This window comes from Phyllobacterium sp. YR531 (assembly GCF_000282595.1).
Classification (GTDB): domain Bacteria; phylum Pseudomonadota; class Alphaproteobacteria; order Rhizobiales; family Rhizobiaceae; genus Phyllobacterium.
Genome location: NZ_AKIZ01000016.1, coordinates 229,724 through 345,066, shown reverse-complemented (window position 1 = coordinate 345,066; position 115,343 = coordinate 229,724). Strand labels below are relative to the sequence as shown.

Sequence of the window (115,343 nt, the reverse complement as noted above, 5' to 3'; positions counted from 1 at the left end):
AGCAAGATAAAACGAATTAATCAGTTTTAGCTGTTTTGAGTTCTGTATTCGTTAAAATACTTTGCATTCTCTATATTAGTTACCAATGTCTTTAAGTTGGAAAAATCTAGATAATTGAACTTAGATGTCAAGCGCAACATATTTTTGAGTCGAGTTATTCTGGTTACTGCAAACATCAGCTTCAATGAAGTGATTTCATGTCTGTAGTATTCTATACTATTTTCTTGAAGTATAGGTTTTATACAATTCACCCTTGTTCGACATCTTTAAATGAGCCGGTCGCTATACGGCGTGGCCGGCTCGTCATTCGATAAGCGCAATCAATGGCTTTGACGCTTCACAGGTTTGGTGCGGCATTAAGTATCGCGGTCAGTAAACCCGGAAAAACCTGATCCAAATCCGCAGAGCGCAGCTCGTTCATGTGTGACGTGCCTTCGTTTCGTGTTTTCACGATTCCCGACTCACGCAAAATGCGAAAATGATGAGACATGCTGGATTTTGGACGACCGCCATCAAGTGCGGCGCAGGTCGCTTCACCTTCCTGTGCCAGTTGCCGGACAATTGAAAGTCGCACTGGATCGCTCAGGGCATGAAGAACCGACTCTATTCGAATATCTGATGCGGAGGGGTGCACAAACTGTCTCATGAAATACCACTAGCACAAGTTTTTGTGTATTGCTATTGTTCGAATAATATCGAACAAGCGAACAATAACTGTTTGGAGAAAATGTATGACAACTCTTTTTGACCCTTTCACCTTGAAGGACGTAACTCTGCGCAATCGTATAGCGGTTTCGCCAATGTGCCAGTATTCAGCCAATGATGGTGTGATCAACGAATGGCACCATGTTCATTTGGGGGGATTGGCCAGAGGAGGGGCTGGCCTCGTAATTGTTGAGGCAACGGCGGTTTCACCTGAAGGACGCATTACGCCAGCCTGTTCGGGACTTTGGAATGATGAGCAAGCTACTGAACTTGCCAAGGCCGTAAAGACAATCAAGGCCGCCGGTGCTGTCGCGGGTATTCAGATTGGCCATGCAGGACGCAAGGCAAGCGCAAATCGACCATGGGAAGGTGATGACCACATTGCTGCCGACGATTCTCGCGGCTGGGAGATCATCGCACCATCAGCAATTGCCTATGGGGGTGGTTTGCCGAAGGTTCCTCGTGAAATGACAAAGGCAGATATTGCACGCGTCAAACAGGCTTTTGTAGACAGCGCAAAGCGCGCTCTATCCGCTGGTTTCGAATGGCTGGAATTGCATTTCGCGCATGGTTATCTTGCCCAAAGCTTCCTTTCCAAACACTCAAATCAGCGCACAGATGAATATGGCGGCAGCTTTGAAAACCGCACACGCTTTCTTCGCGAAACACTGCAAGCAGTGCGTGCCGTATGGCCGCAAAACTTGCCTTTGACGATGCGCCTCGGCGTGATCGAATTTGATGGTGAGGACGAGGAAACACTAGGCGAGGCGATCGAACTGATCAAACTGCTTAAAGCCGATGGATTGGACTTCATCGATGTCAGCATGGGTTTCTCGACCGGCAAAGCGAATATCCCATGGGGTCCCGCGTTTTTGGGTCCAATCGCTGGAAGAGTAAGAAGTGAAACCGGTCTCCCAGCTTCAACCTCATGGTATATCAGCACACCTCAGCAGGCCGAGGGTCTGATAGAGGACGGCTCAGTAGATCTTGTCATGCTTGGACGTCCATTGCTTGATGAGCCACACTGGCCATATAGGGCGGCGAAGGAACTGGGTGTTGAAAAGGCATCCTGGATATTGCCAGCGCCGTATGCTCACTGGCTGGAGCGATATCGCACTGCAGCATGATTGGCGAACTTGAGGGATAAACTCTTTCACTAATACGAATCTTTAGAACAGGGTTCCGATTATTGCTGTGATTGAGAAATATATTGCGTGTCGGCTGTGAGGAGCCTCACCTATGTTGATGGCAACGGGCAGATTGCTGCCATCAACAATCCAAAGCTGAAATGTTCATGTCTGTCGTCAAAGTCTATCGAAAGTTGCAGATGGTCTATATAGACGGTCGCAAACAGGCAACAGGGCGGTTGTGTGAGCACCGCAGATGAATATGGCAGTTGTAAAAACACTCGCAGAAAGCCGAACTGAATCGCGACCGGCAGCCGGCAAAACCATTCCTATGGTTGAATTTCAGGACGTATCCAAGCGCTTTGGCGCGGGTACAGGCGGAGCAGAAGTCGTTGCGCTTGATGAGGTTGGTCTGGTTGTCCCGCGCGGCTCTGTCACCGGTATTATCGGCCGCTCCGGTGCGGGCAAATCAACACTGATCCGGCTGGTCAACGGTCTGGAAAAGCCGACATCCGGCAAGGTTTTGGTTGATGGTACTGATGTGGCCGGGCTGGATGAAAAGAGCCTGCGCTCCGTGCGCCGGTCAATCGGTATGATTTTCCAACACTTCAACCTTCTATCGTCCAGAACTGCCTTTGATAATATCGCACTGCCTCTGGAGATCGCTGGGGTTGATAAGGCCACGATTGAGAAGAGGGTTACACCTCTGCTTGAACTGGTTGGGCTTTCCGACAAGCGTAATCGTTACCCGTCGGAGCTTTCTGGCGGTCAGAAACAGCGTATTGGCATCGCACGCGCATTGGCGACAGAGCCAAAATTGCTACTCTCGGATGAGGCAACATCTGCGCTTGATCCGGAAACCACCCGCTCGATCCTGGCGCTTTTGCAGAAAATCAATCGTGACCTTGGGCTTACCGTTCTACTCATTACTCACGAAATGGAAGTGATCAAGACGATTGCCGACCACGTGGCTGTTATCGATGGAGGACGTATCGTTGAGCAAGGGCCAACATTCGATGTGTTCACCGCACATAAGCATGAAACGACGCGGGCGCTTCTGGGCGGCCTGTCGGGAATGCATCTGCCGGAATTCCTTACAACCCGCATGACAAAGAACCCGGTAGCTGGCTCGCGGACAATTTTGCGGGTGGTTTTCAAAGGCGAAAACGCAACGGAGCCCATGCTTGCTCGGCTTGGCAGTGATCTTGGTATTGAAGTGAACATTATGGCCGGTGCAGTTGACGAGATCGCGGGCAGGCCATTTGGAATGCTTGTTGTCTCTCTGTTGGCAGAAGCAGAGAAGGTAGATCGGGCGCGGGGCTTCCTCGCAGACCATGGTCTTTCCTCGGAGGTACTTGGCTATGTCCGCTGATATTCTGGCGCTTTTGATCAAGGCAACCGGCCAGACGCTTTATATGGTTGCGGTGGCTGGTCTGATAGGCTCCCTGTTCGGTATTCCGCTGGGCGTGTTTCTGGCGACGAGTGAACGCGGAGAACTTTTCCCGGCTCCTTCAGTGAACAAAGTGCTGGGGCTGATTGTAAATGCGACACGCTCCACGCCTTTTATTATTCTTGTGGTGGCAATCATTCCATTTACGAGGGCTGTTGCCGGTACATCCATCGGCACGACAGCGGCAATTGTACCGCTAACCATTGCCACGATACCTTTTGTTGCCCGATTGGTTGAAACTGCAATTCGCGAGGTTGACCCCGGGTTGACCGAGGCTGCACGGGCCATGGGTGCGAGCCCCATGCAGATTGTTTTCAAAGTCTTGCTTGCTGAAGCACGCCCCGGTATCGCCTCCGCGTTGACGCTCACCATTGTCAGCCTCATTGGCTACGCAGCCATGGTCGGCGCCATCGGCGGCGGTGGTTTGGGTGACCTTGGAATCCGCTACGGCTATCAACGTTTCATGCCGGACGTCATGGCTATCGTGGTGCTGGTGCTCATTATTCTGGTTCAACTTGTGCAGAGCGCCGGTGACAGATTGGCCCGCCAGTTCGACAAGCGTAATCGACCCAAATAATCATTCTCAAACAGGAGTACAAAATGCTGAAAAAGATACTTGGCGTCGCCGCCTTGGCAGTGAGCTTAAGCGCGACTGCGGCTCTGGCCGAAACAATAAAGATCGGTGTGACGCCGGGCGAACATGCTCAGATTCTTGAGAAGGTGGCAGAAGTTGCCAAGCCAAAGGGTCTTGATATCGAGATTTTGGAATTCTCGGATTACGTTGTGCCAAATCAAGCGCTGAATGACGGGGAGCTTGACGCAAACTCGTTTCAGCACAAGCCATACCTCGACAACCAGATTGCAGACCGAAAGTTCGATCTCGTTGATGTTGCCTACACGGTGAATTTTCCGATGGGCATCTATTCGAAAAAAGTGAAGAGTTTCGATGAGTTGGCAGACGGTGCTACCATAGCCATTCCGAATGATCCGACCAATGGCGGTCGTGCACTGCTTATTCTTGCCGATAAGGGTGCAATCAAACTGAAGGACGGCGTTGGCCTGAAAGTCACGCCTGCTGATGTGACAGAAAACACCAAGAATTTCAAATTTGTTGAACTTGATGCGGCACAGTTGCCACGTTCAATCGACGATGTTGATGCGGCTGCCATCAACACAAATTATGCGCTTGAAGCTGGCCTTGACCCAATGAAGGATACAATCCTGAAAGAGGGCGAGAAGGCTCCTTACATCAACCTGATCGCTGTCCGCACAGCCGATAAGGACAAGCCTTGGGTAAAGACATTGATCGAGTCCTATCACTCGGAACCGGTTAAGCAGTTCATCTTGGACAAATACAAGGGCGCCGCTGTTCCAAGCTGGTAATCAGTGTCGTCTGCCAAATAAAAAACCTCCCCGGTGGGGAGGTTTTTTTATTATATCCGCTTGCCTGCGTCGTTGAAGAGATGCAGCTTTTCCTTCGGTACGATTACCCGCAGATGATCGTCTGTTTGAGATGTAGAGCGACCAGCGACGCGCACGACGACACGCTCCCCGCCAATGATGCCGTAAACATAACTTTCGGCGCCGACAGGTTCGACACCAAGCACCTTCAAATCGAGCGCCAATCCGCCGACATGTGTATTGGTGCCAGCCGATACTTCCAAATCTTCAGGACGGAAACCGATAATTGCCCCCGATGCTGGAACCGCAAGACCTTGCGCACCAATACGCGTACCATCTTTTAGGACAAGTCCGGAACCATCAGCAGTAACAGGAACAAGGTTCATAGGTGGCGCGCCAATGAAGCTTGCAACGAATGTGCTTGCAGGTTTCTCATATATGTCGAGCGGCGCGCCAATCTGTTCCACGACGCCGCCATTCATGACGACAAGAATATCAGCCAGCGTCATCGCTTCCAGTTGGTCGTGGGTCACATAGACACTTGTGACGCCGAGCTGGCGCTGCAGGTTTTTAATCTCAACCCGCATCTGGCCACGCAGCTTTGCATCCAGATTGGATAAAGGTTCGTCGAACAGAAAAACCTTGGGGCTGCGAACGATAGCGCGTCCCATGGCAACGCGCTGGCGTTGACCGCCAGACAGTTCTTTGGGGCGCCGTTCCAGAAGCTGAGTCAATTCAAGGATTTGTGCGGCGTCTCTAACACGCTTGTCGATCTCTTGCTTGGGCATGCCGCGATTACGCAGCCCGTAAGCCATATTATCATAAACCTTCATATGCGGATAAAGCGCATAGTTCTGAAAGACCATGGCAATGTCGCGCTCAGCGGGGCCGAGATTGTTGACAACTGTCGTGTCGATTTTGACGGTGCCGTCCGTGATCGATTCCAGTCCGGCGATCATCCGCAATAAGGTGGACTTTCCGCAGCCTGAAGGGCCGACAAGAACACAAAGCGCTCCATCATGGATGGAAATATTGACGCCCTTTACAGCCTCAACGGAGCTTCCATAGACCTTGCGGACGTCTGTCAGTTCTACACTTGCCATTATATCATTTCTCCGTTTCAACCAGTCCGCGCACAAACCAGCGTTGCATTAAAACAACGACAAGTATCGGGGGCACGATGGCAAGAATGCAGGTCACCATCACCAGATGCCATTGGGTGTTGGCGTCTGTGAAGTCGATCATTTTTCGCAAACCAATGACGATGGTCGCCATGTCGTTACGGTTGGTCATGAGCAGCGGCCAGAGATATTGGGTCCAGCCATAGATAAAGAGGATCACGAACAGCGCAGCGATATTGGTTTTCGAAAGTGGCAGGAGAATATCCTTGAAAAACCGCCACGGTCCGGCGCCGTCAACGCGCGCAGCCTCCACTAGCTCACCCGGTATAGTCATGAAGAATTGTCTGAACAGCAGGGTCGCGGTTGCAGAAGCCATCAGTGGAAGAATAAGTCCCGTATAGGTATCGATAAGGCCTAGATCGACCATGATTTTATAGGTCGGCAGAATGCGCACTTCGACAGGCAGCATCAGCGTTATGAATATAAACCAGAAGAAGAACATGCGTCCCGGGAAGCGAAAGAAAACAATCGCATATGCCGAGAGTATGGAGATGATGATTTTGCCGATGGCAATGCCAAGCGCCATTACCAGCGTGTTGAGCAAAAGACGATCAACACCGACACCGCCGATCTTGCTGATACCGCCAAACAGAGCGCTGGAATAGTTCTCCCAAAAATGTCCTCCGGGCAACAGCGATAGTGGTGGGCGAATAATGTCCTGCAAGGTCTGCGTGGAAGCGACGAAGGTGTAATAAATTGGGAAAGCAACGATCAGAATGCCGATAATCAGAATGATGTGGGCTATGATGCGGCCGATGGGATTGTTTTGAATCATGATCCGTTCCCTCAGCCGTAATGAACTTTGCGCTCGACATAGCGGAATTGAACCGCGGTCATAGCGATGACGATCACCATCAGGATGACGGACTGAGCTGCCGAATCTCCGAGGATCAAATTGACGAAGCCGTCATTGTAAACCTTGTAAACCAGAGTTTCCGTGGCCTTGCCCGGTCCACCGCCTGTAACCGCGTGGATGATCCCGAATGTGTCGAAGAAGGCATAAACGGTATTCACGACCAGCAGGAAGAATGTCGTGGGTGCAAGGAGTGGGAAAACTATGGTCCAGAAGCGCTTCATTTCCCCTGCGCCATCAATGGCCGCAGCTTCAATCAGCGATTTGGGGATAGCCTGCAACCCGGCGACGAAGAACAGGAAATTGTAGCTGATCTGTTTCCACGATGCTGCCGCAACCACGAGTAACATGGCTTGGTCGCTATTGAGCAGCGGGTCCCAGTTATATCCGGTTGAGCGCAGCAGATAGGCCAATGTGCCCATTGAAGGATTGAAGAGAAACAGCCAGAGCATGCCCGCAATGGCAGGCGCCACCGCGTATGGCCATATCAACAATGTGCGATAGACACCCTTGCCTCGTATTACCTTGTCCGCCATCACCGCCAGCAACAGAGCAAAAGCCATGGCAATCAAGGCGGTGGCGATGGAGAATATCACGGTCACTTGAAGTGAGTTCAGATAATTTGGATCGTTAAGAACGCGTTTGAAATTGCCCAGTCCGACAAACTGTGTCGACAGCCCAAATGGATCTTCCCGCAATACCGATTGCTGTATGGCCTGCGAAGCCGGCCAATAGAAAAAGATCGCGGTGATCGCTAATTGCGGCGCCAGCAGCAGATAGGGCAGAAATTTGTTTGGAAAAGTGACACGCGTTGACGATGCCATGAATGCCTCGCTTTAAACAAAGCCCGCCCGTACGAGATTATACGGGCGGGTATTCCTGACGGAAATTATTGGCCGATGGCCTGTTTGATAGCGGCATTGCCACGCTCTACGGCATTGTCGAGTGCCTGTTGGGCAGTCTGCTTGCCAGCGAGCATGTTTTCATATTCCTCATTTTGGATGTCGCGAACCTGAGGCAGGTTGACGAGGCGAACACCCTTTGAGTTTTCGGTGGGAGCCTTGCCCATCATCTGCTTGATTGGAATCTCGCGGGCAGGGTTCTTTTCGTAGAATCCCGACTTCTTTGTAGCTTCATAAGCAGCCAGCGTTACAGGAAGATATCCAGAAACCTGATGAAGCTTTGACTGGATTTCTGTCTTGGACAGGAAGTTGAAGAAGGCGGCAACGCCCTTGTACTGCTCGTCCGACTTGCCAGCAAATACCCAAAGACTTGCACCACCCGGAATGGTGTTTTGTGGCGCATTTTTGGCTTCCGGCTCATAGGGGAGCTGACCGGTGCCATAGTTCATGCCGGACTTGATGATGTCACCAAGGCCGCCCGATGAATCATTGTAGATGCCGCATTCGCCAGATGTGAATAGTTGTTTGGCTTCAGACGTGCGTCCGCCGTAACGGAATGTGCCGTCCTTTGCGAGATCAGCCAATTCCTGAAAATGTTTTACAAAGAGAGGTGAGTTGATCTTCAGTTCAACATCGACACCACCGATGCCGTTCTCATTGCTGCCCCATGTGATGTCGTTCCACGCAGCGTAATTCTCGGTGTGAATCCAGGTCAACCAAGCTGTGGTATAGCCGCAATTTGCAGCTCCGCTGGTTTTGATCTTCTTTGCGGCTTCCCAAACTTCAGGCCAGGTCTTTGGAGGAGTGTTCTCATCCAAGCCAGCTTTCTTGAAGATATCCTTGTTGTAGTAGAGGATTGGTGAAGAGCTATTGTAGGGGAAAGACAGCATGGTGCCGTCTGGTTTTGAATAATAGGAAACGATACCCGGCAGATAGAGGCTCTTGTCAAACTTCGTTTCACCCATCGACAGGATGTCGGCAACCGGTTTGATCGCGCCTTCAGCTCCCATCATTACGCCGGTACCGGCGTCAAAAACCTGAAGGATGTCAGGAGCTTGTTTGGCACGGAATGCGGCAATGCCTGCATTGAGCGCTTCTGGATAGGTGCCTTTAAACACAGGCACAACTTTGTATTCACTCTGGCTTTCGTTGAACTCTTTGGTCAGCTCCTGCACCACTTCGCCATTGGCGCCGGGCATTGCGTGCCACCAACTGATTTCAGTAACGGCAAATGATGCGGTTGATGAGGCCAATAAAATGCCGAGGGCGACGGTGAGTTTAGTGCCGTGAACAGTCATTGCAATCTCCCATAATGAGGCGTCGTCTTTAGCGCGCTTGGGCTAAGTATCCTCATTATGTGACAGAGAAACAACAGTTTTTTGACTTTAGTCTAATATAGGTGACCAGCCCTGTGGAAAAAATGCTCAGCTGTTCATTTTTTTAACTTTTCAAATCAGCGTGACGCCAGCTCTGCGCATTCTCGTTGTCATTGCCGCAAGGGAGCCTCCAAGATCGATTGCACGACATGCATCAAGCAGCACTTCAGCAGTGAAACCCTGTTTGACCGCATCGAGGGCCGAATAAGCGACGCAAAAGTCTGTAGCGAGCCCGGCAAACGTTACGTGGGTTATGCCACGCTCCCTCAAGTAGCCGGCAAGACCTGTCGGCGTGACATGGTCGTTTTCATAAAACGCCGAATAGCTGTCGATGTGCGGGCGAAACCCTTTGCGAATAATCAGCTCGGCTTTCGTTAGATGAAGATCAGGATGGAAATCGGCGCCTGCCGTACCCTGAACGCAATGGTCAGGCCAAAGTGTCTGTTGACCGTAAGGCATCGTGATAGTTTCGAACGGCGCTTTACCGTCATGGCTTGATGCAAAACTTGAGTGGGCGGGTGTGTGCCAGTCCTGCGTAAGGATGACTCTGTCAAAGCGGAGTATCAGCTTGTTGATGATCGGAACGATTTCATTGCCGCCAGAGACAGCGAGTGACCCGCCTTCGCAAAAATCGTTCTGAACGTCGATAACGATTAGTGCGTCTTTGGCCATGATGAAGTCTCCTGCAGAATGCCTGAGTCTATTGCCAATCACGCTTCGACGTCAACGCGCATAGTGGACGTTACCATCTATCCAAACGTGGTTCACATCCAGGGTTTCGGTTAGATGCACGATGTTCGCTGTATAACCCGGCAACAGACGCCCGTGAGTGTGGTCTATGCGAATGCTCTGTGCAGGATAAAGCGAGGCCATGCGCAGTGCTTCATCCAGTGTCAGCTCCAATTCCTCATGCACAAAGCGAACTGCTGAAATCATATCGAGGTCGGCACCAGCCAAGGTTCCGTCATCGAGCGTCAGGCGGCCACCGGCGCGCGTTATCGTTCTGCCGTTGAGCGTGAAAGATGTAATATCCGTGCCTATGGTGGACATGGCATCAGTCACCAGAAATATCTTTGCAGGTCCCCGTTTTGCCCGCAGCGCAATAGCCATTGAAGCCTTGTCGACATGAAACCCATCGGCAATCAAGCCTGCGGACAGTTCGCCCGATTCTAAAGTTGCACCAACCACACCGGGACTGCGATGGCCGAGCTGGCTCATCGCATTGAACAAATGAGTGACCATCGATGCGCCGGCATCGCGGGCTGCCAGAGCTGTTTCATACGAAGCGCCGCTATGGCCGAGACTGACAATCACACCGGCATCGACCATCGCCTTGATCTTTTCAGGAGGTACGGTTTCGGGAGCGACGGTGGTGAGCAGTACCGGAATTTCCTGAACTGCTTCGATGATTGCTATCAAATCGGCATCATTCATCGGCCGGATCAGCTGTGGATCGTGTGTGCCTTTATGGCTTACGGAAAGATGAGGACCTTCAAGGTGCAGCCCTATGAAACCAGCAACCTTTTCTTGAGCGGCTGCTTTACCTGCAGCGATGGCCGCCGCAGTGATTTCGGGCGTATCGGTGATCAGCGTTGGCAGCAAAGCAGTTGTGCCAAATGCGAAATGTGCATCGCAAATTGTGCGAATTGCATCGAGACTTGGCCCATCATTGAGCAATACGCCGCCGCCGCCATTCACCTGAACGTCGATGAATCCAGGCACGAGTTTGCCGCCATTCATTGGCACGCGACGAATATCCGTCGATAGCGAGGTTGCAGCCTCGATGTTTTTGACGATGCCCTGCTCTACAACCAGTGCAGAGTCCTTGTGCCAATTTTCGCCATCAAAGATGACCGCGCCGGTAATTGCGTAAACGGTGCTCATATGGTCTCGGTCACTTTGCGTAGGTGCGGCGGCTCATCGGGATTCAGGCCGCGGCTGCGTGCAAATCCTTCTACAAATGCATAGAATGAAACGAGCAGCGCGAGCGGATCGGTCAGTGGATGCGATGTTGCAACAAAGGGCAGGGCTGTTGCTTTTGATGTTTTGTTTGACGTCAGGAACACCGCAGCGCCTTGTTCAGCCAAGCGGTCTGCCGCATCGACAAGTGACGCCTCGGCGGCGTCACGGGCAGCGAGCACCAGAACAGGAAAGCCTGCGCCGACAATTGCTTTAGGTCCATGCATCACTTCCGCAGCACTGTAAGACTCTGCATGCACTCCGCTGGTTTCCTTGAACTTCAAGGCAATCTCATTGGAAATAGCGAGGGAAGGTCCACGACCAAGAATGAAGAGGGAGTTCTCATTTTCCAATGCAGCAGCGAAAGGTGACCAATCACAATTCACCGCTTTGGCCATTGCCTCGGGAAGCGCGTCGATAGCGGCAAGTAGTTTTTGGTCATTGGTCCAATGTCCAATAAGTGCAAGTCCGGCTACCGCAGAACTGACAAAGGATTTGGTCGCGGCGACGCTTCGCTCTGGACCGGCAAGGATATCAATTGGCAGGTCGCTTGTTTTGGCAAGGTCGGAATCAATGACATTTGTTATGGCAATCGTCAGTGCGCCGCTGTCGCGTGCTGCCTTTGTCATGCTGACAATATCAGGGCTCTTCCCGGATTGAGAAATAGACAGCGTGGCCGCGCTACCAAGCTTCAGGGTCACGCGATAAATGGAGGCGACCGATGGACCGAGTGATGCAACAGGAATACCCGCCGTCAATTCACTAGAGTATTTGAGGAAAGCTGTCACATGGTCCGATGAACCGCGTGCAATGGATGCAAGAAATGGTGGATTTTTTTCACGCAGTTTTGCGCCAGCAGCTGCAAGGGTAGTACGGGAGCTATCGAGAAATCGTGTTGTCACATCGGGAATGGACAAGATTTCTTCCCGCATTAATGTTGTCTCGCTCAAAGTACTGCTCCTGATATTTCCGAACTATCGCCAAGTTTCAACTCGGCGACAAATTCATAGGCGTCTGCGCGGTAGATGGATCGGGTAAACTCAATGACCTTTCCCGATTCCAGATAAGAAATTCGCTCAATGTTCAGGCTGGCCGATCCGGCAGGGACCTGTAGCAGTTTGGCGTCATTCTCTTTCAAAATGGCTGCAGATATTCGCTGTATGGCACGAACCGGACGATTGCCGCTGGCAGCCAGCACTGCATAAAGCGACAGGGTCACCAACTCCGGATTGGGCAATACATGAACGGATAACGCGGCTCTTTCGATAGCCATAGGCGTATCATTGGCAACACGCAGGCGGCTTATCCGTGAGACTCTCTCACCTGAAGTCAGACCCAGTGTCACCATTTCTTCCGGTGACGGCGCGTAGATGCCGCGATCAAGCCATGTCGAGCGGACAACCATGCCGCGCCGGGCCATATCTTCCGTAAATGAAGTCAGATGTGTCAATGATTGCTCAACACGGGCAGAGCGTGGAGCGACGAATGTCCCGGAGCCATGGCGTTGCACAAGCAGGCCATCATTGACGAGGCCCTGTACTGCCTTACGGACGGTTACACGGGAAATATCGGCAATTGCCGCAAGTTCGCGTTCTGGAGGCAATGCATCGCCAGGCTTGAGCATGCCATCCATGACTGCGTTTTCGATCAGGCGCTGCAATTTTACGTAGAGAGGCCCCCCTGCAATTGAGCCGTCATTCAGAGTGGGGAGTATGCCGATCAACCCATCAGACATGCGTGTACTCCGCTGATGATAAAGCAAAGTTTTTTACCGCAAGCTGCACTGCTCCGGTGAGGGCATCATTCAATGGCTTTTGCAGCTTGCCTTGATAACGAGGTGAAAGCCGCTTTTCGTAAAATGGACCAAGCCCACCCAAAAGGGATAGGCGCGTCTGGCGAACAGACATGATCGCGTCGAGCCCCTGTTCAATTTGATCGACCGCAGTTCTCAACAATGCAAGCGCGACCGCATCGTCTTTGGCGGCATACTCGAAAATGAGTGGCGCGAAGGTCCCAAAATCACTTGGGCTCGCCGAATGCGCAAATTGAACAATTTTATGCGGGTTGTTTTCAAAGCGGAGCATCACCGCCTCGGTGAGAGGTGAGGCAGGCTGAAAGCGATCATACGCCAACAACGACTGTTCCAGCAAATGCCGACCAAGACGTGCGCCGCCTCCCAGATCGCTGACCTTGAAGCCCCAACCGCCAGCATAGCGTACATCATCACCATCCCGCGTGATGAAAACCGAGCCAGTTCCGAGAATAACCACAGTACCGTCATTGTCCCCGATTGCACCTTGAAGTGCGATAAGGCCATCGGAAGAAACAACAGCATTCTTGAATGGCAGCGCAGCCTTCAAATTGGCAGCATTGTCGCCAACATTTGCGCCAGCCAATCCCAAGACTGCTGAAAGCGTACTGATAGACGAATTGGCGATACCCGCTTCTTTCAGGGCCGCTTCAGTTGCGTTCAGAATGTTACGCCGGGCAGTTTCCATATCGGTCATGATATTGGCTGAGCCACTCTTGCCGACACCGAGGATGCGGCCGCTCAGATCGGCCAATGCCGCTCTGCAACCTGTTCCACCACCATCGATTCCAAGGAGATAAGTCACGCCAATTTGCCCTCCACAAATAGAATACCAATAAAGTACCAATAGCCAAGCGTTAATTTACACATTTTGAAATTTTCCCATAATATATTGTTATAAATGCACAAAATTCGCTAGGCGTAAATGACTACAGGAAATTTTTAAGATTTACTGGACAAGTGGTATTTTTTTGGCATTAATTATGAAAACGAGGAGAACAGAGTGGCACTTATCCGCACCGAGCAGCGCAATGACGGAGCGACCGGGCTTGACGAGAAGTCACCGGATGCCGTTCTGCGTTTGCTGCTTGAGGCCCAAATTGATGCTGCGAAGGCCGTTTCGAGCGAGCTGGAATCGATCGCCGATGCTGCGCGTATCGCTGCTGAAACAATCGCCGGTGGCGGCAGGCTGGCATATGCTGCTGCCGGAAGCTCAGGGCTTATGGCCTTGGCAGATGCGTTAGAAATACCTGGCACTTATGGTATCGCGCCCGACAGAATCGTTATTCTGATCGCAGGTGGTGTCGCCAGCCTCACTCGCCTTGCCGGAACATATGAAGATGACACAACTCAAGCTGCAAGAGATATTGCCGAGGCAGGGCTGGACGAGCGCGATTGTCTGATTGCAGTGTCGGCAAGTGGCACAACTCCCTATGCCCTGGCAGCAATCGAAGAGGCCAAGAAGCGTGGGCTTCGTGTTATTTCAATCGCCAATAATCGCAATGTGCCCATCTTCAACGATGCCGATGTTGCTATAGCGCTGGAGACTCCAGCCGAAATGGTTGCTGGTTCGACACGTATGGGGGCGGGTACAGCGCAAAAAATTGCGCTCAATTTGCTGTCGACACTGATGGCGATCCGTCTTGGTCATGTGCATGACGGCTACATGGTCAATTTGGTGGCGGACAACGTAAAATTACGCGAGCGCGCTGCTCGCATCGTCTCGGCTATAAGTTCGTGTGATCTGAACGAAGCGGAGAAATTGCTGGATGCCAGCGGCGGCTCGGTCAAATCAGCAATTTTGCTCGCTGCCGGTGCGCAGGACACGGAAAAGGCTGCAAGAATTCTCGAAAGCAATCAACAGAGGCTTCGCCCGTCGCTTTCGGAACTGAAAGGGATCCTTGGTTCCCACTAGGAGCCCGGGTTCTCATTAACGGCACTGCTCATGAGGGTGCAACAGGAGACTAAAATGGGAAGCAAGGCACTAAAATCATTGCTAATGGCAACAAGCATCCTGGCTACGGCCGGTTTTGCGCATGCTGCCGACACCGAGATCACTATTGAAAGCTGGCGTACAGACGATCTTGCAATCTGGCAGGAAAAGCTGATCCCTGCCTTTGAAGCAAAGAACCCGGGGATCAAGGTCAAGTTTGCCCCGACGCCGCCGACAGAATATGACGCCGCCCTTGGCGCGCGTTTTGATGCGGGCAGCGCCGGCGATATCATTACATGCCGCCCTTTTGACAAGTCGCTGGAACAGTTCAAGCGCGGCAACCTTGCCAGCCTCAACGATCTGGCCGGAATGAAGAATTTCTCGGATGTAGCAAAGGCAGCGTGGACAACTGACGATGGCAAGGACGCGTTCTGCGTGCCGATGGCTTCCGTTATCCATGGCTTCATCTACAACAAGGATGCATTCGACAAGCTGGGCATTGCTGTTCCTGCAACAGAAGCCGAGTTCTTTGCAGCCCTCGACAAGATTAAAGCTGATGGCACCTACATTCCAATGGCAATGGGCACCAAGGATCTTTGGGAAGCCGCAACCATGGGCTACCAGAATATTGGTCCGACATATTGGAAGGGTGAGGAAGGTCGCGCCAAGCTGATCAAAGGCGAGGAAAAGCTGACCGATGCTCCTTGGGTTGAGCCTTACAAGGTTCTTCTGAAGTGGAAGGATTATCTGGGCGACGGTTTTGAAGCCCAGACTTATCCGGATAGCCAAAATTTGTTCACACTGGGCCGCGCTGCGATTTATCCGGCTGGTTCATGGGAAATCGGTCTGTTCAACACGCAAGCCCAGTTCAAGATGGGCGCATTCCCCCCGCCGGTTAAGAATGCGGGCGATGCATGCTACATCTCTGACCACAATGATATCGGTGCTGGTCTGAACGCAAAAAGCAAGCATCCGGAAGAGTCCAAGAAGTTCCTTGATTGGGTCGCTTCGCCGGAGTTTGCCGACATTTATGCCAATGCGTTGCCAGGCTTCTTCAGCCTGAATTCGACGCCGGTGAAGATGCAGGATCCGTTGGCACAGGAATTCGTTTCCTGGCGCGAAAAGTGCAAGCCAACCATTCGTTCAACTTACCAAATCCTGTCGCGTGGCACACCTAACCTCGAAAACGAGACTTGGGTAGAATCAGCCAACGTCATTAATGGTACGGATACGCCTGAAGCTGCTGCAAAGAAGCTGCAGGATGGTTTGGACAGCTGGTACAAGCCAGCCAAGTAAGTGCATTTGATGAGCGGGGCGTCGTGCGACGTCCCGTTCATTTCTTTATCGGCGTGTCCGATAGACCGGGCCTGATGGTAAGCGGCAGTCGCGCGCATGTTTGTAACGCGGCCAAAAATGAAAAGCAGGGGTTTTGTTATCCATGAGCACAGTCGAGCAAGCATCGGCCGATCGCGGCAACGACAAGCGTCCATGGCGCTGGCATATATTGGTGTTTTTGACGCCTGCTTTGCTTGTCTACACGGCGGTCATGATCCTGCCGCTCATCGAAACGCTTCGGCTTTCGCTTTTCAATGTCAAAGACGGTCAAAGCGTTTTTGTGGGCTTTGACAATTTTGCCGTGCTTTTTGGTGACCCGCGTTGGGCCGCCAGCTTCTGGAATGCGCTGAAGAACAACTTCATCTTCTTCATTATTCACATGGTCGTGCAGAATCCTATCGGCGTTGCATTGGCTGCGCTCCTGTCGGTGCCCAAGCTGCGCTTTGGAGCGTTTTATCGCACGGCTCTGTTCCTGCCGACTTTGCTTTCATTTGTTATTGTCGGGTTCATCTGGAAGCTCATTCTTTCGCCCATATGGGGCGTATCGCCATTCCTGTTGGATTTGGTCGGTCTCAAATCACTGTTCTCTCCATGGTTAGGTAAGCCCGGCTCAGCGTTGATTGCAGTGTCGCTCATCTCTGTCTGGCAGTATGTCGGCATCCCGATGATGCTGATCTATGCAGCCATGCTGAACATTCCCGACGAGGTTCTGGAAGCTGCTGAATGCGATGGTGTTACCGGCTGGAGCCAGTTCTGGAAGATCAAGCTTCCGCTGATCCTGCCTTCAATCGGCATCATCTCCATTCTGACTTTTGTCGGCAATTTCAACGCGTTCGATCTGGTTTATACCGTGCAAGGCGCGTTGGCGGGCCCCGACGGAGCGACCGATATTCTCGGAACGCTGCTCTACCGTACGTTCTTTGGCTTCCAGCTACAGATCGGTGACAAATCCATGGGCGCGACCATTGCGACGGTGATGTTCCTTATAATCCTCTCCGGCGTTTGCCTCTATCTGTTTGCCATCCAACGGCGCATGCGCCGGTACCAGTTCTAGGATTACGATCATGGCAAAAACCACAGCATCTCCCGTCCGCACCGGCCTCGTTCATCTGGCATTGATAAGCTACACTCTTATTGCCTTGTTCCCGGTGTTCCTCACGGTCATCAATTCTTTCAAAGATCGATCGTCGATTTTCCGCGATCCCTTGGGATTGCCAACGCCATCGGTTTTCAGTCTTGTGGGCTATGAGACAGTGTTGAAGCAGGGTGATTTCACGCTCTACTTCCAGAACAGCTTTATCGTCACCGCCGTATCGATTTTCTTCGTTCTATTGTTCGGAGCAATGGCGGCTTTCGCATTGTCGGAATACCGGTTCCGCGGCAATACCCTGATGGGGCTTTACCTGGCGCTTGGCATAATGATTCCCATTCGCCTCGGTACAGTTGCCATTCTCCAAGGGATGGTTGCTGCAGGGCTGGTGAACACGCTGACTGCTCTGATCCTCGTTTACACTGCACAGGGACTGCCTCTGGCGGTTTTCATCCTCACGGAATTCATGCAGACCGTTTCAGATGATTTGAAGAACGCAGGGCGTATCGATGGCCTTTCGGAATACTCGATTTTCTTCCGGCTCGTTCTTCCATTAATAAGACCAGCCATGGCCACGGTCGCAGTCTTTACAATGATACCGATCTGGAACGACCTCTGGTTCCCGCTCATCCTTGCACCAAGCGATGGTACCAAAACAATAACGCTCGGTAGTCAGGTGTTCATTGGTCAGTTTGTAACCAACTGGAATGCTGTTCTTGCCGCGCTGACACTGGCGATTGTCCCTGTGCTGGTTCTTTATCTGATCTTCTCGCGGCAGTTGATCCGCGGCATTACAGCTGGAGCCGTGAAATGAGTGAACAAAAGCCAATCAGAGTTCTCGTTGCAGGGCTCGGCAACATGGGACGCAGTCACGCGCTTGCCTATCATAATAATCCGGGATTTGAGATCGTCGGCCTGGTGAATAGATCTGTAGTACCATTGCAGCCAGAGCTTGCGGGTTACACTATTCATCCATCTTTCGAGAAGGCTTTGACAGAACTCAAGCCGGAATTGGTGTCCATCAATACCTATTCCGACAGTCATGCCGACTACGCTGTGGCAGCAATGGAAGCCGGGGCGGATGTATTTGTTGAAAAGCCGCTCGCTACGACTGTTGCTGATGCGGAACGCGTTGTTGCTGCTGCGAAAAAGCATGGCCGCAAACTCATAATCGGCTACATATTGCGCCATCACCCGTCATGGATCAGGCTGATTGAGGAAGCGCGCAAGCTTGGTGGACCTTACGTTTTCCGTATGAATCTCAACCAGCAATCCAGTGGCGCGACTTGGGGGACGCATAAAGCTCTCATGGAGACAACTTCGCCGATCGTCGACTGCGGCGTGCATTATCTCGATGTGATGTTGCAGATAACTGACGCGAAACCTGTGCAAGTTCGTGGCATGGGCGTGCGGCTTTCGGATGAGATTGCGACCGACATGTATAATTACGGTCATCTGCAGGTCCTGTTCGATGACAAGACGGTTGGCTGGTACGAAGCCGGATGGGGTCCGATGATGTCGGAAACGGCTTTCTTTGTGAAGGATGTCATATCGCCGAATGGCTGCGTATCCATTGTCATGGATCAGAATGCAAAGTCCGATGATATCGACTCTCACACCAAGACTTCGACAATAAAGTTGCACTCGGCAGCAATGGGTTCTGATGGCCGCTTCACCAAGCCGGATGAATTGTTGAACATGGCAGGCGAGCCAGGTCATCAGGAGTTGTGTGATCTTGAGCAGGCGTTTGTTCTGAAGGCAATCAGGGAAAATATCGACCTTACGCGTCACATGCAGGATGCGGTGCGCTCGCTTAGCGTTTGCCTTGCTGCCGATGAAAGTGTTCGCACCGGTCAGCCAGTAAACTTATAAATTTGAATCAAGAAACGGGAACAAGAAATTGGGTTCTTTGAAGATCGAAAATATCGTTAAGTCCTTTGGCCACGTGGATGTACTGAAAGGTATTGATCTTGAGGTAGAGGATGGCGAGTTTGTCATTTTTGTCGGACCATCGGGATGTGGCAAGTCCACATTACTGCGCGTAATCGCGGGTCTCGAAGATGCAACATCCGGCGAAATTCTGATTGATGGCAAGAAGGTCAACAATACACCCCCAGCCAAACGTGGTATTGCGATGGTGTTCCAGACCTATGCGCTTTATCCGCATCTATCAGTTCGCGATAATATGGGCCTTGGGTTAAAACAGGCGGGCAAGCCCGCGGATGAAATCAAAGAACGTACCAAGGTGGCTTCGACCATGTTGTCGCTTGATGATTATCTGGAGCGCCGCCCTTCGGAGCTTTCCGGCGGTCAGCGCCAGCGCGTTGCCATCGGTCGTGCAATTGTGCGTGAGCCAAAGCTCTTTCTCTTCGACGAACCATTGTCCAATCTCGATGCGGCGCTGCGAGTGAACACACGACTCGAGATCGCCCGTCTTCATCGCCAACTCAAAGCAACAATGATCTATGTGACACATGATCAGGTTGAAGCGATGACGCTTGCCGACAAGATCGTCGTTTTGAACAAGGGAAAGATCGAGCAGGTCGGCTCACCCATGGAGCTTTACAATGCTCCTCAGACTGTCTTTGTGGCTGGCTTTATCGGTTCACCTCAAATGAATCTGATCGATGCGGCAAAGCTCGGCGAGAGTGGCGCCAAGACGATCGGCATTCGCCCGGAGCATATTCAAGTCAGCAAGACATCAGGAGATTGGAAAGGATCGGTCATCCACGTTGAACATCTTGGTGCCGATACAATAATCTATCTTCAAACAGACTTTGGACCTTTGACTGTTCGTCTCTTTGGAGAGCATCAATATGATGTGGACGGCGTTCTTTATGCAACGCCTGATGCTGGCCGGACCTATCGTTTTGACAGTGAAGGGCAGGTCATCAAATCGTGACGATTCATGTCATGACATCATAAACTGTTTGGGTCATAGTCGCCGCCGCATGCAGAGTCGCCTCTGGATGCGGCATATCTATTGATGAGAACAGGATTATTGTTATGGGTTATATCCCGAATTCCAAGCGCTACGACACAATGAAGTATAATCGCTGTGGCCGCAGCGGGCTGAAATTGCCAGCGATCTCGCTGGGTCTATGGCATAATTTCGGTGATGATACGCCTCATAATGTCAAGCAGGCCATTTGCCGTCAGGCTTTTGATCTCGGCATTACCCATTTCGATCTTGCCAATAATTATGGCCCGCCTCCGGGCTCTGCCGAAACTGCTTTCGGTGAAATCCTGCGTACCGATTTTCAAGCCCATCGCGACGAGCTGATTATCTCGTCAAAGGCGGGTTATGGCATGTGGCCCGGACCTTACGGCGAATGGGGCAGCCGTAAATATATGATCGCCAGCTGTGACCAGAGCCTGAAGCGCCTTGGCCTCGACTATGTCGATATTTTTTACTCCCATCGCTTTGACCCGGACACACCTCTTGAAGAAACGATGATGGCGCTTGATCACATTGTGCGGTCCGGTCGCGCTCAATATGTTGGGCTTTCCTCTTATAATTCTCATCGTACGCGTGAAGCAGCGGCAATCCTTGAGGAACTGGGCACGCCATGCCTTATTCATCAGCCCAGCTATTCCATGATCAACCGCTGGATTGAGGAAGACGGTCTGGTTGATACATTGGAGGATTTGGGTATCGGCTCCATCGTATTCTCGCCCCTGGCGCAAGGAATGCTGACAGATAAATATCTCAAAGGTGTTCCGGAAGAGAGCCGCGCCGCGCAAGGTAAATCACTCAACCCGAATTTCTTGAGCGATCAGAATATTGCGAATATTCGCTCACTTAATGACATCGCCACACGGCGTGGACAAACGCTTGCTCAGATGGCTTTGGCCTGGGTATTGAGAAAAAATCGTATCACGACGGCTCTTATCGGCGCCAGTAAGCCGCAACAGGTCGTTAATTGCGTCAAGGCAATCGACAATCTTGAGTTCACTGATGCAGAACTTGCCGAGATCGATACATATGCGAATGACGCCAATGTAAATCTTTGGGCTGCCTCTGCTGAGCGCAAAGGACCTGAACGCAAGCCCGCAAAACTGGATTGATTTTACCACGCTGAAGAATGCCCCGGCGGCAGAACATGCCCCGGGGTGCTACGAGTGATTGGCATTAGGCTGCAATTGTGCGAAACGTCTGCGCCAGAAACTGAAGCGGCCAAAAAATGCGGATTGGAACTTTTCAATGAAGATTGCGATGATCGGGACCGGATATGTTGGTCTGGTATCGGGAGTGTGCTTTGCCGAGTTCGGCTTTACAGTCACATGTGTTGATAAAAACCCGGCTATCGTCAAGCGTTTGCAGGCCGGTGAAGTCACGATTTTCGAACCAGGTCTGGATGAGCTGCTTGCACGCAATGCGCGCGATGGCCGTCTGACATTTACGACCGAGCTTGCCGAAACTGTTGCTGATGCCGACGTGATATTCGTCGCGGTGGGAACGCCCTCTAGACGTGGTGACGGTGAAGCAGACCTGCAGTATATCCATGCGGCAGCTGATGAAATTGCCGCTGCGATGAAGCCAAACGCTGTGGTGGTCATCAAATCGACAGTTGTCGTTGGAACGAACGCCGATGTGCGGGACCGCATTGCCAAGGCACGGCCCGGCGTTCCATTCTCGATGGTGTCCAATCCGGAATTTCTGCGCGAAGGTTCGGCCGTTGAAGACTTCCTGCGGCCGGACCGTGTTGTCGTCGGTGTGCATGATGATGCAGGTGCTGCTGCAATGAAGCGCGTCTATCGCCCGCTTTATCTGCGTGAGACGCCAATGATTGTCACGACGCTGGAAAATGCCGAGATCATCAAATATGCGGCCAATGCTTTTCTGGCGATGAAGGTGACCTTCATCAACGAGGTGGCCGATCTTTGCGAGAAGAGCGGCGGTAATGTGCAGGATGTCGCGCGCGCCATTGGCATGGACAACCGCATCGGCTCCAAGTTCCTGCATGCCGGTCCCGGCTTTGGCGGTTCGTGTTTCCCCAAGGACACGCGTGCTTATGCTGCGACAGGTCGCAAGATGAATGCACCTCAGACCCTGATTGAGCAGGTTGTCACTGTCAACGAACAGCGCAAGCGTTCAATGGCCGAGCGGATCGTTGAGGCTGCTAAAAAGAACGGTGCAAAATCAGTGGCGGTGCTGGGGATAGCATTCAAGCCCAATACGGATGATATTCGCGAGTCGCCGGCTTTGGATATCATTCCCGCCCTGCAGGATGCAGGGCTGACCGTGCGAGCCCATGATCCCGAGGCCCGCAGCGCAGCGGAACAGGTTCTGACGGACGTTACGTGGTGCAAATCAGCCTATGATGCGATTGAGGGCGCAGGCATTACGGTATTGCTGACTGAGTGGAATGCCTATCGTTCGCTCAATCTGAAGAAGGTTTCTGAACTGATGAGCGGGAATATTCTGTTCGATCTGCGGAACGTGTTCAACGAGCAGGAACTGGAAGGCTCCGGCCTGGAATACCACTCAATTGGACGGCCGCTTATTAAGTAAGTTATTGCTTACGTATCGTGGGTAAGCGCACGTTTTTCGTTGGCGATCAACCATAGATTACGCACATAGACAAACAGGCCAAAGCCTTGGCCTGCTATGAATACCGGATCTTTTCGAACGATGGCGTAAACGAAAAGGAGAGCGCCACCGAAAAGCGAGAAGAACCAGAACGCCACCGGCATTACGCTCTTCTTTGCTTTTTCCGAAGCGAGCCACTGGACAACGAAGCGCATTGTAAAACAGCCTTGAGCAAAAAAGCCCAGCAAAATCCAGGCGTCAAACTGTTCGATAAAAACCGTATGCAGCCAATTGGAAAACGCTTCAGCCATTGCTGATCTCCATACTTTTCGGGGAAGTTCCCTCTCGGGCGGGCTCAATAACACTGAATGAACCCGTACACCATCTGGTTTATGTGCGGTTGCGGAAATCACTCAATGTTTTTGCCGGAGTGATGGCTTCAGGATCAAGCCGGATTTCGATTATAGCGGGCTTGCCACTTTGCAATGCACGTTGCCAAGCTCCTTCAAAATCTTTGGTTGTTTCCACCGTTTCGCCGTGGCCACCATAGGCCTTTGCCAGCATTGCAAAATCGGGATTGGTCAAATCTGTGCCCGACACGCGCCCCGGATATTCTCGTTCCTGATGCATGCGGATTGTGCCGTAAATGCCATTGTTGATGACAAGAACAATGATAGGCAGGTTATATTTAACTGCCGTGGCGAAGTCCTGGCCGTTCATGAGAAAGCAGCCATCACCGGCAAAGCATACAACTGTCCGCTCCGGATGCAGCTGTTTTGCCGCCACAGCGGCGGGCAGGCCATACCCCATTGACCCTGATGTGGGAGCTGCCTGCGTTGCATAGCGCCGAAAACGATGGAAGCGATGCAGCCAGGTTGCATAGTTTCCCGCCCCGTTGGTCATGATCGCATCTTCGGGTAATACGGTTTCGAGGTATGACATAATTGGACCCATGGCGACTTTGCCGGGCCCGCTTTGCGGTGGTGTTGACCACGCAAGATACGACTTATGCGCCGCATCAGCTTCGCCCGGCCAATTTATATGTGACGGTGGAGCGAGATGTTCCACAGCCTCAGCAAAAGCATCCGGCGCAGAATTGATCGCAAGCACCGGTCGGTAAACTCGTCCCAGTTCGTTCGCATCCGGGTGCACATGGATCAACGTTTGTTTAGGGTAGGGGCTATCCATCAGCGTATAGCCGGATGATGGCATTTCGCCGAACCGTCCGCCTACGAGCAAAAGTACGTCAGCTTCTTTGACGCGCGCACCCAAGGTTGGGTTGATGCCGATTCCCACATCGCCTGCATAGTTGGGATGAAGATTGTCGAACAACATCTGGCGCCGGAAAGAACAGCCTACGGGAAGATGCCATTTTTCGGCAAAACGGGTGACCGAGTTGACTGCTTGAGCACTCCAGCGCGATCCGCCCAGTATCATGAATGGTTTGGACGCGCTTTGCAGTATGTCGGCAAGCTTTTCAATGCTGGCAGCAGATGGGCCGGTTTCAACCGGTTGCCAAGGCTGCGCAGTTACAGTTTCGACAACATCAGTGAGCATATCTTCCGGCAGGGCAAGGACAACAGGGCCAGGCCGCCCGGAAGTGGCGACAGAAAACGCGCGGGTCACAAATTCGGGAATACGCCGCGCGTCATCGATTTCTGCCACCCACTTTGCGGTGTCGGCAAAAAAGCGGCGGTATTCCACTTCCTGAAATGCCTCACGTTCCCGCGCTTCGCGCTGCACCTGCCCGATGAACAATATCATCGGAGTAGAATCCTGCATGGCAATATGTATGCCGGGAGAAGCGTTTGTCGCGCCCGGACCACGGGTAACGAAACAGATTCCAGGCTTTCCGGTAAGCTTGCCCCAAGCCTCGGCCATCATGGCTGCTCCGCCTTCCGCGCGGCAAATCGTTATGTTGATCTTTGCTCCGTAAAGCGCGTCCAGGACAGCCAGATAGCTTTCGCCCGGCACACAGAACAGCCGCTCCGCACCATTGGCGGCCAAAGCTTCAACGATCAATTCACCGCCCGTCTTCATTGGATGCGTCCTTCAGCTGTTGGAGAATATCGGCACTATGCTCTCCCAAACGGGGAGAGGGTCGCGTGTAGGTCAATGGCGTTTTCGACATGATGATGGGCGTGCGTACCGAGGGAATTGTGCTGCCATGAGGGTCTTCAAGGTCAAGCCGTAACTGACGCGCTACAATCTGTGGATCTTCGAACATCTCGCCGATCTTGTTGATTGGCCCTGCCGGTACTGCATTTGCCGCGCAGGCGTCCAGAAGCGCCTTGCGGGTTCTTTTCGATGTTTCGCCACTTATAAGGGCTGTTAGCAAAGCACGGTTTTCAAGCCGAGAGCGATTTGTCAGGAAGCGCTCGTCGCTTGCCCATTCGGAATGTTCTATAATCGAGCAGAACCGCGCGAATTGCCCATCATTGCCAACGGCGAGGATCAGGTGACCATCAGATGTTGGGACGACCTCATAAGGCGAGATATTCGGGTGTGCATTGCCCATTCGGTTCGGGCTTTTTCCCGTTGCCAGAAAGTTCATGGCCTGATTGGCCATCACAGCCGACTGTACGTCAAAAAGCGCCATGTCCACCATTTGACCTTCGCCGGTCTTGGCGGCGTGGGCAAGGGCGGCTTGAATTGCGATAACTGAATAAAGCCCCGTAAAAACGTCGGCTACGGCCAGCCCAACTTTCTGAGGCTGCCCTGCAGGATCACCGGTCACAGACATTAAGCCAGACATGCCTTGAATGATAAAGTCGTAGCCTGCCTGCGCCGCATAAGGGCCGGTCTGGCCGAAACCGGTTATGGAGCAATAGACAAGTCGCGGGTTTTCGGCACTCAGGCTTGCATAGTCCAGGCCATATTTTGCCAGTCCGCCTACTTTGAAGTTCTCAAGTACGACATCAGCGGTCCGGCAGAGCGCCTTAACAGTTTCCTGTCCCTGTGTAGTGGTGAAATCGACCGTAATGGAACGCTTGCCACGATTGCAGGAATGAAAATAAGCAGCGGAAAGGTTTTCGCCTTCTTTGCTGGTAATGAAGGGTGGTCCCCACCCACGTGTCTCGTCGCCGCCAGACGGGTTTTCGACCTTGATAACATCAGCGCCAAGATCGGCGAGAACCTGACCAGCCCAAGGCCCCGCCAGCACGCGTGCAAGTTCAATAACGCGAATGCCTTTAAGTGGAGCATCCCCTATAGCCTCAGTCATGGCTTACCTTGGATATTGTGTGGATGGCCCAATCGGAGAACTCACTCATGATAAGATCACGATTGATTTCGTTTAAACCTTCATGCCGGGTATCTGCATAGATTTTGGTCGTGACATTGTTAAAGCCGAGCTTTTGCATTCTATGTTCCAGATCTTTTACGGAAGTGCCTTGAACGGTAGCTGGGTCTTTGGCTCCGCCCACCAGATTGATCGGCAGATTGCGACGCAGTTTCCCGAGTAGTTTATCGTCGGCTCCGGTGAACACCAGATCAAAGGTATCCCGCCACATGCTCACGGTTGGACTCCAGCCGCAAAACGGGTCGTTGACGTAGAGATCGACTTCGATTGGATCGCGGGACAGCCAATCGAAATCAGTCCTGGGATTAACAACGCTTCGGTTCCATTCCCGGAATGTCAGTTTGGGCAAAAGCATGCTTGGGACATCAGATCCCAAGAACATGCGTTCGGTGAGCAAAATGCCTTGCGCAAGCCTGCCCAGTATTCCGCCCGAAAAATTTGCATTCCAGATGGCTGCCGCGTCAACTTTACTTTGGTGTTTCAACACGTAGTTGAGAGTTATAAGCCCGCCAAGAGAATGTCCAAAAATGATGAGAGGCAGATCAGGGTGGCGCTGGCGAACGTAATCATTAATGGCATCAACATCGTTCAGTACAGCATCCATGCCGTCCTTCGCTGCGAATCGCCCCGCAGGCGCATCTGGTGCTTTTGTCAGCCCATGGCCGCGGTGATCATGGGCATAAACGTAAAAGCCCAACTCGCTCAAATGCTCGGCAAACCGACTGTAGCGCTTGGAATGCTCAGCCAATCCATGGTTTATTTGAACAATTGCGCGAGGTTCCGTTTTTGCGGGCATATGGCGCACTGCGATTGCAGTTCCATTGGGGGTAGCTAAAATTTCCGGTGTATCAAATATCATGGCGAACCTGTTTATGCAGGTATCAATTGAGAACGTGCCGCAAAATTAGTCAACGCAGAAAACAATCTGCAAAATACCCTTAATTTTGGAATATTCTGCACAATATTTAGTCAGCTAGATTGCCATGCAATTTTATTTTGCAAAACCCCTTGCAAACCTCTTAAACTTGCCGCAGAACTTCAAACCTGAAGCACATTAGTTCACGATTATTACAATTGTTAGTGCATCGCGAACCAGATGATGTTGTTGCAGTGACGAAACGAGTTTCGTCCAGGTCAGTTTACATGGCCGTTACTGGGGAGAAGAGGACGCTTCCCGTTGCGGCACCAGAGGGGAAACCGGGTGACGGAAATATCCGCGCCCGGTTTCGCTCGTTTTACGCAGGTCGAAATTCAAAGGCATCCATTGCCACAGCTAAGCCTTTCGCCTACATACGGCGCAAATTCATTCAAAAGAAATCCCGAGCATCGGAGTGACGCGCGTTATGGCACGCCAATTCATCTATCACATGTCCGGCCTGAACAAGGCATATGGAACCAAGAAGGTTCTTGAAAACATCCACCTGTCTTTCTATCCGGATGCCAAGATTGGTATTCTCGGTCCGAACGGTGCTGGTAAGTCGACGATCCTCAAGATCATGGCCGGAATGGACAAGGAATATACAGGCGAAGCCTGGCTAGCAGAAGGCGCGACGGTTGGTTATCTGGCGCAGGAGCCTGCCCTTGATCCGGATAAGGATGTCATGGGCAATGTCATGGAAGGTGTTGCCAGCAAGAAAGCAATCTTGGATCGCTACAACGAATTGATGATGAATTATTCTGACGAGACCGCCGATGAAGGCGCGAAGTTGCAGGATATTATTGATGCGCAAAACCTATGGGATCTTGAATCACAGGTCGAAATGGCGATGGAAGCGCTTCGTTGCCCGCCCGGTGATAGCGAAGTTACGAAACTCTCCGGTGGTGAGCGCCGCCGTGTCGCTCTTTGCCGCCTGCTACTCTCGCAGCCTGATTTGCTGCTTCTCGACGAGCCAACCAACCATTTGGATGCAGAGACGACCGCCTGGCTGGAAAAATATCTGCGTGAATACAAAGGCTCCGTATTGCTCATCACGCATGATCGCTACTTCCTCGACAATGTAACCGGCTGGATTCTCGAGCTCGATCGGGGCCGTGGCATTCCTTATGAGGGCAATTATTCGGCTTATCTGGGTGCTAAAGCCAAGCGCATGCTTCAGGAAGGCCGGGAAGATGATTCCCGCCAGAAGGCGCTTGAGCGCGAGCGCGAGTGGATTTCCGCAAGCCCTAAGGCGCGTCAGGCAAAGTCGAAGGCCCGTATTAAGGCCTACGATGCTTTGGTGGATGCTGCCAACAATCAACGTCCCGGCGACGCACAGATTCTGATCCCGGCAGGCGAGCGTCTCGGTCAGGTCGTTATTGAGGCGGAAAACCTCACCAAGTCTTTTGGTGATCGAGTCTTGATTGAAAACCTGACTTTCAAACTGCCACCCGGGGGCATTGTCGGTATTATTGGTCCTAACGGTGCCGGTAAGACTACTTTGTTCAAGATGATCACAGGACAGGAAAAGCCCGATTCAGGCTCAATCCGGGTCGGTGAGACAGTTAATCTCGGATATGTCGACCAGAGCCGCGATCACCTGAAGGCTGACAAGAACGTCTGGGAAGAGATTTCCGGCGGTACTGACATCATCAAGCTTGGCAAGCATGAGATGAATTCCCGTGCATATGTATCCGCTTTTAATTTCAAGGGTACAGATCAGCAGCAGAAGGTGGGCAATCTATCCGGTGGTCAGCGCAATCGTGTTCATCTGGCCAAGATGCTGCAGGCCGGTGGCAACGTTCTGCTTCTCGACGAACCGACAAACGATCTTGATACGGAAACTCTGGCAGCTCTTGAGGATGCTTTGGAAAAGTATGCTGGCTGCGCAGTTATCATCAGCCATGATCGCATGTTCCTTGATCGCCTCGCGACACATATCCTCGCATTTGAAGGTGACAGCCATGTTGAATGGTTTGAGGGCAACTTTGAAGACTATGAGAATGACAAAATCCGCCGCCTCGGCCCGGACAGTGTCAATCCCAAGCGTCCAAGCTACAAGCCTTTGACCCGTTAATCGCATGGGAGAGCTGAAAGGCTCTCCCATCACTCATATTGACACTGGTATCAGACATATTTGCTGGTTTTAGTGAGCCGTTTTTCTATTATTGATATTAAAACTATCCGGAGCCAATTATGTCTGACCTGTTCGGCAATCAAGACCAAATACTGCCATCGCGTAAAATCAGCGGGCGTGTAAATGGGCTTTTTGAGGCGCTCGAGAATGACTTTGTCACGACTCCAACCAATTCGCTGGAGCTGACATTTGATGGCATCACCGGCGATTTCCATGCCGGTCCTACCCGTAAATCGGGTGGTCGCGAGCCGTGGTATCCCCGTGGGACGGAGATGCGCAATGAGCGCCATCTGTCTATCCTGGGCACAGACGAGCTTGAGGAAGTTGCTGCCGGTATGGGTTTGCCCGAACTTAAAGCTGAGTGGATTGGTGGCAATATGGTGATATCCGGTATCCCGTCGCTCTCCATGCTGCCGCCTAGGTCGCTGATGTTTTTCGAAGGTGGCGTTACACTGAAAGTCGATGGGCAGAATGCGCCGTGCAAGATTGCCGGTCGTTCGATCGCTGCGCATGCTGGCACATCCGACGAGACGACAACAGCGCTGGATTTTGTGCGCGTATCCAAAAGGTCTCGCGGTATTGTTGCGTGGGTTGAGAAGCCAGGCATCATACGTGCCGGTGAAAAAGTCGACATCCGTATTCCGGAACAATGGATTTATAGAGTTTAAGGCTTGCGCGAAACGTTGTTTCGTGGCGAATAGGATTGAGGTCCGGTGCCAGCAATTTTGAAGATTGCGGAGAATCGGGAAGCCGGTGAAAGTCCGGCACGTGCCCAACGCTGTATAGGGGATGATCCGCGCATTATGTCACAGTAGCCGAAAGGCTACCGGAAGGCGCGCGGTTCAGTTGAACCTGAGTCAGAAGACCGGCCGGACCCTATAGCCCAAATCGCGCGGACGGCGGCGAGGGTTTCAAGCGTTGTTGGGAGCAAGCAATGCAAGGGTTTTTGCAAGGTCCGGTCCAGGCTGCCGACTTTTCTGAGGATGAGCGAGCTGCCGTTTATAAAGCAATTTATAATCGGCGTGATGTCCGCGATCAGTTTTTGGCTAAACCCGTGGACGAGGACGTTCTGATGCGGTTGCTTGATGCTGCGCATCACGCACCGTCTGTCGGCTTCATGCAGCCTTGGAACTTCATAACGATTAGGGATGTCGCACGCAAAAAGCAGGTCCACCACGCTTTTACCAAAGCCAATCAGGAAGCATTGGCCTTGTTCAAAGACGAACGGCAAGCGCTATACGCTTCTTTGAAACTGGAAGGCATTCTGAAAGCCCCTGTCAATTTATGCATAACTTGTGATCGTACCCGCGGCGGAAAAGTTGTGCTTGGCCGTACTCATAACCAGCAGATGGATATCTACAGCACAGTGTGTGCAGTCCAGAATCTGTGGCTTGCCGCCCGTGCGGAAGGCATTGGGGTGGGGTGGGTGAGCATCTATCACGATGCGGATATGCGCCGAATACTGGGCATTCCTGAGCATGTCGAAATCATTGCATATTTGTGCCTTGGCTATATTGAAGAGCTCTTTGACGAGCCAGAACTGGAGAAAAAAGGCTGGCGCAAAAGAATTCCGCTGGAGAATCTAATTTTCGAAGAGGGTTGGGGTGCCGTTAGCTCTTGTCTTCCTCGTCAGGATCTAGAAGGCGCGTTGCCCGCCATTCCGTCAATTTGCGATTGATTGCATCCAGTACAAAAAAACGTGCTGATTCCTTATCGTACCCTTCGTCGCGCAGCGCATCATAATCGGTGTGTTGATGCCGCACATGAGCGACGGCTGCAAGCCAGACAGCAATGGGCGGTGGTAACGTCCTCATGTGGGGCGCGCCTGCAGCTGCACGTATCGGTTCCGAATCCGAATAGGGAACAGCAGGCAAAAGCAGTGTCAGCGCTTTGTTGATTGAACGCTGACGGTTTGTTCCTGCGCTCATTGAGCTTCCTCTTGTGCGATTCTGTCGCCTATTTCAGACGCGGCAGAAATTGTCGTCAATGGCAAAAAACTCTTGCCAAATGATGCGTCATGACATAAACATATCTTTATATCTTTTGAGGATTGGTTATGGAACGGCACAATCTTAATCTGGACCTGATGGTTGATACATTGAAAGCGGCGGCTGAGCCTAGCCGGTTGCGCATTCTTGCTCTGCTGTCGCGTGGCGATCTGACCGTTTCTGATCTTACCTCCATTTTGGGTCAGTCCCAGCCTCGCGTTTCACGCCACCTGAAACTGCTGTTTGAAGCAAGCCTTATCAATCGCTATCAAGAGGGTTCTTGGGCTTACTTCCGCTTGGCGGAATCCCTGATTGTAGGAGATATTGCCCGTTCCCTGCTGGATCGCCTGGATTGCTCCGATCCTCTGCTGGAACGTGATCTTGAGCGCCTCTCTTCCGTGAAGTTGCAGCGCCGTGAACGTGCAGCAGCCTATTTCAGTGCAAATGCCTCAAGCTGGGACGCCATACGCTCGCTGCATGTTCCTGACGGTGCTGTTGAAGAGGCTCTGACCAAAATTGTCGGCACGCGACCATTTCAGGCAATGCTTGATGTGGGGACAGGTACCGGGCGTCTGCTTGAGCTTTTTGCGCCACTATATGTTCGTGGTGTCGGTATCGATATCAATCGCGACATGTTGACGATTGCCCGTTCCAATCTTGAAAAGTCGGGTGTTGCCAATGCGCAAGTTCGTCAGGGTGATGTTTATTCATTGCCGGTTGACAGGGAAACCTTCGATCTTGTGACAGTTCATCAGGTGCTGCACTTCCTTGATAATCCGGCTGAAGCCATTCGTGAAGCGGCCCGAGCCTTACGGCCTTCAGGCCGAATGTTGATCGTTGATTTTGCACCGCACGAGCTTGAGTTTCTGCGCGACAGGCATGCCCATCTGCGCCTTGGTTTTCATGATGGACAGATAAAGGACTGGCTGACAGAAGCCGGTCTGACTCTGGAACAGAGCATGGAATTGCAGCCTAAAGATAAAGACAAGCTGACTGTTAAATTGTGGCTGGCACGCGACCCACGCCTGCTTATTGCCGATCCCGTTTCAACCTCCCGCGTTACGGAGAGTGTCTAATGAGTTTTTTCCGCCAATCCCGCCGTGCCGATCTTGGTAATAATATCCGGGTCTCGTTCGAGTTTTTTCCACCAAAGACTGAGGTTATGGAAGAGCGCCTTTGGGAGACCGTAACGCGTCTGGCTCCGCTTAATCCGGAGTTTGTCTCGGTTACCTATGGGGCAGGTGGCTCTACCCGTGAGCGAACAGCCCGCACCATCAAGCGCATTCTCACTGAAACGGATGTGAATGCGGCGGCACACCTGACTTGCGTCGATGCGACGAAAGAAGAGGTCGACACAGTAGTGCGTGAGTTTGCTGCTATGGGTGTTAATCGCTTTGTTGCCCTGCGTGGTGATCCTGCGAGCGGCGTCGGCGCACATTACAAGCCGACTCCTGGTGGCTATGAGAATGGTGCAGAACTTGTTGCAGGACTGAAAGCCTTTGCGGATTTCGATATTTCGGTCTCGGCTTATCCGGAAAAACACCCCGAAAGCCCAGATTTCGCTACCGATATCGACATGCTCAAGCGCAAGGTCGATAATGGTGCGACAAGAGCCATAACGCAGTTCTTTTTCGAGAATGATCAGTATGAGCGTTATGTCGAAAAGGTTCGCCGTGCTGGGATATATATTCCGATTTTACCGGGAATATTGCCTATTCACAACTTCACGCAGGTGACGAACTTCTGCTCCAAGGCTGGTACACATATACCCGCATGGCTTGCTGAGCGGTTCGACGGATTGCAAAATGATGAGCAGACCCATGCGCTGGTTGCCTCTGCTGTTGCAGCGGAGCAGGTGCTGGATCTGGTAGAGCGCGGTGTGCAGGACTTCCACTTCTATACGATGAACCGGGCTGATCTAGCGTTTGCCATCTGCCACCTGATCGGTATTCGGCCCGACAATGGCGCGCTGCAGCCAAATCTGGCCGGTGCCGCTGCCTGATACTCGTTTAAAGGTGAAACGGCCCGGTTGCTTTAACCGGGCCGTTTCATTTTGTTTCATCGCTTAACGGTCAGAGACCATCTCCGTAGCGCTCATATTTCAATTCAAGGTATCAGTCCTACGACCATTGCACCAATAAATGCGAACGCTGCACAGATCATAAGGACATTCATCGATCGAGTTAGTCCCATCGCTTGTCTCCTGCAGTTAACCCACATAACATAGCGCAAAATCGCCACAGAAAAAGCCCAAATATTACCGGCTTATGACAAAGGGCGTAGAATTTTTTTCCACTAAAATGGTAAGTTTTTGAAAGTACACGCATTTAGCCTTTAAAAAATATCGAAAAAATTAGAAAAATTATGGATATGCGGTAAAATTTTGCAGTGCGTCAAAATTATCGCTTTTGTTGTGCAGGCAGGCTTTTGCCACATTTTGGACAGGATTAAGCCTCGGTATTTCGGGCTAAGTATTGAAATTTTATGACAATTCTATCTTCTTTGCCCTCTCAACATCGCTAGGAGACGCCCGTCGATAATCAGAAGACCGAGAGCGATGAGCGCCATCCCCATAATGTCCTGAGCTGCAAGCGTCTCACCGAGAAAAATCGTTCCAAGCAGCACTGCGCTTACCGGGACAATCAAGGTGACGAGCGAGGCATTAGTTGCTCCAGATGCCTTAACAATCGAGAAAAAGAGTATATAGGCAAAAGCCGTTGACAAGATGGCAAGTCCAAAAATGGCTGACCATATCGTTGGTGCAATCGACAGGTTTGGAAGACCGTCATAAAGCAATACGACCGGGATCATGACTATCGTCGATGCGGTCAATTGGCCGGTAGCCGTGACAGTTGGTGGTATGCCTTTGAAACGCTTGGCCAGAATACTGGCAAATGCATAGGAAAGTGTGGCTACAATCACAGCGATCTCTGCCCAGAGCGGACCACCCAAACCTGTAAGGATACCCGGTCCTATCATCACGACGATTCCGGCAATGCCTAAAATTATGCCGCCAAGCTTGGCAGGGGTGACCTTTTCGTCCGCCGTCAGGATGGTCGCCAATATCACGGTCCAAATCGGTGTTGTTGCATTGAAAATCGACGCAAGGCCAGCTCCAAGGGCTGTTTGACCGATAAAAAGCAATGAGAAAGGAATGACATTGTTCAGGAGGCCGAGACCAGCGAAGCCAATCGCATGTTGGCGGTAATCCCAGAATTTAATACCTCTGCCGGCAAGGTAGACATGCAGTGCCAAAGCAGCGATAAAAACACGAAAAAGGACCAGGGTAAGCGGTGGCACAACCTGAACTGCAATCCTGGCAAAGAAGAAAGATCCTCCCCAGATTGCTCCCAATAGCAGCAGTTGAAACCACACGAATCCTGTCATGGAGAGTGGCAAAGGTACTTTGGTTTCCGCAGCCGACATGAGTGGAGACTCCGAGGTTTAACAGCACATGGCAAACCATTAGGCTTTTTAATCTGAGTCGCCACCCGATTCTTGCGATAGAACGCGACTTTCATCCGTCACTTTCCCTTGCTAAGAGTTTGGAATGACGCAAAACACACAGATGCAACGATTCGCTACCGCCCGTGATGCAGCGCTTGAATTGCGCCCGGATCAACCGGTTTACTGCTTCCGGCCTCAGGTTCTCGTCGAAGACGCACACAACTTCATGAAAATGTTTCCCGGGGAAACGGCTTACGCAGTCAAGACCAATGGTGAAAACCTTGTGCTGGAAACGCTGGCGCGCAATGGCATCAACACATTTGACGTTGCTTCGCCGGGTGAGTTTGCCGCCGTTCGAAAAGTCGCCCCGAATGGGCATATGCTCTATATGCATCCAATCAAAGCTCAGTCGGATATTCGCCTGGCGCTTGAAACCTATGGCATCCGCATCCTAGCGGTGGATCACGAAGATGAAATCGCCAAGGTGACCCGTATTGTGCGGGCCTTGGATATCGACCCGGGAAGCATCACCCTCTATGTGAGATTGCAAACAAAAGGGCATGCCGCCTACGAGCTTTCAAAAAAGTTCGGTGCCGCTCCAGCGCATGCAGTGGAACTGCTGCAGCGTTCGGAAAAGATCGGCTACAAGGTCGGGTTGTGCTTCCATGTTGGCAGCCAGATTGACGACCCTGATACATATGAGCGGGCATTGCGCGCCGCAGACTGGGTTAGGAACCGGGCTGGTGTGACATTGGCGGGGCTCGACGTCGGTGGTGGTTTTCCCGCCGAATACGGCCACGATCCAAAGCGCAAGCAGGTTGAAATGCCATCGCTGGGCCAACTGATGTCGCGCTTGCGCGGTGATATCAATGAATATGGCTTTGGCGATTTGCCACTGGTGGCCGAGCCGGGGCGGGTGATTGTTGCGCGAGCCTTTTCCCTCATTGTCCGTGTGCTGCTGCGCAAGGGCAGGCGGCTCTACATCAATGATGGTATCTGGGCGTCACTGTCCGATTCGTGGACCGGCAAGATCACGCTACCGGCCCGTTTCATTCCTGATCCGGCCAAAAAGCACCGGAATGGCAATCCGGAGACAATTGTGCCGTTTCGTGTCTGCGGCGCAACGTGCGATTCCGTCGATATCCTATCCCGCCCGTTCTGGTTGCCAGAGACTGTGGATACGGGCGACTGGATCGAGATTGGCAATATTGGCGCTTATTCCTTATCGCTGCGCACCCGCTTTAACGGTTTCTACCCGGACACATTTGTCGAAGTAGAAACGCCGTTTGATGCTGGTGGACGCCCGGAAGGGTTTGCTTCGCTGGAAACGATGGAATACGCTTCGCAGGAATTATAGCTTGTTGAGCAGTTCCGGCGTTGGCCAGGAATCGGCAGGAAGACCAAGTCGCATCTGTTCTTCACGAACTGCGTCACGCGTCAAAATACCGAATACGCCATCAATCTTTGGGCCCATATCGTGACCGCGAGAGGCAAGCTTGTTTTGCAGATCTTTCATCTGTTCCGGAGTTAGTCCCTGTTCGGGGGTTGTCTGCTCCAGTGGACCTGCACCGGCAAGGCGCGTGGCAAAATATGCCGCTGTGGTCGCATAGATGATGGATTTATTCCACTCGACGAATATGTCGAAATTGGAATAGGACAGAAATGCCGGACCTTTACGACCCATTGGCAGCAGCAACGATGCGTCGCCATCATCAGGGCCAAGCGGACCTTTAAGGCCGGTTACGCCCCATTCGGCCCATTTTGAGTGCGGCAGGCGATTGGTGCGGATCGCGTTTTCCCATGGAAGTTCTTTTGTAAGCTTGACCTCTTCAAGCCAGGGCTCGCCCTTGCGCCAGCCAAGATCACGCATTACCCGTGCAGCGGTCATGATTGCGTCTGGTGATGAGCCCTTCAGGTCAACCTTGCCATCGCCATCGCCATCCACACCGCGCTCCAGATAATCCGTTGGTAGCATTTGCATCTGGCCAATTTCACCAGCCCAAGCGCCAGTCGTCTTGGCATCCACAACGCCACTATCGAAAAGCTTGAGCAATGCGATCAACTGTGGGCGGAAAAGCTCTGGCCTGCGGCAGTCAAAGGACAGTGTAAGAAGCGCATTAAGCGTATCGAAATCGCCTTGAACGGCGCCAAAATCTGTTTCAAGCCCCCAAAAAGCAGAGATGACAGGGCCGGGTACGCCATATTCCGCTTCAGCCTTGGCAAAGGTATCGGCATATTTTTTCAGGTTGGCAGCGCCCTGCTTGAGCCGGTAGTCAGCAACCATTCTCGACGAAAATGTCAGAAAGGTCTGGCTGAACACGCCTTGCGCGCGGTCTCGTTCAAGTACTTTGTCATCCATCGAGGCTTTGAAGAGCTCGCTTATACCTTTATCGCTGACGCCTGCGGCCTTTGCTTCGGCAATCAGGCCATTGAACCATGGTTCAAGTTCCCCGCCGCAGGCCGGCTTTGCTACAACAGGGGCTGCAGGCGCGACCTGATCCAGAGCTTGGGCACTGGAAACGGCAAACAGACTGGCAGCGATGGCGATCGATAGTTTATTCATAGGAAATCTCGTTGAATGACGGGCGTGCCAACGGCACGCGCACTTTCCCTGCCTAATGCACGATATTGCCGTCTAGGTGAAGTCACAGAATAGAGAGAAAGCCAGGGAGTAGAGCTTTATCGCACCTTGTTGCGCACCAGCCACTGTTTCCAGGCGCTTTCGCTTCCGGCAAAGACATTGATATCCGCATCACCGCGAATACCGGGAATGCCGCCTGTGCCTGTGTACTGCCAGAACGTCCATGGATGCGGGCCGTATTTCTCATCAGGGTGGCCTGCAACCGAGCGGAGCCAGAAAGGATAGTTGGCGAGCTGACGCAGGTCATTATCATCAAAGAAATCTACAGTCGTGTAGATAATCGGGCGCTTGCCGTAGTGACGCTCGACCATTTCCATGAAGGTGCGCATTTCGCTGCGGACAATCGCAGCATTGGGGCGCAATTTGCATGTTGGTGAAGCTGAATTCCATTCCATATCGATTACAGGCGGTAGTGCACCCGGATCATTTGGCACGTTTCGGATAAACCAGCGGGCCTGATCTGCTGCCGAGCGGCAGAAATAGTAGAAGTGATAGGCACCTCTCGGCACGCCGGCCGCTCTTGCTGCTGCCCAGTTTTCGGCAAAGCGATCGTCAACCCGGTCGCCGCCTTCGGTAGCCTTGATGAAGGCAAAGGATATGCGGTTGGAGCGAACAGTCTGCCAATCTATTGTGGACTGATATTTCGAAACATCGGTGCCATGAACAGGATAATGCCACGGCGTTTTGCCAGTCCAATCGTGTGGATCACTATCCCCATAGCGCGGCGCGCTGACCTTGCCGCTTGGAGCGGCCATTTGCCCGGATGCAACAGGTTTCTTCGCATCCTGAAAGTTGTAATCGACGGTGGTACAGCCGGTTAAAAGAAGTGTCATCAAAGCGGCTGCAAGGCGTTTCATATAAGATTTTCCGCGGCTGGATCATTGGTCGGCATGTGGCGCAGCCTTACAGATGCACCATTATGCTTAACAGATCATGAGTAGCCGCGCAGGCACACATAAAATTGAAGTCTATGTGCTTTTCCGGCGTATTGTTGTTATCCAGGAAAACCCGCGATAAAGCCTTTGCTTGTGTACTGTGGCATTGTTCTTTGCAGCCACGACTTCCGCCACATCGAACAATTCGTTGCGCGGTGTCACATGATACCAATCCAACCAAGTATAAAGCGCTTTTCTTGCAATGAGCGGCAGATCGGCCAGATCACCAAAGTCAACAATGTGGAGAGAGCCGTTGGGTGCAAGATGGCTGACTGCCTCGTGCACGACGGTTTGCCATTGTGGGATCATCGAAACAGCATAGGAGATAAAAATCCGATCAAAATGTCGCCGCGTGAACAACGCTTGCGGATCAAACGCAGCTGCGTCGGCATAGGCGAGGTGAACACGTTTGCCGAGACCGGCAGCATCTATTTTCTTGTGTGCCGTCGCCAGCATTTCGTTCGAAATATCAATGCCGTAAAGCAATGTTTTGGGATAGGTGTCGCCGGTCAAAATCAGGTTTCGGCCAGTGCCGCATCCGATCTCAAGAATAGAACCCCGTTCCGGCGGATTGAGGCCAGCAATCATGGGGTCGCGGCCTAGCAGGTAATATTTACGCGTCGCGTCGTAAAAGTGGCGTTGATGGCGATAAACGCGATCCATGAGAGGACCATGTTCAATCTTGGTAAACATGATTCAATCCTTGAGCGTGTAAAGATGGAACCCGCCATATATGGAAGAGCGGTCGCGAGCGTGAAACTTTTGCGATAGTTCTTCCTGATATTCCCAGCGGTCAAGCAAAGTGTCCTCAACACGACCCGGTAAAAGGGATGGTTCGGCAGCAGTGCGGAAAATCACTCGTGCCCCGGAGGCGGCTGTGCGGGTGATCTCGCTCCAAAGCTCATTGAGCTGTGTGTCGTTCATCCAGTCCTGCGCATCCAGCAGGATAAAGCGGTCGACTGAATTTGCGGGCTTTGCGCTCAGAAATTCCGTGTAGGACGCATTAACGACGCTCATTCGGCCAGCGCGCTCACGCACCGAAGCAAAGTTATTCCGGGAAAGATAAGGCGGTAAAGGTCCGGTTTCAGCATCGTCGCTATAGCCACGTCCAAAGGCTTGCCAGGCAAAATAATTCTCTGACAGGGGAAAGCCGCAGGCGAGTTTCTCAAGACGACCTCGCAAAACCTTTGCCATATCGCCGTTTCCGGCAGTAGCAAGCGCATCATATTGTTGCGGCGGAATACCAAGTCCGAAAAGCGAGGATTTCCGGGTCGTTGCCCAGCGGATCATGCGTTTGTCAAAGAGTGGGGCGAGGGCAGTGTCGAAATAAACCCGCTGTTCAGCCAGTGTCGACGCTTTCAGAATATCTCGCGGATCAATGCCATAAAACTTGGCTATGCGATGGCCCATGCCGATGAACACACCCAGCAAGCCATGACGATAAAGATCACGCGAGAAAATAGTGATCCGCCGCCGCCCGGAAAGCATTCTTTTTTCCCAATAGGAGCGACTGGTCTCATCAAGATGCGGCTGGATAAAACGTTCATATGCTCGCAGATTGGCCTTGCTGTCCGCCGTCCCATAGAAGCGATAAAAGGCATCGTAGTTGGGAAGATTTACGACCGCTGCAAGCTTTAGGCGGTTGAATGCCACATGGGCAGTGTTCAAATCGACAGCTTCCACACTTTCGGGGTTAGCCGTCAGGTAAGACATTGCGTTGCAGCCACCAGATGCAATCGTTACGATCCGGTGGCCCGAGCGAATTTGCAACGCTTCCATATCAACTTCAGGGTCTTCCCAGATTTGCGGATAGACCAGCCCTTTGAATAGGTGAGCAAACAATCTTTCGGAGAGTCCAGCGCGCGACAAAAGACTGTTTTGCCGGACGGCGCTATTCAGCTTCTCATTGTTAGTATTCGAGCGAGGGAGCGGCGTATTTGCAGACTGTCGAGCAACTGGCATCCAAACGAATCCCCTTTATTGGAAATTCCTGCTCGCCTAGCACCCGGATGTAACAAACCGGTGACGCGTCCATGACGTAATGGATGAAGATCATGACAATTTGATTCAAATTTTAACTATAAGCATTTGGTTCATGAATCAAAAATGTCTTGGCTATCTCTAAGTACCGTTCATTGCTTCGGTGCCTCTGTGCGCACCACTACCGACATGCCCGGTGCTAGATACTGTGCAAGGTCTTGGCCCTGATCGACCGATATACGCACAGATATGCGTTGTGCGACCTTGGTAAAGTTTCCGGTTGCGTTATCGGGCTTCAGCACGCTGAACTCGGAGCCAGCAGCAGGTGCAAATCGTTCCACCTTGCCTGTCAGTCTTTTGCGGTTGAGAGCATCGACCGTGAAACTGACAGGCTGGCCAAGTGTGATGTTGCTGAGCTGTGTTTCCTTGAAGTTGGCAATGATCCAGATATCGCTGGGTACAATCGCCATCAATTGCGTTCCTGCGCTGACATATTGCCCCAACTTGACTCCCACCTCACCAAGCGTACCGTCCCGTGGCGCAACGATTTTCGTGTTCGACAGGTCAATGCCCGCAAGCTCAACCGCTGCATTCGCGCCGGCGACAGCTGCTTCAAGGGAGCCTCGGCTGACTTTGATTGTCTCAAGATCCTGATGGGATACTTCAAGTGCTGCCTTTGCCTGCGTTACTGAGGCCTGAGCTTGCTCCAATGCTGTTTCGCTTTGTTCGGCATCGCTTTTTGTCAGTACGCCTTGGCGGGCCAAAGGTTCGATACGCGCCCAATTTGCCTGCGCGCGCCTTAATACGGCTTCGGCACTGTCGAGTTGCGCCTGACTTGAACCAATGCGGGCTTCGGCAGCACGCTGCTGCTGCGTTGAATTGTCGAGAGCAGCCTGCTGGCTGGCAAGTGTCGCTTTGGCCTGATCGAGCTTTTGCGAATAGATGCGGTCATCAATTTTTGCCAGAAGTTGCCCCTGCTTGACCTTGTTGTAATCCTGTACGGGAACGTCAACAATGTAACCATTCAATTGCGGGCTTATGAGCGTAACATAACCCTTTACATAAGCGTTTTCCGTTATCTCGACGTCACTTTGAAATGGCGGCAGCCTCCACGAGTAAAGAACGAGGACGAGCCCGGCAATTCCAACAAGAATGGCAATAATCGTGGCAGAGTGGCGCATATATTTTGACATTATTTTATCAACTCGTTTGAACGGCGAGGGATGGCTCCCGGCTGCGCAAAATTGCGCGCAGAGAGACGTGCGTTAAAAGGATAATAAGCGCGAATAGAGAAATACCCGCTATCAGCAGAAATGCATCATTATAGGCAAGGATATTGGCTTCCCGCGTTGTCTGTTGCGATAGCAAGGCTATGCCTTCGGCATTCAACAAAGCGCTATCGGTGATCAAGCGACTATACCCACCAGTCAATTGGGTAATCCTCTGCACAACAAGTGGATCAGAAAGCACTATGCTTTCTGCCAGAATATTGGAGTGGAATTTTTCGCGCATCGTAATGAACGTGCCGAAAACCGCCTGCCCGAATAGCCCGCCAAGACTCTGCGTGGCCAGAAACACGATAATGAAACTCAAAATGTAATTGGGCCCACGCTTCAGTGCAGAACTCAGCCCCACCGACATGGCTGGAGGCAAAAACAGGGCAGTGGCAGCGGCAATGCAGGCCTGACTGGCATACATTTGCGCAGGGCGTGTCAGGTTCGTTGATTGACTGTCCATATATGATCCGACGATCAGAAGGATCAAGGCAACTGCATGGATTGCAGGCACGCGTTCCGGCGTCATCACCGCGGCACATGAGAGTCCGGCCACGACCATGGCAATCATCGATACAATGTAGATCATGCTGATCTGGTCATTCAACAGACCAAGATTTTGGAAGAAATTATTGGCAACGGTGGATTGTTCTGAAACCACGAGCCTGAAAAGCAGGATCGTACCGGCAAAATGTACAACCTCCTTGCTGGCGATCCAGCGAATGTCGAGCAGTGGTTTCTCGCGATTCAATTCGATAATGACCGCGGCTGTGATGGTTGTGACAGCTACCGCGAGCAGCATACCCAGCCACGGAGCCTCGAACCACCAATAGAGCCGGCCGGTAACAAGCGTTACCGCCGTGCACCCAAAACCCACTGCGATCAAAAGATAGCTGACGATATCCAGTTTTTCGATAACTTTAGCCCTTGGTATTGGCGTCAGCGGCAGAAGGTAAATGACGCCGAATGCAATGAGAGCAAGTGAAATTTCGAATGTGTAAAGCCCGCCCCATTGACCAATATCCAACAAAGTGGGGGAAAGCAGACGCGCTAATGGTGATGCGAGTGATATATTGGTGAGCACGATACATACGGCGATGGTCAACTTGCGGGAAGGCGGGAAAGCTTCCAGCGCATAAAGGAAAGCGAGGCTTGATAGTGGAGCTGCAGCGATGCCGCTGACAAAGCGAATAATGATCGCCGATTGCAAATCAGTAACAACCAGATGCAACAGCGATACGAGTACGAAAATCGCAAGACTCAGCTGCGCGAAATTTCGCAACCCATATTGATTTCTGATCTTGATAAGTGCAATCGACAGGCTGACATTCGGAGCCATATAGGCAGCAACAAGCCATGTGGTTTCCGTGTTTGTTGCACCCAGATAGCCCTGAATCTGCTGGATATTGGTGGCGATCAAGTTCATTCCCAGCCCTTGCGTCATGGAGAGCAAAGTTGACGCGCCAATATAGGCTGCCGAGCGAAGCGGATGCATCCGAACGGGAGCGGCAGGTGCTGGTGGGTCGGTTTTGATCGGGTTGTAACCGACAAATTCAGCTTCGGGAATCATCGCAACTCAGTCCCTCCCGTCGAGTTCGCCGATATTGCTGTTGATTGACTGAAGGACATCAATTGTCTTCTGCAAATCCTCATCCCCGATACCGGCCAGAACGTCAGCACGAAGTTTCTGAGCGAGGTGATTGACCTTTTTGGCCAGCGTCCTTCCAGTCGGTGTTATGTGGATTTCCTTGGCGCGCCGGTCGCCTTCCGCCTCTTTGCGCTGAATGAAACCCTGACCTTCCAGACCATCAAGCAGGCGCACCATGGTTGGTGTTTCTATATCCAGTTCTTCCGCCAGCTCTTTCTGGTTGAGGACTTCCAGCCTGTCCAACAGCATCAATGTTCGTGCCCGAGCCTGTGTCAGGCCTAGCTCTTTCACACGCGAATCAAAATGTGTGCGCAGCTTTCTGCTGGCTCTGCTCAATTCGTCCACGAAAATGAAATGCAAACCGCGATGTGCCATAAGGTAGCCATGTAATAAGTAGGTTGCTAATTATTAACACGCGATATAACTTCAATTGAGCTTGTTATCAAGGTCAGGAGCGCTTTTTAACGAAAGTCGAGACGTAGAAGCTCATCTGTATAAGACTGTCCGTTAATACGCAAAGCATCCTTCTCTACGCCGAAAACCGTAAACCCCAAGCCCAGATATAGTGTTCGCGCAGAAATATTCGCAGCCATAACCGTGGCGTGCAATGTGTCGACATGTTCCCGGGCGTAGTCGATAACTGCTTGTGTGAGTCGTTTGCCCAGCTGATGTCCGCGCCATTGTTCATCGACATAGACACCCCATAACAGACCCTTGTGCCTTTGCTTGGTTTTGGGATTTCCGGCAAAGCCCGCAACGCCAACCAGTTCTTGTCCGGAAAATGCGCCGAAAACGGCGTTTGGCCTGGTATCAAGGCGGCGATGAATCTCGCTTATGGGGAGATCAACCTCTTCTTCGAAGCTCGAACCGAATGCTTCCGGCATGGTCTTCAATCCGCGCAGGCGCAATTCCTGGAAAATTTCTGCATCTTTGCTGTCCAGTATACGGATCAGGATATTCATGCGGCCACCTCCACAATGTTGCATATTCTTGACAGAGAAATGACGAATGCCGCCATGTTTACAAAGAGATATCCACATAAGAGTTGATCGAAAATGAAAACAGAACTCCATTCTGCCTTATTTCAGATAGAGTGGATTCGAGGGGCCACTTGAGTACCTAGGAGAGGATTAAACTTATGAAGAACAAACTTGTTATCGCTATGGCAACCGTCTCGCTTTTGGCATTGGCCGGTTGCGGCGAAAGTGAGCAGAAGTCTGAGCAGGCACCAGCCACCACTGAAGCGCCTGCACCTGCGCCAGCGCCAGCACCAGCCCCTACGGCAGTTGAACCGGCAAAGCCAATGACTGCTGAAGATGCTATGAAGACCATCAAAGAGCAGGCTGCAACAATGACAGCTGAGCAAAAGCAGCTGGCTATCGAAACTGGCCGTAAGGCGGCTGAAGACGCAGCGAAAGCTGCCGGACAGACAGCCGACCAGATCAAGGCGGCCGCCGATGCAGCCGAAAAAGCCATCAAGGATGCGCTCGGCGTTCAATAAAATTTAATCAGCAGGTACGGCAGGCCATAATTTGCCGTACCTGCGCCATTTCATATCAAACAGTTTTGATGCGTGAATATCTCTCTCGCAATTGCGAAAGAATTTGAATAAAACAGAGCCATGTCGATTTGGCGCCGCATCAGCGATTTTATCACCACCACAGCAGTCGATGCTTTCTCCAGCATCATTGAGGCCGTGCGAACCGCGTTTGAGGGCGACCTCGAAACGCGCCGGCGTGTGGCCTTCTCGATCGCCATGATCGCTTTGTCTGCCAAAATGGCCAAGGCGGATGGCGTCGTGTCACAAGCCGAAGTCAACGCGTTTCACGATATTTTTCACGTTCCCGCACAGTATCAGGATCAGGTGACGCGACTTTATAATCTCGCAAAGCAGGATGTTGCCGGTTACGAGGCCTATGCAGCACAGCTTGCCTCATTGTGCGGATCTGGCCATCGCAACTGCCAGATGCTGGAAGATGTGCTGGACGGGCTATTTCACATTGCCAAGGCAGACGGCGCCCTGCACGATAAGGAACTGACGTTTCTTGGTACGGTGGCAGAGATATTTGCTCTCGATGAAGAAAAGTTTGATCGCATTCTCGCGCGGCATGTCGGACGGGGGCAGGCAGATCCCTATCTTGTGCTCGGTCTTGGTCGAAACGTGAATTTCGAGACGGCCCGTAAGCAATATCGCGCGCTGGTCAGGGAAAATCACCCTGATATGCTGATTGCGCGCGGTGTGCCTGAGGAATTCATTGCTATCGCCAATCAACGAATAGCAGCTATCAATGCGGCTTGGGAAAAAGTCGAAAAAGACCTGAAGGCATATGAACGCGTTTAAGCCTGATCATTTACGCGCTGCCGTTCATGCCTCGCCAAATTTCGGTCCCCGGAAGGATGGCAAGCGCCCGCATATCCTTATCCTGCACTATACGGGTATGGAGACAGGCGAAGCTGCGGAAAACTGGCTGGCCAATCCGGAAAGTGAAGTTTCGGCACATTATGTCGTCCATGAGGACGGCAGAATCGTGCAGCTGGTGCCCGAAACTGAACGTGCGTGGCATGCAGGGAAGGGGTCGTGGAAGGGGGAGACGGATATCAATTCGTGCTCCGTCGGGATTGAAATTGTCAATGGCGGGCCATTGCTCGCATTCCCGATGTTTCCAGGTGAACAGGTCGATGCGGTCATCGATCTCTGCAAGGGCATAATCTCGCGCCACGGTATCCGGCCCGAAAACGTGCTTGCACATTCGGATGTTGCACCCGCCCGCAAGATTGACCCCGGCGAGAAATTTCCTTGGCCCGTCCTGTTCAACGCCGGCGTTGGGCATTGGGTTGATCCGGCCCCTGTGCGCGGTGGGCGGTTCTTTTCTGCTGGAGATCAAGGGCAGCCAGTCGAGGCCTTGCAGTCGATGCTGGCACTCTATGGCTATGGCGTACCCATTGATGGGGTCTTCGGAAATGCGACAGAATTGAGTGTTTTGGCCTTTCAGCGCCACTTTCGACCCACAAAAGTTGATGGAGTCGCGGATATGTCAACCATCGAAACGCTGCACAAACTGCTTTCTTCGCTTCCTGCACTGTCTGTATAACTTATTGAAGTTTAAATTCTTTTTTGAATAATTTTGTGCATTGCAGCATATATATTTCAATGGGTTACACAAAGTTATTTGATGGATCACCATTCGGCTGCATTGGACCGTCAAATCCTTAGCCAGTGTTTCGGGTATGCCCTTTTCAATTTTTGGGCTCGGAACTATCCCGGCGCGCATCTTTCGTGCGGCCCAAGCAATTAAACGGAAAACGATGAAAAATAGATTTGGTATGATTTGCGCCCTTGTGGGGGCGATGGCTTTGTTCGGCTCAAATTCAGCGTTCAGTAAACCAGTAGACGCTCAACCGACTAACCTGGCCGATTATCTGAAGGCCAAAAAGGTTGAATCAGACGAGAAAAAAGCTACTGAAAAAACAGCAAAGAAGGCCAGCGAAAAAAGCCAAGGCAAAAAGGTGAGCGCAAAGGCGTCATCCGCTAAAAAAGTTTCAGTAAAAACTCAGCGCAGCTACAAGAAAGCATCAGGCTCCAAGCGTCCGGTTGTTCAGGCAAAGGCTCGCTTCAAAACCACGACAGTAAGCAGCCGTGTCGACACTATGACAACTGGCAGCGTTGCATCTGCTGCTGCGTCTGCAGGTGGTTCAACCAAGTATTCCAGCATCATCACGTCTTATGCATCGTCCTATGGTGTGCCGATTGCGCTCGCTCATGCGGTTGTCCGCGTTGAAAGCAACTACCGCGCCGATATGACTGGCCGTGCCGGTGAAGTTGGCTTGATGCAGATCAAATATTCCACTGCCAAGGGCTTGGGTTACACGGGTAGCCGTCAGGCACTTTACAACCCGGATACAAATATTCGCTGGGGTATGAAATATCTTGCCGGAGCGCACAAGCTTGGCAACGGAACGACTTGCGGCACTATCCTGCGTTACAATGCAGGCCACGGCGCTACGCGGATGAACCCGATTTCGGCGAACTATTGCGCCAAGGTCAAGTCACAGATGGCAGCTAACTAAGCATTTAATCTGTTACAATGAGGAGGCCGGATCAATTTCCGGTCTTTTTCATTTGCCTTTTCTGGAAGATAAGCATTTATACGGGCGCCAGCTGGCCGGGCAGCCGCGCATGTCATACGCCGAAAGGCGGCATGTGAGGAAAGTCCGGGCTCCATGGAAACACGGTGCCGGATAACGTCCGGCGGGGGTGACCCCAGGGAAAGTGCCACAGAAAGGAAACCGCCCCGTCTTTCGTTGTGTCGAATTCTGTTCGAATGGACGCAAGGAATGACGGGGTAAGGGTGAAAGGGTGGGGTAAGAGCCCACCGCGCCACTGGTAACAGGGGTGGCAAGGCAAACCCCACCGGGAGCAAAACCGAATAGGGACGGCGTGCCGGGCGAAAGCCAGGCGATCAGTTTCCGGGTCAGTCGTCCGGGTAGGTTGCAGGAGGCGGATGGTAACATCCGTCCAAGATGAATGGCTGCCGCGCCGGATGAAAGTCCGGCCATACAGAACCCGGCTTACAGGCCAGCTGGCACTTTAAACTCTCCGATTGTTTATCATTCTCCCGAAAGGGAGTTCATCGGGATTGCGATTCCTAACGCTTCATTAAGCTTAATGAGGGATAAATTCAGAATCGCCGGAAGTGTGTCTGATTTTGCAGGCTGCTCCCACCATGTGTACTCTAATCCCATTGACGCCCATAGTGCCCCATGATATCGATTGATTTCATCAGTAGCGTTCAGTCGACACGGTGTTTCCCGACATTGGATTTTGCCATGCAGGGCCGGCATTTCGCCGGGGTTTCGACGCGCGCTTATGAGAATCGCTCTGCTCGGTTACCGGGCACAGCGGGCGCAGGATTATCGAAGACCCTTGGGGTCAGAACGGCGGGGTTGAGCTTTGAACCGGTTCCTCGGGCATATGACGAACAGGATCGATGCAAAGGGACGGGTTTCCGTTCCGGCTCAATTCCGTCTGATTGTGCAGTCCGCCGGCCATACGGAACTCTACGCACTGCGTTCGCTGCATCTGCCTGCTCTGGATGTGGGCGGACCCGAACTCTTGACACGCTTCGACAAGACTCTGGAGAGCGCGGACCCTTTCGCGGAAACAGCAGACGACATGTCCTTCTATCTGCACGCGGATGGCAGTTTTCTCAAACTGGACGCGGATGGGCGGATCACGGTGACGGATTTCCTGCGGGAGCATACGGGCATTTCCACGGATGTGACGTTTGCGGGAGCGAATACACATTTTCAGATTTGGCAACCGGATCAGTTCGAGGCGCATCGCAGCAAGGTTCGCGCCCGGCTGGCGGAAAAACGCCGCTTGGAGACAAGCTGATGAATGCAGCCGGCAAGGATGATGGCTCCATGAATGCGGATGACCGCCACATTCCGGTCCTGCTTGACGAGGTCATCACAGCCTTGCAGCCTGAAAAAGGGCAACGGATTATTGATGGCACATTCGGTGCCGGTGGTTACACCAGACGCATTCTGGAAACAGGTGCCAATGTTACGGCAATTGATCGTGACCCTTCAGCTATCGCAGCAGGCCGTGCGATGGAGAAGGAATATGCAGGACGGCTGACACTCGTTCAGGGCACGTTTTCCACTTTGGATCATGTTGCGCTTCTTGGTGCTCCTGATGGGATCGTTCTCGATATCGGCGTTTCATCCATGCAGATCGACGAGGCTGAACGCGGCTTTTCCTTCCAGAAAGACGGGCCACTCGACATGCGTATGTCCAGCGCGGGGCCTAGTGCAGCGGACGTGGTCAATCGCCTGAAAATTGGTGATTTGGCACGCATCTTCAATTTTCTTGGTGAAGAGCGCAATGCAGGTCGCATCGCCCGCATGATTGACAAGCGACGTGCAACCGAACCATTTCATCGTACCCGCGATCTGGCAAATGCAATCGAAGCGCTTGTGGGAAGAAATCCTAAAGTGCCGATCCACCCTGCAACACGGGTTTTTCAGGCGCTGCGCATTTTCGTCAATGATGAGCTTGGTGAGCTGGTGCGTGCACTGCATGCTGCCGAGCGCGTTTTAAAGCCCGGCGGGCGACTTGTCGTCGTCACATTCCATTCTCTGGAAGATCGTATCGTCAAACGCTTCTTTGCGGATCGATCGGGCGCAGGCGGTGGTTCACGCCATCTGCCGCAGGTTGAACAGCGCCGTGCGACTTTCACACCTGTTGGCAAGGGAATTGTTGCGCCGAGTGAAGCTGAATCGGCGCGTAATCCGCGTGCGCGCTCTGCCAAGCTTCGTGCCGGAATTCGGACGGACAGCGCAACGCTTGCCGAAGATCACGCGATTTATGGCCTTCCCAATCTGCCCATATTTCATGAAACCCAGTCTCAAAAGAAAATGGGGAGCTGACCAGTGCTGCGTACCTTCGACATCATTTTGATCGGGTTGATGATAGCGGCGGCATCGATAACCTATAAAATCAAGCATGACGCCGAGAAACAGATGAATCAGGTGACGAAGCTTGAGCGCATGATCTCGGACGAGACCGATACGATTGATCTCCTTAAAGCTGACTGGAGCCTGCTGACGCAGCCGAATCGTTTGCAAAAACTGGTTGAGACATTTCAAGGGCAACTAGATCTTCAGCTGGTTGAGGCCAATCAGATCATCAACCTTAATGATCTCCCGCAACCCAAGCCGGTCGTCTTTGACTCTGTTGCCGATATCATCACGGAGGCGAGCGCCAAGGATTTGAAGCCAGACGCAACGCTTACCGGAAGTGTTGCCAAGAAATCGACACCCGCACCAAAAGGAGCTGCGCAATAATGGCTGCTGTTTGGATTAAGCGGAAAAAGGCTGAGCTCGAAACCGGTGTTGCACCGGCTTTGGCTCTGGATGCAAAGCGGAAAAAATCAGGCAACCGCGCACGTAATCGTGTTGTGATGGCAATAGCCTGCTTCGTCGGCATCTACAGTGTCATCGGCGGCAGGTTGATCTATTATGGCATACAGGAAGATACGACCGGCTATAATGGTCCGACCGGTACAGTACTGGCTGCTCGGCCCGATATTCTTGACCGGAACGGTGAAGTACTGGCGACTGATATCAAGACGAATTCGCTATATGCTGAACCGAAGAAAATCATTGATCCAGATGAAGCGATTGAATTGCTTTCAACCGTTCTTCCCGATCTCAATTTTGAGCAGACCTATAGTCGCCTGAAAAGCAAGGCGGGATTTGCCTGGTTGAAACGTGGTCTGACGCCGCAACAAAAAGGCCAAATCATGGCGCTGGGCATTCCCGGCATCGGTTTTCGCACTGAGAAAGCGCGGTTCTATCCCGGTGGTCCAACGGCTTCGCATATTCTTGGCCTCGTAAATATCGACAATCAGGGCATTGCCGGTATGGAGAAATATATCGACGAACATGGTTTGTCGGATCTGCGTGATGCCGGGCTGGCCGACAGCCGCTCGCTTGAGCCTGTGAAGCTTTCCATTGATCTGCGTGTGCAGCACGTGGTGCGTGATGTGGTTGTTCAAGCCATGCAGAAATATAGCGCTATTGCTGCTGGTGCAGTCGTGCTGAACGTCAAGACCGGCGAGATTCTCGCCATGGCTTCGGCGCCGGATTTCGATCCGAACAACCCATATAATGCGCTGGAGAAAGACCGGCTTAACCGTATGTCTGCCGGTGCTTTCGAAATGGGCTCTACAATCAAGAGCTTCACGACTGCCATGGCGCTCGACTCCGGTAAAGTCAATCTGCAAAGCACGTTCGATGCGCGTCGGCCCATCACCATTGGTCGCCAGACGATCCGGGATTTCCACGGCAAGGGCCGTGTTCTGACATTGCCGGAAGTGTTCATTTACTCATCCAATATTGGATCGGCAAAGGAAGCAGACGTCGTTGGCATTGATGGTCACCGCGAGTTCCTGCATCGCTTGGGTCTCTTGGATCGTATGGTAACGGAATTGCCGGAAGTGGCACGTCCAATGGAGCCGAAAGTCTGGAAGAAGGTTCACTCCATCACCATCGCTTTCGGTCACGGCATGGCAACCACTCCCTTGCAGACTGCGGTCGGTGCTGCTGCGCTCATGAACGGCGGCAGGTTGATGCCCCCGACCTTCCTGCCAAGAACTATTGAAGAAGCCAATAAGGTTGCAAAGCAGGTTGTGAGCGAAAAGACCAGCGAGGACATGCGCTATCTCTATCGCCTGAACGCGGAAAAGGGCTCCGGTGGTTCCGGTAATCGCGCAACTGTTCCGGGCTATCGTGTTGGTGGCAAGACCGGAACAGCGGAAAAAGTTATCAACGGCCGTTATTCCAAGGATGTCAGGTTCAACGCATTTGTTGCCGCATTTCCAATCGATAAGCCTGAATATGTCGTGTTGACCATCGTGGACGAACCGAAGGCCGAAGCCGGGAAGATTGGCGCAACTGCCGGCTTCAACGCTGCGCCGATGGTTCAGGAAATCATCCGGCGCTCGGCTTCATTCCTTGGTGTGCAGCCGGATTTCAATGAAGAACAAATATCTGCTCCAATGATGGTGAACTTTAATCAGTAAGTCCCGGAAAACGAATCAGAAAGAAGCGTTATCCGGCCGAATTCACGGGAAAGAATAGGTTTCAGTCCGGCCATGAAATTGAAAGAACTTAACGGCATCCCCGCCTTGGCAGTCTCCGAATTGGGAGACAGGATCATTACTGGCCTGACGTCGGATTCGCGGCAGGTTCAGAAGGGATACGTTTTTGCAGCACTCAAGGGTGTGAAGGCTGACGGTATTGCCTATGCCCAGGATGCCGTCAAACGTGGCGCGTCGGTCATCATCACCTCAAGCGATGCAAAACTGGGGAATATCGGCGCACCGATCATCTATGTAGACGATCCGCGCCGTGCACTGGCGCTCGCTTCAGCAAGTTTTTACGGGCGGCAGCCAGACGTCATGGTTGCCATAACCGGAACCAGCGGAAAGACATCTGTCGCATCATTTACCCGTCAAATCTGGGCGCAGGCAGGCTTTGCATCGGCCAGCATTGGCACCACAGGCGTGGTTTCTCCAACACGCGATGATTATGGCTCGCTGACGACACCGGACCCGGTGGAACTGCACAAGCTGTTGAGTGAACTTGTTGCTGAGGGTGTCACCCATGCCGCCATGGAAGCATCGTCGCATGGCCTTGACCAGCGCCGCCTCGATGGCGTGAAGCTTTCGGCCGGTGCATTCACAAATCTTGGCCGCGATCATATGGATTACCACGCGACAGTTGAAGAATATCACGCCGCAAAGCTACGTCTTTTTACCGAGCTTTTGCCAAAAGGTGCTCCAGCGGTCATCTTTGCTGATGACCCGTTTTCCAAGGCGACCATAGCGGCTGCAACTGAAGCTGGTTGCAAGGTGCTGACTGTCGGGCGCAAGGGGGATTTCATCTCTTTGAAGCGTGTTGAGCATGAGCGCTTCCGACAGCATGTCGAAGTCCATATTGCCGGTGAGATTTATGAAATAACATTGCCGCTTGCCGGTGATTTTCAGGTTGCCAACGGACTTGTTGCTGCGGGACTGGCGATTGCAACAGGTGTTCCAGCCGCAGCCGCAATGCGCGGTCTTGAACGCCTCAAGGGCGCTCCTGGCCGACTGGACCTCGTTGGAGCGACGGAAGAGGGGGCTCCCGCCTATGTCGATTACGCCCACAAGCCGGATGCGCTCGAAAATGTGCTGACTTCAGTCCGTCCCTTTACAACAGGCCGCGTTATTGTCGTCTTTGGTTGTGGTGGTGACCGTGACAAAGGCAAGCGCCCCATGATGGGTGAAATCGCAACACGGCTGGCTGATGTTGTGATCGTGACCGACGATAACCCCCGGTCTGAAGTGCCGGCAACAGTTCGTTCTGAAATTCTTGCTGCCGCTCCAGGTGCCCGTGAAATTGGCGACCGGCGCGAAGCGATCCGCGAAGCGGTGGCAATGATGAAGTCCGGTGATACCTTGATCGTTGCAGGCAAAGGCCATGAAGAGGGGCAGACTGTAGGCGATACGGTTCTGCCTTTCTCCGATCACGTCGAAGTGGCTCAGGCACTGAAAGATCGCCTTCCGCAGGAGGGTGGTATATGAGCCTTCTGTGGTCTTCGGATGCAATGATTGCGGCGATGAACGGCAGGCCCGTTGGTGAGCTTCCGGAAGGCATTACGGGTATTTCCATTGATACGCGTACGTTGCGGGATGGCGAGGCATTCTTTGCTATCAAGGGCGATGCGCTCGACGGTCATGACTATGCCACGGCAGCAGTTGCCGCGGGCGCTGCATTGCTGGTTGTTGCAGAGGCGAAGTTGCCAGCCCTCGGCAAGCTGAAAGCACCAATGATAGTCGTGGACGACGTTCTTGCTGCTATGACGCGGCTTGGCTTGGCTTCGCGTGCCCGCTCGCATGCACAAATCATTGCGGTGACCGGCTCTGTTGGCAAGACGACGACAAAAGAAGCGCTCCGCCATGTCTTGTCAGAAGTGGGCAAGGTTCACGCTTCAGTTGCTTCGTTCAACAACCATTGGGGTGTGCCGCTGACGCTGGCACGCATGCCGCAAGACACGGATTACGGCGTATTCGAAATCGGAATGAATCATCCCGATGAAATACGTCCGTTGGTTAAAATGGTGCGCCCTCATGTGGCGGTGATCACGTTGATAGCACCTGCTCATATGGGGCACTTCAAAAGCCTGCAGGAAATCGCAACTGCAAAGGCAGAGATTTTCGACGGTCTACTGCCCGGTGGTTATGCGCTGATCAATCGCGATGACAAGCACTACAAATTCCTGGAAAAGCTTGCACTAGAAGCTGGTGTCGAACACATCAAGTCTTTTGGCGAGAACGCCCGCGCCGATTATCGCTTGATGAAGCTGAAACTTCACGGCGAATGCTCGTGCATGACCGCCCGCCTTGCTGGCGAAGAGGTTGTGGCAAAGATCGGGGCGCCGGGGCGTCATATCGTTCAAAACGTTCTTGCTGTTCTGGGCGCTGCACATTTGACCGGCGCGGATATGGCCAAGGTGACCTTGGCTCTTTCATCCCTGCGGGCCGAAAGCGGTCGCGGTGAGCGTCATACGCTTGAGATCGCAAAGGGCACATTTACGCTGATTGACGAAAGCTACAATGCCAATCCCGCTTCGATGCGTGCGGCGGTCGAGCTTCTGGCGGCAGCAACTCCAACTGGCAAAGGGCGTCGGATTGCTGTTCTGGGCGATATGCTGGAGTTGGGAAAACAATCTCCGAAGCTGCATGCGGAATTGTCCTCGGTGATCGCAGTCAACAATATCAACATGGTTTTTCTCGGTGGACCGGAGATGGCAGCTCTGAAAGCGGCCATGCCGGTTGAAATTCATGCCGAATACAGGCAGAGCGTGGAAGAATTGCAACCGCAATTGCTAAATACGATCAGAGCCGGAGACGTGATCATGATCAAGTCGTCAAAGGGGACCGGCTTCTCCCAGATCGTCAAAACGCTCTTGCAGAAATACAACACCGCCGAACCTCTCGCTCCAGCCGAGTGAGCCTGCGGGGATGGGGAAAGGGCACTAGTCGATGCTTTATTATCTTGCCGGTCTGGCGGAACAACTGCAATTTCTCAACGTGTTCCGCTATATCACGTTCAGGACCGGCGGGGCGCTGATTACTTCTGCGCTTATCGTGTTCCTCTTCGGTCCTCGCATTATCGATTCTCTGCGCGTTCGGCAAGGTCGTGGCCAGCCTATTCGCGCTGATGGACCGCAGACGCATTTTAAGAAGGCTGGAACCCCAACCATGGGCGGCCTGATGATCATGACCGGCATCATCATCTCATCATTGCTTTGGGCAAACTGGTCCAACGTCTATGTGTGGGTTGTGCTGCTCGTCGCGTTGGGTTTTGGCGCTATCGGCTTCTATGATGACTACCTGAAAGTCAGCAAACAAGCATCAAAGGGCTTTTCCGCCCGCGCTCGTCTCGGAATAGAGTTCATCATCGCAGCCCTAGCCGGTCTTGCGATCATGTGGGCGGGGCAGGAGCCATTCTCTTCATCGCTTACCTTTCCATTCGCCAAAGAATTTATCGTCAATCTCGGGATATTCTTTATACCCTTTGCAGCGTTCGTCATGGTTGGCGCTGGCAATGCAGTGAATTTTACCGATGGTCTGGATGGTCTTGCTACGGTCCCGGTAATGATTGCCGCCGCCTCTTTCGGCGTGATTGCCTATCTCGCAGGTAACGCCATTTTTGCGGATTATCTGCAAATTCATTTTACGCCGGGCACCGGTGAACTGGCCGTCGTACTCGGTTCGGTGATCGGGGCAGGCCTCGGCTTTCTCTGGTTCAACGCACCGCCCGCCGCCATCTTCATGGGCGATACGGGATCGCTCGCGCTTGGTGGATTGATCGGCGCTGTTGCCGTTGCGACAAAGCATGAAATCGTTCTGGCAATCATTGGCGGCGTTTTCGTCATGGAAGCGATGTCGGTCATCATTCAGGTTGCCTCGTTCAAAATGACCGGGAAACGCGTGTTCCTGATGGCACCTATTCATCACCATTTTGAAAAGAAGGGCTGGACGGAGAGTCAGGTCGTGATCCGCTTCTGGATCATTGCCGTGATACTCGCACTCATCGGCCTTTCAACACTGAAACTGAGATAAGGCAGCAAGCATGATACCTGCCCACTCCATGAAGGATAAAACCGTCGCGCTTTTCGGGCTCGGCGGTTCGGGCATTGCAACTGCTCAGGCAATCCTAGCCGGTGGCGCCAATATCGTTGCGTGGGATGATAATCCGGACAGCGTTGCCCGCGCGCAAAGTGCTGGTGTAACCACTGCTGATCTGCGCAATGTTGACTGGAAGCAGTTTTCATCTTTCGTCCTGTCACCGGGTGTCCCGCTTACCCATCCGCGTCCGCACTGGAGCGTTGACCTTGCTCGGGCTGCAGGCGTCGAAATCATTGGCGATATCGAGTTGTTCGTTCGCGAACGCAATCTCGCATTGACAAACCCTCCATCGGCAGAAATTCCGTTTATCGCTATTACCGGGACCAATGGCAAATCCACTACTACGGCGCTGATTGCTCACATCATCAAATCCTCCGGCCGTGATGTGCAGCTTGGGGGAAATATCGGTACAGCCGTCATGACGCTGGACCCACCAGCAAATGATCGCGTTTATGTGGTCGAATGTTCATCTTACCAGATTGATCTTGCACCATCACTCAATCCGACGGCAGGTATCCTGTTGAATCTGACGCCGGATCATCTGGATCGCCATGGTACGATGCAGCATTACGCCGAGATTAAAGAACGGCTGGTCGCGGGAAGCCAGACGGCGATTATTGGCGTGGATGACAGTTACTGTGCCGCAATTGCGGACCGACTGGAACGCGCGGGCACATCTGTTGCGCGAATTTCCAAGCGGATGGCGATAGCCGAGGGTTATTTCGCCAATGGCAGCGAGCTGTTCCATGCGCATGGCGGTTCTACAGATGCGATAGCTTCGCTTGAGGGCATAGGGTCGCTGCGCGGCGAACATAATGCGCAAAACGCTCTGGCAGCATTTGCAGCCTGCCGTGCGGCAGGCCTTTCCATTGAAGAAATCAATGCAGGGCTTAAAACGTTTCCCGGTCTTGCACATCGCATGGAGCAGGTAGCCAAGCTCGGCTCAGCATTGTTCGTCAATGACTCCAAAGCAACGAATGCTGAAGCGGCTGCACCAGCGTTGTCATCATTTCCGCGTATCTACTGGATCGCCGGTGGCTTGCCCAAAGAGGGCGGAATCGCTTCCCTGTCAGGCTTTTTCCCGCGTATAGCAAAAGCCTATCTGATTGGCGAAGCTGCCCCCCAATTCGCAGCGACACTTGGTGATGCAGCGCCTTACGAAATTTCCGGCACTATCGACGTTGCTGTGAAGCATGCTGCGCTTGACGCCAGCAAAGATGATACCAGCGAGCCGGTTGTTTTGCTTTCACCTGCCTGCGCGAGTTTCGATCAATTTCAAAACTTTGAAAAACGCGGTGAAGCTTTCCGCTCTGCCGTTCTAGCGCTTGATGGCGCGTCACCTATTGGGGGAGCAAGTAGCTGATGGTTAGTCGCATTGACCGTGGTCCCGTTGCCGAATGGTGGTGGACGATAGATCGCTTTCTTCTTGCAGCGTGCTTGAGCCTAATGGGCCTCGGCATATTGTTGTCATTCGCAGCAAGTCCCGCTGTTGCCGAACGCATCGGGCTTGAAAGCTTTTACTTCGTCAAACATCAATCCATGTTCATGGTTCCGGCTGTGATCGTCATGTTCGCAGTGTCGTTCATGGCACCCAGAACAATCAGGCGCTTTGCGATCATCCTGCTTGCGGGTGCCATGTTTGCCATGGTGCTAGCCTTGTTTTTCGGTATCGAAGTCAAAGGCGCGCGCCGCTGGATTTCGCTGGCTGGCATCTCGGTTCAGCCATCGGAGTTCATGAAACCGGCATTTGTGATTGTCTGTGCGTGGTTGTTTGCAGAAAATGAACGACGCAAGGACATACCAGGCAATTTCTTTTCCATGGTCCTCTTCGGTGTCGTGGCTGCACTGCTGGTTGCGCAGCCTGATCTCGGTCAAACGATTCTGACTGCCGGTACGTGGGGCGCAATGTTCTTTATGGCCGGTGTTCCGTGGATATGGATCATCGCTTTGGGCGGCCTTGGTGCAGTCGGGTTCTTCGGCGCTTATACGGTTTTCCCGCACGTCGCTGGTCGTATCGACCGGTTCATGACAGGTGAGGGTGATACGTTTCAGGTAGACGCGGGGCGCGAGGCCATTATTCGCGGCGGCTGGCTCGGGCAGGGCCCGGGCGAAGGAACGATCAAGCGTATTATTCCCGACAGCCACACTGACTTCATTTTTTCGGTTACAGCGGAAGAATACGGCATTGCGCTTTGCCTGCTGATCGTTCTGATCTTTGCATTCATCGTCATTCGCGGTCTGTCGATTGCCTTGAAGGAACGTGATGATTTCACCCGTCTTGCGGTATCGGGTCTTGTGATCCTGTTCGGCTTCCAGTCCATCATTAACATCTCGGTCAATCTGCACCTGATGCCTGCGAAGGGTATGACATTGCCCTTTATCTCCTATGGCGGTTCATCGCTGATTTCCGTTGCGATTTCGACAGGGCTTTTGCTGGCATTGACCCGGCGCAGACCTGAAGGCCGGCGCTCTGCGACGCTGGGTAATTCGCAGAGACCTGCATTGGTGGGTGCAGGTTAAGAGGCTGATATGTCCAAGGGTGTTATTTTTCTTGCCGCCGGTGGTACCGGCGGTCATCTCTTTCCGGCTGAAGCGCTGGCGCATGATCTGATCGACAGAGGGTGGGATATCCACCTTGTCACCGATGATCGCGCACAGCGATTTACCGGCAATTTTCCGGCGAGTCAGATTCATGTTGTCCGGTCGGCGACTATTGGTGGGCGAAATCCGGTTGCACTGGCGCGGACATTCTGGAAACTCTGGCTTGGCAATCTTGATTCCAGACGCTTGTTCCGTTCCCTGAAGCCCAGGCTGGTTGCAGGTTTTGGAGGCTATCCCACACTGCCACCGCTTTATGCGGCAACAGCCATGAAAATACCGACGCTCATTCATGAGCAAAATGCGGTCATGGGACGTGCCAACAAGGCGTTGGCACCACGTGTTAATGTCATTGCGGGCGGGTTTTTACCGGATGATGGCGGGCCATTTTCCGGCAAGACCATTGTGACGGGCAATCCGGTGCGGCCCGCAGTGCTTGCGGAAGTGGGCAAGCCATACAAGGCATCACAGGCACATCAGCCTTTCAATTTTCTGGTTTTTGGCGGCAGTCAGGGTGCGCAGTATTTTTCAACTGCGGTACCGGCAGCGATAAAGCTTTTGGCTCCGGAATTGCAGGCCCGCATCGTCGTGACACAGCAGGCGCGTGCCGAAGATGAGGCGCAGGTGCGCTCCGCCTACCAGCAAACGGGAATTAAAGCCGAAGTTGCAGTATTCTTTTCAGATATGGCGCGGCGTATCTCCGAATCGCATTTCGTCCTGTCGCGCTCAGGTGCATCTACAGTTTCGGAAATTGCTGCAATCGGGCGTCCTGCGATTCTGGTGCCGTTCCCGCATGCACTTGATCATGATCAGGCGGCCAATGCCGAAGCATTGCAAGCAGCGGGCGGCGCTGATGTCATAAAGCAATCCGATCTTTCGCCGGAACGCATCGCGGCAATCCTAACCAGCGCAATGAATGAGCCGACGCGGTTGGCATTTATTGCCGAAAAAGCCCGCACAACCGGCAAACCCGATGCGGCAAGGTTGCTTGGTGATCTTGCAGAGGCTATTGCAACCGGCCAAAGCGTTGAAGAATTCAAAAAAGGAGTGCGTCCATGAAGATGCCGCTCAATATAGGTCTGGTTCATTTTATCGGTATCGGTGGTATCGGCATGAGCGGCATTGCCGAAGTGCTGCATAACCTCGGTTACAGGGTGCAGGGTTCGGATCAGGCGGATAGTGCTAACGTGCAACGTCTGCGCGAAAAGGGCATTGAGATATTCGTCGGGCATGCGGCACCAAACATTGGTGACGCCGAAGTTGTTGTCGTATCGACTGCCATCAAGAAATCAAATCCTGAGCTTATCGCTGCGCGCGAGAAGCTTTTGCCGATTGTTCGCCGCGCTGAAATGCTGGCTGAGCTTATGCGTTTCCGGCAAGCTGTTGCGATTGGTGGCACGCACGGCAAGACGACCACGACTTCGATGGTTGCGACGCTTCTTGATGCGGGCAGGCTTGATCCTACTGTGATCAATGGCGGTATTATAAATGCTTACGGCACAAACGCCCGTATGGGTGCTGGTGACTGGATGGTCGTGGAAGCCGACGAAAGCGACGGCACATTTCTGAAGCTCCCTGCCGATATCGCGGTTGTCACCAACATTGATCCAGAGCATCTCGACCACTACGGGACCTTTGACCGGGTGCGTGAGGCTTTCCGACAATTCGTTGAGAATGTTCCGTTTTATGGCTTTGGGGTAATGTGTCTGGACCATCCCGAAGTCCAGTCTCTCGTCTCCAAAATCGAAGATCGTCGCGTTATAACCTATGGCGAAAACCCACAGGCTGATGTGCGTTTCGTCAATCTGGTTGTCGATGGGGCAAGTTCCCGCTTCGACGTTCATGTCGCCAAGCGTAAAACTGGTGAAGTCACTGAAATCAATGGTTTGCACCTGCCCATGCCGGGGCGGCATAATGTTTCAAACGCTACTGCGGCCATCGCAGTTGCGCATGAACTTGGCATCTCGCCAGCCGATATCATAAAGGGACTATCGTCGTTCGGAGGCGTGAAGCGGCGCTTCACCCATACGGGATCGTGGAACGGCGTGGATGTTTTTGATGATTACGGCCATCATCCGGTTGAGATAAAAGCAGTGTTGAAAGCCGCGCGTGACTCTGCAAAGGGCCGCGTTATTGCCATCGTGCAACCGCACCGTTTCACGCGGCTAGCCAGTCTTTTTGATGAATTCGCATCCTGTTTCAATGATGCTGATACGGTTGTCGTTGCACCGGTCTATACGGCAGGCGAAGACCCTATTGAAGGCGTTACGTCGGAAACGCTGGTTTCACGCATCAAGACGGCTGCGCACCGGGACGCGAGATACATTGATGGCCCGCAGGAAATCGCTCCATTGATTGCGGATATAGCCAAGCCGGGCGACTTTGTGATCTTCCTTGGGGCTGGCAACATTACGCAATGGGCCTATGCCTTGCCAAAGGAACTGACAGCGCTGTGATTATTTTCGCAATTTCGGGCGGAAACCGCTTTCCACTTTTCCCGAAATTGCTCTAGGTTTGGCGGTTGCCCTTGAGAGGGTGGAACTGTTGGAAGGATACAATGTCTTCACTCGTTAATGGCGAAGCCCTGCTATCGAAGCTGGGAGACCGTTTTGCTGGTCTGCGTGGGCGGCTTACGCCCAATATGAGCATGGATAAAGTTACGTGGTTCAGGGCAGGCGGTCTTGCTGAAGTTATGTTCCAGCCTGCTGACGAAGAAGATCTTGCAGCTTTCCTGAGAGCAGTTCCTGCGGAATATCCGATCCTGACTGTCGGCATTGGTTCAAATCTGCTGGTGCGTGACGGCGGCATTCCGGGTTTCGTCGTGCGGCCTTCGGCCAAGGGTTTTGGTGAAGTCGAACGCGTTGGTGAAACGCAGTTGCGCGCCGGAACAGCTACGCCTGATAAACGTGTAGCGGCTGCCGCGCTGGAGGCCGGCATTGCCGGGTTTCATTTCTATCATGGCATTCCGGGCGGGATTGGCGGTGCACTGCGCATGAACGCCGGTGCCAATGGTGTTGAAACACGCGAGCGCGTCGTTGAGGTGAGGGCACTGGATCGCAAAGGCGAACTGCACATCCTTTCCAACGCTGATATGGGCTACGCCTATCGCCATTCCGGTGCTGCCGGTGATTTGATTTTCACCTCGGCACTCTTTGAAGGCACACCGGGCGATAGGGTTGAGATTCAGGCTGCGATGGACGCTGTTCAGCATCATCGTGAAACCGTCCAGCCGATCCGTGAAAAAACCGGTGGTTCGACGTTCAAAAATCCAGAGGGTTCTTCCGCCTGGAAGGAAATCGATGCTGCGGGTGGACGTGGATTGCGAATTGGCGGCGCTCAGATGTCGCCGATGCATTGCAATTTCATGATCAATACCGGAACGGCCAATGGTTATGAACTGGAGACGCTGGGTGAAACAATCCGCTCCCGCGTCTTGCAGAACTCCGGAATTCGCCTGCACTGGGAAATAAAGCGCCTTGGTCTATTTCGTCCGGGTCAGGAAGTGCACGAATTCATGGGGCAATTGCTTTAATCACCAATACTGAAAACCATTTAATGTTTACAAGCAGTACTATTTTATGGTACCAATAAATTTAAAGAAGAAGTATCAAGCGACGCTGGTGCAGGTATTTTCTCGACCTGTCAGCGGAACTGTTCGGTGGCAAGATATTGAATCGCTTTTCGTTGGTCTTGGTGGAGAACTGAGCGAACGGGAGGGATCGCGTATAGGTGTGTTTCTGTTCGGAGAGATTCGTGTGTTTCATCGTCCGCACCCATCTCCTGATACTGATAAAGGTGCGATTGCCAGCATTCGAAAATGGTTTGAAAGTCATGGAGTAAAACCTTGAAAAACATTCTGGATGTGGATGGCCACAAGGCTTCCGTTTCGTTTGATCCGGAAATCGGTCTTATAAGGGGTGAGTTTCTCGGTTTAAATGGAGGGGCGGACTTCTATGCCCGAAGCGTTGATGAGCTTTTGAGCGAAGGCCGAAAGTCTCTCAAGGTGTTTCTTGAGATGTGTGCCGAAAAGAACATCACTCCTTTTCGTGAATTTTCGGGTCGTTTTAACGTCCGTCTTGCTGCCGAGGTGCATGAAGCTGCCGTTTTGGCAGCTGCGGCAGAAAATAAAAGCTTAAATGAGTGGGTGGCGGAAGCAATCGAAGCTGCTGCTCGCGCAGCTTAATTTGCCACCGTCTCACATTTTTTTACACGAAATATCATTGTTGAATCATTGGGGACTTGTCAGCGAATCAACTCTCTGATTCTTTAGGGGCAAGCGTTAACTGATTTGAGTCGGCTGGTTCTGCCAGTCTTGGGTATCTGCGGTCTTTGCCGCCGGATGTGCGACGACTCATGCCTTTTTCCGCCCGCGTATGGCCGCGAAAATCTTGTCGGTTGTAGTTTCGGTTATGCGCCAGATGGGGATGAGTTTGAGGGGATGCCTTTATGGCAAAAAAGCATGTTGCGGTGCTGATGGGCGGGTTTTCTTCCGAGCGTCCGGTTTCGCTGTCGTCTGGCAATTCCTGCGCCGATGCTTTGGAAGCAGAAGGCTACAAGGTTTCCCGTGTTGACGTATCCCGCGACATAGCCAGCGTCCTGCAAGAACTTAAGCCTGATGTAGCGTTCAACGCGTTGCATGGTCCTTTCGGAGAGGACGGTACAATCCAGGGCATCCTCGAATATCTTGAAATTCCCTATACCCATTCCGGTGTTCTTGCTTCTGCGCTGGCGATGAACAAGGAGCAGGCAAAGATCGTTGCCAAGGCCGCCGGTGTACCCGTTGCTGAAGCGAAGGTTATGGATCGCTCGGAGTTCACGGCGAAACACCCGATGAAGCCTCCCTACGTCATCAAGCCGGTCAGCGAGGGGTCGAGCTTCGGGGTTGTCATCGTCAAGGAAGATCAATCGCATCCGCCGCAAGTCGTGACCTCGAGCGAATGGAAATATGGCGGCTCGGTAATGGTCGAGCGTTACATTCACGGGCGTGAGTTGACCTGCGCCGTGATGGGTGATGTGGCCATCGGGGTGTGTGAAATCATCCCTGTCGGGCATCAGTTCTACGATTATGATTCAAAATACGTTGCTGGTGGATCAAATCATGTGGTTCCCGCTAAAATTTCACTAAAAATTTACCAAAAAATACAAACACTGTCTCTCAAGGCGCATCAGGCAATTGGATGTAAAGGGATTAGCCGGTCGGACTTCCGTTACGACGACCGGTTTTCCGAAGATGGCGAGCTTATTTGGCTGGAAGTGAACACTCAGCCGGGCATGACTCCCACATCACTTGTGCCTGATATTGCTAAAGCTGCGGGGCATACCTTCGGTGAATTGTTGAGTTGGATGGTGGAGGACGCATCGTGTTTGCGTTGAAGGGCAAAAATACGCACCGCCGCGGTGCTGCACCGATGTCTTCGGACAGGTCGGTTGCTTTTGGCCGTTTCCGCATGATCCTGCCTAAATTCTTGCGCAAGCCTGTGCGCGTCTTTTCCCGGATGGTTGAGGGCGAGGTATCCGTCCCGAATCACATCGGTACAATCGGTGCTGTCGCTTTTCTCGCATTGACTGGTGCTTATGGCGCGATTCTCGGTGGGCACGCTCCTGAGGTCGTCAAGGTCACGACATCTACATTCGGTTTTGCCATCGAGGACGTGAAGGTCGTCGGCAATAAAGAAACCTCTGAGATCGATGTTCTCGGGGCGCTGGGTCTTGATGGTGAAACTTCGCTCGTCGGATTGAGTGCGTCTGATGCGCAGGCGGCAGTTGCAGGCCTTCCATGGGTCGAAAGCGTCGATGTGTTCAAGGTTTATCCAAACACCATCCAGATTTCGATTCATGAGCGCACTGCATTGGCGGTCTGGCAGAATGGTCTCGAGCTTAATGTTATTGATGCTGATGGGCGGGTCATCGTTCCTTTCACCGGTGGACGCAGCGCCTTGCTGCCGCTTGTTATCGGCGCGGGTGCCGACCAGCAGGTAAAACTTCTGATGGCGCAAATGGCTGCCTACCCGCAGATCGCTGGCGATGTTCGGGCCTATGCCCGTGTGGGTGATCGCCGCTGGGATCTGGTTCTCAAGAGCGGCGTGACACTGATGCTGCCAGAGCATGGTGTTTCGGAAGCCCTTGCGGATGTTGCCGGTATGGAAGCCAAGGCCGGTCTGTTATCCCGCGACATTGCATCCGTCGATTTGCGGCTGGATGACCGGGTTGTTGTGAAGCTGACACCTGAAGCGATGGTGCAGCGTGTTGAGTATCTGAAGGCGCGTGATAAAGCGCCAAAGCGTTCGGAGAAGCGTGTATGAGTATTCTGAACGGAAAAAGCGCATCATCAGGAACGTCTTCCGCAAAACGGACGCGTTCCTTGACGGTTTTGGACATAGGTTCAAGCAAGGTATGCTGCATCATTGCGCGGTTGCGCCCGCGGGAAGAAAGCGCGCACCTGCCAGGTCGTACGCATCGCATTGAAGTGCTCGGTATTGGTCATCAAAAGTCGCGTGGCATCAAATCCGGCGTCATCGTCAATCTTGATGCGGCAGAGCAGGCTATCCGTCTTGCTGTCGATGCAGCCGAACGCATGGCCGGTCTTACCGTCGACTCGATGATCGTCAATATCTCTGCCGGACGTCTGAAGAGCGAAAGTTTTTCGGCAAGCATTAATCTTGGCGGTCATGAGGTTGATCAGGCAGACATCCGCCGCGTTCTCGCTGCGGGTGCCAAGCAGGCTTTGGCAACAGAGCGCCATCTCGTTCATTCGCTACCTGTCGGTTACGGGCTGGATGGCGAGCGCGGTATCCGCGACCCGCTCGGCATGATTGGCGATACTCTTGGTGTCGACATGCATGTGCTGACGGCAGATGCGGCGCCGCTGCGCAATCTGGAGCTTTGCGTTAATCGCTGCCATTTGTCGGTTGAAGCGATGATTGCTACACCCTATGCCAGCGGCCTTTCGGCCCTCGTTGACGATGAAGCCGAGATGGGCGCCGCCTGCATTGATATGGGCGGCGGCACAACAACAATTTCTGTGTTTTCTGAAGGTAAATTCATCCATGCCGATGCCATCGCCATTGGCGGCAATCATGTGACAATGGACGTGGCCAAGGGCCTCTCGGCTCACATGGACGACGCAGAGCGATTAAAGGTCATGCATGGCTCGGCACTGCCAAGTGCTGCCGATGATCGTGACCTCATCAGTGTTTCGCCGCTGGGTAACGATGCCCGCGATGTACCCAATCAATATCCGCGCGCAGTTCTGACGCGCATCATCCGTGCCCGTGTCGAAGAGACATTGGAACTGGCGCGCGATCGCCTCAATCAATCCGGTTATGGCCAGATTGTTGGCAAGCGCGTTGTTCTGACAGGCGGAGCAAGTCAGCTGGCGGGGTTGCCCGAAGTGGCCCGCCGTATTCTGGCTCGCAATGTGCGAATTGGTCGTCCTCTTGGCGTAACGGGCCTTCCCGAAGCGGCAAAGGGTCCGGCTTTTTCTGCGGCGGTTGGTCTTCTGATTTATCCGCAGGTAGCAGGCATCGAAGAGCGTTCTGTAAAGGCCGGTTCATCATCGCTGATGACAGGTACGGGTGGGCGTTTTCAGCGTATCGGCCAGTGGCTGAAAGAGAGTTTTTAATTAATCGGGGAAACCCAAAAGAAATTACCGCAGCGGCGACGCGGTAAAGACAAAAAGGAACGAACAAATGAGCATCAATCTGCAAAAGCCGGACATTACCGAGCTTAAGCCCCGGATCACCGTTTTCGGTGTTGGCGGCGGCGGCGGCAATGCGGTCAATAATATGATCAACGCCGGCTTGCGCGGTGTTGAATTCGTAGTGGCAAATACTGACGCACAGGCACTGGCACAGTCCAAGGCAGAGCGTCTGGTTCAGCTCGGCGCATCGGTAACCGAGGGTCTCGGCGCTGGTTCGCAGCCGGAAGTTGGCCGCGCTGCCGCTGAAGAATGCATCGATGAGATCAATGATCATCTGCAGGGTACGCATATGTGCTTCGTCACTGCCGGTATGGGCGGCGGTACAGGCACTGGTGCCGCTCCCGTCGTTGCCCGTGCTGCACGCGAAAAAGGCATCCTGACAGTTGGTGTTGTTACCAAGCCGTTCCATTTCGAAGGCCAGCGCCGCATGCGCACCGCCGATATGGGCATTGAAGACCTGCAGAAGAATGTCGATACACTTATCGTTATTCCAAACCAGAACCTCTTCCGCATTGCCAATGACAAGACAACCTTTGCCGATGCATTCGCAATGGCTGATCAGGTTCTTTATTCCGGTGTTGCCTGCATTACCGATCTGATGGTCAAGGAAGGCCTGATCAATCTCGATTTCGCCGATGTCCGTTCGGTTATGCGCGAGATGGGCAAAGCAATGATGGGCACGGGTGAAGCTTCCGGTGATGGCCGTGCAATGGCTGCCGCTGAAGCTGCAATTGCCAATCCGCTGCTTGACGAAACTTCAATGCGTGGTGCCAAGGGCCTGTTGATCTCGATCACCGGCGGCCGTGACATGACCCTGTTTGAGGTCGACGAAGCAGCAACGCGTATTCGCGAAGAAGTGGATCAGGATGCCAACATCATCCTCGGTGCGACCTTCGACGAAAGCCTGGAAGGCATCATCCGCGTTTCTGTTGTTGCAACAGGCATCGACAAGCAGATTGGAGCGTCGGCCCCAGCGCCGATCGAGTTTCGTCAACCGATGAAGCCAATTGCAAAGCCAGCACCGCAGGTAGCTGCAAAGATCGAGACAGTTGCTCGTCCACCTGTCCAACAGCCAGCTTCTCCAGTTGCTGAAGCAGTACGCGCTGCCGGACTTGACGTAGCTCCGCATGCTCCACAGCCAGTACAGCAGGATTTCCGTCCACAGAGCCGTATTTTCCAGGCTCCTGCTCCGGAAGTATTTGATGCACCGGTCGCTGCTGCACCACAGGAACCAGTCTACCAGCCGGCACCACAGCCTGCTCCGCAGATGGCTGAACCTGCACCTCAGCCTGTTGCACCGCGCATGCCAAACGTTGCTGATTTCCCGCCTCTGGTTCAGGCAGAACTCAACGCCCGCGATATGGGATCGCGCGATCACTCCCGCGATCAGGCCGCCCATGAAGCCCATGAGGATCGCGGTCCGATGGGTCTTCTCAAGCGCCTCACTGCCGGCCTGACACGCCGCGAAGATGAGACTGCCCGTCTGGAGCCAGCTCAGCCTCGCGAACCTGCAATGCGCCCGGCAGAACCACGCCGTCCGCTTTCGCAAGATGCTTCCATCTATGCTCCGCGTCGTGGACAGCTTGACGAACAGGGCCGCGTACAGCCACAGGCACGCCAGACCTCGGAAGACGATCAGCTTGAAATCCCGGCATTCCTTCGCCGTCAGGCAAACTGATCCAACCAGAGAACACCGAACTGGAATTCCGCCATTGTTTCAATGGCGGAATTTTTTTATCAACCTATTGAAAAATAATGCAATCAACCTAGTTGATGACGAAGCATCTGCGTTACGTTAGTTTCGTTCTTTCCGGACGGTTGTCGATGAACCGATACGCGGACAATGCGATTTATCAGTAAGAGGTTTCTGTTGCGGGAATTCCAGACAACGATTGCTAAACGCATTTCGGTCTCAGGTGCAGGCGTGCATAGTGGTGCACCGGTTACGCTATCTTTTTTACCAGCAGATGCAGATACCGGCATTGTCTTCAACGTGATTGATAGCGCGGGTGCCAGTCATGCCATCAGGGCTCTGGTTTCCGAAGTGGGTGCAACAGACCTTTCCACCAGACTGGCCAACTCAGATGGTGCTTCAGTCAGCACGATTGAGCATGTGATGGCTGCAATTGCAGGATCGGGCATCGACAATATGGTGCTTGAGATCAACGGACCTGAAGTCCCGATTTTTGATGGATCGTCGGTCGCCTTTCTCGATGCGTTGGCTCAAGCCGGACTGGTCGAACAGTCTGCCAGACGCCGCTATATTCGCGTCCTCAAGCCGATTCGGTTTGAGTCCGGCGCATCATGGGCGGAATTCATTCCCTATGATGGAATTCGCTACGAAGTTGAGATTGATTTCGAAGCGCCGGTGATAGGCCGCCAGAAATTTGCGGGCGATATGGACGAGGCGGTTTTCCGTAAAGAGATATCGCGTGCCCGTACCTTCGGATTCATGCGGGACGTGGAAAAGCTTTGGGCTGCTGGTCTCGCACTTGGCTCGTCGCTTGATAATTCATTGGTCATTGGTGACGACAACACCGTCATCAATCCAGGTGGCCTGCGATATCCCGATGAGTTTGTCCGCCATAAGACACTTGATGCTGTAGGCGATCTGTCGCTCGCCGGTGCACCATTCATAGGTTGTTTCCGATCTTACAGGGGGGGGCATCGCGTCAATGCGGCGGCAGTGAGGGCACTGCTTTCCGATCCCTCAGCTTTTAATATTGTGGAAATGCAGGGCTTCACTCCTTCCGCGAAGACCAAACTTGTAGCCAGGGCACCTTCCACGCTCTGAGTTACATTAACCGCGGTATCGAGTTTACGGACTGCATCAGGATATCGGCGAGACGAGCGGTTGCAGGTTCAAGCTGCGCCTCGGCACGATGCAGCATGAGGCCAAGCGAGGGCAGGGATGGCAGTCCCTGGTCCTGTGACGCCAGTCTTTGTACTGTGGGCGGCAGGCCGAGCGGTGTTCGTATTGTTACTCCCAATCCCGCTGCTGTCGCTGCCCATAATCCTGTGAGGCTGGGACTGATAAAGGACAGCCGCCACGGAATTCCAGCACGGTCGAGAGCATTGATAGCTGCTGTGCGCAGAAGGCATGGTGCTTCCAGTGAAATCAGGGGTAGCGGATCCGTAGATTTCCGCCAGCCTTCGGACTCTCCCGCTGGACCTATCCAGCACATGGGCACGTCGAAAATATATTCATGATGAGGGGTCGATACCGCGTCATTGTTCCATGCCAATGCGAGGTCTAGGCGCCCAGAGGTAATCCTGTCCAGCAGATCGGTATTTCGCGTTACACGAGCTTCAATGCGCACCTTTGGGTGGGCTCTAGCAAACTGGCCAAGAACGTCAGTCAGCAGGCTTTCGCCAAAATCCTCCTGCAGGCCCAAGCGAACCCATCCTTCCAATTCGCTGCCATGAATTGCAGTGACTGCCTCATCATTCAAGTCGAGCATGCGGCGGGCGTAACCAAGCATGGTTTCTCCCGCATCGGTAAGGGCAAGCCCCCGTCCGGACTTGGTAAAGATTGGTGTCTCTGCCTGTTGCTCGAGCTTTTTCAGCTGAGCACTCACTGCTGAAGTGGAGCGTCCAAGCCGTTCGGCGGCTTTGGCAAAACTTCCCAAATCCATACCTGTGGAGAAGGTTCGGAGAACGTCGAGATCAAGCGTAACCTTGCGCATTAAACAATCATCCACATTTTTGGGACTATTGATCCTAAATAATCTGATTTTCAGGATAATTGTGCTGGATTATTGATAAGTCGTCAAGCAATTCTGAAAGGAACCTAAAATGCCATTCACCCGAATTTCTCTACTTGAAGGCAAATCGCCGGAATACCTTAAAGCCCTGTCAGACAGCTTTCATCAGGCGATGGTTGAAACATTCAACGTGCCGCTAACCGATAAATTTCAGGCCATTCATCAGCATCGCCGCAATGAGCTGATCATTGACCCGACCTATTTCAGCAATGGCCGCTCCGATGACTTCGTGATCTTCACGATCACAATTGGAAAGCCAAGGGATGTTGCTACCAAGCAGGCATTTTACAAGCGTGTGGTTGAACTCTTGGGTAAGGCACCCGGCATTCGCCCGGAAGACATTATGATCGTCGTTAGCACATCGACCCGTGATGAGTGGTCGTTCAGCAATGGCGAAACCCAGATGCTCGAACCGGCTTGAAGAGGCGACAATAATGACGAAACAAATACAGAGTTGCCCGGGTGAGATGACTGTTCGGCGTGCCGGACAGTCCATCGCTCGTGGCCCGGCGAATATTTCGACTGCTCCATTTTGGGCGGAGATGCTGCTCGAAAGTCAGGTTGATGGTGAGAATAACGTTATGCGGGCGTCAGTCGATCCCGGGGTTATAACCAATTGGCACACGCATCCGCGAGGACAATTTCTATATGTATTGTCAGGTGTAGGCTTCGCTCAGCATGACGGTGGTCCGGTGGTCGAACTGCGTGCGGGTGATTGCGTCTGGTTCGCACCGGATGAACGTCATTGGCATGGAGCAAGTGCCACAAGCACATTCTTATACATAAGTATTCAGGCGACACAGGATGGCACTGCCGTTTCGTGGCTTGAGCCTGTAATTCGTGAGGAGGTGGAGCAATGATTGCGATGCAATACAGTTTCCCACTTCCTGCCGATTACGACATGGGGATTATTGACCGGCGTATCGCGGAAAAGGGGCCGCTGCTCGATAATTTCCCCAATCTTGCATTCAAAGCATATTTGACTGGGCGTAGGGAAGATGAAACGCAAAGTCAGGAGAATCTCTATGCCCCATTCTATTTATGGCGTCATGAGAGTGGCTTGAATGATTTTGTATGCGGTGCCGGCTTTGCGGCAGTAAGCCAGTCATTCGGTCGGCCAAGCATCAAAACGTGGATAGTATGGCAGGCGGAAATATCTCCCTCGATCTCATCGGCGGCTTTCGCAACGAGGGAGATATTGCCAATTGAACCTTATGCCTCGCTGGCAGAATTAAGGCGCGGCGAGGAAGACCAAGCTGTACTTGACGTACAAAAAAACAGTGCTCTTGCTGCGGTTTCGGCCTTTAATCCAACTGACTGGACACGGATTCGCTTTCGGTTATGGGGTGAGCAACCACATTTGACAGGACAAAAAGGGCATCAGACCTATAAAATTGGCCATCTATCGCTGCCAAAAGCCGACTAATTCCTGCTCCGCCACAAATTTGGACGATTGCATGGCAATAAGATTGCTGATTCCTGTCGCTTGTGGTTTATGAACGCCCAACCGACGGTAAGATTGTCTATGTCTAGAGCATGGCGCGGAAACGTGATATCGGGTTTCGCGATCAATGCTCTTAATTATAATGTGGGGCCGGAGACAGCATGGCGAATAGCAGAACGCTTATCAGCGCAAGGTTTGGGAATGCAAGGTTCGGCGGGAAGGCCCGTTTAGCGCTCCTGCTTCTCCCGATTGCTGGCGCTGTTGCAATCTCGGGTTGCGCAGCAAAAGATGACGATCTCGATCTTTCTGCCTATGTGGACACAATCGAACCGGCTGACGTTCTTTATAACCAGGCACTCGCAAACTTGAATTCCGGCCGTCTCGATGAAGCCGCCAAAAAATTCGATGCGGTTGATCGCCAGCATCCCTATTCTGAATTCGCCCGTAAATCGCTCGTCATGGGCGCATTCGCCAACTACCGCGGCGGCAAATATGACGATGCGGTTGCCATGACCAAGCGCTATATCGCGCTTTACCCAACACAGCCTGAAGCTGCCTATGCATATTACATTACCGGTCTGAGCTATTACCGCCAGATTCCGGACGTAACGCGCGAACAGAGCATGACGCGCAAGTCCATTGCGGCATTCCAGGAAGTTGTTCAGACCTATCCTGACTCCGAATATGTGGAAGATTCAAAGGCAAAGATCCGTTTCGGCCGCGACCAGCTCGCAGGCAAGGAAATGCAGGTTGGCCGCTATTATCTGGAGCGCAAGGATTATATCGCTTCGATCAAGCGCTTCCGCGGGGTTGTTGAGCAATATTCAAACACGCGTCATGTCGAGGAAGCTCTCGCGCGTCTGGTGGAAGCTTACTACGCACTCGGCATCACCAATGAAGCTCAGGCTGCTGCTGCGGTTCTCGGTCAGAACTACCCCGACAGCGAATGGTACAAGGACAGCTACAAGCTGCTGCAGAGCGGTGGTCTTGAGCCGCGAGAAAATGCTGGCTCTTGGCTCTCGAAGGCCGCCTCTGCTATTACTGGCAGCAAAGAAGGCGCCTGAACCCAGAATCAACCTTGAGCGATCATGCTTTCGCATCTGTCGATCCGCGATATTGTCCTGATTGAACGGCTCGACATCGAGTTCAGCGAAGGCTTGTCTGTGCTTACCGGCGAGACCGGTGCTGGCAAATCCATTTTGCTGGATGCTCTGTCACTTGCACTTGGGGCCCGGGGCGATGCGTCTCTGGTTCGTCATGGTGCAGAGCAGGGGCAGGTTACCGCCGTGTTCGATGTAACGGGCAGTCATCCGGCACGGCTTCTGCTACGGGATAACGATATTGATGATGATGGAGACATCATCCTGCGGCGGGTGCAGAATTCTGATGGCCGCAGCCGCGTTTTCATCAACGATCAAGCTGCCAGCGTAACCTTGCTCAAGGAGCTAGGGCGTAGACTGGTTGAAATCCACGGTCAGCATGATGATCGTGCGCTGATCGATATTGATATTCATCGCACATTGCTCGATGCCTTTGGGGCGCTCGAAACAAAATCCAACCTCGTCCGTTCGCTGCATAAAACCTGGCGTGAGACAGAGCATGCTCTGGTTCGCCATCGCGCAAAGGTTGAGGCGGCGGCGCGTGAGTCCGATTACTTGCGCGCATCTGTGGAGGAACTATCCAAGCTTGATCCCGAGCCACAGGAAGAAGAGTTGCTGGCAATAAAACGCACGGAGATGATGCGTTCAGAGAAGATTGCCGGCGATGTTAACGAGGCCAACGATATTCTTTCGGGTAATGCATCCCCCGTACCATCACTTGCCAGTCTTGTGCGCCGCCTTGAACGCAAAGTGCCGGAAGCGCCGCATTTGCTGGAACCAGTTGTCAAAGCCATTGATGAAGCCCTGAACTCTTTGGCCGAGGCACAAAACGGTATCGAACAGGCAATCCGCGCAATTGATTTTGATCCACGAGTGCTCGAACAGACGGAAGAGCGGCTGTTTGCGCTGCGTGGTGCAGCCCGTAAATATTCTGTGCCGGTAGACGATCTGTCCGCGCTGCGTGATCGCATGGATGCCGACCTTGCCGATATTGACGCTGGTGCGGAGCGTTTGGCGGCACTGGAAAAGGAAGCGCTGGCGGCCCGCAATGCCTTTGATGAGGCTGCCTTGGCTCTCTCGACCCATCGTCACGAGACTGCTGGGCATTTGAAGCAGGCTGTCATGGCTGAACTCCCTGCTTTAAAGCTTGAGCGCGCCGAATTCATCGTTGAAATGACAACGGATGCGAATAATCGCACGGCGGAAGGTATTGATACGGTAGAATATTGGGTCCGAACAAATCCGGGTACCAGAGCTGGACCGATGATGAAAGTAGCTTCGGGCGGTGAGCTTTCGCGCTTCCTATTGGCGCTGAAGGTTGCTCTTGCCGATCGAGGATCAGCCCCGACACTTGTCTTTGATGAAATCGATACGGGTGTGGGCGGCGCTGTAGCCGATGCAATCGGTCAGCGCCTTCGTCGCTTGTCAGCAACGGTTCAGGTTCTTTCGGTCACCCACGCGCCACAGGTTGCGGCCCGTGCACAAACACATTTCCTCATTGCCAAATCTGCTGCTGGCAATGACCGGGTGGCGACATCCATCCGGGCCATGGAAACTGATGATCGTCAGGAAGAAATCGCACGCATGTTAGCAGGAGCAAGTGTTACCGAAGAGGCCCGCGCTGCCGCAGTTCGTCTTCTCCGGGAAAATGCTGCATAAATAACCCGCTGATTGATCAAAGGCATGTCACCATAGGTTGCCAAATCAAAGTTCTGCGGTGCATTTTTATATCCCTTACGCTAATCTCGCGCCGAATCCAGCAGCAGGCGCACCATGGCAGACATTGCAGTAGAAAAACTGACCGAAGCAGAAGCAGCCGAGGAGCTAGGCAGGCTTGCGGCGGAAATTGCCCAGCACGATTATCGTTATAATACTGAAGATGCGCCCACGATTTCGGATGCCGAGTATGACGCGCTGCGCCGGCGAAATCTCGCCATCGAGCAGCGCTTCCCGCAACTGAAGCGCGAAGATTCACCATCAAACAAGGTTGGTGCGAGTGTTTCCGAGAAGTTCGGGAAAGTTACCCATTCGATACCAATGCTGTCGCTGGACAATGCTTTTCACGACAGCGATGTCGAAGATTTTGTCGGCCGCATACGCCGATTTTTGAAACTCGGCGCCGATGCGGGCGTAGCGATTACGGCCGAGCCGAAGATTGATGGATTATCGCTATCTTTGCGTTACGAGTTGGGGCGTCTGGTGACTGCTGCAACGCGCGGCGATGGCACAACCGGCGAAAACGTTACATTGAATGCGCGTACCGTGGCCAGCATACCGAATGTGCTGGATGGCAATCCGCCAGAAGTTCTCGAAGTGCGCGGCGAGGTCTATATGAGTCATGCTGACTTTGCCGCGTTGAACGAGCGTCAGGTGAAGGATGGCAAGCCGGTTTTTGCCAATCCACGCAATGCCGCTGCGGGTTCGTTGCGCCAGCTCGACTCCACCATTACCGCTTCGCGGCCATTGCAATTTTTCGCCTATGCATGGGGCGAAGTGAGCGAAATGCCTGCCACTACGCAAATGGGCATGGTCGAAGCATTCAAGTCCTATGGATTTCGGGTCAATCCGCTTATGCAGCGTTTTGAGAGCGTTGAAGGTCTGGTGAAACATTACCATCAAATCGAAGAGCAGCGTGCGCTTCTCGGCTATGACATTGATGGCGTGGTTTACAAGGTCGATGATCTGGCACTTCAACAGCGCCTTGGTTTCGTCTCACGCAGCCCGCGTTGGGCCATTGCGCATAAATTCCCGGCCGAACGCGCCATGACTATCTTGCGCGGCATTGATATTCAGGTGGGTCGTACAGGTGCGCTGACGCCGGTTGCGCGGCTTGAGCCAGTCACCGTTGGCGGCGTCGTTGTCACAAATGTGACGCTTCACAATGAGGACTATATCAAGGGCATTGGCCAGAACGGCCAGCCTATACGTGAAGGTCGCGACCTGCGTGTTGGTGATACGGTGGTGGTGCAGCGCGCTGGTGATGTGATCCCCCAGATTGTCGATATCGTGGCTGACAAGCCGCGCGGCAGCACGCCTTATGTGTTTCCGGATACCTGTCCGGCATGCGGTTCGCATGCTGTTCGGGAGGAGGGAGAGGCCGTAAGGCGCTGCACAGGTGGATTGATTTGCCCTGCACAGGCAGTTGAGCGCCTGCGTCACTTCGTTCAGCGAAATGCGTTCGATATTGATGGCCTTGGCGAAAAGCAGGTTGAGTTCTTCTTCAAGTCGGATGATCCGGCGCTGCATATCGGTACGCCAGCCGATATTTTCACGCTGAAGAAGCGTCAGGCCGGATCGCTGGCGAAGCTTGAAAACATTGATGGCTTTGGCGCGACATCAGTCAAGAAACTATACGATGCGATTGATGAACGGCGCGAAGTTTCGCTGAGCCGCTTCATTTATGGTCTCGGTATTCGCCATGTGGGTGAGGTCAATGCCAAGAGGCTGGCAAAGGCTTATCGTTCCTATGATGCCCTTGCCAATGCGGCAATCGCTGCGATTTCACCGAAGGACAAGGGCGATAAGGGTAACGAAGCTTGGCGCGAGCTGAACGATGTCGAAGGCATTGGCAGCATTGTAGCCGAAGCGCTGGTCGATTTTTATGCGGAGGAGCATAATCGCGATGCACTGGCTGCGCTTCTTGCCGAAGTTACACCGCTTGATGAAGAGGTGAGAACAGTCAGTAACTCGCCTGTCGAGGGAAAGACAATTGTATTTACCGGCTCGTTGGAGCGGATGTCGCGAGATGAGGCTAAGGCAATGGCAGAGCGTTATGGCGCCAAGACTGCGGGTTCCGTTTCAAAGAAAACCGATCTTGTCGTGGCAGGTCCCGGTGCAGGCTCGAAACTGACACAAGCGCAAACATTGGGCATTGAAGTTATTGATGAAGATGCGTGGTTCACATTGGTGGGTGCATGAGCGAGATCATTTTCAAAGGCTTTGGCGAGAAGGCTTTGCCTTTTCTGAAAGCATTGGACTTCCATCAAAATCGCGAATGGTTTTTGGAGAATAAAGACCTTTTCGAAGCACACCTCTACGAACCCTTGGGTGATCTCGTTGATGATCTGATTGTGCGCTTTGAAAAAGCGGGTCTGCCCTTCAAAGGAGACCGCAAGAAGTCGCAATTCCGTATCAAGCGCGACACGCGATTTGCCAAGGACAAGAGTCCCTACAACCGGCATCTTTCTGCACTGCTTTCTCCCGATGGAAGCAAATGGAGCGAAAGCGGCTGTTTCTATGTGTGCGTTGGCCTGGAAGAATATAGAGGCTGCTATGCCGCCGTCGCCTTCTGGCAAGGCAAACCGGAGCTTTTGCTGGCGATGCGCAAGGCCATTGTCGCCAAGCCGGAAAAATACCGCGAGATGGTCAAGGAATTGGCGAAGAACCGCTTGGAGCTTGGCGATATTGAGCGTCTGAAGCGTACACCACGCGGTTTCGAAGACGTGACTGATGCTGATCTCATTGAAGCTCTGCGCAACCGCCATTTTGCTGTTCGCTATGCAATCGACCCGGTGCGTCTGACATCTCCGGAGCTGGCTGATGATCTGCTGGATTTTGCCCTTCGTGCCAAACCGCTGATCGACTGGGGCAGGGCTATCCAAGGTACAGTGCCTGCCTGAATGGGCTTCATTTCATCGTTTTGCAACTTGTCACAGCTTTGAGCTGTGACCTTCTTGTCACATATGACTCTATCCTGAAACATATGAAAATATTCTGTGTATTTAATGTTGACTTAAATAGTGAAGTTTAAGTACCTAGCCTGAGTAGCACAGATTTTGTGCGTACGGTTTTCCGCTCAGCAAGCCATCGACATCTCGCGATAGATTCTATTGCAGGTCCAGCCAGCCAGGCATTCTCTCACGGGGATTTGTTATGGCTTTGGGTAAGACTCTGTTTGCGCGACTCATGTGTGGTAGCGCCGGTACAATTTTGGCATTTGGTTTGAGCTCAGGAATAGCGGCGGCGCAGACCGCTCCAACCGAGGGCGAAAACATCAAACTTGCGCCCATTGTTGTTAAAAGCAAACAGGGCGGCGACGAAGCGACAGTGCTTACAAACACGGTGGATCGCGAAGCAATTCAGAGCCGCATGGTGCAGGACTTTGAGGACCTTGGCCGCCGGGTCGATGCAGGCGTAAACTACAACTCGACGTCAAAAAGCATCAACCTTCGCGGGCTGGATCAAAATCGCGTATTGACGATCCTTGATGGTATCCGTGTGCCGTGGATTTCCGACCCGCGCAGCACCCAAGGCGGGTTGGATACATTTGGCTTCGATGGTCTTTCCAAGATCGATATTACCAAAGGAACTGATTCCAGCCGTTATGGCTCGGGTGCACTTGGTGGTGTCATTCAGATTTATACGCTTGATCCGGCGGATGTTATCGGCGCGGATAAAAACTGGGGTGTGTGGAGCAAGGGCACCTATGATGATTCAAATCGCAGCTGGCGGACGACTGTTGCTGCGGCCACCCGCATCAATGACACTGAACTGCTCGTCCAGGGCGGCTATACACGCGGGCACGAAAAGGATCGCATGGGCGATATTGGCGGCTTTGGTGCCGGGCGTACAGAACCAAACCCGCTCGATTTCGACCAGCGTAACCTGCTCGTAAAACTTTATCAGAATGTTGAGGGCGGTCACCGTTTTGGCCTGACCGGAGAAATCTCCAACCGCGAACAGGATGGCGAAAACCTGATTGGTACAACCTCTTCATATGTACCGGGCAAATTCCAGTCCGGTGAGGAGTCTGAGCGCATAAGGATATCCGGCAGCTATGATTATGTTGCGCCAGACAAGACCGGTTGGCTTGATGAAGCCCATGCGGTTGCATACTGGACACGGCAGACCCTGAACAACACCACAGACGCTATCCGTAAACCCGATGGCAGGGCGTTTATCATCCCCGGCGATCCATTCCATTATGGGTATCCTTTCGGTGTCTATAAGCGCGACAACGAGCTGCAATTGGATGCCTACGGCTTTACCGGAAATGCGATCAAGAGCGTTGAAATCGGCAATATCCAGCACAAATTCCGGGTAGGCGCAGAAATCTACCGTCAGGACCTGCATCAATATTCTGCTGGTGTGGATAATTGTCCCGATATTGATTGGACGAATGTTCCTTCACCATTCGGCCCGCAATCGTGCAAGATGCTGCACAGCAACGCTTCCGATATGCCCGATGTCGATACGACCGGGTTCGGGCTTTATGTCGAGGACGATATTGAGCTGCTCAATGGTAAGCTGACACTGACGCCGGGCGGTCGCTTCGACTGGTATGATCACAGCCCGCAATCCACTGCCGCTTTCGAGCGTGGACCAAACTATAATGGGAGCCTGCCTGCATCCAATAGTGACTCACGCTTCACGCCGAAACTTCGCGCCACATGGCACGCTAATAATAATCTGGATTTCTATGCTCAATGGGCTCAGGGCTTCCGCATGCCCTCCGCAATGGAGCTGTATCAGAACTATGGTGCTCCCGGTTCCTATGCGAGGATCGGCAATCCGGACCTGAAGGCGGAAACCAGCAATGGTTTTGAAATCGGCACCAAATATGATGATGGCAAATATGCCCTGTCAGCCAGCATTTTCAATAATTACTACCGCAACTTCATCAATGAATCTGTCATTGCTCCCCCCGGTGGCGATTACCCCGTGGGTGGTATAACCGGCTACGAAAATCTTGATCGTGTACAGATATATGGCGCGGAATTAAGCGGGCGTGTGTCCTTTGCCGATCATTGGACAGCATGGACATCTGTTGCATTTACGGAAGGCAAGAATACAAAAACCGATGAGTATCTGAACTCGATCCCGCCAGTCCGTGCCATTGTCGGCCTTGGTTATGCTGCGGATAGCTGGGGTGCGGATGTGTCCCTGACCATGGCTGCCAAGCGGGATAAGGTAAGTGATGGAGGTTTTGTTGCTCCGGGCTATGGCATTGTGGATACAACTGCGTACTGGGAGCCAAAATTTGCCAAAGGCATGAAGTTGCAGGCGGGTGTGTTCAATGTATTCGATAAGAAGTACTGGAATGCAACGGACGTCCCTAACAGCATCAACCCTCTCATCGAAGATCGCTACTCCGAAGTTGGGCGCAGCTTCCGCGTATCGCTGACACAGAAGTTTTAACCAAAAACTGAGCCGGCCTCTCGTTGCAAAGCGAGGGGCCCCTACCAATTTGTTATTCAAGCCATTCAGTTATGAACACCTCGTTGGCGTGGATATCGATTGTTTCCAGCGTTCCCGGCCCCAGATTCTTGAAATTATGCGGTGTATTGGCGGGGCAAACAACGATCTGCCCTTCTTCAGCATCGATTGTTTCGTCACCAACTATAAAGCGTGCACGGCCCTGGCGAATAATAAACGTCTCCGTATAGGGATGTTTATGCAAACGCGGCCCTGCGCCCACACGCTCCTGACAATTGAATATGATGGACACATTGGTGCCATAGGGCTTGCCGGTGATTTCTCCGTGCCAGCTTAGCGGGCGGTCCTCCCACACTTCCCGATCAATAATATGGGCCATTGCTCCTCCTTCGGTTGTGACGGGGAGGAAGTTAAACAGGCAAGGTCCGCTCAGCAAGTCCTGCACCATGTGTGTGAGATTGATGATACCGATCAACAATTCTCACGTGACAGTTGAGGTCTACTGGCCTAGATGAAGGGCCATGGACGAACATATATATCAGCAGAAGCCATCGCAGGCTGATTCATCAAGTAAAAGCACGCAGTTTTGGGAAGGCTTTGCCAAGGGGCTGCCGATCATGATTGCGTCGGCACCGTTCGGCTTGTTGTTCGGCGCCCTTGCAATTGATCAAGGCTTTACCCTGTTTGAAACCGTGCTCATGAGCGCCGCCATCTTTGGTGGCGCAAGCCAGATGGTCGGCATTGAGCTTTTTGGCCAGAATATACCGGCCTGGTTGATTGTGTTCTCGATTTTCGCGGTCAACTTTCGCCATGTTCTGTATTCCGCAGCGGTTGGTCGGCGTATTGGCCATTTCAAGCCGTTGCAGGCAATCTTGAGCTACTTCGTGCTGACCGACCCGCAATATGCGGAGACGGAAAAACGTGCGGAATCCGGCAAGCCGGTCACCTTCATCTGGTATCTCGGAGTGGCCACACCGATTTATGTGATGTGGGTTTTTGAGGCTTTTATTGGCGGACTTTTCGGCAACCTGATCACCGATACGCATGCGCTTGGCATTGATATGCTTTTGCCTATCTACTTTCTTGGCCTCGTCATGGGCTTTCGTAGCCGCGAGAACTGGGGACCGATTGTCATTGCCAGCGCCATTGCCTCGATAATTGCGGCGAAGACTATTGGATCGCCGTGGCATGTCAGCATAGGTGCTGTGGCAGGCATTCTTGTCGCGGTTATTCTTGCAAAGCCTGAAGCTGTAAAGGAAAAGCCCTGATGTCGTCTATTTTCTGGATCATCATCGCGGGTGCGGTGGCAACCTTCCTGACCCGTGTCGGCGGCCACCTTGTTCTATCCCGCTTCGAACGCGTACACCCTCGCGTGGAGGTTGCGTTGAATGCTGTGCCTGCTGCTGTTCTCACAACACTTGTAGCGCCTGCTGCTGCAACTGCCGACTGGCGTGGACTTGTTGCGCTTGGCTTTGCTGGCCTCGTCTCACTGCGCTTTAATGCACTGACGATGTTTTTGGCTGGCGCAGCAGTGATCATCCTGCTGCGCCAGTTTTCCTGATTAGCCTTCGTGACCGAATGGCTCGGTTGCATTGACGAGCCATTCGCGCGCTTCGCCATTGGTATGAGGCAGCAGTTTCTCTCGAACCTTTGCGTGATAATCATCGAGCCAAACCAGTTCATCGCGAACCAATAGGCTCGTATCAATCAAGCGCTTGTCGATAGGGCAAAGGGTAATGGTTTCAAAACCCATCATTGGCAGATCACCGCCCTCCGGCACTTCCGCTTCTGTTACGATCAAGAGGTTTTCGATACGAATACCGTAGCCGCCAGTTTTGTAATATCCGGGTTCGTTGGAAAGGATCATCCCGGGCAGCAATTCGTGCGTGCCGCGTTTTGAGATGTTCTGCGGCCCCTCATGCACGGAAAGAAACGAACCAACGCCATGACCCGTGCCATGACTGTAATCATAACCCTGCTTCCACAGTGCTATACGGGCAAGAACATCAATGTCCATACCACGCGTTCCCTTCGGAAAACGTGCCGTTGAAATTGCGATCATGCCTTTCAGCACGAGCGTGAATTTCTTTTTCATGTCGTCGGTCGGTGTTCCAACCGGCAAGGTGCGGGTTATATCAGTGGTGCCGTCGCGGTACTGGCCACCACTGTCGATCAGATAAAGCTCACCATCTTGCAATTTGCGATTGGACTCGGTGCTGACGCGGTAATGTGCAAAAGCGCCGTTTGGCCCCGCGCCAGAAATGCTGTCGAAAGACAGGTTTTCAAGCGGCATCTGGAAACCCTGGGCAATATCGTGCCGCGTTTCTTCCAGTTTGGTGGCAGCATCGATTTCATCAATTGTTCCGGGTGCCTGACGATCAACCCACGAAAGAAATGATACCATCGCCACGCCATCCCGTTCGTGCGATTTGCGCGCCCCTTCAAGCTCAGTATGGTTCTTTATGGCGCGGGGCAGACGGGCGGGGTCAAGACCTTCGACAACTTTTCCGCCCGCTTTTTCGACAATCAATCGCAGCTTTTCTGCCGCAAGCGCCGGGTCGAGCATTATTGTTTGGCCCTTGGCGGCGAAATCTGCAACGTCATTATCAAGCGCCGATGGTACGCGCAAAGTTGCCAGCTGGGTGAGATAAGCCTCTGTTTCCATTGGCAGCTTGCGCTTGTCGATAAAAAGCAGCGGCTCGCCATTGGCTGGTATCAGCGCAAATGCCAGAGGCAGTGGCGTATTGCTCACATCATTGCCTCGAATATTGAACGCCCAGGCAATGGATGAGGGGTCTGTCAGGATAGTCGCGTCGGCCTTGGACTTGGCGACAGCGGCGGCAAGTTCCTGCAATTTCAGTTTGGCAAGCTTGCCCGCATATTTTTCCGGTTGGATCGTCACTGCTTCAAGTGGCGGGGCTGGCTGGTCATCCCAGACAAGATCAACCAGATTGTCTTTGACAGCGACGAGACTGCCGCCGTTTTTCTCGAGTGCCTCGCGAAGGGCTTTTGTTTCGCTGATCGTGTGCAGCCAGGGATCGAACCCTATGGTCAGCTTGCGGTCGACATTGCGCAGCCAGACAGATGGTGGTGTCTCGATCAGGCTTTCAATGGTGAACACCGCAGGGTCTGTCTGGTCGGCTGCCTGCAACGTATAGCGACCATCGACAAAAAGGTGTGCCTTGTTCTTCAGGACGAGAACGACACCCGCAGAACCTGTGAAGCCGGTTAGCCAGGCCAGGCGTTGTGCGCGGGCAGGGACATATTCCCCTTGATGCTCATCGGCGCGCGGTACAAGAAATCCGTCCAGTTTCAGGTTTTCGAGCTCTGCGCGCAATTTCGCGACGCGCGGTGCACCGGTAGCAGGATTGCTGGACACCTCAAACGACTGGAACATGATGATATCGACCTCTTTTGTTTGGGGTCGAAACCTAGCTTCCCGCGCCGCTCCGCGCAATGGAACATTGAATTTAGCAACTGGTTTAATCGCTGAGCGTCTTGTCGACCGGGAGTTCGAGCGGGAAGGGCGTGGGTTCCCAATATTTTTCGAGCTTGAGATTCTTGATCGTGAAAGCTTGCCTTTCATGTAAGTTTTTCAACAAGGCCGCCCGATTACAAGCTATGAGCGCGGGATAGTAGTCTGGCGTCCGATCCAGTAGACCACTTGCAATGCCTTCGTCGATAAAGGCAGTTGCCATCTTAAGATCACCATTCGCCAAGGCGGCTATTGCACGCAGACCATGATTGCGAACAAAATATCTAGAGTTTTCGGGATCGTTGATACGATGGTGTATATAGTCATCGATCGAATTTATTTGTCGTAATTCCGGTAAAGCCTCTTCAATCATATTTCGCAGGAGTTCGATGGATTCCGGATCGCGGATGTCCCACATTCGTTGATGGATGTAGAGGAGGCGCCCGCCACTTAAAGGCCAATTCGTAAGCCTGAGGAAAGACAATGTTACTGCCGTATCCACTACAAAAATATTGGGGTTGGAGCGTCGATCTATACAGATGAAACTGAGGACATTACGTACAGGTGTTAACACCAGCATACGTCCGATCAGCGCCAAGTCGGGGTGGCGCTGGAGTAAGGGCAACATTGCTCGTTTTACATGTGCGGCGGTGGTCAACTGTGTAAGCCAGGTTGTATCGGAATAACGAAAATGCGGTATACGTTAGGAAAGTTCTTACGTACTGACTGGCCAATCTCAAGCATTCTTGCAGGGGTAAGACCACCTTTACCTGTTTTAAGATCGTAAACGCAGACAACGCCATCTTTGACTTTCTCAAGGACATCGAGACGAAGCGACCCTAAAAGGCCATATCTTACCCCGTTTTCCGTATTCATCCTCAGACAGTTCCTCAGCATACTTTAAAAAGGATCGTTCCGGTATTAGACGTCCGGAGTAGTTGTGAATAATATTCTCCTTCAAAATCGTATGCATTCGTGTGCCATAATCGGCTGCCCTCGCAAAATCTGAAGCTTTACCTGCTGCTTGTGCTGCACGATTAGCTTCCATTTGAACTGCCTTGTAGAGCGGACAGGCGCCTTCTACTTGCTCGCGCAGCATCGGGATAACCACTGTTTGCAATTTGGGACCGTGCTGAGTGCGAAATTCGTGCGGGGTAAATTGCAAAGAAGGGACAGTATTGTCAGGTGCATTCTTGAGAAGCCAGTTGTAGCGTTCCACCGCCTCGACAGCAGTTCCCCGAAATGATGAGATGAGCGGGTCGGTTTGCAGAAATTGACGTAGAGCGCCAGCACCCATTGACGGCGCTCCGCCTCTACCCGAACGAGTGATAGGTTTAAAAGTTGGCGCGGGTTTCACAGGAGGGTGGTGCGTGTCGATGCCTGGCCATTTTCCTGAGAAATCAACTTTGATAGGTTTCGCGCTTTCACGAGCTGCCAATGTTGATCCACCACTCCCATCAGTCCATTGCCCACCGTCTGAATGACCAGCTGCTACACGTGGCTGATTGGCGTTGAATTTGCGTTCGGCGGCTTCCAGAAAACGCAACCGCGATTTGCGAAAATCAAGACTAAGCTCAAGTTGACGAAGCTGCGTGCGGGGATAAGTGTTCCGTGGTGCCAGCCGTAAATGTTTGAATTCGACATCTTCTTTGGCAATACGACTTCTCAGGTAATGAATTTCGGCAGCGTAGGGAAATAGTTCATGAAATAAATCCTCGTTAAAAGAATATATTCCTATAACGAGATGGCGCTGTCAATTATACCAAAGAAGCATTTCGCCCGTGGCTTCAATAAGTTGTGCGGGTCTTTAAGTGCAACGTCACCCAGCCTTCGCGGCGCAGGGTCTTCACATGGAAGAGTCCTTGCACACGATAGGCTGCGAGCACCTTCTCCCGTTGGCTTTCCAGAATGCCGGAAAGGATCAAGGAGCCGCCCCAAGCGAGATGTTTGCGCATTTCGGGCGCAAGCATCATTAGCGGGCGAGCCAGAATATTGGCGACAATCAGCTCAAATGGGGCTGCGCTGCGCATTGCCGGATGATGAAAGCCTGTCGCGGTCTCCGTGCGTATTCGTGCTGCGACGCCGTTCTTCACGACATTTTCCCGCGCAACAGCCACCGCAATCGGATCAATATCCGTGGCAAGAATGGGGATGGGGGCAAGCTTTGCGATGCCTATGGCAAGTACTGCGCTGCCAGTGCCCAGATCCAATGCATTGCGTGGATGTTCGCGGCGGATAACCTCGCCAATCATGTCAAGACAACCGGAGGTGGTTCCGTGATGACCGGTCCCAAAGGCTTGCCCGGCATCAATCTCAATGCCGAGGTCATTGATACGGCGCTTGTGCCGGTCGTGCGAGCCATGCACGAAGAAGCGCCCGGCGCGTACCGGCTTCAGCCCTTCCAGTGAGTGCGCCACCCAATCAATGTCCGGCACCTGTTCGCGTGTCACAGGCAGATCAGTGCCGACTGCTTCTATCATGCGGGCTTCGATTTCGTCCGGTTCAAACGTGTAGACCGAGACTTCGAATATTTCGAGATCCTCATCAATCTCGGCAGAAGAGATTGGTAAACCGTCATCTTCAAAAGCGTTTTCCAGCAGTCCGAACAGCCGTTCGGCTTCGGCCTTGCCGGCAGTGAGGAAGAGGCGGGTCTGGGTCGTCATGGGCTTGTGCTTTCGGAAAGGCGTTTGTCGGCTACCCCTATCAGGATTTTCGCCATAGGCAACGGTGCATCATTTGTGCAAAAGAATTGTTCCAGACTGATCCGGAAAGCCAACATGACTGAAACTGATGATCCCCGCTTCCTTAATCCGCAGCCGCGCATTCATCCAAGTGCGCATCTGAAGGGTGTGAAGCTTGGAAAATATGCGGAGGTGGGCGAACGCGTAATCCTGCGCGACGTCACTGTTGGCGATTTTTCGTATATAGAGCGCCACAGCGAAGGCATTTACGCCGACATAGGCAAATTTTGCTCCATTGCTCCGAATGTGCGTATCAATGCGCTGGAACATCCGATGGAGCGTGTAACTACGCATAAAATAAGCTATCGGCCCAACGAGTTCTTTAAGTTTCAAGGCATTGATGCAGACTTTCGTGCGCGTCGGCAGGCAAAGCGTGTCAGTATTGGTCACGATGTGTGGATTGGCCACGGCGCTGTTATCATGCCTGCAATCAGCATTGGCCATGGAGCGGTCATCGGTGCCAACGCGGTCGTTACCAAGGATGTAGCGCCCTATACTATTGTGGCCGGAAATCCCGCCAAGCCCATACGCCCCCGCTTTTCGGCAGCAATTGCGGAGCGGCTTGTCAAACTTGCGTGGTGGGATTGGCCGCATACGGTCCTGTTCGATGCGATTGCTGATATTCAGTCTATGAGTGTCGAAGATTTTCTTACCAAGTGGGAACGATAGGGCGATATCGCCGTTCTTGTTGCATTCTGTGCGATCAGTATCCAACTGAAGCCTATTGCTTTGCCAACATTTCTGGAGAATTCGATGAAGCGTACTCTTGCTGCACTGGCCCTTTTGGGCGCCGCTATCCTGCCAGCCCATGCGGAGGAAGTGGGTAAAGTCGGCGTTGACTGGCTCGGAAATGACATCGTTATTGATGCGGTTACCGATCCGAAGGTGCAGGGCGTGACCTGCCATCTCGCTTCGTTTTCGCGAGGTGTTATTGACAGGCTGCAAAAGGGCAACTGGTTCGAAGATCCATCCAATGCCTCTATTTCCTGTCAGCAGACAGGGCCGGTCATAATAAGCGATATCGAGCTCGGTGAGGGTGGTGAACGCGTGTTTTCAGAACGCACCAGTCTGATCTGGAAGAAGCTTATCATTACCCGCATATACGACAAGGCGAATAATACGCTGATTTATCTTGCCCATGCCAGCCAGGTTCAAGACGGTTCAGCCAAGACCTCCATCTCAACGATTCCATTGTTTGCGGGCAATGTTAACTGGACTAAAGGCAAACCTGAATAACAAGAATTCAGGTCAGTGGTGCCGCTTGAAGCGGCATCATTTTTATTGACATATAGGAATAAAAACTTAATATATGAACTAATCAATTCGATTTAAGGAATTTTATCATGGCGCTCTCAATTAAAAACCACAATCTTTATTCAGGTGCCAGCAAAGTTCCCTTTATCAAATCGCCAAATGTTGGCGGAATGCTTTCGCCAAAATTCCTGATCATTCACTACACCGCTAGCGGACCAGATGCGGATATTGCGCGCTTTTTTGCGCAGGAGTCGGCAGACGTTTCTGCACATCTGGTTGTTCGTCGCGACGGCTCGATAAAGCAGTGCGTTCCCTTCAACCGTGTGGCGTGGCATGCGGGAAAGAGCCAATGGACGGGCAAGGACGGCGCTCATTACGCAGGCTTGAACAATTCATCCATTGGCATTGAAATAGAGAACTGGGGGCCTTTGAAGAAAGTCGGAACTCGCTGGGTTTCTTGGAGGGGCGTAAACGTCTTGCGCTCAAAAGTTGTTGAAGCGCGTCATAAGTTCGGTACCCCCGATTGTGGCTGGGAGGCATTTACGAAAGCGCAGTTCGAAGCAACTCTTGCCGCAGCCCGGGCGCTGTGCAGCGCGTATAAAATAGAAGACATCATGGGCCATGACGATATAGCACCCGGACGCAAGTCAGATCCCGGTCCTGCCTGGGATATGGCGGCGTTCAAGGCAAATGTGAATATCGAGGCTGAGAAACAGACTATTGTGAGCAAATCTGCAATGCGTGGTTCGACAAGCTCACCATGAGGAAAGTAGCGTACTGCAGGATGAGTGACGAAGGACTAAACCATTTGCCCAGGCAAGAACTTTCCTCATGGTGAGCTTGTCGAACCACGCATTACGGTTTTTGCAGATAGGTCGGCTCAAATCCCTTTGACGAAGCTGTCCAGCACGCGTTTTTGCCCGGCCTTGTCGAAGTCGATCGTCAGCTTGTTGCCTTCGATAGAGGAAACATTGCCGTTGCCGAACTTGATGTGGAATACGCGGTCACCAACGTCAAAATTCGATGGTGTTTCGCTCACGGATTTGGCGACGAGCTCACCGTCAATCGTACGTCCTTTGACAGAGCCCCGTCCCGCACCATGGCCGGAATCGGTTTCGCCATAGCCAATGCGCTCGACCCGTGCACCGGAACGTGAGCCCCAATTGTTGCGCGTCGCATCGGAGCGGTTCTGCTGCGCCCTCTGCCAGCCCGGCGTTGAATAGGTGTTTTCAAATGGATCAGCACGATCAAAGCGCGACTGGCCATAACCGCTGCGCCCGCCATACCCGCCATAGCTGTCGCCGCTTGCAACCACTTCCACATGCGCTTCGGGCAATTCCTCAAGGAAGCGGGAGGGGATGGTGGACTGCCACAGGCCGTGAATACGGCGGTTGGAGACAAACCATATATGCAGGTTTTTCTTGGCGCGCGTCAGCCCGACATAGGCAAGGCGGCGCTCTTCTTCCAGACCGGAACGTCCGCCTTCATCAAGCGCACGTTGATGCGGAAACAAGCCTTCCTCCCAACCGGGAAGAATAACAGTTTCAAATTCCAGACCCTTGGCAGAATGCAGCGTCATGATGTTTACAGCATCGAGATTTTCATTCTGCTCGGCATCCATCACCAGCGCGACGTGTTCGAGGAATGAGCGCAGCGATTCATATTCTTCCATCGAGCGTATAAGCTCTTTGAGGTTTTCCAGCCGCCCCGGCGCTTCTGCCGAACGATCAGCCTGCCACATGGCCGTGTAGCCGGACTCATCGAGGATTTTTTCAGCAAGTTCCGTGTGCGGGGTCGAATCAATTTGCGATTGCCAACGGCGGAAGTTCTCCACCACTTCGCGCAAAGCGGAACGGGGTTTGGGCTTCAGCTCTTCGGTTTCGACGAGGTCCGCGGCCGCATCAAGCATACCGATGTCTTGGGCACGGGCATAATCGTGTACCTGCCTTATCGCAGCTTCGCCAAGACCGCGCTTCGGATTGTTGATGATACGCTCAAGCGCGAGATCGTCGGAACCCTGAGCAACGACGCGGAAATAGGCCAGCGCATCGCGGATTTCCATGCGTTCATAGAAGCGTGGACCGCCGACGACCCGATAATTCAGACCAAGAGTAACGAAGCGATCTTCGAACTCGCGCATCTGAAACGATGCCCGCACGAGGATAGCTATATCGTTAAGATTGTGCCCCTTGCGCTGAGCCTGCTCAATTTCTTCGCCAACGGCGCGCGCTTCCTCTTCGCTGTCCCACCCGGCATGCACATTGACCTTTGCATCTTCAGGATTTGGTGCATCGGTGAAAAGTGTTTTACCAAGCCGCCCCTCATTATGGGAAATGAGGTGAGAGGCAGTGCCGAGAATATGAGCCGTAGAGCGATAGTTGCGCTCCAGCCGAATGACGACGGCACCCGGGAAATCCTTTTCAAAGCGGAGGATGTTATCCACCTCCGCCCCACGCCAGCCGTAGATCGATTGGTCGTCATCGCCAACGCAGCAGACATTCTTCGAGCCCTGCGCAATCAAGCGCAGCCACATATATTGCGCGGTATTGGTGTCCTGATACTCGTCAACGAGGATGTAGCGGAACTTGGCGTGATATTCCTTGAGGATATCGGGATAGGCGCGGAACATGCGAATGGGATGGCAAAGCAGATCGCCGAAGTCGCAGGCGTTCAAGGTTTTCAGGCGGTTCTGGTAGGCGGTATAAAGTTCACGGCCCTTGCCGTTTGCAAAGGAGCGCGCATCGCCTTCCGGAATTTCCGAGGGGCCAAGCCCCTTGTTCTTCCACCCGTCAATCATCAGGGCAAACTGCTTGGCCGGCCAGCGTTTATCGTCCAGACCTTCAGCCTGAATGATCTGCTTGATCAACCGGATGACATCGTCAGTATCCAGAATGGTGAAATCAGAGCGCAGGCCAACCAGCTCGGCATGGCGGCGCAGAAGCTTCACTCCGATTGAGTGGAAGGTGCCAAGCCATGGCATGCCTTCAACGGCGCCGCCAACAAGAACGCCAATGCGCTCTTTCATTTCGCGTGCCGCCTTGTTGGTAAAGGTCACAGCGAGTATCTGGCTTGGCCAGGCTTTACCCAGAGACAGGATATGCGCAATGCGTGAGGTCAAAACACGGGTTTTGCCCGTTCCTGCACCGGCCAGAACGAGTACGGGCCCCTCGGTCGTCTCCACGGCCAGCCGCTGTTCGGGATTCAAACCATTCAGATATGACGGTGCACTACGCGCCTGCATGGCACGCGCGGCTATGCCCGAGGGCTGGCGAGGCACATCAGGTTCGTCAAAAAACGGAATATCGTCAGGCAATCCAGACATTTGAACCCAATGTAGTGATTCGGTACCGAAAAACCAGAAAAATGCGATACAAAAAGAGAACAATTGCAATTGGTGTGCGATTTTCAGTTGAAGCACTCGGTTGAAATATCAACTCAGTATATTGCGTCGCCCGATTTATGGGCTTACCCATTTTGATTAGTGACTCGTTGACTTCAAGGTTTTGACAACCGCTGGCGCATTCGCTGCCTCATGTCAGGATCATCAGTTTTGATTGGGCTTGGAAAGGAACTTTCCCCATGGCAATCACTCTCACGGCACTTGTTTTCCTTCTTATTGGCGCAGCGCTTGGTGTCGGCGGTGTATGGCTGGCGGTGCTTGGCGGCAGTTGGTATTACCTCATTGCTGCCGTCGCCTTTCTGGTTGTTGCGGTGCTCCTGTTCCGCAGGCGGTCGTCGGCTCTGCTGCTCTATGCGCTACTGGTGATAGGAACATTGGGTTGGGCCATCTGGGAAATTGGTTTTGACTGGTGGCAACTTGCCCCACGTGGTGGCGTCATCATGGTTCTCGGCCTTTGGCTGCTTACCCCATGGATAAGGCGGGGTTTGGCTTCCCCGGCAAACAGCGGCGGCTCTTCCGGCGGTCCGGCTTTGGCATTGTCTGTCACTGTTGTAGCGGCGCTGGTTGTCGCTGGTTATTCGATGAGTCAGGATCCAATTCAAATCAAGGGTGAATTGAGCAAGGAAATTGTCTCGGATGCCGTTGATCTTGGCGGCAATATGCCGGATGGCGACTGGCACCAGTATGGGCGCACGCCCTATGGACAGCGTTATTCTCCGCTCAAGCAGATCACCACGGAAAATGTCAGCAAGCTGCAAATTGCATGGACCTACCGGACTGGTGATGTCAAACTGCCGGAGGATGTTGGAGAGACCACCTATCAGGTCACTCCTTTGAAGGTTCGAGATACGCTGTTCATCTGCACACCGCACAATTGGGCTATTGCGCTTGATGCGGCGACAGGCAAGGAAAAATGGAAGTTTGATCCGAACTCGGGAATGAACCCGGACCGCCAGCACCAGACCTGCCGTGGTGTTTCCTATTATGCCGATCCTGCTGCAACCCCGGGACAGCCCTGTGCCGAACGGGTGTATCTGCCCACTTCCGATGCGCGATTGATTGCGCTGGATGCGGCCAATGGCCAAGTCTGCCCATCCTTTGCGGACAAAGGTACGCTCCATCTTGAAAAAGGCATGCCCTATAATCCGGCTGGCTATTACTACTCCACATCACCTCCAGTTGTTGCGGCTGGCAAGATTATTGTCGGTGGTGCGGTCAACGACAATTACTCGACGCAGGAACAATCCGGCGTTATCCGCGCATTTGATATCAACACCGGAGCACTTGTCTGGAACTGGGATTCAGGCAATCCCGACGTAACGACCCCCCTCCCGGACGGACAGACCTATACGCACAATTCCCCCAATAGCTGGTCTGTTTCCAGTGCGGATGAAAAGCTCGGTCTTCTCTATGTGCCGCTTGGCAACCAGACACCTGACCAGCTTGGGGCCGGGCGCTCGGCGAATGTCGAGAAGTTCTCTTCTTCCATCGTTGCGCTGGACTTGAATACAGGACAAATGCGCTGGGTTCGCCAGACTGTGCATCATGACCTTTGGGATATGGACGTTCCTTCGCAACCAACGCTGGTCGATATCAATACGGCAAGCGGAACTGTACCGGGTTTGGTGGGACCAACCAAACAGGGCGATCTTTACGTACTTGATCGTCGCACGGGCGAGCCCATCATTCCTGTAAAGGAAATACCTGCACCTACGGGTGCAATTGAAGGTGATTTCACATCGCCCACACAGCCCATATCCGATCTGACATTTTCTCCGCCCCCTCTGACCGGCAAGGATATGTGGGGTGTATCGATGTTTGACCAGCTGGTATGCCGGATCGAATTCCTCAAGCTGCGTTATGAAGGGCGCTACACGCCACCTTCTCTGCAAGGATCGTTGATCTATCCGGGCAATTTCGGCGTGTTCAATTGGGGCGGCGTTGCTGTTGATCCGGAGCGTCAGATCATGTTCGGGATGCCGACATATCTTGCCTTCACATCACGTCTTGTACCACGCGCTGACGTGCCTGCACCCGGTGTCGGCACCAAGGGAAGCGAGCAGGGACTCAACCGTAATGAAGGCGCGCCCTATGCGGTGGTAATGGGTCCGTTCGTCTCGCCGCTAGGGCTGCCTTGTCAGACCCCGCCATGGGGCTACGTGGCCGGGGCCGATCTGCGCACCGGCAAGATTGCATGGAAGCATCGCAACGGTACGGTTCGGGACTCTTCGCCGCTGCCGCTGCCGTTCAAGGTTGGCGTGCCTGGCATTGGCGGTCCGATCATCACTGCTGGTGGTGTCGCCTTCCTCGGCGCTGCAGTCGATGATTATCTGCGGGCATATAATGTGACCAATGGCGAGCAGCTTTGGGAGGCGCGCCTGCCTGCGGGCGGGCAATCAACGCCCATGACCTTCTCGCTGGATGATGGCAAGCAATATGTCGTCATCGTTGCGGGCGGACATGGCTCGGTTGGCACCAAGCCCGGCGATTACGTTATCGCTTATACGCTACCGAAATAAGATTGACGTCAGGGTAAAGCAATAATATTTTTGCGAGTGGCTGATACAGCCAGCCGCTCGCGGCCTTCGGGTCATGGTGAATGTATCAAATGGAACTATGGCGATTCATCCTTTGAATGGTGAACGGGTCGGCAATGCGGGCACTGATTTTCCTGTTTCACCGTAAACGAAGGATCGATCATGCGTACATTCACCGACGCCAAGGCGATGGCAAAGTCCCTGCGCCAGGCCCTGCAGCAAAAGAATATTGAACTGTCCCATAGTGAAAGTCTTGAACTTGTTGCTGCCGGTTTTGGCTTCGACGACTGGAACGTGCTTGCTGCCAAAATTGCTGATGAGCCAGCACCAAAGCAGGAGATCTCTTTTGGACCTGCCAATCCCATCCTGCGCATCTTTGATGTTGCCAAAGCCCGGGAGTTCTATCTCGATTTTCTCGGCTTCACGCTCGATTGGGAGCATCGGTTTGGCGATAATTTCCCGCTTTATTGTCAGGTATCGCGTTCCGGTCTGACGCTGCATCTCAGTGAGCATTCAGGTGATGCCAGCCCCGGCGCGCGGGTTTTTGTCCGCATGACCGGCATTGAGGCACTTCATGAGGAACTGCATTCCAAGAACTACCGCTTCATGAAACCGGGTCTTGAAGAAGCCCCGTGGGGACGAGAGGTCAGTGTCACTGACCCTTTCAGCAACAGGATTACTTTTTGCGAATCCTGATTAGCGCTGCGCGCATGGTTCGCCCTTCGGCTGAGCTGAGGGGAGCTAACATACCAACACGCTTGCAGTATTATCAATGCGTGGTTCGACGGGGCTCACCATGAGGAAGGCTGGTGATTGCAGTTAATTTAAGAGCAGAGCGAGTTGTCTACCCGGAAATGCTGCGATAGTGAGAACGTGTGAAGTAATAACTCCCTGCGATCACCAACCTTCCTCATGGTGAGCCCCGTCGAACCACGCACAATGGCAATGCCATTTGCCTTGCCGTGAGACCGTTGTGATTGCAAAGACCCACGATCTACAGCGAAACTATCTTTGCCGATCGTCTTGTCTCTCATGGCGAAGCACGCACAAACAAAAGTGCAGGTCTCTTGCAAAACTCAGCGCTCTGGCAATTTCAGCGGACTGTTGGTCTTGATCGTGCGGATGGCAAAATTGGAACGAATATCCGATATGCCGGGCAGGACCAGCAGTTTCTCTGTCAAGAAACGTTCATAGGCGGAGAGATCCTCCACAACCACTTCTGCCAGAAAATCCGCTGTGCCTGAAATCAGGAAAGCACCGGTAACTTCCGGCATGGCGATCAGGGCCGCCTGTTGAACCTCAGAGTTTTCCCGGCTGTGATGGCCTACCTTGATTTCAACGAAAACTGTCAGCCCCAAGCCTACTTCCTTGCGGTCAATATCGGCTCGATAGCCACGGATCACGCCCGACTTTTCCAGATTCCTGATACGCCTCAGACAGGGCGAGGGCGACAGGTTCACCTTCTCTGCGATCTCCACGTTCGTCGCACGTGCATCCCCTTGAAGTGCCTCAAGAATGCCAATATCGAATTTATCTAAGTTTGGCATAATCTGCCTCGATGAGTTGGTTAAGATGCTAAAAATTGCTGAAATGATAGTTTGAGTGGCATCAACTTGCAAGGACATGCCAGTGCCATTCGCCATATATTGCTTCCACGGAAACACATTCAGTTAAATCTGAAAGGATAATTCGATGGTTGCGATCTCACCGGAAATCAACAAGTCAAGCTCATTGGCACCCGGCTATACCGGTGCGCTGGTAACCGTTTTCATCTGGGCCACGTGGATCATAGCGACACGCCACTCCAGCGGCACACACCTTGGCACAATTGATCTTGGGCTCATTCGCTATGGCGTTCCTGCATTGGTGCTTGCTCCTGTTTGGTTGAAGACAAGGCTGCTGCCACGCAACGTGCCCTTCCTGTTGCTGGCGATCATGGTTTGCGGCGCTGGCGTTCTGTTTTTCCAGATTACGACTTTTGCCATTCACTCGACACCGGCGGCGGCTGTTGGTGTTTTGCTGGGTGGTTCGATGCCTCTTGCGGCGGCGCTTATCGGGGTTGTCCTGTTCGGCGAACGTCCTGACCTGACCCGCTGGCTCGGCCTTGCCGCCATTGTTGCCGGTCTGGCTATTTTGCTAACAATCGCCCTCGGCAGCCATCAAATTTCATGGGTCAGCTTTGTATTCCTGCCGCTGGGCGCATTGCTCTGGGCTGGTTACACCCATGCATTCAAGCGTTCGGGCCTCACCGCATTGCAGGGCGGCGCGTTGATTGCGGTCTGGTCTTTCATCATCCACCTTGTACTCGCTGCATTCTTTGGCACCACGATCATCGAGGTTCCGCTTCCTGAACTTGGCCTGCAATTCCTGTCTCAAGGTGTGCTTTCCGGCCTTGCCGCAATGCTTGCCTATGGAATAGCCGTACGTTCGCTTGGTGGCAGTCAGGCAGCCGCGTTCAGTGCGCTCACACCTGTCCTGGCAGCTATTGGCGGCTCTATCTTCCTTGACGAGCCGATCGGGGTCTGGGAAATTGCGGCAGCAATTATCACGGGATTGGGCGTTGCTCTTTCAACCGGCATCCTGTCTCATCGGATCAGGGGCTGATTGAAAGACGCTCATCCTCGAAAAGGGTTGTTAAAATGAGCGAGCCAACAAAGCATCCGAATATTACCCAGGCAATGGTCGATGCGTTTGATGAGTACACTCATCTGACGCTCGACCGCCGGTCTTTCATGGATAAGCTTACCAAACTTGCAGGTTCCGGGGCCGCTGCTGCAGTCATCGCGCCAATGCTGGCGGCAAACTCGGCTCAGGCAGCAATAATTGCGCCGGACGATAAAAGACTGTTGACCAAAGATCTCGTGTTTTCCGGGCCTTCCGGCGACATTAAAGGCTATCTGGCCGCCCCTGCGGAGACCGCGGGCAAGCTTCCCGCTGTCATCGTTATCCATGAAAACCGAGGGCTGAACGACCATATCCGCGATGTTACACGCCGGTTGGCGCTTGAGGGTTTTGTGGCTCTGGCACCGGATTTGCTTTCCTCGGCGGGCGGTACTCCGCAGGATGAAGAAAAGGCGAGGGGCATGATCAGCGCTCTCGATCCCAAGACAGCGATAGCGGAGGGCATTGCCTCGATAGACTATGTTGCCAAGGTCAAATCATCCAATGGTAAGGTCGGCGCTGTCGGTTTTTGCTGGGGTGGGGGCATGGTCAATGATCTGGCGGTCAATGCCCCGCAGCTTTCTGCAGGTGTCGCTTATTATGGTCGCCAGCCCAAATCCGAAGATGTCCCCAAGATCAAGGCACCGCTTCTATTGCAATATGCGGGGCTCGATACACGCATCAATGCCGGAATTGAAGAATACAAGAAGGCGCTGGAAGCCAATGGTAAGACCTTCGAAATCCAGATTTATGATGGCGCTAACCACGCCTTCAACAATGATACTTCAACGGCGCGCTACGACAAGAAAACAGCTGATCTGGCTTGGAGCCGCACAATCGAGTTTTTCAAGAAGAATTTGAGCTAAGCCTGAGTGCAAAGAATAAACGAAACCAATCGCTTGCAGGATCGTTTTGTGCTTAATACTTTTGCGTGAAATGAACGGGAATTGGTTTATGCGGTTTGTCACCCGGGTCTTTGGCCTTGTGTTTTTATTGCTCGTCTTCAGCCAGTCTGTGCTTGCTCAGGAAGTTGTTTTTCCGAGCGGTTCAGGCATTGGTCTTGTCCCGCCAGCCGGGCTGGTGCCATCGTCCAGCTTTAGCGGCTTCGAAGATTCCGCTAAAGGTACGTCGATTGTCGTGACGGAACTCCCGGTTGATGCTTATGCCGCGATTGCCGCCAACTTCAACAAACAAGGCTTGCTGGCAACGGGTATTGAAACCATTTCAGGACCAGATGAATGGCCTGTTCAAGGTGCCGTTGTATCGAAACTGATACGAGCCAGCCAGATTGCGGCCGGAGTGAAATATCGCAAATGGATCGTGCTGGTCGGAGCCGAGACCACAACGGCAATGGTTACGGTGCAAATTCCGGACGGCGTCACAGGCGGCCTGTCTGATGCCGATGTGGAGGCCGCGCTAAAGACTTTGGTAGTGCGCGCTCCTGCAAGCCTGCCGGATCAGATCGCATCGCTGCCTTTCAAGGTGGCCGATACGGCGAATTTTCGCCCTGTGCGTGTCATCGCGGGAGCGACGCTGCTTTTGACTGAGGGGCCGAATGATGTGGCTGCCAATTCAATGCAGCCAATGGTGGTTATCGCTTCAAACCTCAATACAGCGCCAGAGCCCGCTACACGACTTGAATTTTCAAAGAAGGCGTTTGCGTCACTGACGGGGATCAAGGATGTCCACTCGGACAATGAAACAAGCAGTGAATCCGATGGCGCGGAGTGGATCGAGATTGACGGAGCCGCCACGGATACCGCGAGCGGAGATGCCCTCTACGTAGCGCAGATAGCCCGTTTTGAGACAACCCGCTATGTCCGCGCCATTCTTATTGTCAAGGCTACGGAAAAGGACAAATATGCTGATCGTTTCCGAAAGCTAGCCAAGTCCATGACGATCAATTAAAATCGGCTATGGATAAAAGTTACCGACTCACCAAGGAAGAAATACGACCGTTGATACGCAATTATGGTGGTTGCATTGCCACTGACACGATCACGATCGATGGTTATCCCGTGCGTTTCATGTATCGCGAAGACCCGGACAACGATCTTGATAGCGGATGGCGCTTTCTTTCCGGCTTTGAAAGTGACGATTACATGGAAGATCCGGAAAACAGCGGCATCTTTGATGTGAATACCATCGCCAATTATGATCCAAGCATCATTCCTCTTCTGGATTCGCCCGTCGGCAGCGTGTTTGAGAAGACAGGTGAGCAAGAGCGCTTTGTTGCGGTGACAGACTGGTCACCGGGCGAAGACGATGAGGATGACGAGGACGAAGACGACTAGCGCGTTGCTGCGCACGTAACGCAGAGTTACAACTGGACAAGTGCCGTGTATTCCCTGAAAATGCTGTTCTGAAAGAGAATCCAACAAAAGGCTGGAAACTGGAATGGCATTGGCAGACGCAGGCGCATTGCTGCGAAACGAAAACGGCATAGCGACGGTTGTATCCATCCTTAAAAAGCGCTTCGGCGATAATGCTCAAAGCGGAAAATCCATCCGCGAGCAGCATGCGCACACAACCAGCTATGTGCCCAATCAGGCTCCTGATCTGGTAGTTTATGCGGAATCCGTTGAGGATGTGCAGGAAGTTGTCCGCCTTTGCAGTGAATGGCAGGTACCGGTTATCGCTTTTGGAACCGGAACGTCGCTCGAAGGCCATGTAAACGCGCCTGCAGGCGGAATTTCGATCGATCTTTCGCGCATGAACCGTATCCTCAAGGTCTATAATGAAGATTTGAATGTTGTTATTGAGCCTGGCGTTACGCGCAAAGAGCTGAACGAATATCTGCGCGACACCGGTCTGTTTTTCCCGATTGATCCGGGTGCCAATGCCAGCCTCGGCGGTATGGCCGCAACTCGCGCTTCGGGAACAAATGCCGTTCGCTATGGCACGATGCGGGAAAATGTTCTGGCTCTGAAAGCAGTCATGCCGGATGGCAGACTCATCACGACGTCAAAGCGGGTCAAGAAAACCTCGGCAGGATATGACCTGACCCGGCTATTGATCGGCTCCGAAGGGACACTCGGAATTATTGTCGAACTGACGCTCAAGCTGTACGGCATTCCGCAGGCGATCTCCGGCGGAATCTGTGCTTTTCCCGATCTGGAAAGTGCCTGCAATACAGTCATTGAAACCATTCAAATGGGCATTCCGGTTGCACGCATCGAACTCGTCAACGAGCTCGAAATGAAGGCAATGATCACCTATTCGAAACTGGATTATGACCCCGCGCCCTATCTGTTTCTGGAGTTTCATGGCAGCGAAACAGGTGTCGCTGAACAGGCCGAGCTTTTTGGAGAAATTGCTGCAGCCAACGGCGGCGGTGAATTCAAATGGACCGCCAATGCTGAAGAGCGGGAAAAACTCTGGTCGGCCCGCCACAACTCCTATTTCGCCTGCATGACGCTTGCGCCGGGCAAACAGTCACTTTCCACCGACGTCTGCGTACCGATTTCGCGGCTGGCAGAATGTATTGTTGAAACCGAAAAGGATATCGAGCAGAGCGGTCTGATCGCACCAATCGTCGGCCATGCCGGTGATGGCAACTTCCATGTGCTGGTGCTTTTTGATGAGAAGAGCCCGACGGAGATCGAAAATGTGGAGGCATTTGTCGAGCGCCTGAACCTCAGAGCCATCGCTATGGACGGAACCTGCACGGGCGAGCATGGGATAGGGCAGGGTAAGATCAAATTTCTCCGTGCTGAACTTGGCGGCGCCGTCGATGTCATGGAAACCATCAAGCGCGCTATTGATCCGGGGAATATAATGAATCCCGGCAAGATCTTACGCCTTTAGGCTCGTATTTTGATTCCGGGTGTTAAAGCATGGTGCAAGCATTGCAAATCGCGCATAAACCCAGTCATGTCTCGGTAACGCCATAAGGATGTTTCGATGGTGATCCGCGCAGATTTATTGGAGTAAGACACTGGCACGCCTGTTTGTTTTCATCGGCGGATTACTGGTACTGCTGCTAACCGCAGCATTAATTGTGCCATATTTCGTCGACTGGGCCGGTTATCGCTCTTCGTTTGAACGCGAGGCATCAGCTCTACTGGGCCGTCCCGTGACTGTTGCAGGAACCGCAAGTGCTCGGCTACTGCCGTTTCCCTCCGTGACTTTTTCTGATGTTCGGGTTGGCGATCCGGGTGTCGAGCCGGTCATGACTATCGAGAATTTTTCGATGGATGCGGAGTTGGCACCGTTTTTGCGGGGCGAAATTCTCATATTCGACATGCGACTTGAGAAGCCGACTGCAACTGTCCGGATCAATGAAGGTGGTATTGTCGATTGGGCCATTCGCCCGCGCACACCGTTCCAGAGAACGCAGGTCAAGCTGGAAAATTTGCGGATCAACAACGGCTCGGTGGTTATCCGGGATGCTTCGACGGGCACGACCCGCTCAATCTCCGAGTTGAACGCGACAATGTCCGCCGAAGACCTTTCCGGGCCATGGAAGTTTGATGGAAGTCTGTTCTTCAATGGCGAGAAAATGTCGGTATCTTCTTCGACTGGTGCGCTGAAGGCTGATGGATCATTGCAGATGCATGCGCGTGTCATTCCCGACAGTATACCGGCAACGATGGAAACTGACGGCCAGATTACCTTGGATCAGGGAGCCTTGAAGTATGCAGGGCGGATCGACATTCGCTCCCGCGACGAACTCGTTGTAAAGCCTGGTGAAAAAACGGATAGGGCAGCAAAACCACTGCTTTCAAGCGTTCGTCTTTCCGGACAATTTGAAGCTGACCATGCGCGGATAACCATACCGGAATTCCGTATGGAGCAGGGGCCGGTTGCCGACCCCTATGTGGTCAACGGAACCGCACATTTCGATTATGGCAATGATCCGCGATTTGAAGTGAAGGCTGATGGCCAGCAGGTAACCTTCGGCAGCCAAGAGCAACAGCAGGCCAATGTGAAAGCAAGTCCGGAAACCACGGCGCAGCGTCTGGGCATATTCCGCCGGCTGATGGATCAGCTTCCTGTGCCGTCTGTACCTGGAAAGATAGACCTGAAACTGCCGGCAATCGTTGCGGGCGATACGACGATCCGCTCGGTGACAATTGATGCCGCGCCGGTGGATGGCAATTGGGCGATCAATCAGCTCAAGGCGGAGCTTCCCGGACGCACCCAATTTGAGGCGAAAGGTGTTCTGCAGGTTGGTAACAATTTTGGCTTTGATGGCAAATTGCTGCTCGCCTCACGCCAACCCTCGGGTCTTGCCGCTTGGCTGACGGATTCCGTCGACGATGCGATCCGCCGTATTCGCGGTGCCGGTTTTTCCGGTGACGTAAGTCTGCATGATGAATTGCAGAAGGTTGATAACTTTGAGTTGGCGCTTGGTGGTGCTTCGCTCAAGGGATCATTGGTTCGCAGTGCCAAAGGAGATTCGCTGCCCCTCACTCAATTGAAGCTGGAAGGCGGTGCATTGGATGCAGATGCGCTACAGGCTTTTTCTGCACTGTTCAGCAGCAATGCGTCCGATACCGGTGCGGCAATCTTGAGTGGACAAGACCTTGACGTGGATCTGAAGGCCGGACCTGTTACCCACGATGGATTTGTGGCGGAAACTGTCGACACGGCATTCCGCCTGCGTGACGGGATCTTTGATATTGACCGGATGACCATCGGCAATCTTGCTGGTACGACGATAACCGCTACAGGGAAATTGGAGCCGTTCAAGGCCGAGCCTTCCGGTTCCATCGATGCGACCTTGCTGTCGGATGATATGGCACCCTTTATTGACATTCTGGCGCAACGCTTTCCTGATTTCCCGTTTCTGGTCGCCATGAAGGAGCGGGCGTCGCGCTTTCCGGGCCTGTTTGAGGAAACGCAGTTGAGCGTTCTCGCCAACACGTTGCAGGGAAAGGCGGGAGCAAACGAGTTTTCCCTGAGTGCGGCTGGGAAGACGGGTGGAATGAACATCACCCTTTCCGGCACTAACAAGATGAATGAGGAGCATCTGCGCACTCTCGAACTGACCATGAATGCCCGCACTGATCATGCGGAAGGATTGATGGCGTTTATTGGATTGCCTGCCTTACCGCTTGGCCTTGCCGGAGAGCTTGAGGCTGACATTGCTCTGAAAGGTAATCAGAATGCCGGTTTTCAGACCCAATTGGCCTTGAAGGCTCCCGATGGCCGTGCATTGCTGGATGGCAGTTTCCGCTATGCCGGCGATGGCCTGAGCGGCGAGGGGCGTGCATCCATCAAAAGTACGGACATAGATGCTTATCTTGCGACAGCGGGCTATTCGGTGCCGGGTTTTGGGAATGGCACGCCAGTCGATGCGGCCAGCAGCTTTTCCCTGAACAATGGCAAACTGATGCTTCCTGATTTGAGCGGGCAGGTGAGTGATACGAAGATTGGCGGGCGGCTTGGCTTTATGCTCGAAAACGGTGTGCCGAATGCCCAAGGTGATCTTACGCTTGGCCGCCTGAATCTTGATGCAGTCACACAGTTTGTCCTCGGCTCTGGATCGACTGATGGCGATGGAAAATCGGAATGGCCAAAGCAGCCGTTTCTCATGAATCCGCTTTTCCCGATGGGTTTTGACTTGAAATTGCGTGCCGAAGATGCCGACGCCGGTCTCATGGGGGATGTACGCAATTTTCAAACGACTGCATCATTGAAGGATGGTTCACTGCGTCTTGACGATACAAAGGGAGATGTGTTCGGCGGTAAACTTGAAGGAATGTTCGAGCTGCGCAACACAAGCGGTACAGGCTTGGCGACCGGCCAGTTTACTCTTGATCAGGTGGCAATTGATGAGCTTTACCGGCCGGAATCGAGCATCCCACCTGTGAAGGGCAAAGCCCGGATTTCAGCATCGATAAATGCAACCGGAACCTCCATGGCGGAACTTGTCGGGTCGATCGCTGGTTCGGGCGTGATGTCAGTGAACGATCTTGCAGTCAACTCTCTCAATCCCGGAGCACTCATACCGGTTTTGGCCAATGTCGATGCTGTTGAGGGACCTATTACGACTGCCGCCATTGATACGGCCATCAATAAGTATCTCAATGCGGGCGTGTTGAATACGGCAGCATCGGATATTCCCTACACGATTGCCGGTGGGGTGGCGCGCACATCAACCTTCCAGTTGACCAATGAGGATGCACGCCTTTCCGCTGATTTGCGCATCAGTTTCCCCGAAATGACGATAGCTTCCCAAGGCAAATTTATATTTGAACCGGGCAAGGCGGTCGTTGTTGGTGCTGATCCGATGGTCGAGCTTACAATCGATGGTCCGTGGGCCGCACCCGTTGCAACATTCAATCGCCAGCCGCTTGAACAGTTTCTGACACAGCGCGCATTGGAACGCGAACAGCAGCGCGTTGAAACATTGCAGGCATCGCTGGTGGAAAAGCAGCGCCTGCGCCGCGAAACACTGCTCTTTCAGGGTTTGGCCGATGAGCGTGTAAGGGTGGCGCGCCTGAAGCTTGAACAGGAAGCGCGTGAAGCTGCGGAAAGAAAAGCGGCGGAAGAAGCGGCACGAAAGGAAGCCGAAGAAGCTGCACGCAAAGCCATTGAGACTCCCCCAGCCGAGAATGTTCCGCCCACGCAGCCGCAGGGCGCAATCAACAGGCAGTCTGTCGACGAGTTCCTGAAAACCATCGAACCAACTGTTCCTCAGTGATCTTATTAGCTGTTATAACCTATGCCGCGCGTGGTTCCCCCTCCTGAGCTTGTCGAAGGGCGAACCACGCACAGCGTTCTTGCGATAGACCACTAGCCCCTGTAGGCCGCTTCCAGTTTGGCAATGTCAAGCTTGCGCATTTCCATGACTGCATCCATGACACGCTCGACCCTATCCTGATCTTTGTCCTGCAGCATTGCCGGAATGATGGAGGGGACAATCTGCCATGACAGGCCAAACTTGTCCTTTACCCATCCGCATGGACCCTGCTCACCGCCGTCGGCGATCAGTTTTTCAGTGAAGTCGTCGATTTCTTCTTGGGAGCTGCAATCGATTGTAAGAGAGATTGCTTCGTTGAACTTGAATTCATTTCCTCCGTTCAGCGCGATGTATTCCTGACCTGCGATCTGAAATCTTGCCGTAAGAACAGATAGTTCAGGAGCTTTTGCACCTCTTTTCCAATAGGTCTTTTCAAGAATTTTCCCATCCTTGAAAACGGAAAAATAAAAATCAATTGCTTCTTCGGCATTGCCGCTGAACCACAAGCATGGGGTAATTTTCTGATTGGCAGGCATTTCATTCCCTTTCATCGCGATTGAACCAACTGAAAGACGAACGGCGCCCGGTCACTCCGACATAAAGCAAAAAATTATTTTGGCTCGCGTTTTCCGGCTTTTTGAACCCATGACAGGACATAAAGCCTCAAAGCGGATGAAAGGCTTGAATCGCGGTCACGCTCTTTGTCGATTTCGGCGACAAGTGCTGCCAATGTCATCTGGCGGCTCTCTGCGATGGAGGTAATTATTTCGTAGAAGGGTTCTTCCAATGAAAAGCTGGTACGGTGACCGTGGATTGTCACCGAACGCTTCTGGACGAGACTCATTTTTTGTCTGGCTCGCTGGGTCCCGGTTTTTCCAGGCGATTATTATCGAGAAACCGTTCTGTTTTCTCTGACGCAGCGGTTTCGAATTTTTTCTCGGCTTTGGTTCGTCCGAATAGCACGCGGTTTTGGGCCGCCACTTTTTCGTCAGCAGCCTTGGCTTTGCGTTTCCTGACCTGGCGGAGGTTAACGATCTCAGCCACAGCGCCAGCTATTTCTTCTTGCGGAAGGAATCGAGCGAGACGACCGAGGCCGAGCCCTTTTCAGCGGCAGCGTCACCATCGGCAGCATCCGATTTTTCTGCAGGTGATTTTGCCGGCTTTTTGGCAGTCTTTGCCGGAGGCTTTGGCTTGGCACTCGTGGATGCCAGTTTAGGTCCATCTGCAACCTCTGCGGGTGCAATGCTGGTGATACCCTGATCATTGTCGCCAACGGTCTCTTCAACCTCAACGTCAAATTCCAGTTCGAAATTTACGGATGGGTCGTAAAAACCACGAATCGCCGAGAAGGGTACAACCAATCGCTCCGGCACATCGCCAAACGACAATCCCACTTCCAGTTGTGTATCCGTGACCTGCATGTCCCAAAACTGATGCTGAAGCACGATGGTCATCTGCTCAGGATATTTTTCATGCAGCCGTGTGGAAATGCGCACACCCGGTGCACCTGTCAAAAACGTGACAAAAAAATGATGGTTGCCGGGCAGGCCTGCCTTGGCAACTTCGCTGAGCACTTTGCGGATAACTCCGCGAAGCGCTTCCTGGGCAAGTATATCGTATCGGATCATATCTTGTGGCATGCACTCTTATCCCATGGATTCACCCCTGCCTGTCAAGCGGAGATGGAAATCGTATCCGGCCATTATGGCGCATCGCTAACGCAATTACGACCGATTGTCAGCTACGGGATCAAATTTATCCGGCGTGGGCAAAATCGATAGCCGCAAAATGCAATGTCAGTGCTGTTTGCGGCAAATTTTTATCGGTTTTAAGAAAAGAAATTCAGCTCACTGCCACCAGAATAGGGGCGGGCGGAGCGCTGTTTTCCCGTTCGCGGGGACCATATGCGCGCAGGAAAGTATCGACGGCATTGTCTGCCGCGCTCTTGAGCTCATCCTCAGTTGGTTTTCCGCCAAACAAATAGATCATCTGGAGGTCGGCATTTACCAATGCCAGAAACTGGCGGGCGGCGAGATCGAAATCATCGATTCGCAATGCACCTCTGTGCGATAGTTTTGCAAAAAGCGCACCAAGCGTCGTGCTGATCTTGCATGGCCCCTGCTGGCGCCAGCCTTCAAACAAATGCGGATATCGTTCGCCTTCGGTCTGCACCAGCCTGCGCAAAAACTTCCCGTCCTGATTGCAAATGCAATTCGTCGTCAGCCGTATGGCAAATTCCGAAAGATCCCGTTGCAGATTATCCGGCTTGTCGGGGAATGTTGAAAGCGTAGAGAAAAGCGCGGCGTTGGCCCGCTCCATGACATCTTCGATTACTGCCACAAACAGAGTTTCTTTTTCGCGGTAGTGATTGTATATAGTTTGTCGCGAGACGCATGCCTCAATCGCAATCTCATCAATGCTGGCTCCAGAAAAGCCCTCCCGGCAAAAGACATTTGCTGCGGCATCCAGAATGGAAACACGTTTGGAACATTGACCGCGTTGCGTTGGACCGGTGTCTTTGCGTGCAGTGGATGGTCGGCTTGAAGCCATCGTGCGATTTTTCATAAACCCAAGATAATGCGTCTTGACGTTTTAGACAATAGTGTCTAATTTTACAACAGTGTCCAAATTTATTGACACGCAATTTGCATGAACGCCGCGCTCCTCCCAAGCAGACGTCTTCATGTTTCAGGCACCTTCAGAAAGCTTTGTCCGGGCTTTCGACTGTGGGTTGCGTCGAGATCAATGGGGTGACTGTTGTGTGAAGCAACGTCGCTCCATCAAGGCCGTTCAATTTGCAAATGCAACGCGCATGTCTGCCGCGATTGCTTGAAAGAGCATCATCATGAAGTCCTCCTTCTTACGTTATGCCATTATTCTCGGGTTGCTGTCGGCTATCGGTCCCTTCGCTATCGACATGTATCTGCCTGCGCTACCATTCATTGGTGCCGATCTGGCAGCCGGTGAAAATGCCGTGCAAATGAGCCTTCTGGCCTTCTTCCTCTCCTTTGCACTGTTCCAGATCGTTTACGGTCCCCTGTCGGATATGTGGGGGCGCAAGCTGCCGCTTTATCTTGGCATCGGCTTGTTTACGGTGGCAAGCATCGGCTGTGCGGTGGCAACGAATGTTGAAACGCTTATTGCGTTCCGCTTCCTGCAGGGCATTGGCGGCGCAGCCGGCATGGTCATTCCACGCGCTGTTGTTCGTGATATGCATACCGGTGTTCAGGCAGCGCGCCTTATGTCGCTGCTGATGCTGGTATTCAGTATCTCGCCGATCCTTGCCCCTTTGACAGGCAGTGCGGTTATCCATTTCTTCGGATGGCGCGGCGTGTTCTGGGCCGTAATGATTGCTGCACTTATCGGCCTGGTTCTCTTGTCAACACAGCTGGAAGAAACCCGTCCCAAGGAAGCCCGCGCGGAAAGCGGACTGCGCAGCGCACTCAAGGCCTATGGCACGTTGCTGCGTGACCGCAACTTCCTGACGCTGACTTTCATCGGTGGGTTTGGCCTTGCAAGTTTCCTTGTTTACCTTGCCAATTCGCCATTCGTGCTTATCGACCATTATGGTCTGACGCCGACGCAGTACAGCATAGCCTTCTCAATCAACGCAGTTTCATTCTTCACCGTGTCACAGTTGACCGGTTGGCTCGGTAGCCGCTTTGGTCTGCTGCATGTCATGCGCATGGCAGTAACCGGCTTTGGTTTGTCTCTCGCGGCAATGGTCGTGCTTATGAGTGCGGGCTTTGATCAGTTCCCGGTTTTGGCGGTATTTCTCTTTATCGGCTATGGCTTTCTTGGTCTTGTGTTGCCGACAACAGGTGTCTTGGCGCTCGAAGAGCATGGGGAGATTGCAGGTTCTGCCTCTGCGTTGATGGGTACGCTGCAGTTTGTCATTTCGATTATCGCAATGGGCCTTGCATCTCTGTTCTTCACGGGTGGCCCCGTGCCGATGGCTGCGGGTATTGGCGCCTGTGCGGTGGTCGCACTTGCAATCACGCATCTTACGATTGGCCGTCGCCGCCCTGTTGAGGTGGGAGCCGCTGCCGAATAAAACTCTGATCCTCCATCAGAAGTTGAAGAAAAGGCCCGGGAGTTAATTCCGGGCCTTTTTCTATTCCAGATGTTCAAGGATGAAATCGGCCCGTTTTTCCGGTGTCAGGCGCGGTACTTCAATGAGATCATATCCATAATCGCCATATGCCTTTACCATCGCATGGTATGTTTTGGCCGCTTCATCCAATGTCTGTTTCCGTTCGGTATCCTGTTCGAAGATTTCTTCCCAAGGTGGCAGGATGAAGACCAGCGGGTTGTAGCGGTAATGCTCTGCAGCGACGCTCATGTGGCTCGGAACGGAAATATTTGATAGGCGCAGATATCCTGTAATATCGGGGACGCCACGGTCGAAGAAGACTATGCCCTCATTTTCGCGTGCCATTTCGTAAGAGCGCAATTCCCACGAAAGCATCAGCTCGGCAAAAAGAGCGGGATCATTCCAGGGTAGGGCGGGTCCTTCAATGCTTATGTGCTGTTGAATGATTGCACGTCCGGCTTCAACGGATGAGGCATGCCCCCGCTTTCTGAGTTCATTAATCAGTGTGGTTTTTCCTGATCCCGGTCCTCCGGTCAGAACAACAAATCTTTCATTTAATATGCGCATGGATAGCTCCTGCCGACGCTTGAGCAAAACTTGCTCTAGAGCCAGCGTCATGGGTTTACGGATAGGAGACGAAGTATGTCGCCTTTTGGGGAGAATTTCATGGGAGGGGTTTCGGGGCTAACGAGCGCCGCATGTCCATTTTAATCAGTAAGCTGTCGGGATTTCAATCGCGCCCGGCTCTTTCCCTTGTTCAGCATAAGATAGCTGCGTGGACTTGGGGTTGGCAGCAGTTGAACCACTGCAAATGGGCTGTGCCATTATCTCTGCCAGCACAGAACGCTCATTATTGGCGGCGCGGTCGAGATAGTGCTTTACGTGCTCTGCTGCAAAAGCGCTGCCCGCCACAACAGCGATGGCCGCTACAGCAAAGGCGACCATCCGCAACCGCTGGGCTAGGATTGTGTTCAACCCCGCCCGGGCGGCGGTTGCGACCGCAATGCACAATGCGATGAGCGCGCAGCACATGGGCTTAACTCAGTTCTTGACCGAACAACCGCATTCGGCGTCGTTTGTATCTTTCAGGCGTGCCCAATCACCAAGGCCGCTCTTTTCGTTCCTACCTTTCGGCATGACATCAAAGAAAGCGTAGACTCCCATGAATTGTTCATCGCCGCGGCCAAATGCAGAGTAGGTATGATAAATCTGGCCGTCTTCATCCTTGTAGAACACGCTTGCGCCGGAAAGGTCATCAATGCCGGGATCCCCATGCTCGTAATTATAGAAGGCAGTGCCGTCTTTCTGCTCTTCCGGTGTAAAGGATACGTCGAAATCATAATTGAAATCATTGTTAAACGACGACACCCAAGGAAAACGCCATCCCATAGCCTTTCGTGTTGCTTCAATTTCAGCAATCGGAGCGCGCGCAATTGCTACATAGGAGACGCCATTGTTTCCGAGATGCCGCAAAATACCATCAACGTGGTCAGCGAGCAGACTGCAGCCGATGCAGGCTTTGTCCTGACCCGGCGCCAACATGAAGTGTTTGACGAAAAGCTGGCTACGACCATCGAAAAGATCGGCAAGTGTCACTTTTCCGGAAGTGCTATCGAAAACATATTCCTTCTCGATCTTTACCCAAGGCAGTGCGCGCTTCTCGGCGTTCATCTTATCCTGAGCCTTGAGAAAGGCTTTCTCCCGTTCGAGCAGCGCGGTACGTGCTTCGAGCCATTGTTCGCGTGATACAATCTGGTGTTGCATAATCATCTCCTGTTGCTGTCTGCTTCATCGAGAATGCTTTGCTTGTTTCAGGCGAGAAGTTCTTCCAGCCTGTCGAATGCGCTGTTCCAACCCATGCGATGACCATCACAATCGTCAACTGTTTCAAATTCGGATTGTTGGAATTGCATTCTGGTCTTGCCGTCCAGATCGTCAAAATTGATGGTAACAAGGGTCTCCCGACCGGCTTTTCCATCTTCCTGATCCCAGGCAAATGTGAAGACGAGCCGTTCGTTCGGCACAACTTCATAATAGATGCCGCCATGCCACAATTCTTCGCCGCTGGCTTCAGAGTCGAGGCATGCGCGCCATTTGCCACCGGGACGTACATCGGCTTCTGCAAAACTTGCAGGATAGTCGCGTGGTCCCATCCATTGCAGCATCCGCTTTGGATCGGTGAACGCTTTATAGACTAAAGGGCGCGGAGCATTGAACACGCGATTTATTGTCAGCACGCGTCCTGCAGCGGTATTTGCAATCTCGGCATTATTGTTCTGAGCCATCGTTCTGTTCCTCCACTTGCAACTCTTGCAGGTATTCTTCCAATCGATCGAAACTGCTTTCCCAAAAGCGCTTGTACTGCTCGATCCAGTTTTCAACTTCCTTGAGCGGAGCAGCATTCAGGCTGCACGGACGCCACTGGGCTTCCCGTCCGCGAATGACGAGACCGGCACGCTCCAGAACCTTCAGGTGTTTTGAAACGGCGGGGCCCGACATTTTGAAGGGTTCTGCCAGTTCCGTGACCGAGATTGTCCCCAATGACAGCCGCGCAAGAATTGCACGGCGGGTAGGGTCGGCCAGTGCAGAAAATATGTTGTCGAGGCGATCAGTTTGCATTGCTGTAGAACCATTCGGTTATTTAACTTAATGGTTATATACGCCTGAATGGACAGGTCGTCAAGCGTGTTGATTTGAAGGACGTGAAGGGCAAAGCATCGCTGATGCGCATGCTGCTGATAGCGCAAAGCGCGCCTCACAAGAGGAGCGAGAGATCGTATTATGATTGTGCTTGGGAAAGTGGAGGTTTCTGTTGCCAGGTACCTCCGAACCCCGCCTAGAAGTGCGAACCCCTAGGACTTGATTTGAAGCTATCGCACTGCATTAAGCAGCGAGACGTGCTTCCGCATAGTTGTCGTTTGCAACTACAGATTTAGCCCGATAACGGTGGTACAATGCCGGGCAAAAGTTCGATCTTTACACCCTTGTCGATCCTATTTCGCCCCCGCCACAAGGCAGCGCTTGGTTTGCTGCATTGTGGTGGAGGCGCCGGGTACCGCCCCCGGGTCCAATGGGCTTATTTCATCGTCCGTTTATCACCATAGCCGTCTTGCGACGGCAGGGGGAACATAAGCATTTGATGTTTCGAAATCAACAGCCGCCTTGGCTTTAAATGCGCTCATTGCAGTTTATACATGAGCGCTACGGGTTTGATCTGAATGACAATTTCCGGATTGCAATGTTTTGCAATCCATTGAGCCTCTATCTCAGCAGTGCGGTTATTCCAGGATCTTCAGTGCTTTGTATTGGGGTTAATCCCGCCGCATTGGTCTGATTTTTATCGGCTCCGTGTTCAAGCAGTGTTTTCACAACCGCCAAATCCTTATTGTAGGTAACTGCAAGATGCAGGGGCGATTCACCAGTTGCAGCGTTCCGCTCATTCACTTTGGCACCATTGGCAAGGAGCAGTTCAACTATCTCACTTGTGCTGGATGTCGCCGCAAGATGTATGGGTAAGTAGCCATCTGCGTCCGCGCTGTTGATATCGGCACCGCAAGCAAGCATAGCCTTTACCTTGTTAACGTCATGTTGCGTAACGGTATTGGCAAAGATTGTGGATTTAAAACCTTCCGCATAATTGTCGTTTGGGCTCAGTCGTATACACGGGTCGGAACTAAGTTGGTTAAACTGATATTTTGCACCTGAGTGCCCTTGCTTGGCTGCCATATCGTACCATTTTGCCGCTTCCGCATTATCTTTCTCGGTGATTTCTCCATCCCGATAAATATCGCCTAAAACAAGCTGGGCTTCGAGATCGCCATTTTCGGCGGCTCTGCGATACCAGTAGATCGCTTTTGCATTGTCCTGCGCCACCCCTTCGCCATTGCTGTACAGGACACCAATATTGAGTTGCGAATAAGCGTCATCCTTTTCCGCCAGCGGCTTCCAGTATTTCAAGGCAGTTTGATAATCTCCCGTACTATATGCGTCATAGCCGGGGTCAGCAAAAGCGCTGACCGAAAAACCAAACATCACCAAAGAAATTGATAAAATAGCTTTTCTTCTCACTGTTCCACCGTTGCCAAATATTCTCAGATTTAGAGTACTCTTGTGACAGCAGCGTATGAAAGGTTGAAACTTTTTGATGGGAGGTGGTTTTTCAGCCCCTGATATCAACGAGATTATCCCATAAACACTTGTCTGCTCCTTGTGCCTACTGGACCGACTTCATACCTATTGGGGGAATATCCTCGCAGTTGGATGGATGCCATGATTACAAATACACTTTCACAATCCGTTGTAGCACTTCGCTCCGTAATCCCGGATGACGCCTTTACCGCGCCGGCACTTGGGACAATCAGAGAGGGTAGCGGGGTTGTTATCCGCGAGGATGGCCTGCTGCTGACCATAGGTTATTTGATCACAGAGGCCGAAGAGATTTGGCTGACCCGCCATGACGGGCATGTGGTGCCCGGACATGCACTCGCTTACGATCAGGAAACCGGGTTTGGGCTTGTCATGCCGATGGCTCCGCTTGAACTTCCTCCAGTGAAATTCGGTGATGCGGACGCAGCGTCAGTTGGTAGTCCTGTAACCTTGATTGACGGGCTTGGAAAATCTGTGCGGTCAAACATTGTCGCAAAACAGGAGTTTGCCGGTTATTGGGAGTATCTGCTGGATGAAGCGATCTTCATTGCGCCCGCCCATCCTTCCTGGGGCGGTGCCGCTCTGTTTGATGCAGAAGGAAAACTCCTTGGAATAGGCTCTTTGCATCTGCAAATGATGATGAACGGCGATCGGGCCAACATAAACATGGTTGTTCCAATCAATATATTGCTGCCCATCCTCGATGATTTGCTCACCCGGGGAAAAGTCAACAAGCAACCGCGACCGTGGCTCGGAGCTTTCTCAGCAGAAAGCGACGGCAAGGTCATGGTCATGAGCGTAACGGATATCGGCCCTGCCGCTCAGGCCGGTTTGCGCGAAGGGGATATCATTTCCGAAATTCAGGGCGGTGAGATCGATGGCTTGGCGGATTTTTATCGGAAGGTCTGGAAGAGTGGGCCGGCTGGATCAGAAATACCCGTGCGGGTTCTACGGAATGGACGTGAAGCATGGTTGCGCATAAAAACGGCTGATCGTAACAGCTTTCTCAGAAAGCCTCATTTGCAGTAGGTTTGATGAAACCAGATTTTCTATTTGATGGCCACGACAATGCTGACAAGGTGGTGTTGCTGGCACACGGCGCCGGTGCTCCGATGGATTCAGCGTCAATGACTGCGCTTGCACATTCGCTGGCGTCATCGGGCTTTCGGGTCGCACGTTTTGAATTCAGTTACATGGCAGGCAGGCGAACGTCAGCCGGGCGTAAGCCACCGCCCCGTGCCGAAAGTCTCGTTACCGAATATCTCGCTGCGATTGAAGCACTTGCTGCACGAGGACCATTGTTTATAGGCGGTAAGTCGATGGGTGGCCGCGTCGCCAGCATGGTTGCAGATGATCTTCATGCATCCGGTAAAATCGCCGGGCTTTTGTGTCTGGGATATCCGTTTCATCCGATCGGTAAACCGGCACAACTGCGAACTGCGCATCTTGCAGAGATGAAGACGCCGACATTGATAGTGCAGGGCACCCGCGATCAGTTTGGTAATCAGGACGAGGTTGCGGGATACAGGCTATCTGACAAGGTCGAAATTCTCTGGCTTGAGGATGGCGATCATGATTTCAGACCGCGTAAAAGTGTGTCCGGTTTCCTTGTAGCTGATCATCTGAAAACCTTGGCCGCCCGCGCCGCAACATGGGCGGTTGGCGTCAGATAATCTGTTTCGAGTTCTGGCGATACAGTGGTGGCGGTGGGAACATTGTTGTCCTATAAGCAGCCGTAAAATCACAGGAAAAGCGGCGAGACCATGCACACATTGAAAATATCGACGCTCACAATTTGCGGTATTGATGAGCTTCCAGATCAAAGCGCCCGCGGCGTCAGCCATGTACTTTCCATTCTGGACCCTGACTGGCCGGAACTGGAAGCCTTTCAGGCCTATGGCGTGCATGATCGCACCATCCTGCAATTCCACGACATTATTGATGCAGCGCCCGAACGTATCCTGCCTCAGCCCGAACATGTAACGCAAATACTGGATTTCGGATCACGTCTTGTTCAATCGGCCAAGGACCGGGTCGAGGGACACCTGCTTGTGCATTGCCACATGGGCGTTTCGCGCTCGACAGCCGCAATGCTTATGCTGATGGCGCAGGCCAGCCCGGAAGAAACGGAAGAGCGTCTGTTTGAGAGGCTGCGGACGATTCGCCCGCAGGCATGGCCGAACTCGCTTATGGTCGGTTATGCGGATGAACAGCTAGGCCGCGGCGGCAGGCTTGTTGCCGAGTTGCATCGCCATTATGCACTTCAGCTCAAGCGCGATACAATGTTTGAAGAGCTGATGACACGCATCGGTCGCACGCGCGAATTGGAAATGGGCAGATCAGCTGCCTGACCACGCCCGCTCCTGATGGCGGCCGGAAAGCCCGGATTATTCGGGCACAAGGCCGTCAAAGACTTCCAGCATTGCATCGGCGATGGCCTTGCCAAGTGCTGCGCCTGATTCTTTCAGGCCAGCCTCATCCATATCACGCGCCGCCAGCGCCAGCGCTGATCCTTCCAACCGAACGATCTCCTGCGCACGTTCGATCGCCCATAGGGCAAAATCACTTCGTGTTGTAATCTCCACAGTGTCCATGTTTCATGTTCCTAGATTGTAACTACGCCTCGTGTTCGTCGGCATTACATGACTGGCGAACATAAAACAAAGATTGGATTGACTCGCGGGTGATGCTGGGGAATGTTTCATTGCTCTAGCGTGGACATTGGACAAGCATATTTCATGCATTGTGCTGTGTCTTCATTGTCGGGAGGTTGCAATGCCAAGCATTGAACCTAACAATCAGGGGGATTTTACATGAGTGATTATCTAACCGATGTCCGTCACTATGATGCTGCGGCGGACGAAGCTGTCGTTGCAAAAATCGTGAAACATCTTGGAATTGCCTTGCGCAACCGGGATTCATCGCTGGTATCCTGCTCTGACCCTGAAGAATTGGCGCGCGTTCGCACCAATTGGGTGGAAAAGAAGCTTGGCCTGACAGATGCAAACAAAGCCGATGCTGCCATACAATCGGTCTGTGCAACGATGAAGGATGACCGCACAAAGAGCCGCGTCACATTCTATTATCTGACCGCAAAGGCACTTGGGGCGCTCGGCAGCCTCTGATCCCGCCATTTTTGAAACAGGAAGCCCTGCCTGGAGCGGGGCTTTTTATTTTCAGCGCTGTGGATCACGCACAAGTTTTACTGCTTCGTCACCAGAATCTGCTAAAGAAGTGCAATGCGCACCTATCTCGATCTTCTACAGCACGTACTCGACAACGGCACCGACCGCGGCGACCGCACTGGAACGGGTACACGTTCGGTTTTCGGCTATCAGATGCGGTTTGATCTGTCGGCTGGTTTTCCTCTCCTCACAACGAAAAAGCTGCATCTCAAATCAATCATTCATGAGCTGCTTTGGTTCCTGAATGGAGACACAAATGTCGCTTATCTGCAGGACAAGGGCGTAACGATCTGGGATGAATGGGCTGATGAGAATGGTGATCTCGGCCCGGTCTATGGCTATCAATGGCGTTCCTGGCCGACACCGGATGGCGGACATATCGACCAGATTGCCGGATTGTTGAATGCAATACGCACCAATCCAAATTCGAGACGTTTGATTGTTTCGGCATGGAATCCTGCGCTGGTTGATGAAATGGCACTGCCGCCATGTCATTGCCTGTTTCAGTTTTATGTCTCTGACGGCAAGCTGTCCTGCCAACTTTACCAGCGCTCCGCCGATATTTTCCTCGGCGTGCCTTTCAACATCGCTTCCTATGCGTTGCTGACGATGATGATCGCGCAGGTGACCGGCCTGCAACCCGGTGATTTTGTTCACACACTTGGCGATGCGCATCTTTACGCCAACCATTTTGAACAGGCGCGATTGCAGCTTACGCGCAAGCCCGGGCCGCTGCCGG

112 protein-coding genes, 2 other RNA genes and 1 riboswitch (1 of these 115 cut by a window edge) are annotated in these 115,343 nt (G+C 52.8%); of the genes, 69 read left to right on the top strand and 45 right to left on the bottom strand.

The features are described from left to right. Positions 1–337 precede the first annotated feature (337 nt). Positions 338–646, bottom strand: a complete 309-nt coding sequence (locus PMI41_RS08785; protein ID WP_008123875.1) for a helix-turn-helix domain-containing protein — start codon at positions 644–646, stop codon at positions 338–340. Positions 647–731: 85 nt separating this feature from the next. On the opposite strand from PMI41_RS08785, the gene PMI41_RS08780 reads away from it, so the two are divergent. The 4 genes from PMI41_RS08780 (at position 732) to PMI41_RS08765 (ending at position 4,665) form a co-directional block, all read left to right on the top strand. Then, the gene (locus PMI41_RS08780) at positions 732–1,832 is read left to right on the top strand and encodes an NADH:flavin oxidoreductase/NADH oxidase (RefSeq protein WP_008123872.1); all 1,101 of its coding nucleotides are present in this window, start codon (positions 732–734) and stop codon (positions 1,830–1,832) included. A gap of 331 nt (positions 1,833–2,163) precedes the next feature. Beyond that, positions 2,164–3,204 (top strand): methionine ABC transporter ATP-binding protein, encoded by a 1,041-nt coding sequence (locus PMI41_RS08775; RefSeq protein ID WP_040854390.1) that lies wholly within the window; start codon positions 2,164–2,166, stop codon positions 3,202–3,204. After that, complete coding sequence (locus PMI41_RS08770) at positions 3,194–3,859, top strand: methionine ABC transporter permease (protein WP_008123869.1); 666 nt, start codon at positions 3,194–3,196, stop codon at positions 3,857–3,859. The genes PMI41_RS08775 and PMI41_RS08770 overlap by 11 nt, the downstream gene beginning before the upstream one ends. 26 nt (positions 3,860–3,885) lie before the next feature. Next, entirely contained in the window at positions 3,886–4,665 is a 780-nt protein-coding gene (locus tag PMI41_RS08765) for a MetQ/NlpA family ABC transporter substrate-binding protein (protein ID WP_040854387.1), read from the top strand. Between the two features lie 50 nt (positions 4,666–4,715). Here the strand turns inward: PMI41_RS08765 and PMI41_RS08760 are convergent, their stop codons facing one another. The 9 genes from PMI41_RS08760 to PMI41_RS08720 form a co-directional block, all read right to left on the bottom strand. Next, positions 4,716–5,786, bottom strand: coding sequence for a sn-glycerol-3-phosphate import ATP-binding protein UgpC (locus PMI41_RS08760; protein WP_008123865.1), 1,071 nt, complete (start codon positions 5,784–5,786; stop codon positions 4,716–4,718). Between the two features lie 4 nt (positions 5,787–5,790). Continuing rightward, complete coding sequence (ugpE, locus tag PMI41_RS08755; protein ID WP_008123863.1) at positions 5,791–6,639, bottom strand: sn-glycerol-3-phosphate ABC transporter permease UgpE; 849 nt, start codon at positions 6,637–6,639, stop codon at positions 5,791–5,793. An 11-nt stretch (positions 6,640–6,650) separates the two neighbouring features. Continuing rightward, complete coding sequence (gene ugpA / locus PMI41_RS08750) at positions 6,651–7,541, bottom strand: sn-glycerol-3-phosphate ABC transporter permease UgpA (RefSeq protein ID WP_008123861.1); 891 nt, start codon at positions 7,539–7,541, stop codon at positions 6,651–6,653. Between the two features lie 65 nt (positions 7,542–7,606). After that, positions 7,607–8,917, bottom strand: coding sequence for a sn-glycerol-3-phosphate ABC transporter substrate-binding protein UgpB (gene ugpB / locus PMI41_RS08745; RefSeq protein ID WP_008123858.1), 1,311 nt, complete (start codon positions 8,915–8,917; stop codon positions 7,607–7,609). 150 nt (positions 8,918–9,067) lie between these two features. After that, positions 9,068–9,667 carry a bifunctional nicotinamidase/pyrazinamidase gene (gene pncA, locus PMI41_RS08740; protein WP_008123856.1) on the bottom strand — a complete coding sequence of 200 codons (600 nt, stop codon included), beginning with the start codon at positions 9,665–9,667 and terminating at the stop codon, positions 9,068–9,070. 51 nt (positions 9,668–9,718) lie between these two features. Next, the gene (nagA, locus tag PMI41_RS08735; RefSeq protein ID WP_008123854.1) at positions 9,719–10,879 is read right to left on the bottom strand and encodes an N-acetylglucosamine-6-phosphate deacetylase; all 1,161 of its coding nucleotides are present in this window, start codon (positions 10,877–10,879) and stop codon (positions 9,719–9,721) included. Next, complete coding sequence (locus tag PMI41_RS08730) at positions 10,876–11,904, bottom strand: SIS domain-containing protein (RefSeq protein WP_244423915.1); 1,029 nt, start codon at positions 11,902–11,904, stop codon at positions 10,876–10,878. The genes nagA and PMI41_RS08730 overlap by 4 nt, the downstream gene beginning before the upstream one ends. Beyond that, positions 11,901–12,689, bottom strand: a complete 789-nt coding sequence (locus tag PMI41_RS08725; protein WP_008123850.1) for a GntR family transcriptional regulator — start codon at positions 12,687–12,689, stop codon at positions 11,901–11,903. The genes PMI41_RS08730 and PMI41_RS08725 overlap by 4 nt, the downstream gene beginning before the upstream one ends. Then, positions 12,682–13,569, bottom strand: coding sequence for an N-acetylglucosamine kinase (locus PMI41_RS08720; protein ID WP_008123848.1), 888 nt, complete (start codon positions 13,567–13,569; stop codon positions 12,682–12,684). Before PMI41_RS08720 ends, PMI41_RS08725 begins: the two co-directional genes overlap by 8 nt. Before the next feature lie 198 nt (positions 13,570–13,767). Here PMI41_RS08720 and PMI41_RS08715 point away from each other — a divergent pair, with 198 nt between their 5' ends. From PMI41_RS08715 to PMI41_RS08680, 8 genes are all read left to right on the top strand, one after another. Continuing rightward, positions 13,768–14,679, top strand: a complete 912-nt coding sequence (locus tag PMI41_RS08715; protein WP_008123845.1) for an N-acetylmuramic acid 6-phosphate etherase — start codon at positions 13,768–13,770, stop codon at positions 14,677–14,679. A 54-nt stretch (positions 14,680–14,733) separates the two neighbouring features. Further along, on the top strand, positions 14,734–15,993 hold the full coding sequence (locus PMI41_RS08710) for an ABC transporter substrate-binding protein (protein WP_008123843.1): 1,260 nt from the start codon (positions 14,734–14,736) through the stop codon (positions 15,991–15,993). Between the two features lie 142 nt (positions 15,994–16,135). Next, positions 16,136–17,086, top strand: a complete 951-nt coding sequence (locus PMI41_RS08705) for a sugar ABC transporter permease (RefSeq protein ID WP_008123840.1) — start codon at positions 16,136–16,138, stop codon at positions 17,084–17,086. 10 nt (positions 17,087–17,096) lie between these two features. Further along, entirely contained in the window at positions 17,097–17,936 is an 840-nt protein-coding gene (locus PMI41_RS08700; RefSeq protein WP_008123838.1) for a carbohydrate ABC transporter permease, read from the top strand. Then, entirely contained in the window at positions 17,933–18,994 is a 1,062-nt protein-coding gene (locus tag PMI41_RS08695; RefSeq protein WP_008123837.1) for a Gfo/Idh/MocA family oxidoreductase, read from the top strand. Before PMI41_RS08700 ends, PMI41_RS08695 begins: the two co-directional genes overlap by 4 nt. Positions 18,995–19,022: 28 nt before the next feature. Further along, positions 19,023–20,024 (top strand): ABC transporter ATP-binding protein, encoded by a 1,002-nt coding sequence (locus PMI41_RS08690; RefSeq protein WP_008123836.1) that lies wholly within the window; start codon positions 19,023–19,025, stop codon positions 20,022–20,024. 104 nt (positions 20,025–20,128) lie between these two features. After that, entirely contained in the window at positions 20,129–21,190 is a 1,062-nt protein-coding gene (gene mgrA / locus PMI41_RS08685) for an L-glyceraldehyde 3-phosphate reductase (protein ID WP_008123834.1), read from the top strand. 136 nt (positions 21,191–21,326) lie between these two features. Then, on the top strand, positions 21,327–22,637 hold the full coding sequence (locus tag PMI41_RS08680) for a UDP-glucose/GDP-mannose dehydrogenase family protein (RefSeq protein WP_008123832.1): 1,311 nt from the start codon (positions 21,327–21,329) through the stop codon (positions 22,635–22,637). Positions 22,638–22,645: 8 nt separating this feature from the next. Here PMI41_RS08680 and PMI41_RS08675 read toward each other — a convergent pair whose 3' ends face one another. The 4 genes from PMI41_RS08675 to PMI41_RS08660 form a co-directional block, all read right to left on the bottom strand. Next, positions 22,646–22,966 (bottom strand): lipid-A-disaccharide synthase N-terminal domain-containing protein, encoded by a 321-nt coding sequence (locus PMI41_RS08675; RefSeq protein WP_008123830.1) that lies wholly within the window; start codon positions 22,964–22,966, stop codon positions 22,646–22,648. A 79-nt stretch (positions 22,967–23,045) separates the two neighbouring features. After that, the gene (locus PMI41_RS08670; protein ID WP_008123827.1) at positions 23,046–24,695 is read right to left on the bottom strand and encodes a thiamine pyrophosphate-binding protein; all 1,650 of its coding nucleotides are present in this window, start codon (positions 24,693–24,695) and stop codon (positions 23,046–23,048) included. After that, a complete protein-coding gene (locus tag PMI41_RS08665) occupies positions 24,679–25,878 on the bottom strand; it encodes a CaiB/BaiF CoA-transferase family protein (protein WP_008123826.1) in 1,200 nt (399 codons plus the stop codon). Before PMI41_RS08665 ends, PMI41_RS08670 begins: the two co-directional genes overlap by 17 nt. Then, positions 25,871–26,815 (bottom strand): alpha/beta hydrolase, encoded by a 945-nt coding sequence (locus tag PMI41_RS08660; RefSeq protein WP_008123824.1) that lies wholly within the window; start codon positions 26,813–26,815, stop codon positions 25,871–25,873. The genes PMI41_RS08665 and PMI41_RS08660 overlap by 8 nt, the downstream gene beginning before the upstream one ends. A gap of 484 nt (positions 26,816–27,299) precedes the next feature. Here PMI41_RS08660 and ettA point away from each other — a divergent pair, with 484 nt between their 5' ends. From ettA to bluB, 3 genes are all read left to right on the top strand, one after another. Beyond that, positions 27,300–28,949 (top strand): energy-dependent translational throttle protein EttA, encoded by a 1,650-nt coding sequence (gene ettA, locus PMI41_RS08655; RefSeq protein ID WP_008123823.1) that lies wholly within the window; start codon positions 27,300–27,302, stop codon positions 28,947–28,949. Between the two features lie 119 nt (positions 28,950–29,068). Then, positions 29,069–29,677 carry a molybdenum cofactor sulfurase gene (locus tag PMI41_RS08650; RefSeq protein ID WP_008123822.1) on the top strand — a complete coding sequence of 203 codons (609 nt, stop codon included), beginning with the start codon at positions 29,069–29,071 and terminating at the stop codon, positions 29,675–29,677. A gap of 26 nt (positions 29,678–29,703) precedes the next feature. Next, positions 29,704–29,898: riboswitch (cobalamin riboswitch) on the top strand. A 45-nt stretch (positions 29,899–29,943) separates the two neighbouring features. Next, positions 29,944–30,687 carry a 5,6-dimethylbenzimidazole synthase gene (gene bluB, locus PMI41_RS08645; RefSeq protein WP_008123821.1) on the top strand — a complete coding sequence of 248 codons (744 nt, stop codon included), beginning with the start codon at positions 29,944–29,946 and terminating at the stop codon, positions 30,685–30,687. On the opposite strand, the gene PMI41_RS08640 is transcribed toward bluB, so the two are convergent. Continuing rightward, entirely contained in the window at positions 30,620–30,937 is a 318-nt protein-coding gene (locus PMI41_RS08640; RefSeq protein WP_008123820.1) for a DUF2293 domain-containing protein, read from the bottom strand. The genes bluB and PMI41_RS08640 overlap by 68 nt on opposite strands. A gap of 128 nt (positions 30,938–31,065) precedes the next feature. Here PMI41_RS08640 and PMI41_RS08635 point away from each other — a divergent pair, with 128 nt between their 5' ends. Together PMI41_RS08635 and metF are read left to right on the top strand one after the other, a co-directional pair. Next, positions 31,066–32,073 carry a metalloregulator ArsR/SmtB family transcription factor gene (locus tag PMI41_RS08635; RefSeq protein ID WP_008123819.1) on the top strand — a complete coding sequence of 336 codons (1,008 nt, stop codon included), beginning with the start codon at positions 31,066–31,068 and terminating at the stop codon, positions 32,071–32,073. Then, positions 32,073–32,999: a methylenetetrahydrofolate reductase [NAD(P)H] gene (gene metF, locus PMI41_RS08630; protein ID WP_008123818.1), complete on the top strand. Its 927-nt coding sequence runs from the start codon at positions 32,073–32,075 to the stop codon at positions 32,997–32,999. The genes PMI41_RS08635 and metF overlap by 1 nt, the downstream gene beginning before the upstream one ends. Before the next feature lie 491 nt (positions 33,000–33,490). On the opposite strand, the gene PMI41_RS08625 is transcribed toward metF, so the two are convergent. Then, positions 33,491–34,423, bottom strand: coding sequence for a DMT family transporter (locus tag PMI41_RS08625; RefSeq protein WP_008123817.1), 933 nt, complete (start codon positions 34,421–34,423; stop codon positions 33,491–33,493). 142 nt (positions 34,424–34,565) lie between these two features. Between PMI41_RS08625 and PMI41_RS08620 the strand changes: the two genes are divergently transcribed. Beyond that, entirely contained in the window at positions 34,566–35,801 is a 1,236-nt protein-coding gene (locus tag PMI41_RS08620; protein WP_040854159.1) for an alanine racemase, read from the top strand. On the opposite strand, the gene PMI41_RS08615 is transcribed toward PMI41_RS08620, so the two are convergent. The 8 genes from PMI41_RS08615 to PMI41_RS08580 form a co-directional block, all read right to left on the bottom strand. Beyond that, positions 35,796–37,007, bottom strand: coding sequence for a lytic murein transglycosylase (locus tag PMI41_RS08615; RefSeq protein WP_008123815.1), 1,212 nt, complete (start codon positions 37,005–37,007; stop codon positions 35,796–35,798). The genes PMI41_RS08620 and PMI41_RS08615 overlap by 6 nt on opposite strands. Positions 37,008–37,123: 116 nt before the next feature. After that, positions 37,124–37,942 (bottom strand): GH25 family lysozyme, encoded by an 819-nt coding sequence (locus tag PMI41_RS08610; RefSeq protein WP_008123814.1) that lies wholly within the window; start codon positions 37,940–37,942, stop codon positions 37,124–37,126. Between the two features lie 111 nt (positions 37,943–38,053). Continuing rightward, the gene (locus PMI41_RS08605; protein WP_008123813.1) at positions 38,054–38,713 is read right to left on the bottom strand and encodes a class I SAM-dependent methyltransferase; all 660 of its coding nucleotides are present in this window, start codon (positions 38,711–38,713) and stop codon (positions 38,054–38,056) included. Between the two features lie 3 nt (positions 38,714–38,716). Beyond that, complete coding sequence (locus PMI41_RS08600; RefSeq protein ID WP_008123811.1) at positions 38,717–39,982, bottom strand: DUF3419 family protein; 1,266 nt, start codon at positions 39,980–39,982, stop codon at positions 38,717–38,719. A 170-nt stretch (positions 39,983–40,152) separates the two neighbouring features. Further along, entirely contained in the window at positions 40,153–41,193 is a 1,041-nt protein-coding gene (locus PMI41_RS08595) for an HlyD family secretion protein (RefSeq protein WP_008123809.1), read from the bottom strand. Positions 41,194–41,200: 7 nt separating this feature from the next. Beyond that, positions 41,201–42,769 carry an MFS transporter gene (locus PMI41_RS08590; RefSeq protein ID WP_040854375.1) on the bottom strand — a complete coding sequence of 523 codons (1,569 nt, stop codon included), beginning with the start codon at positions 42,767–42,769 and terminating at the stop codon, positions 41,201–41,203. Between the two features lie 81 nt (positions 42,770–42,850). Beyond that, on the bottom strand, positions 42,851–43,297 hold the full coding sequence (locus tag PMI41_RS08585; protein ID WP_008123805.1) for a MarR family transcriptional regulator: 447 nt from the start codon (positions 43,295–43,297) through the stop codon (positions 42,851–42,853). Positions 43,298–43,383: 86 nt separating this feature from the next. Then, positions 43,384–43,884, bottom strand: a complete 501-nt coding sequence (locus tag PMI41_RS08580) for a GNAT family N-acetyltransferase (RefSeq protein WP_008123804.1) — start codon at positions 43,882–43,884, stop codon at positions 43,384–43,386. A gap of 176 nt (positions 43,885–44,060) precedes the next feature. Here PMI41_RS08580 and PMI41_RS08575 point away from each other — a divergent pair, with 176 nt between their 5' ends. The 24 genes from PMI41_RS08575 (at position 44,061) to lpxC (ending at position 68,753) form a co-directional block, all read left to right on the top strand. Next, the gene (locus PMI41_RS08575) at positions 44,061–44,423 is read left to right on the top strand and encodes a hypothetical protein (protein WP_008123802.1); all 363 of its coding nucleotides are present in this window, start codon (positions 44,061–44,063) and stop codon (positions 44,421–44,423) included. Between the two features lie 120 nt (positions 44,424–44,543). Then, on the top strand, positions 44,544–45,263 hold the full coding sequence (locus tag PMI41_RS08570) for a DnaJ family molecular chaperone (protein WP_008123801.1): 720 nt from the start codon (positions 44,544–44,546) through the stop codon (positions 45,261–45,263). Continuing rightward, positions 45,250–46,014: an N-acetylmuramoyl-L-alanine amidase gene (locus tag PMI41_RS08565; protein WP_008123799.1), complete on the top strand. Its 765-nt coding sequence runs from the start codon at positions 45,250–45,252 to the stop codon at positions 46,012–46,014. Before PMI41_RS08570 ends, PMI41_RS08565 begins: the two co-directional genes overlap by 14 nt. Before the next feature lie 214 nt (positions 46,015–46,228). Continuing rightward, positions 46,229–46,990, top strand: coding sequence for a transglycosylase SLT domain-containing protein (locus PMI41_RS08560; RefSeq protein WP_008123797.1), 762 nt, complete (start codon positions 46,229–46,231; stop codon positions 46,988–46,990). 87 nt (positions 46,991–47,077) lie between these two features. Further along, positions 47,078–47,510, top strand: an RNA gene (gene rnpB, locus PMI41_RS24230) — RNase P RNA component class A. A 363-nt stretch (positions 47,511–47,873) separates the two neighbouring features. Further along, positions 47,874–48,317, top strand: a complete 444-nt coding sequence (gene mraZ / locus PMI41_RS08555; RefSeq protein WP_008123795.1) for a division/cell wall cluster transcriptional repressor MraZ — start codon at positions 47,874–47,876, stop codon at positions 48,315–48,317. Further along, positions 48,317–49,354, top strand: coding sequence for a 16S rRNA (cytosine(1402)-N(4))-methyltransferase RsmH (rsmH, locus tag PMI41_RS08550; RefSeq protein ID WP_008123793.1), 1,038 nt, complete (start codon positions 48,317–48,319; stop codon positions 49,352–49,354). The genes mraZ and rsmH overlap by 1 nt, the downstream gene beginning before the upstream one ends. Positions 49,355–49,357: 3 nt before the next feature. Then, entirely contained in the window at positions 49,358–49,771 is a 414-nt protein-coding gene (locus PMI41_RS08545; protein WP_008123792.1) for a hypothetical protein, read from the top strand. Next, positions 49,771–51,510: a penicillin-binding protein 2 gene (locus PMI41_RS08540; RefSeq protein ID WP_008123788.1), complete on the top strand. Its 1,740-nt coding sequence runs from the start codon at positions 49,771–49,773 to the stop codon at positions 51,508–51,510. The genes PMI41_RS08545 and PMI41_RS08540 overlap by 1 nt, the downstream gene beginning before the upstream one ends. 72 nt (positions 51,511–51,582) lie before the next feature. Further along, complete coding sequence (locus PMI41_RS08535) at positions 51,583–53,052, top strand: UDP-N-acetylmuramoyl-L-alanyl-D-glutamate--2,6-diaminopimelate ligase (RefSeq protein WP_008123786.1); 1,470 nt, start codon at positions 51,583–51,585, stop codon at positions 53,050–53,052. Continuing rightward, positions 53,049–54,482 carry a UDP-N-acetylmuramoylalanyl-D-glutamyl-2,6-diaminopimelate--D-alanyl-D-alanine ligase gene (locus tag PMI41_RS08530; protein WP_008123783.1) on the top strand — a complete coding sequence of 478 codons (1,434 nt, stop codon included), beginning with the start codon at positions 53,049–53,051 and terminating at the stop codon, positions 54,480–54,482. Before PMI41_RS08535 ends, PMI41_RS08530 begins: the two co-directional genes overlap by 4 nt. A gap of 31 nt (positions 54,483–54,513) precedes the next feature. Then, positions 54,514–55,596, top strand: a complete 1,083-nt coding sequence (gene mraY, locus PMI41_RS08525) for a phospho-N-acetylmuramoyl-pentapeptide-transferase (protein ID WP_008123781.1) — start codon at positions 54,514–54,516, stop codon at positions 55,594–55,596. Positions 55,597–55,606: 10 nt separating this feature from the next. Further along, positions 55,607–57,025 (top strand): UDP-N-acetylmuramoyl-L-alanine--D-glutamate ligase, encoded by a 1,419-nt coding sequence (gene murD, locus PMI41_RS08520; protein ID WP_008123779.1) that lies wholly within the window; start codon positions 55,607–55,609, stop codon positions 57,023–57,025. After that, complete coding sequence (ftsW, locus tag PMI41_RS08515) at positions 57,025–58,182, top strand: putative lipid II flippase FtsW (protein ID WP_008123777.1); 1,158 nt, start codon at positions 57,025–57,027, stop codon at positions 58,180–58,182. The genes murD and ftsW overlap by 1 nt, the downstream gene beginning before the upstream one ends. Positions 58,183–58,191: 9 nt before the next feature. Beyond that, a complete protein-coding gene (gene murG, locus PMI41_RS08510; RefSeq protein ID WP_008123775.1) occupies positions 58,192–59,319 on the top strand; it encodes an undecaprenyldiphospho-muramoylpentapeptide beta-N-acetylglucosaminyltransferase in 1,128 nt (375 codons plus the stop codon). Then, entirely contained in the window at positions 59,316–60,716 is a 1,401-nt protein-coding gene (gene murC, locus PMI41_RS08505) for a UDP-N-acetylmuramate--L-alanine ligase (RefSeq protein ID WP_008123773.1), read from the top strand. The genes murG and murC overlap by 4 nt, the downstream gene beginning before the upstream one ends. A 101-nt stretch (positions 60,717–60,817) precedes the next feature. After that, entirely contained in the window at positions 60,818–61,792 is a 975-nt protein-coding gene (gene murB, locus PMI41_RS08500; protein ID WP_008123771.1) for a UDP-N-acetylmuramate dehydrogenase, read from the top strand. 46 nt (positions 61,793–61,838) lie between these two features. Beyond that, entirely contained in the window at positions 61,839–62,108 is a 270-nt protein-coding gene (locus PMI41_RS08495; RefSeq protein ID WP_008123769.1) for a type II toxin-antitoxin system HicA family toxin, read from the top strand. Further along, positions 62,105–62,443, top strand: coding sequence for a type II toxin-antitoxin system HicB family antitoxin (locus PMI41_RS25405; RefSeq protein WP_008123767.1), 339 nt, complete (start codon positions 62,105–62,107; stop codon positions 62,441–62,443). The genes PMI41_RS08495 and PMI41_RS25405 overlap by 4 nt, the downstream gene beginning before the upstream one ends. 263 nt (positions 62,444–62,706) lie before the next feature. Further along, on the top strand, positions 62,707–63,633 hold the full coding sequence (locus PMI41_RS08485) for a D-alanine--D-alanine ligase (protein WP_008123765.1): 927 nt from the start codon (positions 62,707–62,709) through the stop codon (positions 63,631–63,633). Further along, positions 63,621–64,562 (top strand): cell division protein FtsQ/DivIB, encoded by a 942-nt coding sequence (locus PMI41_RS08480; protein ID WP_008123763.1) that lies wholly within the window; start codon positions 63,621–63,623, stop codon positions 64,560–64,562. Before PMI41_RS08485 ends, PMI41_RS08480 begins: the two co-directional genes overlap by 13 nt. Further along, a complete protein-coding gene (ftsA, locus tag PMI41_RS08475; RefSeq protein ID WP_008123761.1) occupies positions 64,559–65,881 on the top strand; it encodes a cell division protein FtsA in 1,323 nt (440 codons plus the stop codon). Before PMI41_RS08480 ends, ftsA begins: the two co-directional genes overlap by 4 nt. 67 nt (positions 65,882–65,948) lie before the next feature. Next, positions 65,949–67,637, top strand: a complete 1,689-nt coding sequence (gene ftsZ / locus PMI41_RS08470; protein ID WP_008123760.1) for a cell division protein FtsZ — start codon at positions 65,949–65,951, stop codon at positions 67,635–67,637. Positions 67,638–67,802: 165 nt separating this feature from the next. Further along, the gene (gene lpxC / locus PMI41_RS08465; protein WP_052025857.1) at positions 67,803–68,753 is read left to right on the top strand and encodes a UDP-3-O-acyl-N-acetylglucosamine deacetylase; all 951 of its coding nucleotides are present in this window, start codon (positions 67,803–67,805) and stop codon (positions 68,751–68,753) included. Position 68,754: 1 nt separating this feature from the next. Here the strand turns inward: lpxC and PMI41_RS08460 are convergent, their stop codons facing one another. Then, entirely contained in the window at positions 68,755–69,645 is an 891-nt protein-coding gene (locus tag PMI41_RS08460; RefSeq protein WP_008123756.1) for a LysR substrate-binding domain-containing protein, read from the bottom strand. 109 nt (positions 69,646–69,754) lie between these two features. On the opposite strand from PMI41_RS08460, the gene PMI41_RS08455 reads away from it, so the two are divergent. From PMI41_RS08455 to PMI41_RS08420, 8 genes are all read left to right on the top strand, one after another. Continuing rightward, the gene (locus tag PMI41_RS08455; RefSeq protein ID WP_008123754.1) at positions 69,755–70,144 is read left to right on the top strand and encodes a tautomerase family protein; all 390 of its coding nucleotides are present in this window, start codon (positions 69,755–69,757) and stop codon (positions 70,142–70,144) included. Positions 70,145–70,157: 13 nt separating this feature from the next. Then, on the top strand, positions 70,158–70,583 hold the full coding sequence (locus PMI41_RS08450; protein WP_008123752.1) for a cupin domain-containing protein: 426 nt from the start codon (positions 70,158–70,160) through the stop codon (positions 70,581–70,583). Further along, a complete protein-coding gene (locus PMI41_RS08445; protein ID WP_008123750.1) occupies positions 70,580–71,149 on the top strand; it encodes a DUF4865 family protein in 570 nt (189 codons plus the stop codon). The genes PMI41_RS08450 and PMI41_RS08445 overlap by 4 nt, the downstream gene beginning before the upstream one ends. Positions 71,150–71,328: 179 nt before the next feature. Continuing rightward, positions 71,329–72,231: an outer membrane protein assembly factor BamD gene (locus PMI41_RS08440; RefSeq protein WP_008123748.1), complete on the top strand. Its 903-nt coding sequence runs from the start codon at positions 71,329–71,331 to the stop codon at positions 72,229–72,231. Between the two features lie 24 nt (positions 72,232–72,255). Continuing rightward, positions 72,256–73,926: a DNA repair protein RecN gene (gene recN, locus PMI41_RS08435; RefSeq protein ID WP_008123746.1), complete on the top strand. Its 1,671-nt coding sequence runs from the start codon at positions 72,256–72,258 to the stop codon at positions 73,924–73,926. A 114-nt stretch (positions 73,927–74,040) separates the two neighbouring features. Continuing rightward, the gene (ligA, locus tag PMI41_RS08430) at positions 74,041–76,185 is read left to right on the top strand and encodes an NAD-dependent DNA ligase LigA (protein ID WP_008123744.1); all 2,145 of its coding nucleotides are present in this window, start codon (positions 74,041–74,043) and stop codon (positions 76,183–76,185) included. After that, a complete protein-coding gene (locus PMI41_RS08425; protein WP_008123742.1) occupies positions 76,182–76,886 on the top strand; it encodes a TIGR02453 family protein in 705 nt (234 codons plus the stop codon). Before ligA ends, PMI41_RS08425 begins: the two co-directional genes overlap by 4 nt. Before the next feature lie 253 nt (positions 76,887–77,139). Then, positions 77,140–79,404: a TonB-dependent hemoglobin/transferrin/lactoferrin family receptor gene (locus tag PMI41_RS08420; RefSeq protein ID WP_008123740.1), complete on the top strand. Its 2,265-nt coding sequence runs from the start codon at positions 77,140–77,142 to the stop codon at positions 79,402–79,404. Positions 79,405–79,456: 52 nt separating this feature from the next. On the opposite strand, the gene PMI41_RS08415 is transcribed toward PMI41_RS08420, so the two are convergent. Next, the gene (locus PMI41_RS08415) at positions 79,457–79,801 is read right to left on the bottom strand and encodes a cupin domain-containing protein (protein ID WP_008123738.1); all 345 of its coding nucleotides are present in this window, start codon (positions 79,799–79,801) and stop codon (positions 79,457–79,459) included. A gap of 142 nt (positions 79,802–79,943) precedes the next feature. Here PMI41_RS08415 and PMI41_RS08410 point away from each other — a divergent pair, with 142 nt between their 5' ends. Together PMI41_RS08410 and PMI41_RS08405 are read left to right on the top strand one after the other, a co-directional pair. After that, on the top strand, positions 79,944–80,690 hold the full coding sequence (locus PMI41_RS08410; protein ID WP_008123736.1) for an AzlC family ABC transporter permease: 747 nt from the start codon (positions 79,944–79,946) through the stop codon (positions 80,688–80,690). Continuing rightward, positions 80,690–80,983: an AzlD family protein gene (locus PMI41_RS08405; protein WP_008123734.1), complete on the top strand. Its 294-nt coding sequence runs from the start codon at positions 80,690–80,692 to the stop codon at positions 80,981–80,983. Before PMI41_RS08410 ends, PMI41_RS08405 begins: the two co-directional genes overlap by 1 nt. Here PMI41_RS08405 and PMI41_RS08400 read toward each other — a convergent pair whose 3' ends face one another. The 4 genes from PMI41_RS08400 to PMI41_RS08385 form a co-directional block, all read right to left on the bottom strand. Beyond that, entirely contained in the window at positions 80,984–82,822 is a 1,839-nt protein-coding gene (locus PMI41_RS08400; RefSeq protein WP_040854358.1) for an aminopeptidase P family protein, read from the bottom strand. Between the two features lie 82 nt (positions 82,823–82,904). Then, on the bottom strand, positions 82,905–83,555 hold the full coding sequence (locus PMI41_RS24990) for a hypothetical protein (protein WP_157179342.1): 651 nt from the start codon (positions 83,553–83,555) through the stop codon (positions 82,905–82,907). Positions 83,556–83,711: 156 nt separating this feature from the next. Further along, entirely contained in the window at positions 83,712–84,443 is a 732-nt protein-coding gene (locus tag PMI41_RS08390; protein ID WP_157179341.1) for a hypothetical protein, read from the bottom strand. 241 nt (positions 84,444–84,684) lie between these two features. Further along, complete coding sequence (locus tag PMI41_RS08385; RefSeq protein WP_008123724.1) at positions 84,685–85,560, bottom strand: 50S ribosomal protein L11 methyltransferase; 876 nt, start codon at positions 85,558–85,560, stop codon at positions 84,685–84,687. A gap of 114 nt (positions 85,561–85,674) precedes the next feature. On the opposite strand from PMI41_RS08385, the gene PMI41_RS08380 reads away from it, so the two are divergent. The 3 genes from PMI41_RS08380 to PMI41_RS08370 all read left to right on the top strand — a co-directional run bounded on the left by PMI41_RS08380 (position 85,675) and on the right by PMI41_RS08370 (position 87,656). Then, complete coding sequence (locus tag PMI41_RS08380; RefSeq protein WP_008123721.1) at positions 85,675–86,307, top strand: DapH/DapD/GlmU-related protein; 633 nt, start codon at positions 85,675–85,677, stop codon at positions 86,305–86,307. An 84-nt stretch (positions 86,308–86,391) separates the two neighbouring features. After that, entirely contained in the window at positions 86,392–86,874 is a 483-nt protein-coding gene (locus PMI41_RS08375) for a CreA family protein (protein WP_008123720.1), read from the top strand. Positions 86,875–86,981: 107 nt separating this feature from the next. Continuing rightward, positions 86,982–87,656: an N-acetylmuramoyl-L-alanine amidase gene (locus tag PMI41_RS08370; protein WP_008123718.1), complete on the top strand. Its 675-nt coding sequence runs from the start codon at positions 86,982–86,984 to the stop codon at positions 87,654–87,656. A 116-nt stretch (positions 87,657–87,772) separates the two neighbouring features. Here the strand turns inward: PMI41_RS08370 and PMI41_RS08365 are convergent, their stop codons facing one another. After that, positions 87,773–90,214 carry a UvrD-helicase domain-containing protein gene (locus PMI41_RS08365; RefSeq protein WP_008123716.1) on the bottom strand — a complete coding sequence of 814 codons (2,442 nt, stop codon included), beginning with the start codon at positions 90,212–90,214 and terminating at the stop codon, positions 87,773–87,775. 257 nt (positions 90,215–90,471) lie between these two features. Here PMI41_RS08365 and PMI41_RS08360 point away from each other — a divergent pair, with 257 nt between their 5' ends. Then, a complete protein-coding gene (locus tag PMI41_RS08360; RefSeq protein WP_008123714.1) occupies positions 90,472–92,811 on the top strand; it encodes a glucose/quinate/shikimate family membrane-bound PQQ-dependent dehydrogenase in 2,340 nt (779 codons plus the stop codon). A 180-nt stretch (positions 92,812–92,991) separates the two neighbouring features. After that, positions 92,992–93,525 (top strand): glyoxalase superfamily protein, encoded by a 534-nt coding sequence (locus PMI41_RS08355; protein ID WP_008123712.1) that lies wholly within the window; start codon positions 92,992–92,994, stop codon positions 93,523–93,525. Between the two features lie 380 nt (positions 93,526–93,905). On the opposite strand, the gene PMI41_RS08350 is transcribed toward PMI41_RS08355, so the two are convergent. Continuing rightward, the gene (locus PMI41_RS08350; RefSeq protein ID WP_008123710.1) at positions 93,906–94,376 is read right to left on the bottom strand and encodes an Lrp/AsnC family transcriptional regulator; all 471 of its coding nucleotides are present in this window, start codon (positions 94,374–94,376) and stop codon (positions 93,906–93,908) included. A 145-nt stretch (positions 94,377–94,521) separates the two neighbouring features. Here PMI41_RS08350 and PMI41_RS08345 point away from each other — a divergent pair, with 145 nt between their 5' ends. The 6 genes from PMI41_RS08345 to PMI41_RS08320 all read left to right on the top strand — a co-directional run bounded on the left by PMI41_RS08345 (position 94,522) and on the right by PMI41_RS08320 (position 103,141). Continuing rightward, positions 94,522–95,433 carry a DMT family transporter gene (locus tag PMI41_RS08345; RefSeq protein ID WP_008123708.1) on the top strand — a complete coding sequence of 304 codons (912 nt, stop codon included), beginning with the start codon at positions 94,522–94,524 and terminating at the stop codon, positions 95,431–95,433. Between the two features lie 35 nt (positions 95,434–95,468). Continuing rightward, on the top strand, positions 95,469–96,356 hold the full coding sequence (locus PMI41_RS08340; protein WP_008123706.1) for a dienelactone hydrolase family protein: 888 nt from the start codon (positions 95,469–95,471) through the stop codon (positions 96,354–96,356). A gap of 88 nt (positions 96,357–96,444) precedes the next feature. Next, positions 96,445–97,398 carry a hypothetical protein gene (locus tag PMI41_RS08335; RefSeq protein ID WP_008123704.1) on the top strand — a complete coding sequence of 318 codons (954 nt, stop codon included), beginning with the start codon at positions 96,445–96,447 and terminating at the stop codon, positions 97,396–97,398. A gap of 8 nt (positions 97,399–97,406) precedes the next feature. After that, entirely contained in the window at positions 97,407–97,784 is a 378-nt protein-coding gene (locus PMI41_RS08330) for a DUF2185 domain-containing protein (RefSeq protein WP_008123699.1), read from the top strand. A 103-nt stretch (positions 97,785–97,887) separates the two neighbouring features. Further along, the gene (locus tag PMI41_RS08325) at positions 97,888–99,297 is read left to right on the top strand and encodes an FAD-linked oxidase C-terminal domain-containing protein (protein ID WP_008123696.1); all 1,410 of its coding nucleotides are present in this window, start codon (positions 97,888–97,890) and stop codon (positions 99,295–99,297) included. A 112-nt stretch (positions 99,298–99,409) separates the two neighbouring features. Beyond that, positions 99,410–103,141, top strand: coding sequence for an AsmA family protein (locus PMI41_RS08320; RefSeq protein WP_348225799.1), 3,732 nt, complete (start codon positions 99,410–99,412; stop codon positions 103,139–103,141). Positions 103,142–103,233: 92 nt separating this feature from the next. Here PMI41_RS08320 and PMI41_RS08315 read toward each other — a convergent pair whose 3' ends face one another. From PMI41_RS08315 to PMI41_RS08295, 5 genes are all read right to left on the bottom strand, one after another. Continuing rightward, positions 103,234–103,716, bottom strand: coding sequence for a VOC family protein (locus tag PMI41_RS08315; protein ID WP_008123692.1), 483 nt, complete (start codon positions 103,714–103,716; stop codon positions 103,234–103,236). 74 nt (positions 103,717–103,790) lie between these two features. Further along, positions 103,791–104,024 (bottom strand): ribbon-helix-helix domain-containing protein, encoded by a 234-nt coding sequence (locus PMI41_RS08310; protein ID WP_008123683.1) that lies wholly within the window; start codon positions 104,022–104,024, stop codon positions 103,791–103,793. After that, a complete protein-coding gene (locus PMI41_RS08305; RefSeq protein ID WP_040854146.1) occupies positions 104,021–104,224 on the bottom strand; it encodes a DUF4169 family protein in 204 nt (67 codons plus the stop codon). The genes PMI41_RS08310 and PMI41_RS08305 overlap by 4 nt, the downstream gene beginning before the upstream one ends. An 8-nt stretch (positions 104,225–104,232) precedes the next feature. Further along, the gene (locus PMI41_RS08300) at positions 104,233–104,820 is read right to left on the bottom strand and encodes an SspB family protein (protein ID WP_008123682.1); all 588 of its coding nucleotides are present in this window, start codon (positions 104,818–104,820) and stop codon (positions 104,233–104,235) included. 202 nt (positions 104,821–105,022) lie between these two features. Beyond that, positions 105,023–105,730 (bottom strand): TetR/AcrR family transcriptional regulator, encoded by a 708-nt coding sequence (locus PMI41_RS08295; RefSeq protein ID WP_052025856.1) that lies wholly within the window; start codon positions 105,728–105,730, stop codon positions 105,023–105,025. A gap of 295 nt (positions 105,731–106,025) precedes the next feature. Between PMI41_RS08295 and PMI41_RS08290 the strand changes: the two genes are divergently transcribed. Continuing rightward, positions 106,026–107,234 carry a multidrug effflux MFS transporter gene (locus PMI41_RS08290; RefSeq protein ID WP_008123680.1) on the top strand — a complete coding sequence of 403 codons (1,209 nt, stop codon included), beginning with the start codon at positions 106,026–106,028 and terminating at the stop codon, positions 107,232–107,234. A gap of 60 nt (positions 107,235–107,294) precedes the next feature. Here the strand turns inward: PMI41_RS08290 and PMI41_RS08285 are convergent, their stop codons facing one another. From PMI41_RS08285 to PMI41_RS24200, 7 genes are all read right to left on the bottom strand, one after another. Continuing rightward, positions 107,295–107,840: an AAA family ATPase gene (locus PMI41_RS08285; RefSeq protein ID WP_008123678.1), complete on the bottom strand. Its 546-nt coding sequence runs from the start codon at positions 107,838–107,840 to the stop codon at positions 107,295–107,297. Between the two features lie 144 nt (positions 107,841–107,984). Further along, a complete protein-coding gene (locus tag PMI41_RS08280) occupies positions 107,985–108,218 on the bottom strand; it encodes a hypothetical protein (RefSeq protein ID WP_210160785.1) in 234 nt (77 codons plus the stop codon). Between the two features lie 96 nt (positions 108,219–108,314). After that, positions 108,315–109,037, bottom strand: coding sequence for a thioredoxin family protein (locus PMI41_RS08275; RefSeq protein WP_008123674.1), 723 nt, complete (start codon positions 109,035–109,037; stop codon positions 108,315–108,317). 47 nt (positions 109,038–109,084) lie between these two features. Next, a complete protein-coding gene (locus PMI41_RS08270; RefSeq protein WP_008123673.1) occupies positions 109,085–109,558 on the bottom strand; it encodes an SRPBCC domain-containing protein in 474 nt (157 codons plus the stop codon). Further along, complete coding sequence (locus tag PMI41_RS08265) at positions 109,542–109,892, bottom strand: metalloregulator ArsR/SmtB family transcription factor (RefSeq protein WP_008123671.1); 351 nt, start codon at positions 109,890–109,892, stop codon at positions 109,542–109,544. Before PMI41_RS08265 ends, PMI41_RS08270 begins: the two co-directional genes overlap by 17 nt. A gap of 179 nt (positions 109,893–110,071) precedes the next feature. Beyond that, positions 110,072–110,431: a transfer-messenger RNA gene (ssrA, locus tag PMI41_RS24605) on the bottom strand. 103 nt (positions 110,432–110,534) lie between these two features. Continuing rightward, complete coding sequence (locus PMI41_RS24200; protein ID WP_157179340.1) at positions 110,535–111,341, bottom strand: ankyrin repeat domain-containing protein; 807 nt, start codon at positions 111,339–111,341, stop codon at positions 110,535–110,537. A gap of 201 nt (positions 111,342–111,542) precedes the next feature. On the opposite strand from PMI41_RS24200, the gene PMI41_RS08255 reads away from it, so the two are divergent. The 3 genes from PMI41_RS08255 to PMI41_RS08245 all read left to right on the top strand — a co-directional run bounded on the left by PMI41_RS08255 (position 111,543) and on the right by PMI41_RS08245 (position 113,770). Further along, positions 111,543–112,448, top strand: coding sequence for a S1C family serine protease (locus PMI41_RS08255; RefSeq protein ID WP_008123668.1), 906 nt, complete (start codon positions 111,543–111,545; stop codon positions 112,446–112,448). A 5-nt stretch (positions 112,449–112,453) separates the two neighbouring features. Then, positions 112,454–113,092 (top strand): alpha/beta family hydrolase, encoded by a 639-nt coding sequence (locus PMI41_RS08250; protein WP_008123666.1) that lies wholly within the window; start codon positions 112,454–112,456, stop codon positions 113,090–113,092. Between the two features lie 90 nt (positions 113,093–113,182). Further along, positions 113,183–113,770, top strand: a complete 588-nt coding sequence (locus tag PMI41_RS08245) for a hypothetical protein (protein ID WP_008123665.1) — start codon at positions 113,183–113,185, stop codon at positions 113,768–113,770. 36 nt (positions 113,771–113,806) lie between these two features. On the opposite strand, the gene PMI41_RS08240 is transcribed toward PMI41_RS08245, so the two are convergent. Then, positions 113,807–114,013, bottom strand: a complete 207-nt coding sequence (locus PMI41_RS08240) for a hypothetical protein (RefSeq protein ID WP_008123664.1) — start codon at positions 114,011–114,013, stop codon at positions 113,807–113,809. 219 nt (positions 114,014–114,232) lie between these two features. Here PMI41_RS08240 and PMI41_RS08235 point away from each other — a divergent pair, with 219 nt between their 5' ends. Further along, positions 114,233–114,544 carry a DUF2853 family protein gene (locus PMI41_RS08235; RefSeq protein ID WP_008123663.1) on the top strand — a complete coding sequence of 104 codons (312 nt, stop codon included), beginning with the start codon at positions 114,233–114,235 and terminating at the stop codon, positions 114,542–114,544. Between the two features lie 114 nt (positions 114,545–114,658). After that, positions 114,659–115,343: the 5' portion of a thymidylate synthase gene (locus PMI41_RS08230; protein WP_008123662.1), read on the top strand. Its footprint extends 110 nt past the window's final position; only the first 685 of its 795 coding nucleotides appear in the window; its start codon is at positions 114,659–114,661; its stop codon lies off the right edge, out of view.

Coding starts and splice junctions, on each gene's coding strand:
- PMI41_RS08785 (WP_008123875.1), bottom strand. CDS start 646: ATGAGACAGTTTGTGCACCCCTCCGCATCAGATATTCGAATAGAGTCG.
- PMI41_RS08780 (WP_008123872.1), top strand. CDS start 732: ATGACAACTCTTTTTGACCCTTTCACCTTGAAGGACGTAACTCTGCGC.
- PMI41_RS08775 (WP_040854390.1), top strand. CDS start 2,164: ATGGTTGAATTTCAGGACGTATCCAAGCGCTTTGGCGCGGGTACAGGC.
- PMI41_RS08770 (WP_008123869.1), top strand. CDS start 3,194: ATGTCCGCTGATATTCTGGCGCTTTTGATCAAGGCAACCGGCCAGACG.
- PMI41_RS08760 (WP_008123865.1), bottom strand. CDS start 5,786: ATGGCAAGTGTAGAACTGACAGACGTCCGCAAGGTCTATGGAAGCTCC.
- ugpE (WP_008123863.1), bottom strand. CDS start 6,639: ATGATTCAAAACAATCCCATCGGCCGCATCATAGCCCACATCATTCTG.
- ugpA (WP_008123861.1), bottom strand. CDS start 7,541: ATGGCATCGTCAACGCGTGTCACTTTTCCAAACAAATTTCTGCCCTAT.
- ugpB (WP_008123858.1), bottom strand. CDS start 8,917: ATGACTGTTCACGGCACTAAACTCACCGTCGCCCTCGGCATTTTATTG.
- pncA (WP_008123856.1), bottom strand. CDS start 9,667: ATGGCCAAAGACGCACTAATCGTTATCGACGTTCAGAACGATTTTTGC.
- nagA (WP_008123854.1), bottom strand. CDS start 10,879: ATGAGCACCGTTTACGCAATTACCGGCGCGGTCATCTTTGATGGCGAA.
- PMI41_RS08725 (WP_008123850.1), bottom strand. CDS start 12,689: ATGTCTGATGGGTTGATCGGCATACTCCCCACTCTGAATGACGGCTCA.
- PMI41_RS08710 (WP_008123843.1), top strand. CDS start 14,734: ATGGGAAGCAAGGCACTAAAATCATTGCTAATGGCAACAAGCATCCTG.
- PMI41_RS08705 (WP_008123840.1), top strand. CDS start 16,136: ATGAGCACAGTCGAGCAAGCATCGGCCGATCGCGGCAACGACAAGCGT.
- PMI41_RS08700 (WP_008123838.1), top strand. CDS start 17,097: ATGGCAAAAACCACAGCATCTCCCGTCCGCACCGGCCTCGTTCATCTG.
- PMI41_RS08695 (WP_008123837.1), top strand. CDS start 17,933: ATGAGTGAACAAAAGCCAATCAGAGTTCTCGTTGCAGGGCTCGGCAAC.
- mgrA (WP_008123834.1), top strand. CDS start 20,129: ATGGGTTATATCCCGAATTCCAAGCGCTACGACACAATGAAGTATAAT.
- PMI41_RS08680 (WP_008123832.1), top strand. CDS start 21,327: ATGAAGATTGCGATGATCGGGACCGGATATGTTGGTCTGGTATCGGGA.
- PMI41_RS08675 (WP_008123830.1), bottom strand. CDS start 22,966: ATGGCTGAAGCGTTTTCCAATTGGCTGCATACGGTTTTTATCGAACAG.
- PMI41_RS08670 (WP_008123827.1), bottom strand. CDS start 24,695: ATGAAGACGGGCGGTGAATTGATCGTTGAAGCTTTGGCCGCCAATGGT.
- PMI41_RS08665 (WP_008123826.1), bottom strand. CDS start 25,878: ATGACTGAGGCTATAGGGGATGCTCCACTTAAAGGCATTCGCGTTATT.
- PMI41_RS08660 (WP_008123824.1), bottom strand. CDS start 26,815: ATGATATTTGATACACCGGAAATTTTAGCTACCCCCAATGGAACTGCA.
- ettA (WP_008123823.1), top strand. CDS start 27,300: ATGGCACGCCAATTCATCTATCACATGTCCGGCCTGAACAAGGCATAT.
- PMI41_RS08650 (WP_008123822.1), top strand. CDS start 29,069: ATGTCTGACCTGTTCGGCAATCAAGACCAAATACTGCCATCGCGTAAA.
- bluB (WP_008123821.1), top strand. CDS start 29,944: ATGCAAGGGTTTTTGCAAGGTCCGGTCCAGGCTGCCGACTTTTCTGAG.
- PMI41_RS08640 (WP_008123820.1), bottom strand. CDS start 30,937: ATGAGCGCAGGAACAAACCGTCAGCGTTCAATCAACAAAGCGCTGACA.
- PMI41_RS08635 (WP_008123819.1), top strand. CDS start 31,066: ATGGAACGGCACAATCTTAATCTGGACCTGATGGTTGATACATTGAAA.
- metF (WP_008123818.1), top strand. CDS start 32,073: ATGAGTTTTTTCCGCCAATCCCGCCGTGCCGATCTTGGTAATAATATC.
- PMI41_RS08625 (WP_008123817.1), bottom strand. CDS start 34,423: ATGTCGGCTGCGGAAACCAAAGTACCTTTGCCACTCTCCATGACAGGA.
- PMI41_RS08620 (WP_040854159.1), top strand. CDS start 34,566: ATGCAACGATTCGCTACCGCCCGTGATGCAGCGCTTGAATTGCGCCCG.
- PMI41_RS08615 (WP_008123815.1), bottom strand. CDS start 37,007: ATGAATAAACTATCGATCGCCATCGCTGCCAGTCTGTTTGCCGTTTCC.
- PMI41_RS08610 (WP_008123814.1), bottom strand. CDS start 37,942: ATGAAACGCCTTGCAGCCGCTTTGATGACACTTCTTTTAACCGGCTGT.
- PMI41_RS08605 (WP_008123813.1), bottom strand. CDS start 38,713: ATGTTTACCAAGATTGAACATGGTCCTCTCATGGATCGCGTTTATCGC.
- PMI41_RS08600 (WP_008123811.1), bottom strand. CDS start 39,982: ATGCCAGTTGCTCGACAGTCTGCAAATACGCCGCTCCCTCGCTCGAAT.
- PMI41_RS08595 (WP_008123809.1), bottom strand. CDS start 41,193: ATGTCAAAATATATGCGCCACTCTGCCACGATTATTGCCATTCTTGTT.
- PMI41_RS08590 (WP_040854375.1), bottom strand. CDS start 42,769: ATGCATCCGCTTCGCTCGGCAGCCTATATTGGCGCGTCAACTTTGCTC.
- PMI41_RS08585 (WP_008123805.1), bottom strand. CDS start 43,297: ATGGCACATCGCGGTTTGCATTTCATTTTCGTGGACGAATTGAGCAGA.
- PMI41_RS08580 (WP_008123804.1), bottom strand. CDS start 43,884: ATGAATATCCTGATCCGTATACTGGACAGCAAAGATGCAGAAATTTTC.
- PMI41_RS08575 (WP_008123802.1), top strand. CDS start 44,061: ATGAAGAACAAACTTGTTATCGCTATGGCAACCGTCTCGCTTTTGGCA.
- PMI41_RS08570 (WP_008123801.1), top strand. CDS start 44,544: ATGTCGATTTGGCGCCGCATCAGCGATTTTATCACCACCACAGCAGTC.
- PMI41_RS08565 (WP_008123799.1), top strand. CDS start 45,250: ATGAACGCGTTTAAGCCTGATCATTTACGCGCTGCCGTTCATGCCTCG.
- PMI41_RS08560 (WP_008123797.1), top strand. CDS start 46,229: ATGAAAAATAGATTTGGTATGATTTGCGCCCTTGTGGGGGCGATGGCT.
- rsmH (WP_008123793.1), top strand. CDS start 48,317: ATGAATGCAGCCGGCAAGGATGATGGCTCCATGAATGCGGATGACCGC.
- PMI41_RS08540 (WP_008123788.1), top strand. CDS start 49,771: ATGGCTGCTGTTTGGATTAAGCGGAAAAAGGCTGAGCTCGAAACCGGT.
- PMI41_RS08535 (WP_008123786.1), top strand. CDS start 51,583: ATGAAATTGAAAGAACTTAACGGCATCCCCGCCTTGGCAGTCTCCGAA.
- PMI41_RS08530 (WP_008123783.1), top strand. CDS start 53,049: ATGAGCCTTCTGTGGTCTTCGGATGCAATGATTGCGGCGATGAACGGC.
- mraY (WP_008123781.1), top strand. CDS start 54,514: ATGCTTTATTATCTTGCCGGTCTGGCGGAACAACTGCAATTTCTCAAC.
- murD (WP_008123779.1), top strand. CDS start 55,607: ATGATACCTGCCCACTCCATGAAGGATAAAACCGTCGCGCTTTTCGGG.
- ftsW (WP_008123777.1), top strand. CDS start 57,025: ATGGTTAGTCGCATTGACCGTGGTCCCGTTGCCGAATGGTGGTGGACG.
- murG (WP_008123775.1), top strand. CDS start 58,192: ATGTCCAAGGGTGTTATTTTTCTTGCCGCCGGTGGTACCGGCGGTCAT.
- murC (WP_008123773.1), top strand. CDS start 59,316: ATGAAGATGCCGCTCAATATAGGTCTGGTTCATTTTATCGGTATCGGT.
- murB (WP_008123771.1), top strand. CDS start 60,818: ATGTCTTCACTCGTTAATGGCGAAGCCCTGCTATCGAAGCTGGGAGAC.
- PMI41_RS08495 (WP_008123769.1), top strand. CDS start 61,839: ATGGTACCAATAAATTTAAAGAAGAAGTATCAAGCGACGCTGGTGCAG.
- PMI41_RS08485 (WP_008123765.1), top strand. CDS start 62,707: ATGGCAAAAAAGCATGTTGCGGTGCTGATGGGCGGGTTTTCTTCCGAG.
- ftsA (WP_008123761.1), top strand. CDS start 64,559: ATGAGTATTCTGAACGGAAAAAGCGCATCATCAGGAACGTCTTCCGCA.
- ftsZ (WP_008123760.1), top strand. CDS start 65,949: ATGAGCATCAATCTGCAAAAGCCGGACATTACCGAGCTTAAGCCCCGG.
- lpxC (WP_052025857.1), top strand. CDS start 67,803: ATGCGATTTATCAGTAAGAGGTTTCTGTTGCGGGAATTCCAGACAACG.
- PMI41_RS08460 (WP_008123756.1), bottom strand. CDS start 69,645: ATGCGCAAGGTTACGCTTGATCTCGACGTTCTCCGAACCTTCTCCACA.
- PMI41_RS08455 (WP_008123754.1), top strand. CDS start 69,755: ATGCCATTCACCCGAATTTCTCTACTTGAAGGCAAATCGCCGGAATAC.
- PMI41_RS08450 (WP_008123752.1), top strand. CDS start 70,158: ATGACGAAACAAATACAGAGTTGCCCGGGTGAGATGACTGTTCGGCGT.
- PMI41_RS08445 (WP_008123750.1), top strand. CDS start 70,580: ATGATTGCGATGCAATACAGTTTCCCACTTCCTGCCGATTACGACATG.
- PMI41_RS08440 (WP_008123748.1), top strand. CDS start 71,329: ATGGCGAATAGCAGAACGCTTATCAGCGCAAGGTTTGGGAATGCAAGG.
- recN (WP_008123746.1), top strand. CDS start 72,256: ATGCTTTCGCATCTGTCGATCCGCGATATTGTCCTGATTGAACGGCTC.
- ligA (WP_008123744.1), top strand. CDS start 74,041: ATGGCAGACATTGCAGTAGAAAAACTGACCGAAGCAGAAGCAGCCGAG.
- PMI41_RS08425 (WP_008123742.1), top strand. CDS start 76,182: ATGAGCGAGATCATTTTCAAAGGCTTTGGCGAGAAGGCTTTGCCTTTT.
- PMI41_RS08420 (WP_008123740.1), top strand. CDS start 77,140: ATGGCTTTGGGTAAGACTCTGTTTGCGCGACTCATGTGTGGTAGCGCC.
- PMI41_RS08415 (WP_008123738.1), bottom strand. CDS start 79,801: ATGGCCCATATTATTGATCGGGAAGTGTGGGAGGACCGCCCGCTAAGC.
- PMI41_RS08410 (WP_008123736.1), top strand. CDS start 79,944: ATGGACGAACATATATATCAGCAGAAGCCATCGCAGGCTGATTCATCA.
- PMI41_RS08405 (WP_008123734.1), top strand. CDS start 80,690: ATGTCGTCTATTTTCTGGATCATCATCGCGGGTGCGGTGGCAACCTTC.
- PMI41_RS08385 (WP_008123724.1), bottom strand. CDS start 85,560: ATGACGACCCAGACCCGCCTCTTCCTCACTGCCGGCAAGGCCGAAGCC.
- PMI41_RS08380 (WP_008123721.1), top strand. CDS start 85,675: ATGACTGAAACTGATGATCCCCGCTTCCTTAATCCGCAGCCGCGCATT.
- PMI41_RS08375 (WP_008123720.1), top strand. CDS start 86,392: ATGAAGCGTACTCTTGCTGCACTGGCCCTTTTGGGCGCCGCTATCCTG.
- PMI41_RS08370 (WP_008123718.1), top strand. CDS start 86,982: ATGGCGCTCTCAATTAAAAACCACAATCTTTATTCAGGTGCCAGCAAA.
- PMI41_RS08365 (WP_008123716.1), bottom strand. CDS start 90,214: ATGTCTGGATTGCCTGACGATATTCCGTTTTTTGACGAACCTGATGTG.
- PMI41_RS08360 (WP_008123714.1), top strand. CDS start 90,472: ATGGCAATCACTCTCACGGCACTTGTTTTCCTTCTTATTGGCGCAGCG.
- PMI41_RS08355 (WP_008123712.1), top strand. CDS start 92,992: ATGCGTACATTCACCGACGCCAAGGCGATGGCAAAGTCCCTGCGCCAG.
- PMI41_RS08350 (WP_008123710.1), bottom strand. CDS start 94,376: ATGCCAAACTTAGATAAATTCGATATTGGCATTCTTGAGGCACTTCAA.
- PMI41_RS08345 (WP_008123708.1), top strand. CDS start 94,522: ATGGTTGCGATCTCACCGGAAATCAACAAGTCAAGCTCATTGGCACCC.
- PMI41_RS08340 (WP_008123706.1), top strand. CDS start 95,469: ATGAGCGAGCCAACAAAGCATCCGAATATTACCCAGGCAATGGTCGAT.
- PMI41_RS08335 (WP_008123704.1), top strand. CDS start 96,445: ATGCGGTTTGTCACCCGGGTCTTTGGCCTTGTGTTTTTATTGCTCGTC.
- PMI41_RS08330 (WP_008123699.1), top strand. CDS start 97,407: ATGGATAAAAGTTACCGACTCACCAAGGAAGAAATACGACCGTTGATA.
- PMI41_RS08325 (WP_008123696.1), top strand. CDS start 97,888: ATGGCATTGGCAGACGCAGGCGCATTGCTGCGAAACGAAAACGGCATA.
- PMI41_RS08315 (WP_008123692.1), bottom strand. CDS start 103,716: ATGCCTGCCAATCAGAAAATTACCCCATGCTTGTGGTTCAGCGGCAAT.
- PMI41_RS08310 (WP_008123683.1), bottom strand. CDS start 104,024: ATGAGTCTCGTCCAGAAGCGTTCGGTGACAATCCACGGTCACCGTACC.
- PMI41_RS08300 (WP_008123682.1), bottom strand. CDS start 104,820: ATGCCACAAGATATGATCCGATACGATATACTTGCCCAGGAAGCGCTT.
- PMI41_RS08295 (WP_052025856.1), bottom strand. CDS start 105,730: ATGGCTTCAAGCCGACCATCCACTGCACGCAAAGACACCGGTCCAACG.
- PMI41_RS08290 (WP_008123680.1), top strand. CDS start 106,026: ATGAAGTCCTCCTTCTTACGTTATGCCATTATTCTCGGGTTGCTGTCG.
- PMI41_RS08285 (WP_008123678.1), bottom strand. CDS start 107,840: ATGCGCATATTAAATGAAAGATTTGTTGTTCTGACCGGAGGACCGGGA.
- PMI41_RS08280 (WP_210160785.1), bottom strand. CDS start 108,218: ATGGTCGCCTTTGCTGTAGCGGCCATCGCTGTTGTGGCGGGCAGCGCT.
- PMI41_RS08275 (WP_008123674.1), bottom strand. CDS start 109,037: ATGCAACACCAGATTGTATCACGCGAACAATGGCTCGAAGCACGTACC.
- PMI41_RS08270 (WP_008123673.1), bottom strand. CDS start 109,558: ATGGCTCAGAACAATAATGCCGAGATTGCAAATACCGCTGCAGGACGC.
- PMI41_RS08265 (WP_008123671.1), bottom strand. CDS start 109,892: ATGCAAACTGATCGCCTCGACAACATATTTTCTGCACTGGCCGACCCT.
- PMI41_RS08255 (WP_008123668.1), top strand. CDS start 111,543: ATGATTACAAATACACTTTCACAATCCGTTGTAGCACTTCGCTCCGTA.
- PMI41_RS08250 (WP_008123666.1), top strand. CDS start 112,454: ATGAAACCAGATTTTCTATTTGATGGCCACGACAATGCTGACAAGGTG.
- PMI41_RS08245 (WP_008123665.1), top strand. CDS start 113,183: ATGCACACATTGAAAATATCGACGCTCACAATTTGCGGTATTGATGAG.
- PMI41_RS08240 (WP_008123664.1), bottom strand. CDS start 114,013: ATGGACACTGTGGAGATTACAACACGAAGTGATTTTGCCCTATGGGCG.
- PMI41_RS08235 (WP_008123663.1), top strand. CDS start 114,233: ATGAGTGATTATCTAACCGATGTCCGTCACTATGATGCTGCGGCGGAC.